Origin of the sequence: Halomonas sp. 328 (genome assembly GCF_015645095.1) — a bacterium.
Taxonomy (GTDB): Bacteria; Pseudomonadota; Gammaproteobacteria; order Pseudomonadales; family Halomonadaceae; genus Bisbaumannia.
The window spans coordinates 55,874-169,926 of record NZ_JADOTW010000001.1 but is presented as its reverse complement, the minus strand read 5'-3'; the positions used below and the strand labels follow the sequence as shown (position 1 = coordinate 169,926).

The window sequence follows — 114,053 nt, the reverse complement described above, 5'->3', positions numbered from 1 at the left end:
ACCGCCTGCAGACGGGCGGCCAGGAAGGCGTCCCCCGGGGGCACCTGGCGATAGTAGAGCAGGGCGTTCTCCACCTCGCCATCGGCGGCGGCGATACCGCCCAGCAGCAGGTAGGTCACCGGGGGGGCGTCGCCGGCATCGATCAGGGGCAGCAGCAGGCGTCGGGCGGGGGCCGGGGCATCATGCTCCAGGTAGAGGCGCGCCAGGGCCAGGCGCAGCTCCTGATGCTCGTCATGGTAGGCCAGCAGACTGTCGGTCTGGGCCTCGGCGGCGGCCAGGTTGCCCAGCTGGAGTTCCGCCTGGGCCAGGGCCAGGGTGAAACGGCTGTCGTCCGGGGCCAGGCTCAGGCCGCGTCGTGCCGCCCGTCGCGCCGCGGCGCCATCCCCGGCCTCCAGGGCCAACTGGGCGCGGATCAGCCATAGGGCGGGGTCATTGGGGCGCGACTCGGCGAGGCGAGCGAGGCGCGCCTCGGCGGCCAGGGGCGCGCCGCTGGCCGCTTCCAGCAGGGCGGTGGCCAGGACCGCGTCATGATGTCGCGGATGACCGGCGGGAAGTTCGCCGAGGAAGTCGCGCAGCCGCTCCCGCAGGGGGGGCAGGTAAGCGCCCTGTTCGATGGCCAGCTCGGCGAAACCGGCCAGGTCTCCCTGGCCACCCTGGGCACTCAGGACCAGGCGCGCCGCCAGGGCGCCTTCCCAGTCGCCCCGCTGTAGGGCCAGGCTGGCCAGCAGGCGCTGGGGGCCCGCCGCCTCGGGCGCCTGCTCCTGCCAGCGGCGTGCCGCCTCCTCCAGCAGGGCCGCGTCCTCGCTGAAGCGCGCCGCCAGGGCGGCCCGTTCCACCAGGGCCGGGTCGCCATAGCGCTCGGCGGCGCTCAGATAACCCTCGGTGGCGCGGCGGTAGTCGCCGCGCTGGCCGGCCAGCTCCGCCGTCAGCAGGGTGGCCAGGCCCTCGGCATCCAGGCCCCGGGTCACCGGCGGGGCGGAGGCCAGCGGATCCTCGGCGGGGGCCCCGGACGGGGCGATAGGGCTCCCCTGACAGGCGGCGAGCAGGGCGCTGAGCAGCAGGGGGGGCAACAGGCGTGGGGGCATGGTGAGCTCATTCCGTGGAACCTGAGCCCAGCATAACGGCTGAGGGGGGGGAGGCAATAGGGCAATCTCGCGCCGGGGCGGCAGGGGAGGCACTGCGGTGGGGGCGCCGCTCCTTGGTGGCTGTGGTAGAATGCGCCAGCTTTGGTCGCCGGTATGCTGCGGCGATAATGATCTCTTGGCGGCGCGGCCCGGATGGGGCGCGGCGAGATGGACCCCCGGACTCCTGAGCGAAGACGCAGATCGCATGACCCTCCTGGCACTCGGAATCAATCACAAGACCGCCGCGGTCGAGGTGCGCGAGCAGGTCGCCTTCACGCCCGCCCAGCTGGAACAGGCCCTGGCGGAGCTGCGCACCCTGCCCGAGGTGCGTGAGGCGGCAGTGCTCTCCACCTGCAATCGTACCGAGCTCTACTGTGTGACCGAGGCCAGCGGCGAGCGGGCGATCCTCGACTGGCTGGGGCGCTTCCATGACCTGGCGGTCACCGACCTGAGTCGCTGCGCCTACCACTACCTGGACGGCGAGGCGGCGCGACACCTGATGCGGGTGGCCGCCGGGCTCGACTCCATGGTGCTGGGCGAGCCGCAGATCCTCGGTCAGCTCAAGGAGGCCTACCAGCTGGCCCGGGAGTACCGTGGCCTGGGGGGCGAGCTGGAGCGCCTCTTCCAGCACACCTTCGCCGTCGCCAAGCAGGTACGCACCGAGACCGGCATCGGCGAGAACCCGGTGTCGGTGGCCTATGCGGCGGTCAGCCTGGCCAGTCGCATCTTCGATAACTTCGCCAAGGCCGAGGCGCTACTGATCGGCGCCGGCGAGACCATCGAGCTGGTGGCTCGCCACCTGCGCCAGGCCGGCGTCAAGCGACTGGTGGTGGCCAACCGCACCCGGGAGCGGGCGGCCCGGGTCGCCGATGCCTTCGACGGCGAGGCGATCGGCCTCGACGAGATTCCCGATGCGCTGATCCGTGCCGACATGGTGATCTCCTCCACGGCGGCGCCGCTGCCGATCCTCGGCAAGGGCATGGTGGAGCGGGCCCTCAAGCAGCGCCGCCACCGCCCGGTCTTCATGGTGGACATCGCCGTGCCCCGGGATATCGAGCCCCAGGTGGGCGAGCTCGCCGATGTCTTCCTCTATACCGTGGACGACCTCCATGAGGTGATCGAGGAGAATCGCCGCCATCGTCAGGTGGCCGCCGACGAGGCGGAGAGCCTGATCGAGCATGGCGTGGGGGCCTGGCTGCACGAGCGCCGGGTGCGCAGCGCCGGCGAGCTGATTCGCCGCTACCGAGGCCAGGGCGAGGCCCTGCGCGAGAGCGCCGAGGCCCAGGCCCTGGCCCAACTGGCCCGGGGCGAGGACCCCGAGGCGGTGGTCAGGCGCCTGGCCCGCCAGCTCACCAACAAGTTGATGCACGGCCCCACGCTGCAACTGCGTGAGGCCTCCGGGGCGGGCCGCCAGGATCTGCTGGCCGCCGCCGAGACCCTGTTACTCTCTCAGGATCCCTGAAGCAACCACAGGACCCTTCATGAAAGCCACACTGCGCCAGCGCCTGGACTCCTTTACCGAGCGTTTCGAAGAGCTCGCGGCCCTGCTCGCCGAGCCGGAAGTGATCGCCGATCAGGCGCGCTTTCGCGACTACTCCCGGGAGTATGCCGAGCTGGAGCCGCTGGTGGCCTGCTGGCAAGACTATGTCGGCGTCGAGGCGGATATCGCCGCCGCCGAGACGCTGCTCGGCGACAGCGACGCCGAGATGCGCGAACTGGCGGAGCTGGAGCAGGCCGAGGGGCGCGAGCGCCTGGCGGCCCTGGAGGTCGAGCTCAAGCGGCTGCTGATTCCCAGGGACCCGGACGATGGGCGCAGCGTCTTCCTGGAGGTGCGCGCCGGCACCGGTGGCGACGAGGCGGCGCTGTTCGCCGGTGACCTGTTCCGCATGTACTCCCGCTATGCCGAGAAGCACGGCTGGAAGGTGGAAGTGGTCAGCGCCAGCCATGGCGAGCAGGGCGGCTACAAGGAACTGATCTCCCGGGTCAAGGGCGACGGCGTCTACGCCCGCCTCAAGTTCGAGTCCGGTGCCCACCGGGTGCAGCGGGTGCCCGCCACCGAGTCCCAGGGGCGCATCCATACCTCCGCCTGCACCGTGGCGGTGATGCCCGAGGCGGACGCCGTGGGCGACGTGGAGATCAATGCCGGCGATCTGCGCATCGATACCTACCGCTCCAGCGGCGCGGGAGGGCAGCACGTCAATACCACCGACTCGGCGGTGCGCATCACCCACCTGCCCACTGGCGTGGTGGTGGAGTGCCAGGAGGAGCGCAGCCAGCACAAGAACAAGGCCAAGGCCATGTCGCTGCTGGCCGCGCGCCTCAAGCAGAGCGCCCAGGACAGCCAGCGCCAGCAGCAGGCCGATACCCGTCGCTCCCTGGTGGGCAGTGGTGATCGCAGCGAGCGCATCCGCACCTACAACTTCCCACAGGGGCGGATCACCGATCACCGCATCAACCTGACCCTCTACAAGCTGGGCGAGGTGATGGCCGGCGAACTGGACGAAGTGGTCGAGCCGCTGCTCCAGGAGCATCAGGCGGAGCAGCTGGCGGCCCTGCAGCAGGAGGCGTGATGACCCTCGATGCCCTGCTGGCGCGGGCCGCCCGGCGCCTGAGCGAGAGCGGTTCGGCAAGCCCGCGCCTCGACGCCGAGGTGTTGCTCTGTCATGTGCTGGGGGTGGAGCGAACCTGGCTCTACACCTGGGGCGACCGGCAGGCACCGAGCTTCGAGCGGGCCCGTTTCGAGGCCCTGGTGGCGGCCCGCGCCCAGGGGCATCCCGTCGCCTACCTGACCGGCGAGCGGGAGTTCTGGGGGCTGCGCCTGGCCACCTCGCCGGCGACCCTGATCCCGCGCCCCGATACCGAGACCCTGGTGGAAGCGGCCCTGGCCCGGGCCGTGGCGCCCACGGGGCGGCTGCTCGACCTGGGCACCGGTACCGGCGCCATCGCCCTGGCCTTCGCCAGCGAGCGTCCCGGCTGGACGGTGCTGGGCCTCGACCTCGCCCCCGAGGCGGTACGCCTGGCCCGGCATAACGCCGAGCGGCTCGGCATCGCCAATGCCCATTTTCGCGAGAGCGACTGGTTCTCGGCCTTGGCCGAGGAGAACGCCGACGAGCGTTTCGCGCTGATCGTCGCCAATCCCCCCTATATTGCCGCCGACGACCTCCACCTGAGCCAGGGCGATGTGCGCTTCGAGCCCGCCAGCGCCCTGGTGGCCGATCAGAATGGCCTGGCCGATCTCCGCCACCTGGTGGCCGAGGCGCGTCATTACCTGGCCCCCAACGGCTGGCTGCTGCTGGAGCACGGCTATGAGCAGGGGGCGGCGGTGCGCCGGGCCCTGACTGATGCCGGTTATGCCGAGGTGGCGAGCCTCACCGACCTGGGCGGCCGGGAGCGCCTTAGCCTGGGGCGATGCGATCCACGCTAAAGGGCATGGGGAGCAGAGTTAGCAGCGCCCCGCGACGGCCTGTCCCCAGGGTAGCCCCGGGCCTCCGTGCAGAAGCTTGCTAGCTGCGATAGCCCTAGCCGACTGGAGCCCCGGCGTAAACCTATGGTAATACTAGGTAACACCTCAGCTTTTTTTGCCAACAGGAGCTGACTTGCTGGTGAAAAGCGCTATCAATAACTCAATCAGCTAAGATGAATAGGTGCCTCACGCCGGTTGGCTGGCATGACATCTTTTTGTGCTCGGACACCCATTATAATGAAAGCCAAGACGCGATCCCTGGACCGTATCGATCTCAAGATCCTGCGCTGCCTGCAGGACAACGCCCGTATCTCCTACGTGGACCTGGCCGCCCAGGTGGGGCTCTCCACCACCCCCTGCCTGGAACGGGTCAAGCGCCTGGAGCGCTCCGGCATCATCCGCGGCTACAAGGCGGTGCTCGACCCCAAGGCCCTCAAGGCCAACCTGCTGGTGTTCGTCGAGATCAGCCTGGAGACCCAGTCGCCGGCGGTCTTCGACGAGTTTCGCCGGGCGGTCAGCAAGCTGCCGCAGATCCAGGAGTGCCACCTGGTCTCCGGCCAGTTCGACTATATCCTCAAGTGCCGCATCCCCGAGATGTCCGCCTATCGCCAGCTGCTCGGCGACGTCGTCCTGACCCTGCCCGGGGTCAAGGAATCGAAGAGCTATGTGGTGATGGAGGAGGTCAAGGAGGAGTTCTCCCTGCATGTGCCCGATATCGAGCAGCTGGAGAGCAAGTGAGGATGCCGGCGACGAGGAGCCTGACGTGGCGATGAACGACCAGGCGCTGCTGCGCTATAGCCGTCAGATCATGCTGGAGCCCATCGAGATCGAAGGCCAGGAGCGGCTGCTGGCCAGCCATGCCCTGGTGATCGGCGCCGGTGGCCTGGGCTCGCCGGTGGCCCTCTATCTCGCCGCCGCCGGGGTGGGGCGCCTGACCCTGGCCGATGCCGACGTGGTGGAGCTCTCCAACCTGCAGCGCCAGATCGCCCACGGCATGGCGGACCTGGGGCATAACAAGGCGGCGTCCGCCCGGGCGGCGGCGCTGGCCCTCAATCCCGACTGCCGGATCGAGACGCTCACCGAGCACCTGAGCGGCAAGGCGCTGACCTCGGCGGTGGCGGCGGCGGACCTGGTGCTCGACTGCACCGACCGCTTCTCCAGCCGCTACGCCATCAATCGTGCCTGCCTGGCGGCGGGCACGCCGCTGATCTCCGGGGCGGCGATCCGCTTCTCCGGGCAGCTGGCGGTGTTCGACCCGCGGGACGCCGAGAGTCCCTGCTATGCCTGCCTCTATCCCCCCGGGGAGCATGGCGAGAGCGACGAGGCGCTGCGCTGCGCCGAGAACGGCGTGGTGGCGCCCCTGGTGGGCGTGATCGGCAGCTTCCAGGCCCTGGAGGCGGTGAAGTGGCTGAGTGGCGCCGGCACCCCCCACCGCGGGCTCTCCACCTTCGACGGCCTGAGTGGCGAATGGCGCCGCTTCCGGGTGCCCCGGGACCCCGGCTGCCCCCACTGCGCCAACCGCTAGGCGCTACGGCGACTCCCTTCCCTGGCCGTGCCTAGTAATCGTCGTTGGAATGGCTAAGGGGCGCTGGGGGCAGGATGGAGCAGGGGTTTTTTGCCATGGGTGAGGAGCTCTGCTCCGAACGGGCTGGCCATGGATGGCCAGCACCGGTCCTGCGAGTGGAGCAGGATGCGAGAGCGAAGCAGGGCAAAAGTAGCGCCCAGGGAGGGGTTTACAGCGCCCCGCGACGGCCTGCCCCCAGGGTAGCCCCGGGCCTCCCGTGCTAACGGCAATGGCCCGGCTCATGCGCCCCTGGCTATCCCTTAGCCAGGGGCGCGGGCTATGCTGATTCCAACGCCTTCTCGCCTTGCCGGACCGCGACACGCCCTCCTTTCGGGTGGTTAGTGGGCTAATAAGGTATAGGATACTCACCATGCAGGGCGCCCCGTCTCGGCCCCGTATCGCCTCTCCGGATGATCGGAATCACTTGACGCCCTGGCCATGACGTTGCCGCTAATCGATCCCGGTGATTCTGTCGATATTTTCTCTAGTTGACTGTTAAAAATGGGCTTTTTGTCATTTCTAGGCGATTTCCCAATGCCGCTGACCAGAAAGTCGTTGTTAAATACTTGACATCTTCCCCGGGTCTGGTGCCAGACTAGGAGGCACGAAAGCGGCAGGGTAAGCCGCGACCCATCCCGGCGATGTGGTCAACTATTTCAACAACAACCCTGATGGCTTCGAGGCCATCCACTACCAGGAAGGTCTGCATGACCACCGATGCATCACTCCATGCCGGTCCCCGCTCCTATTACCGCGATAGCGTGGCGGTGGAACTCGCTCCCTGCCCCCCCCTGGACGGCGACACTCACGCCGATGTCTGCGTGATCGGCGGCGGCATCACCGGCTGTTCGGCGGCCCTGCACCTGGCCGAACGCGGCCATTCGGTGGTGCTGCTGGAGGCCAACGAGATCGGTTTCGGCGCCTCCGGGCGCAGCGGCGGCCAGATCCTGCCGGGGCTGGGCACCGATATCGCCACCGTGGAAAAGGCCCTGGGGCTGTCGGCGGCCCGGGAGATCTGGGAGATGAGCCGCGAGGCGGTACGCCTCACCGCCGAGCTGGTGGAACGCCACGCCATCCCCTGCGACCTCAGCTGGGGCTACCTGCACGCCGCGGTGAAGCCGCGCCATGTCAAGGAGCTCTGCGACTTCCGTGATCGCCTGGCCCGGGACTACGATTACCGGGCCCTGAGCTGGCTGGAGGGCGAGGCCCTGCGCGAGCACGTGGTCAGCGACGCCTACCCCGGCGCCCTCTACGAGAGCGAAGCCGGTCACCTGCACCCCCTCAACTACACCCTGGGCCTGGCCCGGGCCGCCCAGCGGGCCGGGGTACGCCTCCACGAACACAGCCCCGTGCTGGCGGTGGAGGAGGGCGCCCCGGCCCGGGTGCGCACCGCCCAGGGCCGCGTCACCGCCGACTTCGTGGTGGTGGCCGGCAATGCCTATCTCGGCGGGCTGTTGCCGCGGCTGAGCGGCCGCATCATGCGCGCCGCCAACTACATGATCGCCACCGCCCCCCTCAGCGAGGAGCAGGCCGCCCGGGTGCTGCCCCGCAACGATGCCCTGGCGGATGCCAACTTCGTCCTCGACTACTACCGGCTCAGCGGCGACCGTCGCCTGATCTATGGTGGCCAGGTCAGCTATGACGGCCGCGAGCCCAGGGGCCTGTCGGCACGCATGGACGCCAAGATCGCTCGCCTCTTCCCGGTGCTGGCGGGGGTGCCCATCGACTACCGCTGGGGCGGCGACGTGGCCATCACCCTGAATCGTGCCCCGGACTTCGGGCGGGTGGGCACCAACCTCTACTATGCCCAGGGCTACTCCGGCCATGGCATGGCGCTGGCCGGGCTGGCCGGCAAGCTGATGGCCGAGGCCATCGATGGCCAGAGCGCGCGCTTCGACGCCTTCGCCGCCATGCCCCATCGTCCCTTCCCCGGCGGCGAGCGGCTGCGCACCCCGCTGCTGGTGCTGGCCACCGCCTTCTACAAGCTGCGCGACCGTCTATAACGAAAACGAGGGCGGCGGACTCCTCCGCCGTGCCGAGACACGAGGCTGTTATGAAAGATCTCGAGAGTTGGCTCAAGGAACGCCAGATCACCGAGGTGGAGTGCCTGGTCAGTGATATCACCGGCATCGCCCGGGGCAAGATCGCCCCGGTCTCCAAGTTCGTCGCCGAGAAGGGCATGCGCCTGCCCGAGAGCGTGCTGCTGCAGACCGTCACCGGCGACTATGTGGAAGACGACATCTACTACTCGCTGCTCGATCCGGCGGATATCGACATGATCTGCAAGCCGGATCTCTCCGCCGCCTACCCGGTGCCCTGGGCGCTGGAGCCCACCGCCCAGGTGATTCACGACTGCTTCGACAAGCAGGGCAACCCCATCGAGCTCTCCAGCCGCAACCAGCTCAAGAAGGTGCTGGCGCTCTACGCGGCCCAGGGCTGGAAGCCGGTGGTGGCGCCGGAGATGGAGTTCTACCTGACCAAGCGTTGCGAGGACCCGGACCTGCCGCTGCAGCCGCCCATCGGCCGCAGCGGCCGTCAGGAGACCGGCCGCCAGTCCTTCTCCATCGATGCCGCCAACGAGTTCGATCCGCTATTCGAGGACATGTACGACTGGTGCGAGGCCCAGGGGCTGGATATCGACACCCTGATCCATGAGGAGGGCACCGCCCAGATGGAGATCAACTTCCGTCATGGCGACCCCCTGGTGCTGGCGGATCAGGTCTTCCTGTTCAAGCGCACCATGCGCGAGGCGGCCCTCAAGCACGACGTAGCGGCTACCTTCATGGCCAAGCCGGTGACCAACGAGCCGGGCAGCGCCATGCATATCCACCAGAGCGTGCTGGATGCCGTCACCGGCCAGAGCGTCTTCTCCAACGACGACGGCACCATGAGCGAGCTCTTCCTGCACCATATCGGTGGCCTGCAGCGGTTCATCCCCGAGGCGCTGCCGCTGATGGCGCCCAACGTCAACTCCTTCCGCCGCTTCCTGCCCGATACCTCGGCGCCGGTGAACGTGGAGTGGGGCGAGGAGAACCGCACCTGCGGCCTGCGGGTGCCGGATTCCACCCCCCATAACCGGCGGGTGGAGAATCGCCTGCCCGGCGCCGATGCCAACGCCTACCTGGCCATCGCGGCGAGCCTGCTGTGCGGCTATATCGGCATGGTCCGCGGCATCAATCCCACCGCCCCGGTGCAGGGCCGCGCCTTCGAGCGACGCAATATGCGCCTGCCCTTCACCCTGGAACATGCCCTGGAGCGCATGGAGGGCTGCGCGGAGCTCGAGGAGTTCCTGGGGGGCAAGTTCCTGCGCGGCTATGTGGCGGTGAAACGGGTCGAGAACGAGAACTTCAAGCGGGTGATCAGCTCCTGGGAGCGGGAGTTCCTGCTGCTGAGCGTGTAAGGCCTGGCCGCCTTCGGCGCCGTCCCGTTGAGAGCGTCGCGGGACGGGCCGGATAGGCTGGGAGGGTGGCTTCCCGCCGAACCAACAACAACGACACTGAGGTGCCAAGATGTCCTACCAACGCAAGCTGTCCCTGGCCGTTGCCGCGGCCTCCCTGACCCTGGCCGCCGCGGCCGCCCAGGCCAATGAGGTGCGGGTCTACAACTGGTCCGACTATATTGCCGAGGATACCCTGGAGCGCTTTACCGCCGAGACCGGTATTCGCGTGATCTACGACGTCTTCGACAGCAACGAGGTGCTGGAGGCGGCGCTGCTCTCCGGACGCTCCGGCTATGACGTGGTGGTGCCCTCCAACCACTACCTGGTCCGCCAGATGGCCGCCGGGGTCTATCGGGAACTCGACCATGACCTCCTGCCCAATATGGTCAACCTGGATCCGGCCCTGCTCGGCGAGCTGGAGACCGTGGATCCCGGTAGCTACTACTCCATCCCCTATATGTGGGGCACCAACGGCATCGGCTACAACGCGGGTCGCCTCCAGGAGATCCTCGGCGACGACGCCCCCCTGGACTCCTGGGCGCTGCTCTTCGACCCGGAGGTGACCGGGGCCCTGCATGCGGCGGGTTGCGGCATCTCCATGCTCGACTCCGGCGACGAGATGCTGCCGGCGGCCCTGGCCTACCTGGGCCTCGACCCCCACAGCACCGATGCCGACGAGATCGCCCGGGCCGGCGATACCATCGCCGCGGTGCGCGAGCATATCACCTACTTCCACTCCTCCCGCTATATCTCCGACCTGGCCAACGGCGACCTCTGCGTGGCGGCCGGTTACTCCGGCGACGTCTTCCAGGCCGCCGACCGCGCCGAGGAGGCCGGCAATGGCCACGAGATCGCCTATACCATTCCCAAGGAGGGGGCGGCGCTGTGGTTCGACCTGATGGCGATTCCCGCCGATGCGCCCAATCCCGAGAACGCCCACGCCTTTATCAACTTTATCCTCGAGCCGGAGATCGCCGCCGGCATCACCGAGTACGTGCTCTTCGCCAACCCCAACCGGGCGGCCAATGAGCATCTGCCCGAGGAGATCCTCAATGATGCCTCCATCTATCCCACCGAGGAGGTGATGGAGAAGCTGTTCGTGGCCAAGGCCAAGCCGCTCGCCGCCCAGCGGGTCATCACCCGCACCTGGAACCGGGTCAAGTCCGGTAACTGATCGGCGCGCCGCCCCTGTGTGATCGGGGGCGGCCGCCTTCCCGTCGCGGATGTCCTGGAGATAAGTACCATGACCCAACCCATGACCCTGGCCGATACCGACGCCCAGGTGCGTCCGGCGAGCGAGACCCCGGTCTCGTCGGGCAAGAGTTCGCGTGTCCAGAAGGAGACGCTGATGGAGATCCGCCGCGTCAGCAAGCGCTTCGATGAAGTGCTGGCGGTGGATGACGTCAACCTGACCATCCGTCGCGGCGAGATCTTCGCCCTGCTGGGGGGCTCCGGCTCCGGCAAGTCGACGCTGCTGCGCATGTTGGCCGGCTTCGAGAAGCCCAGCGAGGGACAGATCCTGCTGGAGGGGCAGGACATCTCCCGCACGCCCCCCTACGAGCGGGCCATCAACATGATGTTCCAGTCCTATGCGCTCTTCCCGCATATGACGGTGGCCGAGAACATCGCCTTCGGCCTCAAGCAGGACAAGTTGCCCAAGGCGGAGATCCGCGAGCGGGTCGCCGAGATGCTCAAGCTGGTGCATATGGAGGGCTACGCCAAGCGCAAGCCCCACCAGCTCTCCGGCGGCCAGCGCCAGCGGGTGGCCCTGGCCCGCTCCCTGGCCAAGCGTCCCAAGCTGCTGCTCCTCGACGAGCCCATGGGCGCCCTGGACAAGAAGCTGCGCACCGAGATGCAGCTGGAGGTGGTGGAGATCCTCGAGCGGGTCGGCGTGACCTGCATCATGGTCACCCACGACCAGGAAGAGGCCATGACCATGGCCGACCGGGTGGCGATCATGTCCGATGGCTGGATCGTCCAGGTGGGCTCGCCCATGGACGTCTACGAGAGCCCGGCCAATCGCATGGTGGCGGAGTTCGTCGGCACCGTGAACCTCTTCGCCGGCGAGATCGTGGTGGACGAGGCGGACCACTGCGTCATCGACAGCCCGGAGCTCGGGCGGCGTATCCGCATCGATCACGGCATCAGCACCCCCGCCGACGAGCGCGGCGTCTGGGTGGCGGTGCGCCCGGAGAAGACCCTGCTGAGCCGCGAGCGGCCCGAGGGGGAGTTCAACTGGGCCGCCGGCACGGTGGAGGACATCGCCTACCTGGGGGGGCTCTCGGTCTATTTCGTGCGTACCGAGCAGGGCCACCTGGTCAAGGTGAGCCTGGCCAATACCACCCGGCGCAGCGAGCGCCCCAGTTGGGGCGATGCGGTCTATATCCACTGGGACGAGCGCAGCGCCGTGGTGCTGCGCGACTAGCCGGCGCGACTCGCCCGAGTCGATTCGCCGACCCCGGAATTCCCGCTCCCGATCGGAGGCCCCTATGCCTGCCCTGACGTCGCAACGCCTGCGGCGGTGGCTCAAGCCCCGCCGCGGCTGGGTCATCGCCGTGCCCCTGCTGTGGCTGACCCTGTTCTTCCTGCTGCCCTTCGGCATCGTGCTCAAGATCAGCCTTTCCGAAGCGGCCATCGCCATCCCGCCCTACAGCGCCATGCTGGATTTCGGCGCCGAGACCCTGAGCCTGGTGGTGACCTTCGGCAACTACCTCTTCCTGATGTCCGACAGCCTCTATGTGTCGGCCTACTGGGGGTCGCTGAAGATCGCCTTCGTCTCGACCCTGGCCTGCCTGCTGATCGGCTACCCCATGGCCTACGCCATGGCCCGGGCCCCGGCCCATTGGCAGCTGGTGCTGCTGCTGCTGGTGATGCTGCCCTCCTGGACCTCCTTCCTGATCCGGGTCTACGCCTGGATGGGTATCCTCAGCAACAACGGCCTGATCAACAACACCCTGCTGTGGCTGGGGCTGATCGATTCGCCGATCCGCATGATGAACACCAACTTCGCGGTGATCCTCGGCATCGTCTACGCCTACCTGCCATTCATGGTGCTGCCCCTCTATGCCAACCTGACCCGCCTCGACGGCTCCCTGCTGGAGGCCGCCTCGGATCTCGGTTCGCGCAGCATCAATACCTTCCTCAAGGTGACCCTGCCGCTCTCCAAGGGGGGAATCATCGCCGGTTCCATGCTGGTCTTCATCCCGGCGGTGGGGGAGTACGTGATCCCCGAGCTGCTGGGGGGGCCCGATACGCTGATGATCGGCAAGGTGCTGTGGGAGGAGTTCTTCAACAATCGCGACTGGCCGGTGGCCTCGGCGCTGGCCATGGTGATGCTGGGCCTGCTGCTGATCCCCATCGCGCTCTTCCATCGCTATCAGTCCCGTGAACTCAAGGAGTGACCATGAGAAAGCCATCCTTTACCACGGTGATGCTGATCCTGGGGCTGGTGTTCCTCTACCTGCCGATGCTGATCCTGGTCTTCTACTCCTTCAATGCCTCGCGGTTGGTGACGGTCTGGGCGGGTTTCTCCGGGCGCTGGTATATCGAGCTGTTCCGTGACCAGCAGATCCTCTCGGCGGTCTGGACCAGCCTGCGCATCGCCTTCTTCTCTGCCAGCATGGCGGTCTGCCTGGGGACGCTGGCCGCCTTCGTGATGGTGCGTTTCGGTCGCTTCCGCGGCAAGACGGCGCTCTCCAGCATGGTCACCGCCCCGCTGGTAATGCCGGAGGTGATCACAGGGCTCTCGTTGCTGCTGCTCTTCGTGCACATGGCGCAACTGATCGGCTGGCCCGCGGATCGTGGCATGGTGACCATCTGGATCGCCCATACCACCTTCTGCAGCGCCTATGTGGCGGTGGTGGTCTCTTCCAGGCTGCGCGAGGTGGACCTCTCCCTGGAGGAGGCGGCCATGGACCTGGGGGCGCCGCCGGTGAAGACCTTCTTCCAGATCACCCTGCCGGTGATCGCCCCGGCACTGGCCGCCGGCTGGCTGCTGGCCTTCACCCTGTCGCTGGATGACCTGGTGATCGCCAGCTTCGTCTCCGGGCCCGGGGCCACCACCCTGCCCATGGTGGTCTTCTCCTCGGTGCGCCTGGGCGTCTCCCCGAAGATCAATGCCCTGGCCACCCTGATCATCCTGGCGGTCTCCCTGGCCACCTTCCTGGCCTGGTATTTCATGCGCCGCAGCGAGGCCAAGCGACGCCAGGCGATGCGCATGCAGGCCCAGGAAGCGTGATATCGGTGTTGTCTGATAGTTGACGAGTAATGAAGCCTGATAGCCCCTGACACCCTGTCAGGGGCTATTTTTTCGCTGTTTTCTGCTTTTCGTCTGGCTGGCTTGTGGTAGCATGGTAAGAATAATCAACACAAAGGGAGCGAGCCGATGTCCGCCCAGCAGCCTACCAACCATGTGGCCTCCTACTATGCCGCCTCCGCCAACCCCGGCCCCGAGCGCCCTGCGGTCAGCGGCCGCGTGGAGTGCGATATCTGCGTGGTGGGGGCCGGTTTCACCGGTATCTCCGCCGCCCTGCACCTGGCCGAGCAGGGCCAGTCGGTGGTGGTGCTGGAGGCGGCCCGGGTCGGTTTCGGCGCCTCCGGGCGCAACGGCGGCCAGCTGGTCAACAGCTACAGCCGCGACATGGACGTGATCGAGGCCAAGTACGGCGACGAGACCGCCCGGGCCCTGGGCAGCATGGCCTTCGAGGGCAACCGCATCATCCGCGACCGCATCGCCCAGTACGCGATCGATTGCGACCTCAAGGAGGGCAACCTCTTCGCCGCCTGCAATGCCAAGCAGCTCGAGGGGCTGCGCGAGCACCAGGCGCTCTGGGAGCGTTACGGTCACGACCGGCTGGAGCTGCTCGAGGGCGAGGCGGTCCAGCGGGAGGTGGGCAGCTCCCGCTACACCGGGGCCTTGGTCGATCACTCCGGGGGGCATATCCACCCCCTCAACCTGGTGCTGGGCCAGGCCGCCGCCTTCGAGTCCCTGGGCGGGGTGATTTATGAGCAGAGCCCGGTGACCCGGCTGACCCATGGCGAGCCGGTGGTCTTGACCACCCCCGGCGGCGAGGTGCGCGCCCAACGGGTGGTGCTGGCCGGCAACGCCTATATGCAGGGGTTGCTGCCGTCGCTCGAGAACAAGTCGATGCCCTGCGGCACCCAGATCATTACCACCGAGCCCCTGGACGAGGCCACCGCCCGGGCGCTGCTGCCCAACGACATGGCGGTGGAGGACTGCAATTACCTGCTCGACTACTATCGCCTCACCGCCGACAATCGCCTGCTCTACGGCGGCGGCGTCAGCTATGGCGGCCAGGACCTGGCCAGCATCGAGGCGGTGATCCGCCCCAAGCTGCTGAAGACCTTCCCGCAGCTGGCCGACATCAAGGTGGACTACGCCTGGAGCGGCAACTTCCTGTTGACGCTGAATCGCCTGCCCCAGTTCGGCCGGCTCAACGACAACGTCTACTTCGCCCAGGGCTACTCCGGTCATGGCGTGACCTGCTCGCACCTGGCCGGCAAGCTGATCGCCGAAACGATGCGCGGCGAGAGCGAGCGCTTCGACGCCTTCGCCGGCCTGCCGCACCTGCCCTTCCCGGGCGGGCGCCTGCTGCGGGTGCCCTTCTCGGCGCTGGGGGCCTGGTACTACACCACCCGCGATAAGCTGGGGATCTAACACCAGCCTTATTCATGAGGTGCGGCGGGTAGTTGCTCAGGGGCGCTGGGGGTGGGTCGAAGCAAAGCGTCTTTTTCAGGGGTGAGGAGCACTGCTCCGAACGGGTAGGTCATGGATGGCCGACCCCGGCCCTGCAAACGGAGCAGGATTGCGTAGCGCCGCAGGAAAAAGGCGAGCGCCCATGGATGGATTCACAGCGTCTTTGCGCGGGGCCGGCCTGCCGGAGTGCCCACCCCCAGGTTAGCCCCGGGCCGTCAGTTTCCCACAACCTTAGCTTCTTGGGCGCTGGCTATCCGGGTCATAGAGGGCCCGGTAGCCCACCGCCGCCACCCGCATCGGGTAGTGCTCGCCGAAGTACTCCAGCAACAGCTCGCGTCCCTCCTCGGCGTAGCCGTGGGGCAGGTAAGCCAGGGCGATATTGCGTGCCAGCGAGGGCCCGTAGGCGATGCTGGTGGTGTAGCTGCGCCGGCCCAGGGCATCGACGGGCACCTCGCCGCTAGCCGGGTCGAGCAGCGGCGACTGACCCACCGGGAAGCGCGGTCGCCCGGCGCTATCCGTATTGGCCTCCATCACCAGGGTGCAGAGCCGCGCCGGCTGGTGGGCGCGCGCCCGCTGTTCCAGGTAGGCGGCCTTGCCGAGGAAGTCGGCGCTCTTGACCCTGGGGCGCGCCAGTCCCGCCTCGTACAGGTTGTAGTCGGTCAGCAGGTCCACGTTCTGCAGCCGCAGGCTCTTCTCCAGGCGCCGGCTATTGGCGTAGGTCTCGATACCCACCGGCACCACCCCCGCCTCGAAGAGCGGGTCCCAGAGGGCGAGGCCATAACTGAAGGGCACATGGAGCTCCCAGCCCTGCTCGCCCACATAGGAAATCCGGAAGGCCCACACCGGCAAGCCGGCGAGCCGTATCTCCCGGGCGCCGGCGAAGGGGAAGCGCTCTTCCTCCAGCGCCTCCGGCGCATCGCATAGCGCCTGCAGGGTCTGGCGCGCCCGGGGGCCCCAGACCCCCAGGGTGGCCAGGCCATCGCTGCGGTCCTCCAGGTGCCAGCGGCTCAGCCCGAAGGCCTCCGCCTGGCGACGCATCCACACCAGGTCCCGATGGCCGGTATCGCCGCCGCAGATCACCCGCCAGGCCCGCTCGCCCAGGCGCACGATGGTCAGGTCCGAATGGATGCCGCCGGCGGCGTCCAGGAAGTGGGTATAGACCCCCTTGCCGATGGGGGTGTCGCCGCCCACCTTGGCCACCGAGAGCCGCTCCAACAGCGCCTCGGCGTCGCGGCCCGAGAGGTCGTAGATGGCGAAGTGGGAGAGGTTGATCATTCCCACCCCCTCGCTCATCGCCAGTTGCTCGGCATTGGAGACCCGCCAGAAGTGCCGGGCGTCCCACTCCACGGGGCGCTCCGGGACCCGCTCGAGCCACTCGGCGAGGCGTGCCTCGTTGGCGGCATAGCCGTGGGCGCGCTCCCAGCCCGCCGCCTCCATGAAGTAGCCGCCCAGTTCCCGCTCCCGGGGCCAGAAGGGGCCACGGCGCAGGTCGCGACCGCTCTCGAAGGGCTCCCGGGGATGCACCGGCGGATCATAGATCTTGCGGGCGATCTCCCGGCAGCGCCCCAGCACATGGCCGGGGGTCTTCTGCACCGGGTAGAAGCGCGCGATATCGATGCCGCAGGGGTCGAGCTCGGGTCGGCCATGGGTCAGCCAGTCGGCCAGCACCTTGCCCATGCCGGGGCCATCCTTGACCCATACCGCCTCGCAGCACCACAGGCCGCGTACCTCCGGGGCCTCGCCCACCAGGGAGCCGCCGTCGGAGGTGACCGAGAGCAGGCCATTGAAGGAGTGCTTCTCGTCCCAGCCCAGTTCGGCGAGCCGTGGGGTCAGTTCCAGGGCTCGCTCGAAGGGAGCGGCGATCTGCTCGGCGCTCAGGTCGCGCATGGAGGGGGAGAGACGCGCCTGGTCCCGGGAGAGGATCTCCCGGGGGGGCACCAGCCGTGGCTCGGTGGTCTCGTAGTAGCCCCACTCCAGCTGGCCGCCCTCGGTGGAACGGGGGTCGCCGGTATCGCGCAGGTAGGCGGAGTTGCCCTGGTCGCGCAGCAGCGGATAGCCGATCTCCTTGCCGCTGCCGGCGAAGTCGTCGAAGGGCCCGAAGAACAGCAGCGGATGCTCCACCGGCATCAGCGGCAGGGCCACCCCGGCCAGGGCGGCGGGCAGGGGGCCCCAGATGCCGCAGGCGAGGATCACCAGGGGGGTGGCGATATAGCCCTTCGGGGTCTCGACCCCGCAGACCCGGCCGTCCCGGACATCGATGTCCAGGGCCGGGGTGTCGGCGAAGGTGCGTAACTGGCCGCCGGCCACCGCCTCCTCGATCAGCCGCCCCGCCACCCGCTGGGAGCGGGGCACCACCAGGCCGGCGTCCGGGTCCCAGAGGGCGCCCAGGACCCGCTCGCGGTCGAGCAGCGGGAAGCGTGCCACCGCCTGGTCGGCGTCGATCAGCTCGGCGCGGGTGCCGAAGGCCTTGCCCGAGGCCACCTTGCGCCTGAGCTCATCCCAACGTGCCTCGTCGCCGACCCGGGCGATCTCCAGGCCGCCGATCTTGTGGTAGTGGCCCAGCGCCTCGTAGAAGCGCTGGCTGTAGGTGGTGGTGTAGCAGCTCAGGCGGTCGTGGGAGGTCATGTAGCAGAAGTCGGAGGCGTGGGCGGTGGAGCCCGCGTCGGTGGGAATGGCCGCGGCGTCGAGGCCCACCAGGTTCGTCCAGCCGAGTGCGATCAGGTGGTGGGCCACCGAGGCGCCGACGATCCCGCCCTGGCCGATGATCACCGCGTCCGCCTGTGTCGGAAGGGTCGCCATTGGGTATCTCCTTCCTCGAGGAAGCCATGGTGGTTTTAGCCTAGTGCAGCCTCACGACCGAGCCGGTGGCTCGGAGAGGGTGGGTGTCGCCCTGTCGATGATAGGAGTCGCTCTCGAGCATGGTGCCTGGGCGTCGCTAACGGGCGACAACCGATGCAAGCTCATGACAACTTGCCGCCGGGGTACGGAGGCGGGGTGGGGGAGGCTTATACTGGGAGCGTCTTGTAGTGATTGCCGATGAGACGGCCGGATGTCGTCTCGTCGCGCCGAGTGATCCATGGAGCAGGCGCCTCGTCACCCGTTGAGAATCGAGGAGGCGTCATGAGTAAAGCCATTATCGTCGGAACCAGTCTGGCGGTCCTGGGCCTGGGGGGCCTGGCCCTGGGGGCCTACCAGGGGCAGCAGTTCGCCGGCGAGTCGGCGGTGGATGTGCCCGCCCCGGTCTATGCCGAGGTGCTGGGGGTGGAGCCCGCGGTGCGCCGCAGCGAGGTGCCCCGGGAGGTGTGCGAGGAGGTGGTCACCTACCGCCAGGCCCCGACCCAGGACCCCAACCGCCTCGTGGGTACCGCCGCCGGAGCCATCGTCGGTGGCCTGCTGGGCAACCAGGTGGGCGGCGGCAGCGGCCGCAAGCTGGCCACCGTAGCCGGTGCCGTGGGCGGCGGCCTGGCCGGACGCGAGGTGCAGAACCGCGTCGAGGCCAATCAGGTGCAGCCGGTCACCGAGCGGCAGTGCCATACCGTGACCGAAACCCATGAGGAACATCTGGGCTATAACGTCAGCTACCGCCTCGACGACGAGGTGCGCACCCAGCGCCTGGATAACCCGCCCCAGGCGGAGCGCCTGCCGGTGGTGGAGGGCCAGGTGCAGTGGCAGGCCACGGCGGTCGCCGAGCGTGACGCCTAAGCGACTCGACTGGCCAGGCCAAGGGGCCTGTCTCCCGTCCTAAAGTGCCAAGGGGGCCGCGATTGCGGCCCCCTTGGCGTTTCCGTGCATGACGCCGTTACTTGGCGAGGGCGGGATTCCCTTCGGCGACGCCATCCTCGGCGCGCTTGCCGAGCAGGCGCAGGGCCAGGGCCAGCACGCCCAGGCCGACGATCAGGCCCAGCCACCAGCTGACGCCATGACCCACCGCCACGGTGCCGAACAGCAGGGCCACCACGCCGACCAGCAGCGCATAGGGCAACTGGGTGCGCACATGCTCGATCAGGTCGCAGCCGCTGGCCATGGCCGCCAGCAGGGTCGACTCGGCCAGCGGCGAGCAGTGGTCGCCCCAGACCGCGCCGGCCAGCACCCCGGCCACCGAGGCGTAGAGCAGCGGCATGCCCTCGGCGGTGCCCGCCAGGCCATGCAGGTCGAGGATCGCCCAGGCCAGGGGAATGGTCAGCGGCATCATGATTCCCATCACGCCCCAGGAGGAGCCGGTGGCGAAGGCGGTGAAGGCGGCCAGGGTGAAGATGGCGGCCGGCAGCCACTGGGGCGAGAGCGCCTCGCCGAGGGCGGCGATCAGGAAATCGCTGGTGCCGAGCGAGGCGTTCACGTTGGCCAGGGCCCAGGCCATCATCAGGATGGTCAGGGGCAGCAGCATCGACTTGACCCCCTCGAACCAGTAGTGGGTGGTCTCGCTCATGGTCATCAGGCGCTGCGCCAGGGTCATCACCACGGCGGTGACACAGGCGGCCAGGGAGCCCCACATCATGGCGGCGAAGGCGTCCCCTTCGCCGAAGATATCCCAGATGCCGTGATCGCCCGGGCCCAGCTCGGCGGCGCCGGTGGTGTAGATCCCGCCGATGGTGAAGGCGACCAGCACCAGCATGGGAATCACCGCATTGGTGGCGCGCAGGGCGATGCCCGGCTTGGTCTCGATCTCGGCCTCTTCGACGACCGCCTCCCGGGGCGTCACCGGCGAGCGGCTGGCATGGCCGGCGAGGGCGCGGCGCTCGGCGGCGAGCATGGGGCCAAAGTCGCGGCGGCTCCACACCAGCAGGAAGACGAAGGCCACCGCCAGGAAGGGGTAGAAGTTATAGGGCAGGGCCTGGATGAAGACGCTGTAGGCGGACTCGTTCCAGTCGTCGATATCGCTCATGGCCTGCTGAATCAGGCCGACCTGGAAGCCGATCCAGGTGGTCACCAGCAGTACCGCCGAGACCGGCGCTGCGGTGCAGTCGACGATATAGGCGAGCTTGGCCCGGGAGATGCGCAGCTTGTCGAAGATATTGCGCATGGTGTTGCCGACGATCAGCGCATTGGCGTAGTCGTCGAAGAAGATGGCCAGCCCCAGCAGGCCGGTGGTGGTCTGGGCCTGGCGGCGGTTACGGATATAGCGGGTGATCCGTGCCGCGATCCCCTGGGTGCCGCCGTTACGGGAGATGATCCCTACCATGCCGCCGATCAGCAAACAGAAGAGCACCACCGCCATGTGTTCGCTGTCGCTGGCGGCCTCCAGCAGGTGCACGCTCACCGTCTCGTTGAAGGCGGTGAACAGGGCCGCGGCGCTCATGCCGTGGTAGATCCAGCCGCCCAGCAGGATGCCCAGGAAGAGCGCCACGATCACCTGGCGGAAGACCAGGGCGATGCCGATGGCGGTCAGTGCCGGGACCAGGGAGAGCCAGGCGGGAATCGCCGAGAGCGCCTGGCGTTCCAGCAACTGGCCCTGGGCGTCGAAGAGTTCCAGAACGCCGGCACCCTCGCCGAGGGTCGCCTCGGCGAGCCACTGGCCCGCCTCGCCCTCGACCAGCGTCAACGGCCGGCCATCCAGGGTCAGGCGGTGGTCGGCGTCGGCGCCGACGGCGATCTCGAAGCCCACCCCCTGAAGGATCAGGCCGGGCGTCGACAGGCGCTCGTCGGCCAGCAGGGGGCCGGCGGCCATCAGCAGCAGGAGCAGCAGGCCGGTCAGCCAGAGTCGTCGTTTGGGAGTTTCCATGGAGGTTGCCTCGTTGTTGTGGGGGTCGTTGGATGGGCAAATCCCGGCCCGCCGGCTCGCATCGCGAGCCGGAGATTCCGTGTTTTCTTGGTGTTGTACGCTGAGTGGATCAGGACAGATCGCTACGCCGAGAAGTGGGTGCGGCCACTCTTCGGTAAGGCTGTCGCAGTTGGCACGCTGTCTACGCGGAGGCCCGGGGCTACCCTTGGCTATTCCACTGCGATAACCCGGCAGGGCGATCAGACGTGGCGTAGATACCAGTCATATTCCAACTGACTCACCGCCTGCATGGCCTGGGCCCGCTCGGCGCGGCGGTTGGCCACGAAGACGCGGATAAAGTCGCGGCCCAGGGCCTCGCCCAGCACCTCGTCGGCTTCCAGCAGGTCCAGGGCCTGCTGCCAGCTGTTGGTCAGGCTGTCTTCCACCTGCTCGTAGGCGTTGCCGGTGATCGCCGGCGGCGGGGTCAGCTCGCGGGTCAGGCCATCGTGCAGGGAGGCCAGCAGGGTCGCCAGCAGCAGGTAGGGGTTGACGTCGGCGCCGGCCACCCGGTGCTCGATACGCCGTGCCGCCCGCGGCCCGGAGGGCACGCGCAGGGCCACCGAGCGGTTGTCGAAGCCCCAGGTAGGGGCCATGGGCACATAGAGGCCCGGCTGCAGGCGGCGGAAGGAGTTGAGGTTGGGGGCGAACAGCGCCATGGAACTGGGCATGCGCTCCAGCAGGCCGGCCACCGCCTGGTTGAGGCGGGCGCTACCGAGGACATCGTCGCCGGGCTCGCTGAAGACGTTATTGCCCTCGGCGTCGAGCAGGCTGATATGCACATGGGTGCCGTTGCCGGCCTCCTGGCCGTAGGGCTTGGCCATGAAGGTGGCCTCGAAGCCATGCTTGAGGGCCACGCCCTTGATCAGGCGCTTGAGCAGCACGGCGCTGTCACAGGCCTGGACAGCATCGGCGCAGTGGATCAGGTTGACCTCGAACTGCCCCGGGGCGCACTCCTTGAGGGCGGTATCCAGGGGCAGGCCCTGGACCTCGGCGGCGCTCTGGATCTCCTCCAGGAAGTCGGCGTATTCGTCCAGCTCCAGCATCGAGTAGAGCTGGCTCTGGGTGGCCCGCTCGCCGCTGCCCGGGGAGCGGGGCGGCTGAATCAGCCCCGCCTCGTTACGCTGGCGGTCCACCAGGTAGAACTCCAGCTCCAGGGCCACCACCGGGGTCAGGCCCAGGGCGGTCAGGCGTCCCAGCACCCGGGAGAGCACCTGGCGGGGGTCGGCGAAGAAGGGCGACTCGTCGGGCTCTACCATGGTCATCAGCAGTTGCCCCTGGCGGCCGCCGCGCAGCCAGGGCACCGGCATCAGGCTGCCGGGAATCGGTCGACAGAGGCGGTCGCCGTCGCCGGTGGCCAGGCCCAGGCCGGTCTCCTCGATGGTGTTGCCGTTGATATCCAGGGCGAAGACCGAGGCGGGCAGGGCGATGCCGCTCTGGTAGGCCTTGGTCAGGTTGTCCCGGGGGATGCGCTTGCCGCGGATGACGCCGTTGAGGTCGCTGATCAGCAGGTCGAAGCTGTCGATCTCCGGGTGGCGGTCGAGAAAGGCCTGGACGTCATCGGTGGGGGTGGAAGACATGGCGCTCACCTATGGGGCTTATGGTCGTTGTTGATGACCTTTATCCTTTCTTGGTGGGTGGGTGTTGTCAAATCCTTTACGTTTTTGCGGGTCTTAGACTTTTGGATAAATCGAGATATTTATTTTTAAAAACAGTTATTTATATATCTATCAATGGATTTGGTTACGACGGCGCTTGGAAAGATAAATCAACGGCGGTATGTTGAGTAAACCATAACAACGCCCGAGCGACCCTGCGAGGAGCCAGCCATGACCGCAAGACCCCTGGTGGGGGTGATTGCCTGCCGCCGTGAGGTGGAAGGACACGCCGCCCAGATGGTGACCGACAAGTACCTGAGCGCCCTGCGTGAGTATGGGCTCAACCCGGTGATCCTGCCGGTATGGAGCGATCAGGAGGATGACCGCGACGCGGCCCGGGAGCTGCTCTCCCGGGTCGACGGGCTGCTGCTGACCGGCAGCTACACCAACGTCGAGCCCCATCGCTACGGCGCCGAGCGGGCGCCCCAGAATACCCGTGATGACCGCCATCGCGATGCCGCCGCCCTGACCTGGATCCATGCGGCTTTGGCCCTGGAGCTGCCGCTGCTGGGCATCTGTCGCGGCTTCCAGGAGCTCAATGTGGCCTTCGGCGGCAGCCTGCACCAGGCCGTGCAGGACGTGCCCGGGATGCTCGATCACCGGGAACCCGGTGGTGCCGACAAGGCCGCCCAGTATGCGCCGGTGCACGACCTGGAGCTGCGCGCCGATGGCGCCCTGGCACGGCTGTTCGGCGAGACCCGCTCACGGGTCAACTCCCTGCACCAGCAAGGCATCGACCGCCTGGGCGAGGGGCTGGTCGCCGAGGCCTGGGCCCCGGACGGCCTGATCGAGGCGGTCTCGGTGGCCGATGCCGCCGCCTTCGCCCTGGCGGTGCAGTGGCACCCGGAGTGGCAGCCCCGGGAGCATGCCCTCCACGATGCCCTGTTCCGTGGCTTCGCCGCGGCCTGCGTGGCCCATCAGGCCAGCGCTCTCGCCCCTTCTACCCCCACTCAGCCGGCCTGAGGGCCCCCAGCGGAGACATTGCCAATGAGCACTCGTGACTATCAGGCCCTGGATCGCGCCTACCACCTGCACCCCTTCACCGACTTCAAGGCGCTGGGGGAGGAGGGCAGCCGTATCATCGAGCGCGCCGAGGGCGTCTATATCCATGACAGCGAGGGCAACCGCATCCTCGACGGCATGGCCGGCCTGTGGTGCGTCAACCTGGGCTATGGCCGCCAGGAGCTGGTGGAGGCGGCCACCACCCAGCTGACCCAGCTGCCCTACTACAACAACTTCTTCAAGACCACCCATCCGCCGGCGGTGAAGCTGGCCGAGAAGCTGGTGCAGCTGGCGCCGGAGCATATCAGCCATGTCTTCTTCACCGGCTCCGGCTCCGAGGCCAACGACACCGTGCTGCGCATGGTCCGCCGCTACTGGGCCCTCAAGGGGAAGCCGGAGAAGCAGTGGATCATCGGTCGCGAGAACGGCTACCACGGCTCCACCCTGGCCGGCATGAGCCTCGGTGGCATGGACGCCATGCATGGCCAGGGCGGTCCCTGCGTGCCGAACATCGCCCATATCCGCCAGCCCTACTGGTTCGGCGAGGGGCGCGATCAGAGCCCCGAGGCCTTCGGCCGCGAGTGCGCCGCGGCCCTGGAGGCGAAGATCCTCGAGCTCGGCGAGGAGAACGTCGGTGCCTTTATCGCCGAGCCGGTGCAGGGCGCCGGCGGTGCCATCATGCCCCCGGAGAGCTACTGGCCGGCGGTCAAGGCGGTGCTGGCCAAGTACGACATCCTGCTGGTGGCCGACGAGGTGATCTGCGGCTTCGGGCGGCTCGGCGAGTGGTTCGGCAGCGTTCACTACGACCTCAAGCCCGACCTGATGCCCATCGCCAAGGGCCTCTCCTCCGGCTACCTGCCGATCGGCGGGGTCCTGGTGGCGGAGCGGGTCGCCGAGACCCTGATCGAGGAGGGCGGCGAGTTCTTCCACGGCTTTACCTACTCCGGCCATCCCACCTGCGCCGCCGTGGCGTTGAAGAACCTGGAGCTGATGGAGGCCGAAGGGGTGGTGGAGCGGGTGCGTGACGACCTCGGCCCCTACCTGGCCAAGCGCTGGAGCGAACTGGCCGAGCATCCGCTGGTCGGCCAGGCCCGCTCCCTGGGCCTGATGGGTGCCCTGGAACTGATCGACCCGGCCACCGGCGAGCGCTTCGACAAGGCCCTGGGTGCCGGCAACCTGTGCCGTGATCTCTGCTTCGAGGGTGGCCTGGTGATGCGCTCGGTGGGTGATACCATGATCATTTCACCGCCCCTGGTGATCAGCCACGCCGAAATCGATGAGCTGGTGAGCAAGGCGCGCCTGGCCCTGGACGCCACCGCGGCGCGCCTGGCCCGGACCCCCCAGCCGGAGGAGACCGCATGACCGCAAGCCAACGCCCCCAGAGCCGTGCCGACTGGCAGGCCCTGGCCGATACCCTGATCCCGCGCCTGGAGACCCGCGCCTTTATCGACGACGCCTTCGTCGAGGCGGTGAGCGGCGAGACCCTGGCCACCCTCAACCCGGCCACCGGCGAGACCCTGGCGCATATCGCCAGCTGCGACGCCGCCGATGCCGAGCGCGCCGTGGCCGCGGCCCGGGCCGCCCATGCCCGGGGCGACTGGGCGCGGCTGGCCCCGGCCAAGCGCAAGCGGGTGCTGCTGCGCCTCGCCGAGCTGATGGAGGCCCACAAGGACGAACTGGCGCTGCTCGATACCCTGGACATGGGCAAGCCGGTCTCCAGCTCGCTGGGCGACATGGTCGGCGCCATCGGCAGCATCCGCCACCAGGCGGAATCCATCGACAAGGTCTACGGCGAGGTGGCCCCCACCGGCGACGACAGCCTGGGCCTGGTGCTGCGCGAGCCCCTGGGCGTGGTGGCCTCCATCGTGCCCTGGAACTTCCCGCTGATGATGACCGCCTGGAAGATCGCCCCGGCGCTGGCCGCCGGCAACTGCGTGATCCTGAAGCCCTCGGAGAAGTCGCCGCTGTCGGCGCTGCGCCTGGCCCAGTTGGCCAAGGAAGCGGGCCTGCCGCGGGGCGTCTTCCAGGTGCTGCCGGGCTATGGTCACACCGTGGGCAAGGCCCTGGCGCTCTCCATGCAGGTCGACTGCCTGGCCTTCACCGGCTCCACCCAGGTGGGCAAGCAGCTGATGCAGTACGCCGGTCAGTCCAACCTCAAGCGGGTCTACCTGGAATGCGGCGGCAAGTCCCCCAACCTGGTCTTCGCCGACTGCAAGGACCTGGACCGGGTGGCCCAGCACGCCGCCGCGGCGATCTTCCATAACCAGGGCGAGGTGTGCATCGCCGGCTCCCGGCTGCTGGTGGAGAACGCGATCCGCGAGGCCTTCGTCGACAAGGTGGTGGAGGCCGCCCAGGCTATGCAGCCCGGCGACCCGCTGGATCCCGCGAGTTTTATGGGCGCCATGGTCGACGAGACCCAGTATCGCCGGGTGCTCGACTATATCGCCAAGGGCACCGAGGAGGGCGCGACGCTGCGCACCGGCGGCCAGGCCCTCGACGGGGCCGGCTACTTTATCCCGCCCACCGTCTTCGACGGCGTCACCCCGGCCATGACCATCGGTCGCGAGGAGATCTTCGGCCCGGTGCTCTCGGTGTTCGGCTTCGACAGCGAGGAGGAGGCCGTGGCCATGGCCAACGACAGCGACTACGGCCTGGCCGCGGGGCTGTGGAGTCAGGACATCGACCGCATCATGCGGGTCTCGCGCAAGCTCCACTCCGGTCAGGTCTTCGTCAACAACTGGGCGGGGGGCGATCAGACGGTGCCCTTCGGTGGCGTCAAGCAGTCCGGCAACGGCCGCGACAAGTCACACCATAGCCTGGCGGAGTACACCGAACTCAAGACCGTGTGGATGTCGCTGGAGGGCTAGGCGTCCCGCCCGCTCTCGAGGGCGATGAAAAAGCGAGCGATGCACTGATCGGCGGGTGTCTGCCGCTATCGGTTTGCCGGCCTCTACGGGGCCGGCTTTTTTGTGGCGTGGTGATCCACTGAAACGCCTCGGGCCCGGTCAATGCCGGGCCCGAAGTGGGGGGATCCTCGTGACAGGGCGTCGGATGAGCTCGCCATAGGCTCGCTTATCCGACCTACGAGGCGCCGCTGGTCTCCTTGGCGGCGCGGCGCTTGGCCACCGACTCCCCGGCCACGCCGAAGTGCTGGGTGGCGACATCGGAGAGCAGGATGCGCACGCTCTCCGGGGTGCAGTCGATGGACGCCACGCAGGCCTCGGTGACCTTCTCGATCAGCGCCTCCTTCTGGGCGGCGCTGCGGCCTTCGATCAGCTGGATATTGACGATGGGCATGTTCGGAATCCTTTTGTGGAAATAGTTTTCACAAATATGATTCCAGCTTCTTCGGTGGCTGTCAAAGCGACCGGGGGATAAGCGAATAAAATGCCCGCTACCCTGGGGTGGCGGGCACTCGTGCTGTGCTGGGCGGCTTAGTTGCGGCCGCCGGCACCACCGCCACCGCCGGCACCACCACCGCCGGCACCACCACCGCCGGCACCACCGCCGCCGGCACCACCGCCGCCGGCACCACCGCCGCCGCCGCCGGCACCACCGCCGCCGCCGCCGGCACCACCACCGCCGGCACCACCGCCGGCATGGCCCCTGGCGCTACCCCCGGCATGGGCGGCGCCGCTGCCGCTACGGCCATCGCTGGCGCTGGTGGACACGGCCTGGCCGTCCACGCCGCCCTGGCTGACCGCCTCGTGGGCGGTCTCCAGGCCGAAGCCGGCCGCCTCGGGCATGGTGTCATTCGCCAGGTGGCCCTCCAGGGTCTCGACGGCCGGGTTGATGGCGGCGGGTTCGCTCTCTTCGACGATCACTTCATTGGGTGGCTGGGACGCCTCGTCCTGGGCGTGGGCCAGTAGAGGCGTCAACAGCAGGGGGAGTGAGATCAATAGCCATCGGGTGTGCATAAGAGTACCTCTTGGGGGAGTCATCGATGTCTCGGCGTCAGCCGAGAGAGAACCCCTCGAGTTCGTGTCTGCGTCTTTTGCCCGATTTATGCGCCCGGGCTTCCTGAAAGCATGGAGCGACCCGATGTCGCGGTCAATATTCGGCACGAGGCGGGCGCCCCGGCGGCGCCGGGGCGGGGAGAGAGGCTAGAACGCCTTGGCGGGGGTGCAGCAGCTGACCAGGCGGCAGGCGCTCTTGCCGGCGTTGCGGAAGCGGTGGGGCACATTGGTATCGAAGTAGTAGGCCTCGCCGGGACCCAGTACCCGGGTCTCGGCGCCCACCGTGATCTCGATCTCGCCCTCCAGCACTACCCCGGCTTCCTCGCCCTGGTGGGCGATCATCTCGCGGCCGGTATCGGTGCCCGGTGGGTAGGTCTCGATCATGAAGGAGAGCGCCCGGGCCTCGCGGTTGGCGCCCACCAGCTTGAAGACCACCTCACCGCTGCCCATGTCGGCCAGCTCGTCGGCGGAGTAGAAGACCTGGTCGCGGCTCTCCAGGTCCATGGTGAAGAAGTCGCCGACGCCGATGGGAATGGCGTCGAGGATCTTCTTCAGGGAGCTGACCGAGGGGCTCACCTTGCCTTGCTCGATCAGCGACAGGCTGGAGTGGGTGACCCCGCAGCGCTTGGCCAGCTCGCGCTGGGAGATGCCCCTGAGGTTGCGCAGGGCGCGCAGTCGCGCGCCGACATCGTCTGCCATGGGTCGTCCTCTGAAATCGAAGGGGCGGGCCGTGGCGGCCCGCCTCCGCTGCTCAGCACAGGGCGTCGAGCTTTTCCTTGAGCAGGGCGTTGACCTGCTGGGGGTTGGCGGTGCCCCGGGAAGCCTTCATCACCTGGCCGACGAAGTAGCCGATCATCTTGCCGCGCTTGTCCGGCTCGGCGTCGCGATACTGGGCCACCTGGGCGGGACTGTCGGCGATGACCTGGTCGATCATCGCCTCGATGGCGCCGCTGTCGGTGACCTGCTTGAGGCCCTTGGCCTCGATAATGGCATCGGCGGCATTTGCATCGCCCCCGCCTTCGCCGTTCCACAGGGCCTGGAAGACCTGCTTGGCGGCCTTGCCGTTGATGGTGTCGTCGAGCACCCGGGCGATCAGCCGGCCCAGCTGGGCGGCGGAGACCGGGCTGTCCTCGATGACCAGGCCTTCCCGGTTCAAGGCGCCGGAAAGCTCACCCATCACCCAGTTGGCGGCCTGCTTGGCGTCACCGCAGGCGTCCTTGACCGCCTCGAAGTAGTCGGCCATGGCGCGACTCGCCGAGAGCACCCCGGCATCGTAGGCGGAGAGGCCGAGCGCTTCCTGGAAGCGTGCCCGTTTCTCGTCGGGCAGCTCCGGCAGGTTGTCGCGCAGGTGATCGACGTAGGCCTGGTCGAGCACCACCGGCAGCAGGTCCGGGCAGGGGAAGTAACGGTAGTCGTTGGCCTCTTCCTTGGTGCGCATGCCACGGGTCTCGTCCCGCTCCGGGTCGTAGAGGCGGGTCTCCTGGACCACCCGGCCGCCATCCTCGATCAGCTCGATCTGGCGCTCCACTTCAAAGGCGATGGCTCGCTCCACGAAGCGGAAGGAGTTGACGTTCTTGATCTCGGCGCGGGTGCCGAACTCCGCCTGGCCCTTGGGACGCACCGAGACGTTGACGTCGCAACGCATCGAGCCCTCGGCCATATTGCCGTCACTGATGCCGAGATAGGTGACGATGGAGTGAATGGCTTTCAGATAAGCCGCCGCCTCTTTCGCCGAGCGCATATCCGGCTCGGAGACGATCTCCAGCAGCGGCGTGCCGGCCCGATTGAGGTCGATGCCGGTCATGCCGTGGAAGTCCTCGTGGAGCGACTTGCCGGCGTCCTCCTCCAGGTGGGCGTGATGCACCCGGATGCGCTTGGCGCTGCCATCGTCGAGAGTGATCTCCACCTCGCCGGCGCCGACGATGGGGTGGTACATCTGGCTGGTCTGGTAGCCCTTGGGCAGGTCCGGATAGAAGTAGTTCTTGCGATCGAACACCGAGACCTCGGGGATCTCGGCATGGATCGCCAGGCCGAACTGCACCGCCATGGCCACCGCCTGCTCGTTCAATACCGGCAGCACCCCGGGCAGGCCCAGATCCACGGCGCAGGCCTGGGTGTTGGGCTCGGCGCCGAAGGCGGTGGAGGCACCGGAGAAGATCTTCGACTTGGTGGCCAGCTGAACGTGGACCTCCAGGCCGATCACGGTCTCCCATTCCATCATGCGGTCTCCTTGGCGAAATCGGGGCGGCGCAGGTGCCAGTCGCTGGCCTGCTGGAACTGGTGGGCCACGTTGAGCAGCTGGGCCTCGGCGAAGTGGCTGCCGAGGATCTGCAGGCCGACGGGGCGTTTGCCGACGAAGCCCGCCGGTACGCTGATGCCGGGGATGCCCGCCAGGTTGATGGCGATGGTGTAGATGTCCTGCAGGTACATGGAGACCGGGTCCTTGTTGGCGCCCAGGTCGAAGGCCGGGGTGGGGGAGGCCGGGCCCATCAGCACGTCGACTTCCTCGAAGGCGTCGAGGAAGTCCTGACGGATCAGCCGGCGCACCTGCTGGGCCTTGGTGTAGTAGGCGTCGAAGAAGCCCTCGGAGAGGGTGTGGGTGCCGATCAGGATGCGCCGCTTGACCTCCTCGCCGAAGCCCTCGGCCCGGGAGCGCTTGTAGAGGTCGATCAGGTCCTTGGGGTCGTCGCAGCGGTGGCCGAAGCGCACGCCGTCGAAGCGCGACAGGTTGGAGGAGGCCTCCGCCGGGGCGATGACGTAGTAGGCGGGGATCGCCAGGTGAGTGTGGGGCAGGCTCACCTCGCGCACCGTGGCGCCCAGGGACTCGTAGACCCGGATGGCCGCCTGGACCGCTTCGGCCACCGCCGGGTCGAGGCCCTCGCCGAAGTACTCCCTGGGCAGGCCGATCTTCAGCCCCGACAGGGAGTCGTTGAGGGTAGCGGTGTAGTCCGGCACGCCGCGGGCCACGCTGGTGGAGTCGCGCACGTCGTGACCGGCGATGGCGCCCAGCAGCAGGGCGCAGTCCTCCGCGGTGCGGGCCATGGGGCCGGCCTGGTCGAGGCTCGAGGCGTAGGCGATCATGCCGTAGCGAGAGACCCGGCCATAGGTAGGCTTCAGGCCGGTGATGCCGCAGAAGGCCGCCGGCTGGCGGATCGAGCCGCCGGTATCGGTGCCCAGCGCCGCCGGCACCAGGCCCGCGGCCACCGCGGCGGCGCTGCCGCCGGAGGAGCCGCCGGGCACGGCGGCGAGGTCCCAGGGGTTCTTCACCGGGCCGTAGAAGCTGTTCTCATTCGACGAGCCCATGGCGAACTCGTCCATGTTGGTCTTGCCGAGGCTCACGGTGCCGGCGGCCTGGAGCTTCTCCACCAGGGTGGCGTCGTAGGGGGCCTCGAAGTTATCGAGCATCTTCGAGCCGCAGGAGGTCTTGACGCCCCGGGTACAGAAGATGTCCTTCAGCGCCAGGGGCAGGCCGGTGAGCGGTCCCGCCTTCCCCTTGGCGCGGGCGGCATCGGCGGCATCGGCGGCGGCCAGCGCCTGCTCGGCGGTGATGCTGATAAAGCTGTTGAGCTCGCCATCGAGGCGATCGATGCGCCCGAGCAGCGTCTGGGTCAGCTCGCGGCTTGAGAACTCGCCGGCCTCCAGGGAGGCGGCCAGTTCGCGGAGGGTCTTGTCATGCATCGGATGGGTGTCTCCGGGTCGGGACAGGGTAACGTCGGGCGCGATCACTCGACCACGCGGGGCACCAGGTAGAGGCCGTTCTCCACCGCCGGGGCGCAGCGCTGGAAGGTCTCGCGCTGATCGGCCTCGGTGACCTCATCGGCGCGCAGCCGCTGGGTGGCGTCCAGGGGGTGGGCCAGGGGGGCGACTCCGGTGGTGTCGATGCCCTGGAGCTGGTCGACCATCGCCAGGATATTGCTCAGGTCGTCCAGGTAGCGGTCGGCGTCCGCGTCATCCAGTGCCAGGCGAGCCAGATGCGCCGCGCGCCGCACATGGGTCTGTTCAAGCGCCATGATCGGAATTCCTTAACAGGATGAACAACGACCGACAGGCTGCCTCGAGGCGCCGCCCGCCGGTATGGGGAAAATAACGCCAAAAGGTACCATATCTTCGCCGTGCTGGCAGGCGTTGTCGCTTGCCGCTTCCGGGTGGCGATGATACCGTTTGCGTCCGCACAGGGTTCCGGTTCCGGTCTGCACTAGGTGAAAGACTTTCATGTTTAAACGTTTAAGGGGGTTGTTCTCCAGCGATCTGTCCATCGACCTGGGAACGGCCAATACGCTGATCTATGTCCGTGGGCGGGGCATCGTGCTGGACGAACCGTCGGTGGTGGCCATTCGCCAGTCCGGCAACATGCGCAGCGTCGCTGCGGTGGGCTCGGACGCCAAGCGCATGCTGGGCCGCACTCCGGGGAATATCACCGCTATCCGGCCGATGAAGGATGGCGTGATCGCCGACTTCACCGTGACCGAACAGATGCTCCAGCACTTTATTCGCAAGGTGCATCAGAGCACCTTCCTGACTCCCAGCCCGCGGGTGCTGGTCTGCGTGCCCTGCATGTCGACCCAGGTGGAGCGTCGCGCCATCAAGGAGTCCGCCGAGGGCGCCGGGGCCCGGGAAGTCTTCCTGATCGAGGAGCCCATGGCGGCGGCCATCGGTGCCGGCCTGCCGGTGGAGGAGGCCCAGGGCTCCATGGTGGTGGATATCGGTGGCGGCACCAGCGAGATCGCCATCATCTCGCTGAACGGCGTGGTCTACTCCGAGTCGATCCGTGTCGGCGGCGACCGCTTCGACGAGGCGATCATCGCCTATGTGCGGCGTCACTACGGCAGCCTGATCGGCGAGGCCACCGCCGAGCGCATCAAGCAGGAGATCGGTTGCGCCTACCCCGGCGGTGAGCTGCGCGAGATCGACGTGCGCGGCCGTAACCTGGCCGAGGGCATTCCGCGCAGCTTTACCCTCAACTCCCACGAGATCCTCGAGGCCCTCCAGGAGACCCTCTCCTCCATCGTCACCGCGGTGAAGAGCGCCCTGGAGCAGTCCCCCCCGGAACTGGCCTCGGATATCGCCGAGCGCGGCCTGGTGCTGACCGGCGGTGGCGCCCTGTTGCGTGACCTGGACAAGCTGATTTCGGAAGAGACCGGCCTGCCGGTGATCGTCGCCGAGGACCCGCTGACCTGCGTGGCCCGGGGTGGCGGCAAGGCGCTGGAGATGATCGACCAGCACACCTTCGAGCTGCTTTCCAGCGACTGATTTGCGGGCCGGGCTGACTTCGGGGAGAACGCCTATCAAACCGTTGTTCTCGCACGGTGCGGTGCCCGGCTATCGCATGTTGCTGTGTGCGATAGCCGCCTTCGGCCTGATGTTCGCGGAACACCGTTTCACGCGCATGGACGAGGTGCGCGCCCAGTTGACCACCGTGGTGGCGCCCATCCAGTGGATGGTCAGCCTGCCCAGCGACGTGCTCACCTGGGGTGCCCTGGCGCTCTCCGACCAGCGTGCCCTGGTGGAAGAGAATCGGCGCCTGCGCGAGCAGTTGCTGACCCTGTCCCAGCGTGCCCAGCAGATGGCCCACCTGACCGCCGAGAACGTGCGCCTGCGCGAGCTGCTGCAGGCGGCGCGGCGCGATGAGATGGCCTATATCACCGCCGAGCTGCTCTCCCTGGATTCCGATCCCTTCACCCATCAGATGGTGATCGACCGCGGTCGTCGCGACGGCGCCTATGTGGGCCAGCCGGTGATGGATGCCTCGGGGCTGGTGGGCCAGGTCACGGCGGTCTCCGCCTACTCCAGTCGGGTGCTGATGATCAATGACGCCAGCCATGCCCTGCCGGTCCAGGTGACCCGCAACGGCCTGCGTTTCGTGGTCCAGGGGACCGGCCACTACGATCGCCTGAGCGTGATGCATGTGCCGGACACCGCCGATATCCGCGTCGGCGACCGGCTGCTCACCTCGGGGCTGGCGGGGCGTTTCCCCCAGGGCTATCCGGTGGGGCGGGTGGTCTCGGTGGAGCACGATCCCGGCGAGCCCTTCGCCCGGGTCATCGCCGAACCCGCGGCCCAGCTGCAGCGCTCGCGTCACTTCCTGCTGCTGTTTCCCCCAGCGCCGCCGGAGCCGCGGCCCGGCGAGGCGCTGTGGGACGAATCCTTTACCGTCGTCGAACCGCCACAGGAGCTGCAACGCTGATGGGTGCCCTGGGAGTCCGAGGTCTGTTACTGGTCTGGATCAGCCTGCTGCTGGCCCTGTGCCTGCAGGTGATGCCGCTGCCCGATGGCTGGCTGATCTGGCGCCCCGACTGGCTGGGCCTGATGCTGGTCTACTGGTGCATCGCGGCGCCCCACCGGGTGGGGGTGCTGCACGGCTTCGTGCTGGGCCTGCTGCTGGACCTGATCGAGGGGGCACCGCTGGGGCAGAATGCCCTGGTCTTCTCGCTGCTGGCCTTCCTCTGCGCCCTGGTCTACCAGCGCATGCGCGCCTACTCCCTGGTGCAGCAGGCGATCCTGATCTTCGTGCTACTGGGGCTGGTGCAACTGGTGCGTCAGTGGCTCACCACCCTGTTCGGCCCCTTCTCCATTCATCTCGCTTTCCTGCTATCGTCGCTGATCGGCGCCCTGCTGTGGCCCTGGCTCTTCACCATGCTCCAGGCGCTGCGGCGACGCTTCGCCCTCGGCTGAGTCGGAGTCCCCCATGAGCCTGTCCCTGATCCTGGCCTCGGCCTCGCCGCGGCGCCGCGAGCTGCTGGCCACCATCGGTGTCGAGCCGCTGGTGCGCCCGGTGCATATCGACGAAACGCCCCATCCGGACGAGGCCCCGCTCGCCTACGTGACTCGCCTGGCCCGGGAGAAGGCCCTGGCCGCCGAGGTCGCCCCCGGGCAGGTGGCGCTGGGGGCCGATACCGTGGTGGTGCTGGGCGAGCGGATTCTCGGCAAGCCCCGGGACAAGGCGGATGGCCTGGCCATGCTGGCGGCGCTGTCCGGTGGCGAGCACCGGGTGATCACCGCCGTGGCGGTGACTGGCCCGGCGGGCCTGCTGGAGGCCGCGGTGACCACCCGCGTATGGATGCGCGAGATCTCGAACGCCGAAGCCGAGGTCTACTGGGCCAGCGGCGAGCCCGGCGACAAGGCCGGGGGGTATGCCGTCCAGGGGCTGGCGTCGATCTTCGTGACTCGCCTGGAGGGCAGCTATTCCGCCGTGGTGGGGCTGCCGCTGCATGAGAGTGCCGAGCTGCTGCGTCGCCAGGGCCTCCCTCTGTGGTCGGGGGGCTTGCCCCCTATGGCATAATGCCGACATGCCAATGACAAGGAATCCCGCATGAGTGGTGAAGTACTGATCAACCTGACGCCCATGGAGACCCGCGTAGCGGTGGTCGAGAACGGCGTGCTTCAGGAAGCCTTTATCGAACGCTCCCGGCGGCGGGGCATCGTCGGCAATATCTACAAGGGCAAGGTGGTCAGGGTGCTGCCGGGCATGCAGGCGGCCTTCGTCGATATCGGCCTGGAGCGGGCCGCCTTTATCCATGCTCACGAGGTGATGGCGGCTCATACCCCCGCCGCGGAGCAGGCCACCATCAGCCAGCTACTCCACGAGGGCCAGTCGCTGGTGGTGCAGGTCACCAAGGACCCCATCGGCACCAAGGGGGCGCGGCTCACTACCCATCTCTCGGTACCCTCCCGCTACCTGGTCTATATGCCGGATGCCCCCCACAACGGCGTTTCCCAGCGCATCGAGGACGAGGGCGAGCGGGAGCGCCTGCGCCAGCTGGTGGAGGCCTGTCAGGCGGAACAGGAGCTGGAGGTGGAGGGCGGTTTCATTATCCGTACCGCCGCCGAGGGGGTGACCCGGGAGGAGCTCTTCTCCGACATGCACTTCCTGCTGCGGCTATGGCGCCGGGTCAGCGAGCGCAAGGTGACCGCCGGCGTGCCCAGCGTCCTCTACGACGACCTGCCGCTGTTCATCCGCACCCTGCGTGACCAGATGCGTGACGAGATCGAGAAGGTGCGCATCGACTCCCGGGAGAACTACGTCAAGCTCCGGGAGTTCGCCGAGGAGTTCATGCCCGACGCGGTGGAGCGACTCGAGTACTACCCCGGCGAGCGGCCCATCTTCGACCTCTACAGCGTCGAGGACGAGATCCACAAGGCCCTGGGGCGCAAGGTGCAGCTCAAGTCCGGCGGTTACCTGGTGATCGACCCCACCGAGGCGATGACCACCATCGACGTCAACACCGGCGGCTATGTGGGCCATCGCAACCTCGAGGAGACCATCTTCAAGACCAACCTGGAGGCGGCCACCGCCATCGCCCGTCAGCTGCGGCTGCGCAACCTGGGCGGTATCATCATCATCGATTTCATCGATATGGAGGATGCCGAGCACCAACGCCAGGTGCTGCGGGTGCTGGAGAAGGCCCTCGAGCGAGATCACGCCAAGACCAAGTGCACCGGGGTCACCGAGCTGGGCCTGGTGCAGCTGACCCGCAAGCGCACCCGGGAGAGCCTGGAGCAGACCCTCTGCGAGGCCTGTCCGACGTGTGGGGGGCGCGGCACCCTGAAGACCCCGGAGACCGTCTGTTACGAGATCTTCCGCGAGATCCTCCGCGAGGAGCGTGCCTATGCGCCGGAGACCTATACGGTGCTGGCTTCCCAGGCGGTGGTGGATCGCCTGCTCGACGAAGAGTCGGCGGCGGTGGCGGACCTGGAGGCCTTTATCGGCAAGACCATCCGCTTCCAGGTGGAGAGCCACTACTCCCAGGAGCAGTACGATATCGTGCTGATGTGAGAGCATAGCCCGTCCGGCCAGGAAGGCCCGGAGGTGGCGGCGACGGAGGCGAGGCCGATGAGCGAGGGGCAGGCATGAGTGGGTGGCGGATCGCCGGGCGCTGGGGGCTGACCCTGCTGGCCCTGGTCCTGGTGTGCCTGGCGCTGTTGCTGCTGGGCTGGCGCCTGGCGGCCAGCCAGGCGACGGCGCTGCGTGAGCCCCTGGAGCGGCTGGTCGCCGAGCGCACCCGGGCCGACACCCGGATCGGCGAGATCGAGGCGAGCCTGCATGGGCTCGATCCCGCCCTGGCCCTGCGCGACCTGCGCCTGACCCTCGAGGAGCGCCCCCTGCTGGAACTCCACCAGGCGCGCCTGCGCCTGGACACCCTGGCCTCCCTGCGTGCCGGCATCCCGGTGGTGGAGGGGGCCAGGGTGCAGGGCCTGACCCTGCACCTCTACCAGGACGAGGGGCGCAACTGGCACTGGCCGCGTCCCGCCGAACTGCCTTTCGACGAGACCCCCGACTTCGACCTGGCGCGTCTGGATGCCTGGGTCGGCCTGCTGCTGCGCCAGCGCCTGGACGCCCGCCAGGTACGCCTGGTGCTGCACGGTCGGGAGCATCGGGTGACCCTGGAGGCGCCCAGCCTGCTGATGACCGGCGACGATCGACGCCTGCACCTGGAGGGCTGGGCCCATGTGGAAGGCCAGGAGCAGACCGCCCTGGAAGTGGTGGCGGAGGTGCTGCCGGGGCGCCGCGGCCTGGCCGACTTCAATGCGGCCATGCAGGCCGAGATGGAGCTCTCCAGCCTGGTGGAGCTGGCGCGGCTGCTGGGCGGCGACGAGCCCCTGCGTCTGGAGCGGGCGGCGGGGCAGGCGACCCTCTGGGGGCGCTGGCACCAGGGGGCCCTGGAGGACGTGCGCCTGGCCCTGGACGTGCCGGAGTTGGCGGTCGGTCATGACCAGGCCAGCCTGGCGCTGGCGGATATCCGCGCCGAGGGGCAGTGGCGACGCGACGGTGAGGCCTGGAACGCCTGGCTCAACCTGGCCGCCAGCGCCGATGCCGAGGGGGTGGCCCAGGGGCCGGCGCTGCCCAGCCACTGGCGCCTGCGCGGCGATGGCGGCGGCTGGTGGGTGACCACCAATGGTTTCGAACTGCCGGCCCTGGCCGACTGGAGCGAGCGGCTACCGCTGCCCGAGGGGCTGGTCCGCCTACTCGACACCCTGGATCCCCAGGGCTGGGTGGAGGGCTTCGCCTTCGGTTTCCGCGATGGACACTGGCTGGCCCGGGGCGCCCTGCGTGAGGTGGCGGTGTCACCCTGGGAGGGGGCCCCCGGGGGCGGCCCCCTGGATGCCTGGGTCGAGGCCCGCGACCTGGCCGGCGAGGTGCGCTTCGTCGGCGTCGGTGATACTACCCTGCACTTTCCTCAGCTGTTTACCGGCCCCATGGCCCTGGATGCCACCTCCGGGGTGGTGGCCTGGACCTACGCCGATGGCCTGACGCGGGTCAGTGGGCGTGATCTCGAGGCGCGCTGGCGCGACGCCCGGGTGAGTGGCGGCTTCGGCCTGGTACTCGGCGACGGTCGACCCGGGATCATGGGGTTGGCGCTGGATTTCCAGGAGGTGGATGCGCGCAGCACGCCCCTGGTGGACTGGCTGCCCATGGGGATCTTCGGCGACGAGCTCGGCGACTGGCTCGCCGGCGGCGTCGCCGGCCAGGTGACCCGCGGGCGGCTGGCGCTGCACCAGCCGCTCTTCGACGGGGTGCAGCCGGAGGACATGCGCCTGGACCTGGACCTGGAGATTCGCGATGGGCGCTTGCCCTACCTGCCCGGCTGGCCGGCCCTGGAGGAGGTGGAGGGCCGCCTGACCCTCACCGATCTGGCCCTGGAGGCCGAGGTCGAGCGCGCCCGCGTCGGCGGCTTGCGCGTCGGTGAGGGGCGGGTGACCCTGAGTCCCGAGGGCGCGCTTGCCGTTAGCGGAACCCTCGAGGGCGGTACCGGCGACCTGGTGAACTACCTGAAGGCCACTCCCCTGGAGGGGCTCGAGGCCCTGGACGACTGGGCCTGGCCCGAGCCCGGGCGCCTCGAGGGGCGGCTGGCGCTGGGCCTGCCGCTCAGCGACCCCGAGGCCCTCGACCTGGCCGTCGAGACGACCCTCGAGGTACCGCTGGCTCACTATCGCCCCCTGGGGCTGGATCTGGCCACGGTCACCGGGCCCCTGGCCTTTCGCTATGGTGATGGCGCGGGAGTGCTCGAGGGGCGTCTCGACGGGCGGGCACTCGGCGGCCCGGTCGCCGCGACCCTGGCGGGCGAGCGGATCGATATCGAGGGACAGGCCGAGGCGTCGCGGCTGCTGGCCTGGGCGGAACTACCCACCGACGGCGGCTGGATCGTCGGGCGCCTTCCCTATCGCGGACGCCTGACCCTGGCCGAGGCCGGGGCTCGGCTACGCCTGGACAGCTCCCTCGAGGGGCTGGCCCTCGACCTGCCGGCGCCCTTCGCCAAGCCGGCCGGGGAGCCTCGTCCGCTGTGGCTGACGCTGGATACCGAGAGCGGGCGACTCGATGCCGAGCTGGAGGGGCTGGCACGCTTGCGCTGGCGGGAGCAGAGCGCCCAGGGGGCCCAGGGCCAGCTGTGGCTGGAGCGCTGGCCCGAGTCGCCCACCTGGCCGGTGCGCCCCGGGCTTGAGGTCAGCTGGCGGCCGGCGCGGCTCGACCCGGCCCCCTGGGCGGCGGCCCTGGCGCCCTTGCTCGGCGAGGGCGGGGCGGGTGAGGTCCCCGAGCTAACCCTGGACCTGGCCACCGACTGCCTGCTGCTGGAGGAGCGTTGCCTGGGCTCGCTGCGGGCCCGGGTGATGCCCGAGGCGACCGGGTGGCGTCTCGACCTGGACGGCAGCCTGCTGGAGGGCCAGGCCGGCTATCGCCCCGAGCGCCCCCAGGCCCTGGAGCTCGACCTGGCGCGCCTGGACCTAGATGCCCTGATGCCGACGCCTGCCGAGACCGTGGCCCTGTTCGACGAGGTGGCGGTGCCGCCGGAACCGGAGCCCCTGGCCGACTGGGCGCGGCAGCTGCCGGCGGGGCGCCTCGAGGTGGCGCGCCTGGTGCGCCAGGGGCAGCACTTCGGCCCCCTGAGTGCCGAGTGGCGGAGCACCTCGGAGGGGGTGCGGATCGCGCCCCTGGCGCTGGTGCTGGGGGAGGTCGAGGCCAGTGGCGAGCTGATCTGGGAGTCGGCGGGGCCGGCGGCCAGCCTGACCCGTAGCCGCCTGGCCTTGACCGGGGGCGATCTGGGCACGGCCCTGGAGCGCCTGGCCCAACCGGTGGCGATCCGCAACGCCCGGACCCGGGTCGACGCCCAGCTGGCCTGGCCCGGGGCCCCCTGGCAGTTCGCCCTGGAGCGCTCCCGGGGCAGCCTGGAGGTGAGCCTGGCGGATGGCCGCTTCCGCTATATCGACTCCCCCTCTGCCAAGCTGATCGGCCTGCTCAACTTCGATAACCTGCTGCGCCGCCTGCAGCTGGACTTCACCGACGTGACCCGTCGCGGCACCGCCTTCGATAGCGTGGAGGGGGTGGCCACCCTCTATGGCGGCATCCTCGAGACCCAGGGGCCGGTGGCGGTGCGCGGCCCGGCCACCTCCTTCAGCCTCGATGGCCAGGTGGATCTGGCGCGACGGGAGCTCGATCAGCGCCTGGCAGTTACGGTACCCTTGAGTCAGAACCTGCCGCTGGCCGCGGTGGTTGCCGGTGCCCCGGTGGTGGGTGGCGCCCTCTATATCGCCCATCGCCTCTTTGGTCGTGCCATCGATCGGGTGACCCGAATTCACTATCGCGTGCGGGGTCCCTGGACCTCGCCGCAGATCACACTGGAAGACGCCGAATGAATCAACCGACTAGCGTGCCCGTCGCGGATCGGGCCCTGGACACCGCCGTCGCTACCTTGCTGGCGCCGACGGGCCTTGGCCTCGATGCCCTGGAGTCCGGCCTCGGTCAGGCTCTGGGGGCGGGGATCGATTTCGCCGACCTCTACCTGCAGCGCAGCTGGCACGAGAGCTGGGTGCTGGAGGACGGCGAGGTCAAGGAGGCCGGCTACAACATCGACGGCGGCGTGGGGGTGCGGGCCATGGCCGGCGAGAAGACCGGCTTCGCCTACTCCAACCAGATCACCGCCGAGGCCCTGGCCGAGACCGGCAGCACCGCCTCGGGGATTGCCCGTAGCGGGGCGCGACTCTCGCCCCAGGCGGTGGCGGCGCGGCCCCAGTCGACCCGATATGGCGCCGAGGACCCGCTCTCCGGCCTCTCCGCCGAGGAGAAGATCGCCCTGCTCAAGGAAGCCGATCGCATCGCTCGGGCCGCGGATCCGGCGGTGAGCCAGGTCAGTGCCTCCCTCACCGGCCTCTACGAGGTGGTGCTGGTGCGTGCCAGCGACGGCACCCTGGCGGCGGACCTGCGTCCCCTGGTGCGCTTCAATGTCAGCGTGATCGCCATCCGCAACGGCCGCCGCGAGCGGGGCAGTGCCGGCGGCGGCGGTCGTTACTCCATGGCACGGCTGCGCGACGAGGGCGTGGCCGAGCGCTACGCCAAGGAGGCGGTGCGTCAGGCGCTGGTCAACCTGGAGGCGGTGGATGCGCCGGCCGGCCAGTTGCCGGTGGTGCTGGGCCCGGGCTGGCCGGGGATCCTGCTCCACGAGGCGGTGGGCCATGGCCTCGAGGGCGATTTCAACCGCAAGGGCAGTTCCGCCTTCGCCGGGCGCCTCGGCCAACGAGTCGCCGCCCCGGGGGTCACGGTGGTGGACGATGCCACCCTGGCCGATCGTCGCGGCTCCCTGAGCATCGATGACGAGGGGACCCCGGGGCAGTACACCCCGCTGATCGAGGACGGCATCCTCACCGGTTATATGCAGGACAAGCTCAACGCGCGCCTGATGGGCATGGCGCCCACCGGCAATGCGCGCCGCGAGTCCTATGCCCATATGCCCATGCCGCGCATGACCAACACCTACATGCTGGCGGGCCAGGATGACCCCGCCGACATCCTCAGGAGCGTCAAACGCGGCATCTATGCGGTGAGCTTCGGCGGCGGCCAGGTGGACATCACCTCCGGCAAGTTCGTCTTCTCCGCCAGCGAGGCCTACCTGATCGAGGACGGGCGCATCACCGCCCCGGTCAAGGGCGCGACCCTGATCGGCAACGGCCCCGAGGCCATGGGCCGGGTGTCGATGATCGGCCACGACCTGGAACTCGATACCGGGGTCGGCGTCTGTGGCAAGGAGGGGCAGGGGGTACCGGTGGGGGTCGGCCAGCCGACCCTGAAGTTGGACGAGCTGACCGTGGGCGGCACTCAGTCATAACGCCTGAGGCGGGAAGAGCGCCGCTTTGCGGCTGGAAGCTGGAAGAAAGCGCCATGATCTGGCGGGTTTCGGTAACTTCCAGCTTCCGGCTTCACGCTTTCGGCTTTAGAGCCCGGCGGTATCGCGGATCAGCTTGAAGAGTTTGCGGGAACTGGCCGGGGGCTTGTCGGCGTCCCGCTCGCGCTGGGCATTGCGGATCAGCTGGCGCAGCGCCTGGCGGTCGGCATCGGGGAAATCGACGAGGAAGGCCGCCACCGCCTCGTCGCCCTCCTCGATCAGGCGATCCCGCCAGCGTTCCAGGCGATGGAAGGCGTGGTCGCGGCGCAGCTTCTCCTGCTCGAATTCATCGAAGGCGGCCTGGATCGCCGCGGTGTCTTCCTTGCGCATCAGCTTGCCGACGTACTGCATATGGCGGCGGCGCGCCTCCCGGGCGCGGATGCGCCCGGTCTCTTCCACGGCGGCGAGCATGTCGTCGGAGAGCGGCAGCTTGGCGCGCTGGGCATCGGAGAGGGCGATGATCTTTTCGCCCAGGGCCTGCAGGGCGTGCATCTCCTGCTTGCGTTGGGTCTTGCTCTGCCAACCGTCTTGGTCGGCGGGGGAATCGAAGGACATGCCATTACCATCAGCATCGGAGTGTAGGGCAGAGTATACCAGCCCGGCCGGTGCGCGTAGCATCCATACAGAATGATCAGAGGGAGAATCAGATGACACAGGCTTTCGATGCCGCCGCCCAGCAGGCCTTGCTGGAGTCGCGGGTAGCGGCCGCCCTGGCCCAGGCCAAGACGCTCGGCGCCGACGCCTGCGAGGTGGGCGCCAGCGTCGATCAGGGGATCGGCGTCAGCGTGCGCCTGGGCGAGGTGGAGAGCGTCGAACTCTCCCGGGACCAGGGTTTCGCGGTTACCGTCTATGTGGGAAGCCGCAAGGGCAGCGCCTCCTCCTCGGACACCGGCGAGGCGTCGGTGAGCGCGGCGGTGGAGAAGGCCCTGGCCATCGCTCGCCACACCGGCGAGGACCCGGCCGCCGGCCTGGCCCCGGCGGAACTGATGGCTCGCGAACTGCCGGACCTGGACGTGCACCATCCCTGGGCGTTGAGCACCGATGCTGCCATCGACCTGGCCCTGGCCTGCGAGGCCGCCGGTCGTGGCGTCGAGGGCATCGGTAACTCCGATGGCGCCAGCCTCTCCAGTGGTGAGGGGGTGCGGGTCTATGGCAACAGCCACGGCTTCCTGGGCAGCCAGCGGGGCAGCCGTCATTCGCTCTCCTGCATGCTGATCGCCGAGGATGCCCAGGGCATGCAGCGGGACTACGACTACAGCAGCGTGCGCGACCCTCGGCTGCTGCGCTCCCCCGAGGACGTGGGGGCCAGCGCCGCCGAGCGTACCCTGCGTCGGCTGGGGGCCCGGCGGCCCGCCACCGGGCGCTTCCCGGTGCTCTTCGACCCCACCCAGGCCGCCGGCCTGGTGGGCCACTTCCTCGGCGCCATCGCCGGCGGAGCCCTCTATCGCCAGGCCTCCTTCCTCTGCGACCGCCTCGGCGAGCCGCTCTTCCCGGAGTGGTTCACGCTGGTGGAGCGGCCCCTGGAGCGGGGCGCCATGGCCAGTGCGCCCTTCGATAACGACGGCGTCTATACCCGCGACAACACCTTTATCGAGGGGGGGCGCCTGGCCAGCTATATGCTCTCCGCCTACAGCGCCCGGCGGCTGGGCATGGAGACCACCGGCAACGCCGGCGGCGCCCGCAACGTGCGCCTCCAGGCGCCCCTGGCCAGCCGCGAGGCGTTGCTCCAGCGGATGGGCCGCGGCGTCCTGGTCACCGAGCTGATGGGGCAGGGGGTCAATGGCGTGACCGGGGACTACTCCCGGGGCGCGGCGGGCTTCTGGGTGGAGAACGGCGAGATCCAGTACCCGGTGGAGGAGTTCACCATCGCCGGCAACCTGGGGCAGATGTTCGCCAACCTGGCCGGCGTCGGTGCGGATATCGATACCCGTGGCAGCATCCATACCGGCAGCTGGCTGATCGACGATATGACCATCGCCGGCAGCTAGCACCAGGCGTTGCCCGGCGTCGGACCGGCCTCCGGGCAAGGGAGCTCGCTCGGCGCCGGTACGAAACCCCGACGCTTCGCGAGCCGGGTGACGCGCACGGGCCGGAACAACCTCCCTGTTGCCGGCCCTAACTCGACATCCCTGTCGATTTTGCGCTACCCGGCTCGCTACCCGTCGGCGCCCCGGCGAAATCGCTCGCTCCTCTTGCCCGTTGGCCCTAGTCTGCTGGCTTCCAGCCTGTATCCTCTCCCTTTACTCTTGTGCCTTGAATTCCCCTGTTCCTGGAGACCCTTATGCACCCCCCCCGCATTCTGCTCGGCGTCAATATCGATCATATCGCCACCCTGCGTCAGGCCCGTGGCACCCGCTATCCGGACCCGGTGCAGGCGGCGCTGCTGGCCGAGGAGGCCGGCGCCGACGGCATCACCGTGCACCTGCGCGAGGATCGCCGGCATATCCAGGAGCGCGACGTGCGCCTGCTGGCCGAGGTGCTCAATACCCGCATGAACCTGGAGATGGCGGTCACCGAGGAGATGCTGGCCCTGGCCGAGGAGGTCCGTCCGGCGCATGTCTGCCTGGTGCCGGAGAAGCGCGAGGAGCTGACCACCGAGGGGGGCCTGGACGTGGTGGGTGGCTTCGCGGCGATCGCCGCGGCCTGTACCCGCCTGGCCGCCGTGGGCTGCGAGGTGTCGCTGTTCGTCGACCCGGAGCCGAGCCAGATCGAGGCCGCCGTCAAGGCCGGCGCCCCGGTGATCGAGCTGCATACCGGCGCCTATGCCGAGGCCAGCGGTGAGGCGGCACGCCAGGAGCATGCGCGGATCGCCGCCGCCGCCGAGCTGGCCGGCGAGCTGGGGTTGATCGTCAATGCCGGTCATGGCCTGCACTACCACAACGTGGAGGCGATCGCCGCCATTCCCGGCCTGCATGAGCTCAATATCGGCCATGCGATCATCGCCCGGGCCCTCTTCGTGGGCCTCAAGGAGGCGGTGGCGGAGATGAAGCGACTGATCATCGCCGGCCAGGAGGCAGGCTTCGTGGCGGCGCTGGAAGCCCATGATCACGACCACGAGGACTGAGCCGCACCCGGGGCGCTAATGCCCCGGGCCGGCTATTTCGGTGCGCCGGAGGTGGCTTCCACGGGGCGAGGTGCCTCCTCGGCACCCCAGGCCCGGAGGCGTGTCATGGCGGCATAGAGGGCCTCGACCAGCGATTCGGTATCGGCCAGGCCGGCGACCCGCAAGCGGGTCTCCAGGGTCTCCGCCAGCAGCGCCAGCTGGGGCACGCCGCAGTAGCGGCAGGCGCCGTTCAGGGCGTGCACGGCATCCAGGAAGGCGGTCTCGTCCTCGGCCTCCCAGGCTCGGCGCAGCTGTTGCTCGGTGTCGTCGAGGCTGGCCAGCAGCATCCCCAGGGTCTGGCGTGCCAGGTCCTCGCGTCCTCCGGCCAGCTTGGTGCCCAGGGCCAGGTCCACCGCCGGCAGCTCCTCGTCCCGGCCGGGGGTGGCGCGGCGTTTGGTGGGGCGTGGCGCGGGGGCGGCGGGAAGGTCCAGGGTCAGATTGAGGTGCTGCCCCAGCAGGCCGATCAGGGCTTCCGCCTGGATCGGCTTGATCAGCACATCATGCATGCCGGCCTTGAGCAGCCGCCGGCGCTCCTCCTCCAGGGCGTGGGCGGTCACGGCGATGATCGGGCAGTGGCGCCAGCCGCCGCCCAGCTCGCGCAAGGCCTTGGTCGCCGCCACGCCATCCATGCCGGGCATGCGGATATCCATCAAGACCAGGTCGAAGGGCTCGGCGCGTCCCCGGGCCAGGGCCTCCTCGCCGCTGGCCGCCTCCACCACCTCCAGGCCCAGGCCATCGAGCATCTCGCGGACCAGCAGGCGATTGGAGTCGGTGTCGTCCACCACCAGGACTCGCCGGGGGATAGTCGAGGCGGGAAGCGCGGGTGCCGGGGTCGGCGTGGGGACATTCAGCTGGCGCTGGACCACCGTCGCCAGGCTGCGCCGTGACAAGGGCTTGCTGATCACTTCCCCGCCGTGGGGCAGGGGAAGGTCGGGAATATCGAAGGGCGGCACGTTGGCCATGACGATGCTGGGGCAGCGCACGCCGGCCAGGCACTCCCGCCAGCTGGCCATCTCCGCCTTGGCCATGGGCAGCGGCGGCAGCCCCACCAGCAGCAGATCCGGTGCCGCCAGGGGGGCGTCGCAGGGGCTGGTCTCTTCCAGTACCTGCAGCTCGGCCCCCCAGCTTTGCAGCAGGTGCGCCAGGGCGTGGCGAGTCGCGGCATGGGGTTCGAAGAGGGCCACCCGCAGGCCGCCCAGGTCCAGTTCCTGGGGACGTTCCGCCAGCGACTTGGCCCGCAGCGGCAGGCTCAGGGTGAAGGTCGAGCCGCGTCCCGGGGCGCTCTCCACGCCGATCTCGCCGCCCATCTGCTCCACCAGCTGGCGACAGATCATCAGCCCCAGGCCGGTGCCACCATAGTGGCGGGTATCGCTCTCCCGCGCCTGCTGGAAGGCCTGGAAGAGGCGTCGCTGGCTCGCCTCGTCCATGCCGATGCCGGTGTCGCTGATCTGCACCCGCAGGATCACCTCGGCGCCCTCGGCCTCCTCGAGCATCACCCGCACCTGGATCTCGCCCTTCTCGGTGAACTTGATGGCGTTATGAACGAGGTTGGTCAGCACCTGCTTGATGCGCAGCGGGTCACCCTGCAGCTGGGCCGGCACGTCGTCATAGACCAGCCCCAGCAGGTGCAGCTGCTTCTGCTGGGCCATGGGCGCCTGCAGCCCCAGCACCTCGTCGACGATCACCAGGACATCCAGGTCGACGCTCTCCAGCTCCAGCTTGCCCGCCTCGATCTTGGAGAAGTCGAGAATATCGTTGATCAGCGACAGCAGGCTGTTGGAGGCCTTGTGCACATGGCTGAGCCACTCCTGCTGGCGATCGTCCAGGTCGGAGCGGGTCAGCAGCTGGCAGAAGCCGATGATGCCGTTGAGGGGGGTGCGGATCTCGTGGCTCATGTTGGCCAGGAACTCCGACTTGATGCGGCTCGCCTCCAGGGCACGGCGGTGCGCCATGTCGAGCTCGATATTCTTGATCTCGATGGTCTCCATGGACTCCTGCAGGTCCAGGGTGGTCTGCTCGATATGCTGCTGCATGTCCTCCTGGGCATGACTCAGGTAGTCGGCCAGGGCGTTGAGGCCCTGAGCCAGCTCGGCGGTCTCCACCGGCCCCCGGGTGTCCAGGCGCGGGCGGTAGTCGCCGCCGTTGAGCCGCTCCAGGGCGCGACGCAGCGACTCCAGGGGTTGCACCCATTGGCGGCCCAGGCCGTAGGCCAGCAGGAAGAGCGCCAGCCCCAGGATCAGGCAGCCCAGGCCGGCCAGGGTCAGGTGGCGATAGAAGGTGAGGCGCTGCCCGGTGGGCGACAGCTCCAGATCGACCCACAGGGGCCGCTCCAGGCCCGGCAGGGGGGTCAGCAGGCGCCACCCCTGCCAGCCGGCCGCTCCGGCCTCAGCGGGCCGCAGTGCGCTCTGCCCCTTGCCCAGATGCAGAGCGGCGTCGCCCTGGGCATCACGCAGGCTCAGCGCCTGCACCGGCGGCTCATCCAGCAAGCGCTGGGCGAGTTCCGCCAGCCGTGCCTGATCCCCCGCCTCGATGGCCTCGGCCAGGGAGGGCATCAGCAGGGTCACGGCGCGCTCCAGTCGCGTCTGGAGGGCGGCTTGCTGCTGCTGGTCGATATAGTAGAGGCTGGCCGTGGCGATGCCGCCGATCAGGATCAGCGGCACCAGGAAAACGAGCAGCATCAGGCGGGTACGCAAGGACATCGGGGCTTCCCATGGCGCCAAGTGTTGGCGGACAGTATGACACAGCCGGGGATCATCACTGTCACCCGGCCGGTCCCACGGATATAATGGAAAAAACGTTTCCATAAGGAAAGTTAGATGCAGTTTCCCACCCTCGAGGACGTGGTCGGCAACACGCCCCTGGTGCGCCTGCAGCGCATCTCCGCCGGCCGCAACAACACCCTGCTGGCCAAGCTGGAGGGCAACAACCCGGCGGGCTCCGTCAAGGATCGCCCGGCCCTGTCGATGATCCAGCAGGCCGAGGCCCGCGGCGAGATCCGCCCCGGCGACACCCTGGTGGAGGCCACCTCCGGCAATACCGGCATCGCCCTGGCCATGGCCGCCGCCATCAAGGGCTACCGCATGGTGCTGATCATGCCCGAGAGCGCCTCCGAGGAGCGCAAGCAGGCCATGGCCGCCTATGGTGCCGAACTGATCAGCGTGACCAAGGAGGGGGGCATGGAGGCGGCCCGCGACCTGGCCGAGGCGATGATCAGTCGGGGCGAGGGCAAGGGGCTCGACCAGTTCGCCAACCCCGACAACCCCCTGGCCCACTACCAGGGCACCGGCCCCGAGCTGTGGCGCCAGACCGAGGGGCGGATCACCCACTTCGTCAGCTCCATGGGCACCACCGGCACCATCATGGGGGTCTCCCGCTACCTCAAGGAACGGAATCCCGAGGTGCAGATCGTCGGCCTGCAACCGGAGGATGGTGCCAGCATCGCCGGCATCCGCCGTTGGCCCGCCGAGTACTTGCCGAAGATCTTCGATGCCAGCCGCGTCGACCAGGTGCTGGATATCGGCCAGGAGGAGGCCGAGATCCATATGCGTCGCCTGGCCCGGGAGGAGGGCATCATGGCCGGGGTCTCCTCCGGCGGTGCCCTGGCCGGGGCCCTGCGTATCGCCGAGCAGGTGGAGAACGCGGTGATCGTCTTTATCGTCTGCGACCGCGGCGATCGCTACCTCTCCACCGGCCTGTTCGGAGCCTGAGATGGCGATGCTAGGAAAACGCCGCCCACCGCGGCGCCGCTCCGGGGTGTCGGGCCTGAGTGGTCGCGCCGCCACCTCGGCGCCCGCGTCCGAACCCTCCGACAGCGAGGCCGGGGTCTTGATCGAACGCCTGGCCCACGATGGCCGCGGGCTGGCCCATGGCGACGACGGCAAGGCCTGCTTCGTCGAGGGCGCCCTGCCCGGCGAGCGGGTGCGCCTGGCGGTGCATCGCCAGCGCAAGCGCTTCGACGAAGCCCACCTACGCGAGGTGATTACCGCCGCCCCGGAGCGGGTCGAGCCACCCTGCGACCATTACGGCAGCTGCGGTGGTTGCGACCTCCAGCACCTGGCCCTGGACGCCCAGCGGCGCCACAAGCAGGCGGTGCTCACCGAACAGTTGGCACGCCAGGGCGTGGCCCTGGCGGCACCGCCGGAATTGCTGGCGGGCGAGGGGCTTGGCTATCGGCGCCGGGCGCGCCTCGGCGTGCGCCTCGATGCCGAGGGGACTCTCCATCTGGGCTTTCGCGGTCGGCGCAGCCACCACCTGGTGGATCTCGCCGCCTGCCCGGTGCTGGTGCCGGCCCTGGCGCGACTGCTTCCGGCGCTGCGGGCGCACCTCCAGACCCTGGAGGCGCCCCGCCAGGTGGGCCACCTGGAGCTGATCGATAGCGACGCCGGGGTCGCCCTGGTGGTGCGCCAGTTGCGTGACAACCCCCGCGACGCCGAGCGCTGGCGAGCCTTCGCCGAGCGCCAGGGCGTGCACCTGGCCTGGCTGGTGGGTCGCGAGGCCCCCGAGCTGCGCTGGCTCGGCGCGGCGCCGAGCCTGCACTATGCCCTGGGTGAGGTTCGGGTGAACTTCGCCCCGGGCGACTTCGTCCAGGTCAATGGTGAGGTCAATCGTGCCCTGGTGGAGACGGCCCTGGCGTGGCTGGCGCCGGCCGCCGGCGAGGCCGTGCTGGACCTGTTCGCCGGGGTCGGCAACTTCAGCCTGCCCCTGGCTTTCGCCGGGGCCCAGGTCACCGGCGTGGAGGGCAGCCCGGCGATGGTCGAGCGCCTGGCCGACAACGCCCGGGCCAATGACCTTCCCCTCGCGGCGCGCCAGGCGAACCTCAACGACCCCGAGGCGGTGGCGCAACTGCTCGACGCGGTGCCGGCGACGGGCGTGCTGCTCGACCCGCCCCGGGAGGGCGCCGAGGCGGTATGTCGCGTCCTGGCCAAGCAGGGGGCGGTGGCGCGGGTACTCTATGTCTCCTGTGACCCGGCGACCCTGGCCCGGGATGCCGCCATCCTGGCGGCGGGGGGCTTTCGCCCGGAGCGCGGCGCCGTGGCGGACATGTTCGCCCAGACGGCGCACCTGGAGTCGGTGCTGCTATTGCGCCGCGGGGAAGGTTAGTCGGGGATACGCCATTGGGAACAAAGGGGCGCTGGGGGTAGGTCGGAGCAAAGCGTCTTTATCATGGACGATAAAGTCGATCTTCCATGGAAGGATTCACAGCGTCTTTGCGCGGGGCCGGCCTTCCGGAGTGCCTACCCCCAGGTTAGCCCCGGGACCTGGCCAGGCTGGTGGGCCAAGATGCCATCGTTTGCCTTGGCGAGGTTGTTAGAACAATCAGCGGGCCGTCGGCCGGCGGCCCGGGGGTGGAATCAAGGAGCGCCAGGAGATGGTGAAGGTTCGTGAAGACCAGCCGCTGAACGGCGAGGGCCGGGTCGATATCGACCAGTGGCTGGTGCGCTTGCAGGACGACGTGACCCTGAGTGACCCGGCGGAGTTGCGCCGGGCCTGTGAGTTGGCCCAGCGTCTGGCCGCCGATAGTCAGCGTGCCCACAAGACCTGGCTGCCCCAGGACACCAGCTTCCGCATGGGCCTGGAGATGGCCGATATCCTCGGCGAGCTCAAGCTCGACCAGGCCGCGCTCGAGGCGGCGGTGCTCTACCGCACGGTGCGCGAGGGGCTGCTGAGCCAGGAGCAGGTCGCCAAGCAGTTCGGCGATGAGGTGGCCCGGCTGATCGATGGGGTACTGCAGATGGCCGCCATCAGCCAACTGACCCCCAGCCACGGCATGCAGCAGCACGACCAGCAGGACAACTTGCGCAAGATGCTGGTGACCATGATCGACGACGTGCGCGTCGCCCTGATCAAGATCGCCGAGCGCACCTGCGCCCTGCGCCAGGTCAAGGATGCCCCCCGCGACAAGCGCCTGCTGGTGGCCCGGGAAGTCTTCGATATCTACGCGCCCCTGGCCCATCGCCTGGGCATCGGCCACCTCAAGTGGGAGCTGGAGGACCTCTCCTTCCGCTACCTCCACGAGGAGGACTACAAGGCCATCGCCAAGCTGCTGGCGGAGAAGCGCCTCGACCGGGACCGCTATATCAGTGATGTGGTGGGTACCCTCGAGGAGCTGCTGGAGGCCCAGGGCATCACCCGCTACGCGGTGGATGGTCGCGCCAAGCATATCTACTCCATCTGGCGCAAGATGAAGCGCAAGCGCATCGAGTTCTCCCAGGTCTACGACGTCCGCGCGGTGCGCATCCTGGTGCCGGAAGTGGCCGACTGCTACACGGCCCTGGGGCTCGTCCACTCCCGCTGGCACCATGTGCCCCACGAGTTCGACGACTATATCGCCAACCCCAAGAGGAACGGCTACCAGTCCCTGCACACCGCCGTGCTGGGGCCGGAGAACAAGGTGCTGGAGATCCAGATCCGCACCTTCGCCATGCACGAGGAGGCGGAGCTCGGCGTCTGCGCCCACTGGCGCTACAAGGGCCACGACACCAAGGCCAAGAGCTCCAGCTACGAGGAGAAGATCGCCTGGCTGCGCCAGGTGCTGGAGTGGCAGGAGGAAGTCGGCGAGTTCGGCGACCTGCGCGAGGGCCTCAACAGCGACGTGGCCCCGGACCGCATCTACGTCTTCACCCCCGACGGCCATGTCATCGACCTGCCGCGCATCGCCACCCCCATCGACTTCGCCTACCGGGTGCATACCGAGGTGGGTCACCGCTGCCGGGGCGCCAAGGTCAACGGCCGTATCGTGCCGCTCACCTACAAGCTCAAGACCGGGCAGCAGGTGGAGATCCTCACCGCCAGCAAGGGCGGCCCCAGCCGCGACTGGCTCAACCCCGGTCTCGGCTATGTGCGCACCTCCCGGGCCCGGGCCAAGATCCAGGCCTGGTTCAAGCAGCAGGCCCGGGGCCAGAACCTGGAAGAGGGCAAGGCGCTCTTCGAGCGCGAGATGAAGCGCCTGGACCTCGAGGGCATGGACCTGGAGACCCTGGCCCACAAGGTCAACTATGTCAGCGTCGACGACATGTATGCGGCGCTCGGCGCCGGCGACCTGCGCATCGGCCAGGTGCTGCACCAGGCCCAGCAGCTGTTCGGCGAGTCCGACGATCAGGAGCAGCTCGACCGCCTGCTGGCCAAGCCCCGCAAGGGGGCGCCCAAGGGCGGCAAGAGCGATATCACCGTGCTCGGGGTGGGCAACCTCAAGACCAGCATGGCCAACTGCTGCCATCCGGTGCCGGGGGAGGCCATCGTCGGCTTTATCACCCAGGGGCGGGGGGTCACCATCCACCGCCAGGAGTGCCCCAATATCCTCCAGCTGCGCCTCGACGAGCCCCAGCGCATCATCGAGGTGGAGTGGGGCGAGCGCCCCGGCACCCAGTACCCGGTGGATATCGTCATCGAGGCCTGGGATCGCTCCGGCTTGCTGCGCGACGTCACCGGCCTGCTGGGCAACGAGAAGGTCAATGTGCTCTCGGTGAATACCCGCACCGACAGCGAGGACGGCATCGCCCGGCTGGCCATCACCCTGGAGGTGGACAGCCTGGAGACCCTGGGCCGACTCTTCTCGCGGATCCAGCAGCTGCCCAATGTGATCGACGTCAAGCGGTTGCGCACCGGCAAGGGGGGCAAGGCATGAGCGAGCCCCGCTACGGCCTCGACGACCTGCTGACCCTGATGGCGGTGCTGCGCGACGCCGACCAGGGCTGCCCCTGGGACCTCAAGCAGGACTGGGACAGCATCGTGCCTCATACCCTGGAAGAGGCCTACGAGGTGGCCGACGCCATCGAGCGGCGCGCCTATGAGGAGCTGCCCGGCGAACTCGGCGACCTGCTCTTCCAGGTGGTCTACTACGCCCAGTTCGGCATCGAAGAGAAGCGCTTCGACTTCCATGACGTGGTTCACGCCCTGACCGCCAAGATGCTGCGCCGCCACCCCCATGTCTTTCCCGAGGGCACCCTGGCCTCGCGGCGGCCCCCGGGGGTGAGCGCCGAGGCGATCGAGACCCGCCAGGTTCACTCCCGCTGGGAGAGCCTCAAGGCCGAGGAGCGCGCCGAGCGGGACGCCCGGTCGGTGCTCGACGACGTGCCGAGGACGCTGCCGGCCCTGTCGCGGGCCGCCAAGCTGGCCAAGCGCGCCGCTCGGGTCGGCTTCGACTGGCCCGACGAGACCGGGGTGATCGCCAAGATTCGCGAGGAGCTCGCCGAGGTGGAAGCCACCCTGGCCGCCGGGGACCGGGATCACGCCGCCGAGGAGGTGGGCGACCTGCTGTTCGCGGTGACCAACCTGGCGCGCAAGCTCAAGGCCGACCCCGAACAGTGCCTGCGCGGCACCAACGCCAAGTTCGAGCGCCGCTTCCGCCGGGTGGAAGCGGCCCTGGCCGAGGCGGGGCGCACGCCGGGCGAGGCCAGCCTGGACGAGATGGAAGATCACTGGCAGGCCGCCAAGCGTGAGGAGCCGGCCGCAGCGCATTCCGAGGAGGGAGCCAAATGAGTCACGACCTGCACGAATCCCTGCGCGATAACGTGCGCATCCTGGGCGACAGCCTGGGGCGCACCATCGCCGATGACCTGGGAGAGGCCTTCGTCGATCGCATCGAGGCGATCCGTGCCTTCGCCAAGCGCGGCCGCTCCGGCGACGCCCAGGGCCGCCGCGAGCTGATCGAGTACCTGCGCAAGCTGCCGGACCGCGACCTGCTGCCGGTGACCCGGGCCTTCAACCAGTTCCTCAACCTGGCCAATATCGCCGAGCAGCACTACCGGGCGCGCTTCCGCCGGGTGGAGGACTACAAGCCCGGCAGCCAGCCGGTGCTCGGCGAGCTGCTGGCCCGGGCGCGGGCCTCCGGTTACTCCGCCCAGTCCCTGGTGGAGAGCCTCGCCGGCATGCGCGTGGAACTGGTGCTGACCGCCCATCCCACCGAGGTCATCCGCCGCACCCTGATCCAGAAGTACGACGCCATCGACGACTGCCTGACCACCATCGAGGCCTCCGGCGAGTACCCGGAGCGGGCCAGCCGCGCCCAGGGGCGCCTGGAGGAGCTGATCAGCCAGGCCTGGCACACCGACGAGATCCGCCACGAGCGCCCCTCGCCGGTGGACGAGGCCAAGTGGGGCTTCGCGGTGATCGAGAACTCCTTGTGGCAGGCGGTGCCCGACTTCCACCGCGACCTGGACAACCTGCTGCTGGAGGAGGCCGGCGAGCGCCTGCCCCTGGACGCCGCGCCCCTGCGCTTCGCCTCCTGGATGGGCGGCGACCGGGACGGCAACCCCAATGTCACCGCCAAGGTGACCCGGGAGGTGCTGTTGCTGGGCCGCTGGATGGCCGCGGACCTCTACCTGCGCGACCTGGAGCAGCTCAAGGCGGAGCTCTCCATGTGGAAGGCCAACAGCGCGCTGAAGGCCGAGGTGGGTGACGTGGCCGAGCCCTACCGGGCGCTGCTCAAGCGCCTGGCCGCCCGGGTCGAGGCGACCCGCGACTGGGCCAAGGCGTGCCTGGACGGGCGCCCCTACGAGGGCGGCCCGATCATCGAGAGTCGCGACCAGCTCTACGCGCCCCTGCTCACCTGCTACCGCTCCCTGTGCGACGTGGGGCTCGACACCATCGCCAACGGCGTGCTGCTCGATACCCTGCGCCGGGTGGCGGTGTTCGGCGTCACCCTGACCAAGCTGGACATTCGTCAGGACGCGGCCCGTCATGCCCAGGTCTTCGAGGAGCTCAGCGACTACCTGGGGCTCGGCAACTACCGGGAGTGGGACGAGGCCCGGCGCCAGGCCTTCCTGCTCGAGGAGCTCGCCTCCAACCGGCCGCTGATCCCGCGCCGCTGGGAGTGCTCCACCGAGACCCATGAGGTCCTCGATACCTTCCGGGTGATCGCCCGGGAGCAGCGCGAGGCGCTCGGCACCTACATCATCTCCATGGCCGGCCAGCCCTCCGACGTGTTGGCGGTGGCGCTGCTGATGAAGGAGGTGGGCGGCGACGTGCGCCTGCCCATCGCCCCGCTGTTCGAGACCCTGGCCGACCTGGACCGGGCCGGCGAGGTGATCGATCAGTTGCTGGCGCTGCCCGGCTATCGGGCCCTGGCCGGGGATAGCCAGGAGGTGATGATCGGCTACTCCGACTCCGCCAAGGACGCCGGTCAGCTGGCCGCCGCCTGGGCCCAGTACCGGGCCCAGGAGACCCTGGTGACGGTCTGCGAGCGTCACGGCGTCGACCTGACCCTCTTCCATGGCCGCGGCGGTACCGTGGGCCGTGGCGGTGGCCCGGCCCATGCCGCCATCCTCTCCCAGCCGCCGGGCTCGGTGAACGGCAGCCTGAGGGTCACCGAACAGGGCGAGATGATCCGCTTCAAGTTCGGCCAGCCGGATATCGCCCTGCGCTCCATGGAGATCTACGCCTGCGCCGTACTGGAGGCCTCGCTGCTGCCGCCCCCGGCGCCCAAGCCCGAATGGCGGGAGGAGATGGATCGCCTGGCGGGGATCGCCCACCGCGGCTACGTGGGGGTGGTGCGGGAGAACCCCGACTTCGTGCCCTACTTCCGGGCGGTGACCCCGGAGGGTTCCCTGGGTCGGCTGCCGCTGGGCTCGCGGCCCACCAAGCGGCGTCAGGACGGGGGCGTGGAGACCCTGAGGGCGATCCCCTGGATCTTCGCCTGGACCCAGACCCGCTTGATGCTGCCCGCCTGGCTGGGCAGCGGCGAGGCCTTCGCCACCCGGCTGGCGGAGGCGGGCGGCCTGGAACGGCTGCGCGAGATGCGCGCCCACTGGCCCTTCTTCGGTACCTACCTGGACATGCTGGAGATGCTGCTGGCCAAGGCCGACGTGGAGATCGCCGCCTACTACGAGCACCGTTTGGTGGACGAGCCGGCACTGCTGGAGCTGGGGGCCGCCCTGCGGGAGCGCTTCGGCCGGTTGAACCAGGGACTGCTGGAGATCCTCGATCAACAGGAGCTGCTCGAGGGCACGCCGCTGATTCGTCAGGCCATCGAGGTGCGCAACCCCTATATCGACCCCCTGCACGGCCTCCAGGCGGAGCTCTTGCAGCGTAACCGGGACGCCGACGGCGCCATCAGCCCCGAGCTCTCCCGGGCGTTGATGGTGACCATGGCCGGTATCTCCGCCGGGCTGCGTAATACCGGCTAGGCCGTGGTCTTCGCGAGCCTGGCGAAGAACCGCCTGATGGTGGCTCTTTATCCATCGGCAGGCATTTCCGCCGGGCTGCGTAATACCGGCTAGGCCGTGGTCTTCGCGAGCCTGGCGAAGAACCGCCTGATGGTGGCTCTCTATCCATCGGCCGGACTCTCCGCGGGATTGCGACACACCAGCCACCCCATCGTCACTTGTGATACCGGGGCCTTCGCCCCGGTATTTTTGTTAAAGTCTGTATCGGAAAAGACGAAATAACTATTCTAGCCGGTGCGTCGCAGGGAAACGTGACCCCGGGCCCCTTTCCGGTACCCAAGGTGACCCATGCATTACCAGGATTACTGTCAGCTGGTGGCGGGCTGGCAACAGCTGCTCGGCCGTTTCACGGATAGCCTGCGTCGGCAGGTGGAGGCCATCGTGGCGGCCAACACGGAAGAACTGGCCAACCACTTCTATGCCACCATGCTGAATGATCCCCATGCCTCGCTGTTTCTCTCCAACGAGCAGGTCAAGCAGCGCCTGCACCCCTCCATGCAGCGCTGGTTGATCAGCCTCTTCGCGGTGGGCAATACCGAGGGCGAGGCCCTGGAGGGCCTGATTCGCCAGCAGGAGCAGATCGGCCAGGTGCATGCCCGGGTCGATATCCCGGTCAACCTGGTGTTGAGCGGCGCCCGCCACCTCAAGCAGCGCCTCTATGGCTTCTTCGCCGAGCAACTGGCCGACCCGGCCCTGCAGGGCCAGGCCGCCATCTACGCCTCGGACAATATCGATATGGCCATGGAGATCATGAGCCACGCCTACTCCCTGGCCAATGATCGCAACGCCCGCACCGAGGAGGCCTACCGGCTCTTCTCCCTGACCCAGAACCTGGGCAGCGAACGGGAGCGACAGCGCGCCGCCCTGCTGGACTGGGAGAACAACCTGATGTTCGCCGTGGCCGCGGCTCAGGATATCGAGGCATTGCCACGCCTCGGTGCCTCGGAGTTCGGGCTCTGGTATCACCACAAGGCGATGCACGCCTTCGAGGGCGTCCAGGAGGTCCGCGCCATCAGCGAGACCATCGCCCGCATCGACCAGACGCTGTTGCCCGCCATCGCCGGCGAGGATCGCCAGCAGGCGATGGCTCGTCTTACCGAGATTCGTGAGGGCACCCGCTCCATCCATCTGCTGCTCAACGGCCTGCTGGAGCGCGCCGCGGGGCTCGAGGCCGGGCGCGATACCCTGACCAAGCTGCTCAATCGCAAGTTCCTGCCGGTGGTGCTCAACCGGGAGCTGGAGATGGGCCGCGCCGCCGGCAAGACCTTCGCCTTGCTGATGGTGGATATCGACCACTTCAAGCGCATCAACGACACCCATGGCCACGAGGCCGGCGACCAGGTGTTGCAGCAGATGGCGGCGCTGCTGGATCGCAATACCCGCGGCGGCGACTACCTCTTCCGCCTGGGGGGCGAGGAGTTCCTGATCGTGGTGGTGGACACCGATGCCGAGCGGGCGCGGCTGTTCGCCGAGCGGTTGCGGCGTCAGGTGGAGGCGGAGGACTTCCTGGTGGCGGCGGACACCCTGATCGAGGTCACCGCCAGCCTGGGCCTGGCCCTGCACGACGGCCACCCCGACTACCAGCGGCTGATGCGCAGCGCCGATGAAGCCCTGTATCAGGCCAAACACAGTGGCCGTAACCGCCTGATAATCGCGACGCCTTAGGGGATAGCTGCGGCTGGGCTCGGTCGTCTCAGGCGCGCCGCCGGGCCAGGCCCACCAGGGCCACCGCCAGCAGGAGTATCAGCCCCAATGCCCAGAAGGGGGCGTAGAAGGTGGTATAGACCTCCCAGCCCAGCAGGCGAATCAGCGCCGAGAAGGCGGTCGGCGCCCCGGTCAGGTGTCCCCCCAGGGTACCGGTAATGGCGAACAGCAGGCCGCCCAGCAGGGCCAGAAAGAGCAGCGCCCAGCGCCGCGCTCCTGCGAAGGCCTCTGACCCACCTAGCCACACCAGCAGGGTGATCATGCCCCAGAGCCCCAGGGACCAGAACGCCATCAGGATATGGTTACGCGCCAAAGGGCTGTAGAGGTTGGCCTGCCAGGGCCAGATCAGGGAGCCGCTGACGATCGCCGCCACCGCTCCCAGCAGGCCCAGGATCAGCACCGGCAGCAGGCCGGCGCGGGCCACGTCCGCCAGGCGGCCCGGGAGCAGGGCGGCGGTGGCGATCATCAGTACCGCCAGGGCCCACAAGCCCAGCGGGAAGTGAACCAGCATCGCGTGGGTTCCGCTCATGGGGTGTCTCCTTCGGTCGAGTGGCCTGGGGTCGAGTGGCGTGGGCTCGGGGCAAAGCTGGGCCATAGAGCGATCAGGGCGGCCAGCATCAGCAGCAAGCCGGCCAGCAGGGTCAGGCGCCAGTGCAGCAGGATGGCGTCGTTGAACTCCATTTCTACCCCATAGAGCGCCAGCTGTTTCTCGCTGTGGCGTGGACGCACCGGCACGCCGTCGGCGATATCCGGGGCCCCGGCATGGGCCTCGCCGATCAGTAGCGGCCAGTTGACCTGGCCGGGATAGAAGAGGGTGACCTCATACCAGGACTGAGACCAGTCGGGCTCCCCCTCGAAGCGTACGGCCTGGATATCCGCCGCGCGGCCCAGGCCCAGGCTGAAGGGGTGTGACACATAGTGCCAGCGGCTTCCGGTAGCGTCCCGATGTACCGCGAAGCCCAGGTCGTAGCGTCCCTGGTGCCGAAAGGCCTTGTCGTCCAAGGGGTGGCCGGTGTCCAGGGCGCGCGCCAGGGTGAGCTGCCAGTGGCCATCCTCCCAGCGGGCGTCGCCGGTGACCCGGATATCGCCCCGGGAGCCTTGTCCCTCCCGCAGCAGGCGCCGGGGAATCACGTCGTCCTCCTGCCATCCATGGGTCGGGTCGAAAGGCACGGCGAAGGCCTCGGCCAGGTAGTAGAGCGCATCGAAGTCGACGTTCGGGGCCTGCACCTGCTCCCAGCGCAGGGCGTGGCGGCCGGTGGCTTCCGGGTCGAACATCCAGCGGGGCTGGCCGGCCTCGGCGTCCCAGTTGGTGGTGTAGGGGCCCTGGCCCGCATCGCCATGGCGGTGCTCACCGACCCATTGATCGTCGGCGTAGCCCACCGCATTGGAGCGCCCGGCCCGCCAGTGCCAGAGGTCGAGGAAGTAGCCCGCCTCGCGCTGAGCCATGAGAGTTTCCTCATCCACCACGCTTCGCCAATCGGCCATGTCGAGTCGGGTACCGGGCAGGTGCTTGCGGACATCGCCCTGACCCAGGTGCTGCCCCAGGTGGGGGTGGTTGGCCACTTCCTCGGGGTCGGCGGCATCGCTGAAGAAGCGCGCCTGGTCACCCACGGTGATATAGCCCCCATAACGCCCGAACTCGGGGACGCGCCCATCGTCCACCAGCATGGTCAGGCGGTCCTCGTAGGTGCCCTGGGGATCGCTGCCGACCGGGGAGGCGCCATAGCGCACCCACTGGCCACCCTCGTAACGCAGCATGTCGTGGTAGACATGGGGGCGCTCGGCGGGCCAGCGGTAGCGGAACAGGATGCGCTCGTCGTCATAGGCCACCTTGACCTGCAGAGGCATGGTCAGGGTCTCGGGGATGGCGATGTGGCGTTCGGGATCATCACGAATCACGCCCTGACCCTGGGTCAACCAGGCCAGGGCGAGGCCAGCGCCCAGCCCCCCGAGGGCGAGGGGAATGCGTCGAACGGTCATGGGGTGACTCCTTGATGGGCATTTCCTTCAGTGTGGTCGAGTGATACCTGGCCGGCCTTGATACGGATCAAGGCCATGTCTGGCCGAGGGCTTTGCCCTTCGTTGATCCATCTCAACACGGGGAGCGTCAGGAGCGTCGATACTGGAAGCCGGAACCGTCGAGCCAGGAGGCCCCATGCCCCCCCATGCGTTAGCCGTGCTGCAGGCCAGCCGACCCAACTTCCTGATCCTGGCGCCACTCTGCGCCGGTCTGGGCCTGGCCCTGCTGTTGGCCCAGGGCGGTGAGCCATCGGGCCCACTGCTGGCCCTGGTGCTGGTGGCGGCCCTGTTGGGCCAGGCGGCGGTCAACTGGCTCAACGAATACGAGGATTTTCGCAGTGGCCTGGATCACCTGACCCGGCGGACGCCCTTCTCCGGGGGCAGCGGGGCCCTGCCGGCCAGGCCCGAGGCGGCCCGGAGCGTGCTGATGGCGGGCCTGGTGGCCCTGGTCGCGGTGGTGGCCATCGGCGCCTATTTGCTGTGGTTGCGGGGCGGGCCGCTGCTGGTGCTGGGGTTGCTGGGGGTGGCGCTGGTGGTGGGCTATACCCGCTGGATTACCCGTCACCCCTGGCTCTGCCTGGTGGCGCCGGGGCTCGGCTTCGGGCCGGTGATGGTGCTGGGCGGGCTCCTGGCCCTGGGCGGCCGGGTGGATGGCGCCGCACTGTTGGTGGCCGCCTATGCCGGTTGTTGGGTCAGTGCCCTGCTGCTGCTCAATCAGTTTCCCGATATCGACGCCGACCGGCAGGTAGGGCGGCATCATCTACCCATCGCCCGGGGGCGGGAGGTGGCGGCGCGTTGGGCCCAAGGATTGCTGCTGGCCACGCCGCTGTTGCTGCTGATTGGCCTGTTGGGCGGCGCACTGCCACCCTCGGCGTCCCTGGGACTGCTGCCGCTGCCGGCACTGCTCTGGGTCGTCTGGCAGCTGCCGCGGCGCCTGGCGGATGGTCGCCCCCTGGAGCCGCTGCTGGCCACCAATGTGGTGGTCCTGCTGGGTAGCCTGGCGCTGCTGGGGATCGGATTAAGCCTGGGGTAGGCCATCCAGGCCATGATAGGCCGCCAGCAGGCCGTCGTGGGCCAGCCCATGGCGGCGGGCGGCGGCCAGCAGCGGGCCGAGGATGGCGTCCCGCTCGGTGGGGCGCCCGGCGCTGATGTCCTGGAGCATGGAGGCGCGGTTATTGGCGGTGCCCTCGATCACGCCCCACACCAGTGCCGCCCAGCCAGACTCGGGGGCGGGTATTTCTTCGGCGGCGAGAATCGGCGCCAGCTCCTCGATCATCGCTGTCACCATGGGCCGGAAGGGGCGGTCGCGCAGCTGGCCGTTGCGAATCCCGAAGCGGGCCACCAAGGGGTTGATGGCGGCGTTCACCGCCAGCTTCTGCCATAGCCGCTGGCGAATATCACTCACCGCCGTGGCGGGCAGGCCGGCGCGGTCGAGCACCGCGGCCAGCTCTCTCGCCAGCTCGATATGCCGACCGTCGAGGCTGCCCAGCCAGGTCTGGCCATGGCCGGCGTGGACCACGCCATCCTCCACCACATAGGCGCCTTCGCTGGTGCTGGCGCAGAGCACCGGCCCGGTCCAGCTGGCGTGCAGGCGCGGCTGGACGTCATAGCCGTTCTGCCACAGCACCAGCGGTGTCCGGGGCGGCAGCCGGGGAGCGACCGAGGCCAGGGCCGCCTCCGCGGCCATGGCCTTGGTGGTCAGGTGCAGGACGCGGATCGCTGTGGGCAGGGGGGCATCGTTCGGGGCGCTGGTGATCTCGCGATGCCAGGTCTCGCCCTCCGGGGTGGTCAGGCCAAGCCGGGCCGGCAAAGGGCGTCGCCCCAGCAGCCTGACCGGCTCCTGGGGGCTCAGGCGCAGGGCCAGCAATCGCCCCAGGGCGCCGGGGCCGAGAATCAACTGGGTCATCGGGGCTCTCCCTTGGCGCGGCGTGAGCGGCTGCCCGTGGTGCGGGGTTTCGAGGTGCGTCGATTCGAGGTCCTGCTGCCCTTGCCGCCGCGCTTGCTTCCGCTGCCGCGCCGCCCCTGGGTGGCGCCCCGCGGCGCGGGCATCGGCGCCTCGATGGCCTGGCTCGCCGCCAGGGTCTGGCGCAGGGTCTGGGCGTCGGCGGCGCCGAGCAGCTGGCGCAGGTCGTCCACCAGGGCGCTCAGGAAGGGGGCCGGTGCCTCGCCCTGTTCGGCGATGGCGGCCAGGCGCTGCTCCCAGAGGGCGGTGCGCTCCGGGCGACTCGCCGCCTCGGGCAGGGCGTTGATCAGGGCGTGGCCGGTGCGGCTGGCGCGCAGGGTGCTCTTGTCACGCACCAGGTAGCCCCGCTCCACCAGGGTCTCGATGATCCCCGCCCGGGTCGCCTCGGTGCCCAGGCCGTCGGAGTCGCGCAGGGTGCGTTTGACCGCCGCGTCGCTCACATAGCGGGCGATATTCATCATCGCCTTGATCAGGCTGGCGTCGTTGAAGGGCTCCGGGGGGCGGGTCTCGCGATCCTCCACCCGGGCGTCGAGGACCCGGGCGCCTTCGCCTTCCTCCAGGGGGGGCAGCGGCGGCGTCTCCTCCCGGGTGGTGAACAGCGGCTTCCAGCCCGCGGCCTTGAGTTCGCTGCCCTGGGCGCGGAAGCACTCGTCGAGAATCCGGAATTCCGCCTTCACCTCTCGGGTCTCCAGGGGCGGGTAGAACTGCGCCAGCACATTGCGCACCACCAGCCGGTAGACCTTGGCCTCGGCGTCGTCGAGGCGCGAGAAGTCCGGGGTGCGCCCGGTGGGTGCCAGGGCGTGGTGGGCGCCCACCTTGGCGTCGTTCCAGGCCCGGGAGCGTCGCGAGAGGTCGGCGCCGGCGAGCCACTGGGCCAGGGTGGCGTCGCCCTGGCAGGCCCCGGCCAGGGTGCGCGGGGCCAGGGCATGATGCTCCCGGGGCAGGTAGCGGCAGTCGGAGCGGGGGTAGGTGATCAACTGGTGGCGCTCGTAGAGGCGCTGGCAGATATCCAGCACCGCCTTGGCCGGAAGCTTGTAGCGGCGTGCCGCGTCCACCTGCAGTGCCGAGAGGGAGTAGGGCAGGGGCGCCGACTGGCGCTTGTCCTGGGCCTGGAGTGCCACCAGTTGGCCCTCGGCGCCGGGCAGGCGTGCCGCCAGGGCCTCGGCGGGGGGGCGGGCCAGCAGCCGGCCCTGGTCATCCAGGGGGTGAGTCTCGCCGGGCTGCCACCAGGCTCGCAACTGGCCAGCGGCCACCTGCAGGTCGGCCCACAGCACATGAAAGGGGTGGGGTTGGAAGGCGGCGATCTCCGCGTCTCGGCGCACCACCAGCCCCAGCACCGGGGTCTGCACCCGACCCACCGAGAGCACGCCGTCATGGCCCGCCTGGCGGCCCACCAGGGTCCAGGCCCGGGTCAGGTTGATGCCGTACAGCCAGTCGGCCCGGGAGCGGGCCTCGGCGGCCCGGTACAGCGCCTGGTAGGCGGCGTTGTCCTCCAGGCGCGCCAGGGCGCGCTGCACCGCCGGGCGGTTGAGGTCGCTGATCAGCAGCCGTGATACCGGGCCCTTCCAGCCCAGATGCTCGATCACCTCCTGCACCAGCAACTGGCCTTCCCGGTCCGGGTCGCCGGCATGCACCACCTCGCTGGCCTCCTTGAGCAGGCGGCGCAACACCGCCAGTTGGCCGCGGGCCTTGGGACGTGGCGTCAGGCGCCAGGGATCGGGCAGGATGGGCAGATGATCGAGTCGCCACTGCTTGTAGGCGGGGTCGTAGGCGTCCGGGGGGGCCTGCTCGAGCAGGTGTCCCAGGCACCAGCTGACCCGGGTATCACCGACCTGCAGGTAGCCCTCCTGGCGCTGGCTGCGGCCCGGCAGGGCCTCGGCGATGGCCCGGGCCAGGCTGGGCTTCTCGGCGATGATCAGGCGCATGGGCTCCCCTGAAAAAGTGGTATCTATGGATATTTTTCCAGTATTCCCGGCGCCTCGCCAGGGGTAAGCTGTCATTAAATGCGTACAAGGCTTGTATCATTATGCGTGAGCGCGGCAGAACACGGCGACTCCTGGGGCTGGGGGCGCGGGCCGGTGGTGCCGTCCTGCGCACCCGGTTCGGCGGCGAGGCCGATTGGCAGGCCCTGGGCGAGGCGCTCTTCGAGGGGCTCTCCGACCTCAAGGGGCCGGCCATGAAGCTGGCCCAGATCATGTCCCAGTGGGACGACCTGCTGCCGCCGGCCCTGGCGGAGGAGCTGGCGCGATTGCAGCGCCAGGCCGAGCCGATGCCCTGGGAGCGGATCCGCGCCACCCTGGCGGCGGAGTATGACGACCTCGAGGCGCGCTTCGCCGAGATCGAGACACGGCCCTTCGCCAGCGCCTCCATGGGCCAGGTGCATCGGGCCTGGACGCCCTCGGGGGAGGCCCTGGTGCTCAAGGTGCAGTACCCGGGGCTCGCCGAGGTGCTGGAGGGGGACCTCGCCCAGGTCAGGCGGATGATGCGCCTGGGGCGCTGGCTCAAGGTGCCCCAGGCGCGCCTGGACGCCCTCTTCGAGGAACTGGCGGAGAGCCTGCGCGGTGAGCTCGATTATCGTGCCGAGGCTGCGGCCCTGGGGCGCTATCGGGCCCGCTATGCCGACTGGCCCGGCCTGGCCTTTCCCGAACCGCTGGAGGCGCACTGCACGCCCCGGGTGCTGGCCATGCGCTACCTGCCCGGCACGCCGCTGCGGGAGCTGGAAGCGGGTGACGGGGAGCGCCGCCAGGCGGTGGCGACGCGGCTGGCGGACTGGCTCACCGAGGAGCTCTTCGTGCATGGCGAGCTGCACGCCGACCCCCATGCCGGCAACTTCGCCGTGGATGACGCCGGTCGCCTGGTGATCTATGACCTGGGCGCGGTGATCCGTGTCGCCGAGCCGCGCCTCAGGCAATTGCTGGCGCTGCTCGAGGCGACCCTGGCGGGGGATGCCCTGGGCATGGAGACGGCGGTGCTGGCGATGGGGGGGCGCCAGGGGCAGGGGGCCCCCCTGGCGCTCTATCGGGAGTCCGCCGAGGCGGTGGCGCCGCTGTTCGCCCCCGGCGAGCAGGACTTCGGCGACGTGCGGGTACACCGCCGCCTACGGGCATTGAGTCCCAAGGTGTGGGCGGCCATGGATCGCCTCCAGCCCCCGGCGGATACGCTGCTGCTGGCGCGCACCCTCAATGGCCACTACTGGAACCTGGTGCGCCTGGGGGCGAGGCTGGATATGCACGAGCGCAGCCGGCCGCTGCTGGCCTGGGGGCGTGGCGAGGTCGGCGTCGCCGCGCTAAGCCGCGCCCCCACCGCACCGGTGTAATAAAGCGTCATGGGAACGATGAGGCCGCCGTCGAGCCGTTAGCGATCCAGGGCGCGGCGGGCGGTGACCAGCGCCCGATACCAGTCGCGCTTCGGGGCGCCTACCGCCGGTGGGCGCTGGCTCAGGTAGCTGACGTTGGCGGTGTCGCGACCGCTGCTGCCCGAGTGGCTGGCGTGGTAGTTGGAGAGCATGGTCAGGGTGGCGTGACGGGCCCCATAGTGCTCATGCAGGAAGTCGATGGCGGCGGGTTCGAGCTCCACCTGGTAGTGGCGCACCAGGGCCAGGGCCAGCTGCTCCGCCGGCCGTGACAGGTCGACCCGGATCTCCTTGACCATGGCCGAGCCCAGGGCGGCCTTGGCCGCCGCCGAGAGGTTGGGTTCCAGCTGGCCGAAGTCGGCGGCATTGGTGCTGTTGATGGCGCGTTGCACCTCGGGGCGGGAGAGCTGGATATGCGGCTCCAGGGCCAGGGCGATCTCGATGGCCAGGCGCTTGGAGGCGTCCAGGGTCAGAGGGGCGCACACCGGCTGCCCCGTGGCGAGGCGGCGCGGCGCGTCGATGCCCGCCTCGGCCAGGTGGCGGGCCAGGTGCTTGCAGACCCGTGCCTTGGCCTCGTCGTCGAGCTCGATCACATGCTCGCGGAGGCGCAGGCCGCGACGCCCTGGCCCCAGGCGCAGCCGGGTCTGGTCATCCTTCTCCTCGCTGATGCGCTCCCAGCGCTCCAGCATCTTGAGCAACTGGGCGTGCTGGCGCCCGACCTGCTCGTAGGCGGCGGAGACGCTCTTGTAGAGGCGCAGGGCATTGGCCAGCACGTCCGACTGGCGGCGTAGCCGCGGGCGCTGGTCGGGGGCCGCGGCCAGCCGCGGCAGCTCCTCGGCCAGGGCGTCCATGGCGGCCTGGGAGCGTTCCAGCAGCACCTCGGCGCGTAGCCCCGAGGCGGCGTCTTCCACCAGGGTGTCGGACTGCTCGGCCAGGTAGACGGTCAGCGCCTTGAGGCGCGACAGCCCGGTGGCCTGGGCGATGCGGTGGCGGGCCCGGGCCTGCTCCAGGGCGTCGAAGGCCTGGGCGAGCTTCCAGCGTCCCTTGTACTCGAAGGTGAGCATGGGGATCTGGCGGCCGCTGATCAGCTCGAAGGCCAGCACCAGCATCTCCTCCACGTCCTGCAGGGTCATCAGCAGCTCGTCGTCCTGCTCGATGGCCGCCAGCACCCGCTCGATGAAGTGCTCGTCCCGCACCACCCCCTGACGCAGGTCCGGGGCCTCGCCGGCGAAGCGCGCCCGCAGCAGGTCGGCGGCGCCGGGGGCCACTTCGGTCAGGGCCTGGAACTGAGGCGCCAGCCGTTCGTCATAGCGCTGTTGCAGGTCATGGATGCGGGCGTGCAGGCCGACCCGGCGATAGATATCGATCTGGCCGATGATCCGCGCGCTCTCCCGGTCGTCGAGGAGCTCCAGGGCGGCCAGCTCCACCCCCTCCGGGGAGAGATCCTCCTTGCGCAGCAGCATGGCGGCGGCCTCGCGGCGCCGGGCATCCCCTTCCAGGGCATCGACGATCAGGTTGCGGGTGGCCAGCAGCAGCTCCGGCAGGGCCTTGATCACCCGCTCGATCTGAGCGCTGGTGCGCTCCGCCTTGCGCGCCCCGGTGAACTGGTGCACCAGGTTGGCCACCACCCCGGCCACCCCGGTGATCACCGTATAGGTGATGAAGAAGATGTAGTTCTGGGCGCTGGGCGCCTGGCCGTAGCCGAGCAGGTAGCCGCCCCAGGCCCCCAGCAGGGTCACCGGTCCGGCGGTCCACAGGATCTGCAACAGGCTCACCGACCAGGGCACCCGCTCCACCGCCCGGGTGATGCGGTCGATCTCGTCGCGCCCCTGGCGTTCCAGGCGCACCCGGGGGGCCTCGTCGTCGCGGGAGAGGGGGCGTCGAAAGGGCAGGCGCAAGGCGGGGCTTCCTGTGCTGGTGGCGGGGCAGCCACACCCTAGCAGCTCACCGTGAGGCTGACCACGCCGCGGATGAGTCGGTGGGGCCCGACGTGCTAGAATACGCCCCTTTTCCTGGCGGAGATTGTCATGCTGTCGGTATGGGTTGAGCAGCTGCTGGGCTACGCCTCGGGCGCCCTGGCAGCGATTCGCGACGATGAACACTATCCGTCGCTGGTGGGATGGGCCCGCACCGAGGGCGCCGACCGCCTGGGGGGCAACCTGGCGCTGGCCCAGGCCCTGGCCCCGGAACTGTGGTCCCAGACGCCCCTGGCGCGTCTCGATTTCGACTGCGAGCGGCTGGCGCGCCCCGGGCGCAACGAGCCCTGCTGGTGCGACTCCGGGCGCAAGACCAAGCACTGCTGCGGCGCCGTCCAGGTGCCGGGGCCGGTGCCCGGCCACCTGATGTGGATGCTCTCGCTGCGGGAGTGGAAGGGCGACGCCCTCAAGGCGGCCCTGGCCAGCGGCAAGGCACCGCCCCAGGCCCTGCTGGAGTCGGGGTTGATCGCCGCCGAGAGCGGTCAACGGGGGCGCGCCCAGCAGATTCTCGAATCGCTGTTCGACGAGCAGGGCGACTGGTCGCGGTTGCCGGAACAGGCGGAACCCGCCTTCGAGCTGCTGATCGACCTCTACCAGGAGCGCGGCTTCCTGCGCAAGCGCGAGGCGCTGCTGGACGCCGTCCTCGATCGCGGACCACTGTTCCTGCGCGGCGTCGCCCTGGAGCGGCTTTGCCTGATGCACCTGGACAACGACGATCTGGCCAGCGCCCGGGAGGCTTTCGTGCGTGCCCAGCAGGCGCTCCCCGATTCGCCCACCCTGGCCTATATCGAGGCGATGCTGCTGCTCCACGAGGGGCAGGAGGAGGAGGCGGCCCAGCGCGCCCGCTTCTGGTTGCGGCGCCTGGCTCGCCAGGGCGACATGGACCCGGAGCAACTGGAGTTCCTGGCCGAGCTGGCCGAGAACCCCGGGGCCACCCTGGCCGAGCAGATGGTCAACTCCGAGGAGAACCTGGCCGGGCCCCTGGTGGCCCTGCAGAGCCTGCTGGCGGAGCTGCCCACGGCGCCGGTGCTGGCCGTCACCCAGGGCGAGGCGGGCGCCATCGTCTACGCCAGCTCGGCTCGGGAGGATACCCTCTATGCCGCCTGGCGGGCCCATTTCCCGACCCGGGTCGATGAAGAGACGGTACTGGGCTTCGAGGCCGACCCCTGGGAGGAAGCGGAGACCTGGCTCAGCGAGCTATGCAGCCACCCCGAGTGGCTCGACAGCCCTCGGGTGCACCAGGACCTGGCCCTGGCGCTGACCAGTCGCTTCGGCAGCCTGCCGTGGATGGCGCCGAGCCTCTTCGAGCCCCTGGCCGAGCGTCTCGAGCGCTGGCTGACCCAGCTCGATGGCCAGGGCGAACGCCTGCCCTGGGACGATGGCGACAATGCCGTGCTGTTGCGCAGCGGTCTGGCCCTGGTGGTGGGCATGGAGCGCGGCGCCCGGGAGCGCTCTCGACGCCTGGCCGAGCGCCTGCTGGCCCTGGACCCGGAGGATAGCCTGGGGCTGCGCGAGCTGGTGCTCGACCAGCTGCTTCGCGAGGGACGCAATGCCCAGGCCCTGGAGGTCAGCGACGTGCCCATGGAGACGCCGCTGCTGGGTGTCTTGATGGGCCGGGTGCTGGCGCTGCTACGCCTGGAGCGCTTCGATGAGGCCACCGAGGCATTGAAGGCGGCCGTCGCCGTCAACGGCCATGTGGTGGCCATGCTCTGCGACGACAAGGTGCGCCCCATGACACTGCCCAGCGACCAGGCGCCGCCCTCGGGCAGCCGCGCCGAGGCCTGGCAGTATCGCACCCTGATGCGCGACCAATGGGCGGCGACTCAAGGCGCCCTGGCCTGGCTGCTGGAGCAGCGCAAGGGCTGAGCCGATGCTTGGTCGATATCCCCCATGACCGGAGGGCCGGCAGCCTAGCTGCCGGCCCTCCGGTTTTTATCGGTGGCTCAACTGGTCCGCGGCGCGGGTGGCGGTACCAGGTTGCGGTCACGGCTGATCCAGATGGCCAGGGCGGTCTTGACGGTCTTGAGAGCGCGGTAGTCCCGGGGGCTAGCTGGCGCGTGGCGCGGGTGGCGGTACCAGGCTGCGGTCACGGCTGATCCAGATGGCCAGGGCTATCGCCGGGAGGCCCAGGGCCGTGGCGATGACGAAGAAGGTGGCATAGCCCTCGGCAGCCACCACCAGGCCGCCGAAGCCGCTGAGGAACTTGCCGGGCAGGGTCATCAGCGACGAGAAGAGGGCGTACTGGGTGGCGGTATAGGCCTTGGAGGTCAGGCTGGAGAGGAAGGCGATAAAGACCGCGCTGGCCAGGCCGTTGGCCAGGTTGTCGCCGACGATGGCCATCACCAGCATGGGTAGGCTCTGGCCGGCCAGGGCCAGGGCGGCGAACAGCAGGTTGGTGAGGGTGGCCGCCGCCGCCCCCAGTACCAGGATGGGGCCGATGCCGTAGCGGGCCACCAGCAGGCCGCCGAGCAGGCCGCCCGAGATGCTCATGGCGATGCCGAACACATTGGTGACATTGGCGATGGTGGCGAGCGAGAAGCCCAGGTCGATATAGAGGGGGTTGGCCATGGAGGCCATGGCCAGGTCACTGATCCGGAAGACGGCGATAAACAGCAGCAGCCAGAGTGCCTTGCGGCGGTGGCGGGTAAAGAAGTCGGTAAAGGGGCAGACCACGGCGCCGATCAGCCAGGCCCCCAGTCGCCGCAGCCACCTGGGGCGTCCCCGACTGGTGCGCAGGAAGGCACGCACCCGGGGCTCATGGATCAGCTGGGTGGTCAGCGACAACCGCGCCGGCTCCGGGCGCAGCAGCACGGTGATCACCCCGACCCCCACCAGGGCCGCCATGGTCAGGTAGGCGACCTCCCAGGAGACCGCCGCGGCCACGTAGAGGGCCCCGGCCCCGGCGGCCAGCAGGCCGCCCCGGTAGCCGATGATATAGGTGGAGGCCATGGCCGCCTGCATGTCGTCCGGTGCCGACTCGATGCGGAAGGCATCGATGGCGATATCCTGGGTGGCGCTGCCGAAGGCCACCAGCAGGGCGCAGGCCGCGACCAGCCCCAGGTTGTGCAGCGGGTCGAGGCTGGCCAGGGCGATCAGGCCCGAGGCGATCATCAGCTGGGCCAGCAGCATCCAGCCGCGGCGCTGGCCCAGGCGCCGGGTCAACAGCGGCAGGGCCAGGCGATCCACCACCGGCGCCCAGAAGAACTTGATCGAGTAGAGCATGCCGATCCAGGCGAAGAAGCCGATGGCGGCCACTTCGACGCCGTCGCTGCGCAGCCAGGCGGAGAGGGTCGAGAAGACCAGCAGGAAGGGCAGGCCGGCGGAGAAGCCCAGGAACAGCATGGTAATGACCGGCGCGCGCAGGTAGATGGCGAGGGCATCGCGCCAGCTGCGGTGGGCGGTGGGTTGGGGCATCGAGGAGGCTCTCCCTGGCGAAACGGTGACGGCCGGACAGTGGCGGCCGACGATGATAAACTGGGCCACTTGCCGACGGGCCGTCCGGTGTCCCGACCGGCGCCGCGGCCAGGGTCGATTGTTACAGAGCCGCCGTCTCCAGGGAACCGCCGTTGCGGGGTTTCTGGTGAGGGGCGGCGAGCAGGCAAGTCAGGAGTGTCATGCACCACGCCATCGATGAGCGCGCCAGGGCCGGAACCGCCCGCTGGTACGTGATCCAGTGCAAGGGAGGGGAGTCCTTCCGCGCCGCCGAGCACCTGGTCAATCAGGCCTACGAGGTCTTCCACCCGGTGCTGGAGGTGCAGCGCAAGCGCCGTGGCCGCCTCACCTGGGTCGAGGAGCCGCTGTTTCCCCACTACCTCTTCATTCGCCTCGATCGGCTGGCCAGCAACTGGCGGCCGATTCGCTCCACCCGTGGGGTGCTGCGCCTGGTTCGCTTCGGCGACGAGCCCCTGGCGGTGAACGATGACCTGATCGAGGCCCTGCGCCAGGGGGCCTCTCGGCAGGCGGCCCAGGCCAACCACTACTTCCGCGCCGGCGAACCGGTGACCATCACCGAGGGGCCCTTCCAGGCCCTGACCGCGGTCTTCGAGCGCCACAAGGGCGAGGAGCGTGCCATCGTGCTGCTCGACCTGCTGCACCGGCAGCAGCGCCTGGAGATGCCGGTGGCCCAACTTCAGCCCCAGCCTTGAGCGTCGGCGGCGACGCCACAGGAGAGAACCCATGAGCCAGATCGCCCCCCAGCGGGTCGTTACCCTGCACTATGTCCTCGAGGACGCCGACGGTCAGGTGCTGGATGACTCCCGGGCCCGTCAGCAGCCCCTGGAGTACCTGCACGGCCACGACAATATCGTCGCCGGCCTGGAACGCGCCCTGGATGGCCAGGGCGAGGGTGCCACCCTCAGTGTGACCCTGATGCCAGCGGAGGCCTATGGCCTGCGCGACGAGGCCCTGGTGCAGGAGGTGGCCCGCTCGTCCTTCCCGGTACCCGACCTGGCGCCCGGCATGCGTTTCCAGACCCAGGGCGATGCGGGACCGCAGATCGTCACCGTGCTCGAGGTGGGCGAGAGCCGGGTGCGCATCGACACCAACCATCCCCTGGCCGGGGAGACCCTGCGCTATCGCCTGGAGGTGCTGGCGATCCGTGAGGCGACCCGCGCCGAGCTGGCCAAGGGCCATCCGCTGCCGCCGGGCACCGAGGCGAGCAGCGTGGAAGATCGCAAGGTGCTCTGACAGCGCCAAAACCTGACCTGGATCAAGCCTCGTCCCGCCTGGTGGTGGGCCCCGCCCCGAGACTTGATCCAGGTCAGTTCTCCCCTCCCCGTCTGCCGCTAGAGTGAAGCCATACATTCACGGCGGGAGAGACGATCATGTACTGGGACGATGCCGTTATTTTCGGGTTGGTTACCGTCGGGCTGATGATCGCCTTCATGGCCGGCTGGGTCGGCTTCATCATCCACGACCACAAGCGCAAGGGCGACAAGAAGTCCTGAGCCACCGCCACGTTTTCGGAGCCGCGGCTCCACCAGTCGTCAGGGGAAGGGGGGAAACCCCCATTTACGCCGGCCTTCGGGCCGGTTTTTTCTTGTTGGGTCGTCGGCCCGGTACCTCAGGCATCCGCCTCCGGGGCGGCGGTGCGCTCATCGAGACGTTTCAGGAAGGTCTCGGGTGACTCCGGGCGGGCCAGGTGGTAGCCCTGCAGCAGGTCGACCCCCTGGCGATGCAGGAAGTCGGCCTGGTGGGCGCTCTCCACCCCTTCCACTACCAGGCGAAGGCCCAGGGTGCGCACCAGGGCGATGATCGAACGGGCCAGGGGGGCGTCCTCGGCCTGGTGCAGGGGATCGATAAAGGCCTTGTCGAGCTTGATCTCGTCGACGCTGAGCTCCTGCAGGTAGCGTAGCGAGGAGTAGCCGGTACCGAAATCATCCAGGGCGATCTCCACGCCCAGGGCGCGCAGTCGTGCCAGGCGAGCCCCCATGCCCGGTGCCACCAGCAGCGACTCCACCACCTCCAGCACCAGGCGGCCCGGTGGGATGCGGTGATGGGCGAGCCGCGCCTCGAGCAGTTCCACCAGGGCGTCGTCGTGAAGCTGCTGCACCGAGACGTTGACCGATAGCCGCAGCCCGCTAGCTCGCAAGGGACCGGCCAGCATGGCCAGGCTCTGCTCCATCAGCCAGGCGCCGATGGGGCGGATCAGGCCGCTGCGTTCGGCGACCGGAACGAAATCGGCCGGAGACAGCAGGCCCAGCTCGGGGTGCTGCCAGCGCAGCAGCACCTCGGCGCCACGCAGTCGCCCCTCGATATCGAATTGCGGTTGCAGGTGCAGGCGCAGCTCCTGCCTGGGCAGGGCCTGACGCAGCTGCTGGGTGAGTTGATCCTGACGTTGCATCCAGCGCCCGAAGCGGCGATCGAAGAGCGCCAGGGGTTGCAAGGGATGTTCGCGGGCCTGCTTGACCGCCAGCTCCGCCTTGAGCAGCAGGCGGTCGAGCTGGCGGTCATCCTCGGGATAACGGGCCAGTCCCAGGAAGAAACGCAGGTGGTAGGGGGTCTTCGGGGCCAGCCAGCGTTGGGCGTTGAGGGCCGAGAGCAGCTCCGCGCCCAACTGCTCCACCCGCGCACGATCCAGCCCCTTGGCCACCAGGGCCAGGCGGTTGGAAGGCAGTCGTGCCAGGTGGGCGTCCAGGGCATGGTGCTCCCCCCAGTGACGCAGGAAGAGCACCAGCTCGCGTAGGGCCCGATCGCCGGCGGCGAAGCCCAGCGTCTCGTTGAGGCGGTGCAGGCCGCTGATGCGCAACACGCCGAGGGTGAAGTCCCCTTCCTCCCTGGCCAGTCCCGCCATCAGCTTGCGCAGGGTGGGCAGGCCGGTGGTGTCGTCGAATTCCAGGCGCCGCTTGAGGTGCTGTTCGGCGACCCGGCGATGCAGCGACTCGCTGAACTGGGAGAGCAGGCCGGAGAGGGCGGTGAGGCCGCTGATCTCCTCGCTGCGCCACTCGCGGGGCTGGGTCGATTCGCAGCACAGGGTGCCGCGCAGCTCGCCGCCGTCGAAGATGCCGATATCCAGCAGCGAGACGATGCCATGGTGCTGGAAATAGTCGCGCATCTTCGCCAGCCGCGGCTCGGTCTCGACCCGGGAAACCGCCAGATAGGGGCCTCGCTGCAGGGCCTGGCGATAGGTGCCCAGGGCGTCCATGTCCAGGACCTCGCCCCGCTGACTGGGGTCCAGGCTGGCGCGGCAGATCAGCCGCTGGGTCTCCGGCTCCAGGTGCCAGATGCTGATGCGGGCCGCGCCCAGCAGGCGCTCGGCATGGGCCAGCACCGCGGCCAGAAACTCCTCTTCGTTGCTGCCGCGGCGGTAGAGGGTGCGCAGCGCCTGCCAGGCCTGCTGCTGGGCCGCCAGCCCCGTGCGGGTGGCCTGCAGCTCCTCGCCGATGGCGCGGCTCTGGTCGAGCTGCCGGGTCAGGCGTCGGAACAGCGCAAAGGTGATCAGGGCGAAGAGCGACATCACCCCGCCCAGCCAGGGCAGGGCGGCGAGCAGGATCGATTGGCCGGGACGCTGGGGAGTCCAGTGGAGCCAACCCAGCTCTCGTCCCTGGCCGTCCGTCAGGGCAAGCCGCGCGGCAAGGCGGGGTTCCGCGCTCAGCGCCAGGCTGGGCAGGGCGGTGGCCTGTCGCAGGTCCTCCAGCAGCCGGCCGTCCAGGTGGCGGGCGAAGAGCAAGCGGTGGGGCGCGCTGGCGGGAGTCAGCCCGGGGCTCTCGGGGCGGATCTCGGCGATGGCCAGCAGGACCAGCTGATCCTGCCAGCGAGCGTAGCCCACCTGGGCCTCTCGAGGCGTCGGCGACGGCAGCGGATGGGGGGGGCGGGTGGCGACTTGCCAGGGGGCGCCGAGATGCATGGCGTAGTCGATGCTGCCATCCGGGGCGATCAGCATGGCCAGGTCGATGGCCAGGTTGTCGTGCAGGCCTCCGCCCAGCTCCTGGCTTAGCCAGGCGGGATCCAGGGAACCATGCTGATGCACTTCGATATGGCTGACATCCCAGAGGGCGTAGTCCAGCACCTGGCCGCTCAGCCGACGGCCCAGCTGTTCCAGCTGGTTCTCCAGGCGGGCCAGGTCGCGCTCGGCCTGCTGGTCGTTCTGGGCCTGGGCGGACCACAGCAGGACCAGCAGGCTGAGGGTCAGGGCGCCGAGGATCACCAGGAGCAGTTGGCCGCGAATGCCCCGATAGGCGCGATCGAGGGCTTGCAGTGGGGGGTCGAGACTCTCCGCCATGGGGCCGGACGCCTTATTGTGTCGTTATCGATCCGCGCCCTAGCGCTGGGCGGTGTCGCGGGGGACGCCATCCAGGCCGGGGGCACGCCAGTGGCCGAGCCAGGCGCGCATCACTCGCTCCGGATACCAGGTCTCGCCGTGGCTGCCGTTGTAGCGCACCAGGGCCCGGGTCACGTCGCCGTGCTCGGCGGCCAGGTAGTGGGCCAGGATGGTACAGCCGTAGCGCAGGTTGAGCCAGGGATCGAGGAGGTCGTCCTGGGCGCGGCCCAGTTCGTCGACCCAGAAGGGCATCACCTGCATCAGGCCGCGGGCCCCGGCATGGGAGATCGCCTCGGGATTGAAGGCGCTCTCCACCTGGATCACCGCCATGACCAGCTCCGGCGAGAGTCCCGCCAGGGCCGCCTCGTGATAGACCCGCTCCAGCAGCCGCTGGCGTAGATCGGCATCACCGACAAAGCGGGCCAGGCGGGGCTCCATGGCATTGATCCACTGCCGGGAGGCCCACACCGCCTCGGCGGAGCGGGGGGCCTCGAGCACCGCCTCCAGGGTGTGGGTGAGGCTAGCCGGCACCCGCTCGGCCTGGGCCAGGGGGGCCAGCAGCAAGCCCCCGCCCAGCAGCAGGGGCAACCAGTTACGCCTAGCGGCGAATCGCCTCGGCCAGGAAATCGAGCAGGCTATCGGCGGGTACCATGGTGGCCTCTTCATCGCGACGCCCCTTGTATTCGAGTTCTCCCTTGTCGAGGCCCCGATCGCCGATCACCAGACGGTGCGGAATGCCGATCAGCTCCTGGTCGGCGAACTTGACCCCCGGCCGGGTATCGCGGTCATCGAGTAACACATCGTAACCCCGGGCCGTGAGCTCAGTGTAGAGGCGTTCCGCTTCGTCGCGCACGCGCTGTGACTTATGCGCATTCATCGGTACGAGGACGATATGGAAGGGGGCGATGGCATCCGGCCAGATGATGCCATTGGCGTCGTGGTTCTGCTCGATGGCGGCGGCCACGACCCGGGTCACGCCGATGCCGTAGCAGCCCATCCAGGGGTGGGTGCCCTTGCCGTTCTCGCCGAGCACGGTGGCGTTCATCGCCTCGGAGTACTTCTTGCCCAACTGGAAGACGTGGCCCACTTCGATGCCGCGCTTGATGGAGAGGGTGCCCTGGCCGTCCGGGGAGGGGTCGCCCTCCACCACGTTGCGCAGGTCGGCGACCTTGGGCAGGGGCAGGTCGCGCTCCCAGTTGATGCCGAAGTAGTGCTTGCCGTCCACATTGGCGCCGGCGCCGAAGTCGCTCATCAGGGCCACCGAGCGGTCGATGATGATCGGCATCTCGAGGCCCACCGGGCCCAGGGAGCCGGGGCCGGCCCCCGCCGCGGCGCGGATCTCCTCTTCGGTGGCCATGGTCAGGGGCTCGGCCACCTCGGGCAGGTGCTCCGCCTTGATCTCGTTGAGCTCGTGGTCGCCGCGCACCAGCAGGGCCACCAGGCCGCCCTCGCTACCCTTGACCATCAGGGTCTTGAGGGTCTTCTCGATGGGCAGGCCATGCTGCTCCACCAAGGCGGCGATGGTCTTGGCATTCGGAGTATCGACCAGGCGCAGTTCCTCGCCGGGGGCGGGGCGCTGGGTGTCGCTGCCCAGCGGCGCCGGCAGCGCCTCGGCCTTCTCGATATTGGCGGCGTAGTCGGAGTCGCTGGAGAAGACGATGGCGTCTTCGCCGGAGTCGGCCAGCACGTGGAACTCGTGGGAGCGGTCGCCACCGATGGCGCCACTGTCGGCCAGTACCGGACGGAAGCCCAGGCCCAGGCGGGTGAAGATCCGCACATAGGCGTCGTACATGGCCTGGTAGGTCTGCTTCAGGGAGGCCTCATCGATATGGAAGGAGTAGGCATCCTTCATGATGAACTCCCGGGAGCGCATCACCCCGAAGCGCGGGCGGATCTCGTCGCGGAACTTGGTCTGGATCTGGTAGAAGTTGGCCGGCAGCTGCTTGTAGCTGTTGAGCTCGCGGCGCACCAGGTCGGTGATCACCTCTTCGTGGGTCGGGCCCACGCAGTAGTCCCGGTCGTGGCGATCCTTGAGGCGCAGCAGCTCGGGGCCATACTGCTCCCAGCGGCCCGACTCCTGCCACAGCTCGGCGGGCTGCACCGCCGGCATCAGCAGTTCCTGGGCGCCGGCCCGGTCCATCTCCTCGCGGACGATGCGCTCCACCTTGCGCAGGGTGCGCAGGCCCAGGGGCAGCCAGGTGTAGAGGCCGGAGGTGAGGCGGCGGATCATCCCCGCCCGCAGCATCAGCTGGTGGCTGACCACCTCGGCGTCGTTGGGCGTTTCCTTGAGGGTGGACATCAGGAGTTCACTGGCGCGCATGGCTTGGGCGTATCCTTCGAAGCGTTGACAGGCGGGGCTGCGACTCGCAGCGTCTTTGTCGCGCATTGTACGGCAAGCCGGGGTGGCGGCAAAACGTCGGTGCGGTTGGTAGAGAATGCCGTTTCAGTGGTGGAGATTGTTTTACCGGACCGACGTGATAGCGATGAGCTGGTCCGGCAACAAGCCTTCGCGAGGCGCTGTAAACCCTTCCCTGGGCGCTACTTTTGCCTTCCATGGCAAAAAACCCTCGCTACGCCTTGTCCCCGGCGCCCATCGCCCGTTGGACGCCCAGGGCGAGGCGCTGCGGTTGCAGCGCCCAGTCATGGTAGTTATTGACCTGGCCCTGCTCGCGCAGGGCGCGAATCAGCGGCAGATCGAGGCGGGCCAGCTGCCAGCCCGGGGTGGCGTCCTCACCCCGGGTGAGGATGCCGTCCGGCGGGAAGCCGTGATCGCAGGGGGTGTAGACGGCAGCGTGACCGGTATTGATATCCACCGCCGGTGACCAGAGCGCCTCGCCCACGGTGGGGGAGTGGACGATGGCCACCTGCTGCTCGATGGCGCGGGCCTGGGCGGAGAGGCGCACCCGATGGTAGCCGGCGGGGGTGTCGGTGCAGCTGGGCACCAGCAGCAGGTCGGCGCCGGCCTCGACCAGGGCCCGGGCCAGGTCGGGGAACTCGCTGTCGTAGCAGATCAGCACGCCGAGCCGCCCCGCCGGGGTATCGAAGAGGCGCAGGCCATCGCCGGCGGACACGCCCCACTCATCGTTCTCGAAGCGGGTCATGATCTGCTTATCCTGGTGGCCCAGGCGGCCGTCCGGGGTGATCAGCCAGGCGCGATTGACGTAGCGGCCATCGGCCAGGCGCCAGGGCAGCGAGGGGGCCAGCAGGGTAACGCCATGCTGCATGGCCAGGCGGCGCCATACGGCCAGGGCGTCGTCGCGCAGCGGCTGCAGCGCCTCGAGCTGGGCCCTGAGGTCGCCGATCACCGCTTCGGGGAGCAGGGAGGTGAGCTCCATGCCGCCATACTCGGGGAAGACCAGCAGGTCGGCGCCGCGGTCGGCGGCGTCCTTGACCCAGCGGCTCGCCTTGGCCACGAAGTCGTCGAAGTGGCGGAAGCGATCGATGGGGTACTGGGCGGCGGCCACCGTGACCGTCATGACGTCAGCTCCTTGAGCCAGAAGACCATGGGCTTGTCGCTCTCCTCGGCCTCGCCGAGATCCTTCCAGGCGAAGGTGGTGGCGAGCTCCCCGTGGCGGCGGTAGCCGCGGCTCGCCCAGAAACCATGCAGGGGGCGGTAGTCGGCGGGCCGGCGGGGGTGATCCTCGGGCCGCTCCACGGCACAGAAGGCGGCGAGGGCGAAGCCCGCGTCCCGGGCATGGGCCTCCCGCTCGGCCATAAAGGCCTTGCCGATGCCGCGGCCGCGGTACTCGGGCAGCAGCAGCGATTCGCCATAGTAGAAGACCGTTTCCGGGGTGATGCCGGCGGCGGCGAAGGGGGCGCGGAATTCCGCCACCTCGTCGCTCAATGGCTGGCCGGTGGCGGCGCCCACCAGGGTCTCGCCGTCGAAGGCCAGCACGAAGAGGCTGGCCGGGTTCTCGGCGTAGCGCCCCAGGTAGGCGGCCTCGTAGGCGGGATCGCCATCGTAGAGGTAGGGAAAGTCGCGGAACACCCGGATGCGCAGCCCGGCGAGGGCCTCCAGGTGGGGGGCGATGGCCGGCCCCCGGCGGGTGGTCAAGGTCAGCCCGGTCATGACGCCTCTCTGCGGCCGGTGAAATGCCCGAACCCTAGCAGGCCGCGCTAGCGTCGCCAATTCTCCCGGCGACGTGGTGTTAGGCCCTAGCGTCGCCAGGCGTGCAGCCCCAGCATGGCCATTCCCGCCAGCAGGCCCCAGAAGGCGGCGCCGATGCCCAGCAGGGTGACCCCGGAGGCGGTGAACAGGCAGGTGACCAGGGCGGCGTCGCGCTGCTCGGGTTCCGCCATGGCGCCGGCCAGGCCGTTACCGATGGTGCCCAGCAGGGCCAGGCCGGCCAGGGCCATCACCAGCTCGGCGGGGAAGGCGGCGAACAGGGCGGTGACGGTGGCGCCGAAGACCCCCAGCACCAGGTAGCCGGCGCCGGCGGCGACCCCGGCGGTATAGCGCCGGGCCGGGTCCTCGTGGGCCTCGCGGCCTAGGCAGACCGCGGCGCTGATCGCCGCCAGGTTGAGGGCGAAGCCGCCGAAGGGGGCCAGCACCAGGGTGGTGGCGCCGGTCCAGCCGATCAGCGGCGAGCTGGGGGCCGGGTAGCCGGCGGCCCGCAGCACCGTGATGCCGGGCAGGTTCTGGGTGGCCATGGTCACCACGAAGAGGGGGATGCCCACGCCGATCAGGGTCGAGAGCGAAAAGCTTGGCGCCGTGAAGACCGGCAGGGTCGGGGCCAGGGCGATGCCGTCCAGTTGCAGCTGCCCTTGGGCGGCGGTGACCACCACCCCGGTGAGCAGCACCAGCACGATGGCGTAGCGGGGCACGAAACGCCGGCCCAGGGCATAGGCGAGCAGCATGGCCAGGGGCAGCGGCCACTGGGTCTCGAAGGTGGCGAAGAGGTCGATGCCGAAGCGCAGCAGCACCCCGGCCAGCATCGCCGCGGCCAGGGCCGGGGGAATGCGCTTGACCAGGGCGCCGAACAGGCCGGTAACGCCGCACAGGGTGATCAGCGCCGCCGAGAAGAGAAAGGCGCCAATGGCCTCCTCCATGGGCACGCCGGGCAGGCTGGTGGCCAGCAGGGCGGCCCCGGGGGTCGACCAGGCGGTGAGTACCGGCATGCGGTAGCGCAACGACAGGCCCAGGGAGGTGAGGCCCATGCCGATGCCCAGCGCCCAGAGCCAGGAGCCGATCTCTGCCTGGCTGGCGCCCGCCGCCTCGGCGGCCTGGAAGATGATCACCGCCGAGCTGCCGTAGCCCACCAGGACCGCCACCAGGCCGGCGGTGACGGTGGAGGGGCTAAGATCGCGCCATGGCGAGCGGCGTGATGCCTCGAATACCTGAGTCTGCGGTTGCATGGCCGATGTCTCCTGACGCGGGGCCTCTCCCCGGGTTGTGCGTTATAGCGTACAATGCCGGCACTCTAGCATTGTGCGTCATAGCGCACAATGGGAATAAATCTCACTGGAGGCCCTGATGCAGGAGATCGCCAATCATATCGCCACCCGGCTGCGCGGCCTGCGCAAGGCGCGGGGCTGGAGCCTCGATCGCGCGGCCCAGGCCACCGGGGTCAGCAAGGCGATGCTGGGACAGATCGAGCGGGGCGAATCGAGCCCCACGGTATCGACGCTATGGAAGATCGCCAGCGGCTTCTCGGTCTCCTTCTCGTCGCTGTTCGCCCCGCCGGGAGCGGGGGTCGAGGAGGGGCCGGCGGGGGAGACCCGCTGGGGGCGCGATGCCGCGGGCATGCAGGCCCGGGTGCTGTTTCCCTTCGACCCCTTGCTGGGTTTCGAGATGTTCGAGATCGAGCTGGCCCCGGGGGCGGTGAGCGAGTCGTCGCCCCATGCCCAGGGGGTGGTGGAGCATATCGTGGTGGTGGAGGGCACCCTGGGGCTGACCCTGGCGGGCGAAGCGGAGCGGCGCCTGGCCCCCGGGGCGGGGCTACGCTTCCATGCCGACCGCCACCATGTGATGCGCAACCTGGGGGAGGGGGCGCTGCGTTTTCATGACGTCATCCACTACCTGCCGGGGGCCGCCGCCGGAGATGCCCCGGCGTAGAGGCTAGCCCCAGAGCCCGAGCCTTAGTCGTGATGGGGCAGGGTGTCGAGGGCCGCCGGACGGTAGCGCTCCAGCAGTGCCCAGAGGATCGCCACGGTTTCGGCATCGGGCCGGCCGCGATAGTCGGTGGGACGAAAGCGCATCTGGAAGGCGCGCAGCACGGCGCGGGTCGGGGCATCGAGCTCGCCGCTGACCTCCAGGGGATGGCCCCAGGCCGCCAGGGCTCGCTGCAGGGTGGCGGTGTCGGGGGCGGCCACGGCGAAGTCGGCCCGGTAGCGGGCCAGGCTGTCCGCCTCGGGCCAGACGCCGATGCCGGCCTCGTACAGGGCCCGCCAGGGAAAGGCCGGGCCCGGATCGATCTTGCGGGTCGGGGCGATATCCGAGTGGGCCACCACATCGGTGGGGCGGATACCATGGCGTTCGATGATATCCCGGGCCAGATGGATCAGGGCGTCGATCTGTGCCTCGGGGTAGGGGGCCCAGTGGATGGCAGTCGCCGCCTCGGGATCCGCGTCCAGGGCCGCCTCCACCGCGGCGAAGCTGCGGTCGGGCCCCCGGTTGACGATCTCGATGCCGATGGAGGTGTCGTTGATGTGCGTGCGTCCCCTCCAGGCACTGGCGCCGGCATGCCAGGCGCGCCGCGATTCGTCCACCAACTGGTAGACCAACGGCTCGCTGCCGTGCCGGCGGGCCGGGAGCGGCAGCACATAGTGGGCGCTGACATGGGGGCCGGTCAGCACCGCCAGGGAGCGGGCCTCGTCGCTGCTGGTGTAATGGATCACCAGGTGGCGCACCCGGCTGTTATGGGAGGGGGCGACATGGGTGTGATCGACGAGGTAGCCGTCGCGCGACTCAAGCGGCGCGGGCGCGGCACAGCCGGCCAACAGCAGGGGCGTGGCAAGGAGTGCCACCAGCGGTCGCCACATCGGCTCAGTTCTCCAACAGCAGTCGCAGGGTCAGGCCCAGGGCCAGGGTCGAGGCGACGCTGAGCAGGGTGCCCAGCAGCACATACTCGGTGAGCTTGCGGTCCTGGGCCTCGCGCAGGTCCCCGAAGCGTAGCACCGACTTGGCCGCCAGCAGGAAACCCACCGCGGTGAGCTGGTCGAGCAGTACCAGGGTCAGCACCAGGAAGCGCTCCAGCATGCCGATGCGTGCTCCCGCCGCCGCCAGGGTGCCGGTGGCCTCGAGCTGGTCGCTCCAGCGTCGCATCACCAGAGCGATGGCGATGGAGAGCGGGCGCGAGACCAGCAGATAGGCGCAGGCCAGGCCCAGCACCCGGGGCGTGGCGAGCCAGGCGACGGCGGCCCCGAGGGGCTGCCAGCTGCCGATCCAGGCCAGCCAGAGGCCGAGCAGCACCAGCCCATGCAGGGCCTGGTCGAGGAGGAACCAGCCCAGATGCTGCGGGGGGAGTCGTGACTTGGCCAGGTCGATCAGCCAGTGGCTGGCCGCCACCGTCAGGACGCCGAACAGCACCGCCAGCGCTCCCCGCTGGGGGTCATGGGCGGCGGCGATGGCCAGCACGGCGAAGGTGAGGGCCGCATGCACCAGGGCGTGCTGCCAGAGGTGGGGCGAGCGGTGCCCCAGGCGATAGCGCTCCTCGACCCAGGCGCGGGGCTGGAGCAGGAAGTCGCCGATCAGATGGGCCAGCCAGAGTGCCAGCAGCAGGGATTCGGGGCGGGTCATGGGGCCTCGCTCTCTTCCTTGAGGCGCCGCTCCAGGTAGCTCAGGGTCTCCTGGAGCAGCGGCCAGTGTGCCGTGCGCAGGCGCTTGTGGACCGCGGGTTGGCTGATGCCGAGCCGCGTGGCCAGGGCCTGCTGGGACTCAGCATGACACAGGAGCTCGGCGATGGCCTCCGCGGCGGCGGGGGTCCAGCCATCGATCATGGCGTCCAGGTGGCGCATCAGCAGGGCCAGGCAGGGCGAGTCGTCCGATGTCAGCCGCAGGGCCAGGTGGTGATCGCCGTCCAGGGCGTCGAGCGCCTGGCCGGAGGCCACGAAGGGTGCCGAGCCCGCCTCGGCGAGTCGCGAGTCGTCCCGCCACTGGTCGTCGTGTCCGAGGGCGATGGCCAGGCGGGCGTCCCAGCGCTGTCGGGGCCGGGAGTGGCGAATCAGCTCGGCGCGCAGCAGCACGGCGGCGGTCACGCCCTGCCAGGCCTGGGGCAGGACCAGTTGGAAGCCGTCGCCCCGGTAGCGCTCGCTGACCGCACCGAAGCGTGAGGCCAGGCGGGACAGGCCGTGATCGAGGACCGCCGAGAGCCGCTCGGCGGGCCCCAGTCGTCGCGAGGCGATGATATCGCCGGTGATGACCGCAATGGTGGGGGGCATGGCTATCTCCCGAGCGGGGCCTGCGGCGGGCTCACGGCAGGCGTTCGCCCTGAATATAGCTCCTACGGGTTATTTTTAACAATAATAACCTGCATAGATTATATCGTGCCGGCTCCGGCGAGCCTCAGCGGGCCAGTTCGCCCATCGCCTCCTCCAGCCCCGCCAGGGTCAGGGGGTACATGCGATCCTCGATCAGCTCGCGGATCAGCTGGGTCGAGTGGGTGAACTCCCAGGCCCGGGGCGGCATGGGGTTGAGCCACACCAGGCGGGGGAAGGCCTCTACCAGGCGCTTGAGCCAGACGGCCCCGGCTTCGTCGTTGAAGTGCTCGACGCTGCCGCCGGGGTGGGTGATCTCAAACGGCGACATGGCCGCATCGCCGACGATCACCACCTGATAGTCGCGCCCGTAGGTGTGCAGCACGTCCCGGGTCGGGATGCGCTCGTTATGGCGGCGTGAATTATCGCGCCAGAGCCCCTCGTAGAGGCAGTTATGGAAGTAGTAGGGCTCCAGGTGCTTGAACTCGGCCCGGGCCGCCGAGAAGAGCTCCTCGCAGGTGCGGATATGGTCGTCCATGGAGCCGCCCACATCGAGCAGCAGCAGCACCTTCACCGCGTTATGCCGCTCGGGGCGCAGCTGCACATTGAGCAGGCCGGCGTCCCGGGCCGTCTCGCGGATGGTGGCGTCCACGTCGAACTCCTCCGCGGCCCCCTGGCGGGCGAAGCGGCGTAGCCTTCGCAGGGCCATCTTGAGATTGCGGGTGCCGAGCTCGAGGGAGTTGTCGTAGTCGCGAAAGCGCCGTTCATCCCACACCTTGATGGCCCGGCGGTGGCGGGAGCCCTCCTGGCCGATGCGGATGCCCTCCGGGTTGTAGCCGTAGGCGCCGAAGGGGCTGGTGCCGCCGGTGCCGATCCACTTGTTGCCCCCGGCGTGGCGCTCCTTCTGTTCCTCGAGACGTTGCTTGAAGGTCTCGATCAGCTTCTCGAGCCCGCCCAGGGACTCGATCTGCGCCTTCTCCTCCTCGGTGAGCTGCTTCTCGAACTCGCGGCGCAGCCAGTCGTCGGGGATCAGCGCCTCGATGGCGGCATCCAGGTTCTCGAGGCCCTCGAACCAGGCGGCGAAGGCGCGATCGAAGCGGTCGAAGTGACGCTCGTCCTTGACCATGACGGTGCGCGCCACCTGGTAGAAGGCCTCCATGTCGGCGAACACCACGCCGTGCTCCACCACCGCATGGAGGTCGAGCAGCTCGCGCAGCGATACCGGTACCCCGGCGCGCTTGAGGGTCTCGAACAGGCCGATAAACATGGCTCAGCGACTCTTGCGACGCAGCATGAAGGCCAGCCGCTCCAGCAGCTGGGTATCCTGCTCGTTCTTGACCAGGGCCCCGGCCAGCGGCGGGATCGCCTTCGCCGGGTCGCGCTGGTAGAGCGCCTCCCGGGCCAGGTCGTCGGCCATCAACAGCTTCAGCCAGTCGACCAGCTCCGAGGTGGAAGGCTTCTTCTTGAGCCCCGGGGCCTGGCGCAGTTCGAAGAACACCTCCAGGGCCTCGCTCACCAGGCGCGGGGCGATCTCCGGGAAATGCACATCGACGATGGCCTGCATGGTCTCCCGGTCGGGGAACTCGATGTAGTGGAAGAAGCAGCGGCGCAGGAAGGCGTCGGGCAGCTCCTTCTCGTTGTTGGAGGTGATGACGATGATCGGCCGGTGGCGGGCCTGGATGGTCTCCCCGGTCTCGTAGACATGGAAGGCCATGCGGTCGAGCTCCTGGAGCAGGTCGTTGGGAAACTCGATGTCCGCCTTGTCGATCTCGTCGATCAGCAGGACCACCCGCTCGTCGGCGGTGAAGGCCTCCCACAGCTTGCCGGGCTTGATGTAGTTGGCGACGTTCTCGACGCCTTCCACCCCCAGTTGGGAGTCGCGCAGGCGGCTCACCGCGTCGTACTCGTAGAGGCCCTGGGCCGCCTTGGTGGTGGACTTGATATGCCAGGTGATCAGGCGGGTATCGAGGGCGGCCGCCAGCTCCTCGGCCAGCAGCGTCTTGCCGGTGCCCGGCTCGCCTTTGATCAGCAGGGGGCGCTGGAGGGTCACGGCGGCATTGACCGCCTGCTTGAGGGCCTCGGTGGCCACGTAGGTGGAGGTTCCCGCGAATGCCATGGCTGTCTCGCTCGTCGAAAGGGGTCACTGAAGATCAAACAAGTGTACGGAAGGTCGCGGAGGGGGACAATCGACAAAAAGGGCCCCGCCTGGGCCGTGCAGCGGGGCATGACATCACGGAGGCAATTGGCGTCGGCTCAGTCCCGATAGGCCTTCACCAGGATGGCCGGGTCGTGCTCGGCGTGGCCGCGCCTGGCCTGGGCGCGCATCAGCTGGGCGGCCAGGCCGCTCATCGGGGTGGCACTGCCGGCACGCTGGCTCTGGGCCACCGCCATGTCCAGGTCCTTGAGCAGGGTACGCAGGTGCCAGGGCGGGTTGGCGAAGTCGCTCGCGGCCATGCGTGGGGTGAGGATCTGGAACGGCTTGGAGTCGGCGAAGCCGCCGCTTAGCGCCTCGGTCAGGCGGGTGGCATCCACGCCGCTGGCCTCGGCCAGCGCCACCATCTCGGCCAGCACCGCCGCCTGGCAGCCCACCACCATCTGGTTGCACACCTTGGTGACCTGGCCCGCGCCCACCGGACCCATATGGGTGACCCGGGCGGCCAGCGGCGCCATCAGCGGGCGGCAGGCCTCCACCGCGTCGCTGTTGCCGCCGCACATGATGGCCAGGCTGCCCGCCTCGGCGCCGGCCACGCCGCCGGAGACCGGGGCATCCACCCAGGCCATGCCGCAGGCGGCCTGGAGGCGAGCCGCGAAGTCGCGGGTCGCCGCCGGGTCGCTGCTGGAGAAGTCGATCAGGCGTTGGTCGGGGCGGCCATGGGCGGCCACGCCCTCCTCGCCGAAGACCACCGATTCCACCACGCCGGTATTGGCCAGGCAGAGCATGATCACGTCGACCTCGGCGACCAGCTCGGCGATGGAGGAGGCGATGTGGGCGCCGGCCTCGCTCAGTGGCTCGGCCTTGGCAGGGGAGCGGTTCCAGACGCTGACAGGGAAGCCGGCCGCCAGCAGGCGGCGAGTCATGGGGTCGCCCATCAGGCCGATACCGATAAAACCGAGGCGGGGAAGGGGCATGGTGAGGTCTCCGGCACGATAAAGGTGCCGGCCATAATGCGTTATGGAAAGTCTTTCCATCAACTCCCCGGGCGGATGGATGTCCCGACAGGGGGATTAAGCGAGTGCCGATCTACATAGACTCCTGCTTAAAGTCAGGAAATATCACCAAGGATGAGGTCAGCGATAGAGTGATGCACAAGGATGAGGCAGTTCAAGGCGAAAAAGCCCCTTAGTGGTGCGGCAGAGCGAGATCGGTCGCCTGGCCAGATGCCGCCCGGGATATGAAGGGTTGTGTAAGTGGCTGATTATAAAGGTTTTGTAAGGTAGGTGGCACGGATTTCGTATAGGGTATGGCAAGCAGAGACCCCGGCCACGGGAAGAGGGCCGAAGGGCAAGACGCTGATAACGGAATCGACGCGGGGCGTCCAGGAGCAAGAACAACGAGAAGAGAGTGACGAATCGCGACATCGCCAGAGATGGCGATACACAGAGTGAGCTGGCGTGCTCCACCTGGCCTCCTTCGGGGGGCCTTTTTTATTGCGTATCTTATTCTTGTTATTGCCGCGACGCTTGTTATGGTGACGTTTGTTGTTATTGGTTGTCCTCGCGCTATGGCTGCATCATGACAGCCTGAGCGGTGCGAACAATCCGACTTTGGTGGAGGGGACATGGCCGCTAACCTATTTGCCTCACCAGCCGAGGTGCTCCCCGAGGAAGTCGTCGAGGAGCTGGCCCGGGGTCAGGGCGTGCGGGTGGAGCGTATCGTCTCCCGCGGGCATGTCTCCGGCTGGTATGACCAGGCCGATCACGAATGGGTCGCCTTGCTGGCCGGCGAGGCGCACCTGGAGTTCGAGGACGGCGAGATACGCCACCTGTTGCCGGGCGACCATCTGCTGATCCCCGCCCATCGGCGTCACCGGGTTGCCTGGACGACGCCGGAGCGTGACAGCGTCTGGCTGGCGGTGCACTATCGGCCGGCGTAGGCTTTCCTCAGGGCGGTGTGTCCCTTTGCCGCCCGCGAGTCATAAGGAGTCGGGCGCCGTATCAACATGGGAGGTCATTGATGCGTCTACGGGTCTTGTCCGACCTGCACCTGGAACACTTCGACGAAGGCCGGGAGCTCCCGCCGGTGGCGGCGGATGTCGTGGTGCTGGCCGGCGATATCCATGCCCAGGGGCAGGGGCTGGCCTGGGCCGCGGACCGATTTCGCGACCAGCCGATCCTCTATGTGCCCGGCAACCACGAGTATTATGGCAGCTGCATGCCGACGCTGCGTCGGGAGCTGCGCGACGAGGCGCGGCGACTCGGTATTCACCTGCTCGATAACGATGAGGTGATCCTGGAGGGGGTCCGCTTCCTGGGCACCACCCTATGGACCGATTTCGCGCTCTATGCCGACGATCCGTGCCAGGATCCCGAGCATACCGAACGCGAGGCGTGCCGGTTGATGCCGGACTTCCAGGTGATCGAGCAGCCCGCCGGCGCGGCCTTTACCCCGGCGGCGAGCCGTGCCCTGCATCGCCAGGCGCTGGCCTGGCTCGAAGCGCGCCTCGCCGAGTCCTGGGCCGGCCCTTGCGTGGTGATCAGTCATCACGCCCCCCTGGCCCAATGCATCCCGCCCCGCTATCGGGGTGACCCGCTCTCGCCGGCCTTCGCCTCGCACCTGGAGCGGTTGATGGGGCGCATGGCGCTGTGGCTGCATGGCCATGTGCATGAGCCGGTGGACCTCGTCTGTCGCGGTACCCGGGTGGTGGCCAATCCTGGTGGCTACCCCGGCGAGTTCGCGCCGCCGCTATTCTGCCCCGAGGGCATCGTCTGCCTGCCTGGGGGGCATGCTGACTTGAGGCCGGGGGGCCTCGCCCCCATCTTGGGGGGACCTTAGGCCGATTTCGCTCCGGAGACTCCCATGTCCGATGCCCTGACCCTGGGCTGCCCTCACTGCCATGCCGTCAATCGCGTCAGCCGGACCCGCCTGAGCGATGCGCCACGCTGCGGCAAGTGCAAGCAGCCGCTGTTCACCGGCGAACCGGTGGCGCTGACCGCCGACAACTTCTCTGCCCTGGTGGCACGCAGCGAGCTGCCGGTGGTGGTGGACTTCTGGGCCGGCTGGTGCGGCCCCTGCCAGACGATGGCGCCGATCTTCGCCCAGGTGGCCCGGGAGCTGGAGCCGCGGATGCGCTTCGCCAAGCTGGACACCGAGGCGCAGCAGGTCCTGGCCGGGCGCTTCGGCATCCGCAGCATTCCCACCCTGGTGGTGTTCCGCGAGGGCCGCGAAGTGGCGCGCCAGGCCGGAGTGATGCCGCCGGCCCAACTGGCCCAGTGGCTCAGGCCGCATCTGGCCTGACCCGCCATCCCGCCCCAGGTGACTTGGCGCTAGAATGGCCCGAAAGCGATGCGAAGGGGGCAGGGGTGATCACACGGCAGGGCTTCTTGCTGACACGGCACTGGGACGATGACGCGGAGGGCACTCGGGTCGGCTTCTGGTTGGCCACCGATGAGGGCCCCCTGAGGGTCACCCTGGCGCCCCGGCCCTCGGTGGCCTTCCTGCCCGCCGGTCAGCGCCACCTGGCCGAGTCCTTGTTGTCGAGCGTGCCGGCCGGCGAGGCCGAACTCCGCCCCCTCGCGCTGCGTGACTTCCAGCGGCGCCCGGTGGTGGGCCTCTACTGCCCCCAGTATCGCCAGTTGCAGCGCCTGGTGCGCCGCCTGCGCGAGGCCGGGGTCGACTGCTACGAGGCCGATATCCGTCCCCCGGAGCGCTACCTGATGGAGCGCTTTATCACCGCCCCGGTGGAGGTCTCCGGCACCCCGGATGGTGAGGGCGGCCTGATGGATGCCCGGCTGCGTCCCGCCCCGGACTACCGCCCGCCGCTGCGCATGGTGTCGCTGGATATCGAGACCAGCGGCCGCGGCGAGCTCTACTCCATCGCCCTGGAGAGCGGCGCCGAGCGCCGGGTACTGATGCTGGGGCCGGCCAATGGCGAGGCCGCAGCGGAGCTCGACTTCGCCCTTGACTACTGCGCCAGCCGCAGTGAGTTGCTGGAGCGGCTCAATGCCTGGTTCGCCGAGTTCGACCCGGACGTGATCATCGGCTGGAACCTGGTGCAGTTCGACCTGCGCCTCCTCCAGAAGCATGCCGAGGCCCTGGGCGTGCCGCTGCGCCTGGGACGCGAGGGGACGGCACTGGAGTGGCGCGCCCATGGCAGCCAGGAGAACTACCACTTCGTCTCTGCCCCCGGGCGGCTGATCGTCGACGGCATCGAGGCCCTGCGCGGCGCCACCTGGCAGTTCGCCTCCTTCAGCCTGGAGCATGTGGCGCGGACCCTGCTCGGCGAGGGCAAGGCCGTCGATAATCCCTATCAGCGCCTCGCGGAGATCGAACGGCGCTTCGCCGAGGACAAGCCGGCGCTGGCCCGCTACAACCTCAAGGACTGCGAGCTGGTCACGCGTATCTTCGAGACGACCGAGCTGCTGGCCTTCTTGCTCGAGCGGGCCAGCGTCACCGGGCTCCCCGCCGATCGCAGCGGCGGCTCGGTGGCCGCCTTTACTCACCTCTACCTGCCGGCCATGCACCGCCTGGGGTATGTGGCCCCTAACCTGGGGGAGGGGCAGGCGGCGGAGAGTCCTGGCGGCTTCGTGATGGACTCTCGCCCCGGCCTCTACGACTCGGTGCTGGTGCTCGACTTCAAGAGCCTCTACCCGTCGATCATCCGCACCTTTTTGATCGACCCGGTGGGGCTGATCGCCGCCAAGGAGGAAGCCGACGCCGTGCCCGGCTACCTGGGGGGGCGCTTCTCGCGCCGTCAGCATGCCTTGCCGGCCATCGTCGAACGGGTCTGGGCCGGTCGCGAGGCCGCCAAGGCCGATGGCAATGCGCCGCTCTCCCAGGCCCTGAAGATCATCATGAACAGCTTCTACGGGGTGCTGGGCTCCAAGGGCTGTCGTTTCTTCGATGCCCGACTGGCCTCGTCGATCACCCGCCGCGGCCACGCCATCATGCACCGCACCCGGGAGCTGATCGAGGCCGAGGGCTATACGGTGATCTACGGCGATACCGATTCCACCTTCGTGTGGCTGGGGCGAGCCTTCGAGGAGGCCGAGGCGGCGGCCCTCGGGCGGCGCCTGGTGGCCCATGTCAACGACTGGTGGCGCCACCACCTGGCCGAGGAGCTGGGCCTGGAGAGCGCCCTGGAGTTGCAGTTCGAGACCCACTACCGGCGCTTCTTGATGCCCACCATTCGTGGCGCCGAGGCGGGCAGCAAGAAGCGCTACGCTGGCCTTGTGCGCGACGCCACGGGGGAGGAGCGGGTGGTCTTCAAGGGCATGGAGACGGTACGCAGCGACTGGACGCCGCTGGCCCAGGCGTTCCAGCGCGAGCTCTACCGCCGCGTCTTCACCGGCGAGCCCTACCGGGACTATGTGCGCCAGGTGGTCACTCACACCATCCGAGACTGCGTGGCGCGGCTAGCGGCGGGGGAAGATGACGATCGGCTGGTCTATCGCAAGCGACTGCGTCGGCGCCTCGATGACTACCGGCGCAACGTGCCGCCCCAGGTACGCGCGGCTAGGCTGGCCGACGAGCATAACGCCCGCCTGGGCCGACCACCCCAATACCGCAACGGCGGCTGGATCCGCTACGTGATCACCACCGCCGGCCCCGAGCCCCTGGAGGCGCGGCACTCGCCCATCGACACCGACCACTACCTGAGCCGCCAGCTCAAGCCGGTGGCGGACGCCATCCTGCCCTTCGTCGGCGACGACTTCGATGCCCTGATCGACCGTCAGCTGGGGCTTTTCTAACCGCGCTAGGGGCTCTTCTAAGGGCAGCGACCTGCGACCGACGCGGATCGACCGCCAGCGGGGTCGTGCCGACTCAGCGTCCCTTGAGCTGTTCCTTGAGCTGCTTGGGCACCTGCTTGATGATCAGCCGGTCGCTGGCCTCGTCGTACTCCACGCTGGAGCCGAGCAGGTGGGAGTCGAAGCTGATCGAGACGCCGCCGGCGCGGCCGGTGAAGCGGCGGAACTGGTTGAGGGCCTTCTTGTCCGGGGGGATCTCCGGGGAGAGGCCGTAATCCAGATGGCGGATATGCTCGTAGAAGGCCTTGGAGTCGTGGTCGTCGACCACTTCGGCGAGCTCCTCCAGGCGAATCGACTCGCCGCGACGGGCCTGGTCGCTGGCGTAGTCGAGCAGCGCCTCGGTCTTCTCCCGGGCCTGGTCGTCGGCGAGGTCCTCCTGCTCCACGTAGTCGCTGAAGGCCTTGAGCAGGGTGCGGGTCTCGCCGCCGGCGTCGATGCCCTCTTCGGCGCCGAGCAGCTCGGCGAAGGCCTCGGCGAACTTCTTGCCGCCCCGGTCACGCAGCCAGGAGAGGTACTGCTGGGAGGGCGTCTCGGCGCGCCACTGGCGGATATCGAGACGCGCCGCCAGCGACAGCTGGGCCAGGTTGAGCTGGTTGGCGGCGACGATGGCGCCGTCCGGGTCGATCCCCAGCCCCTCGCGATGGTGTAGCAGCGCCAGGCTCAGGTACTCGGCATCGCCGTGACGGTAGTGGGCCAGCAGCAGGTGGCCGCCCACCGAGAGGTGCTCGCCGAGCATCTCGGTGAGGCGCTGGGCCAGCTCGCGGCTGACGCTGATGAAGTCCGTCGCGCCGTCCAGGTAGGCGCCCAGGGCGGTCGCCGTGCGGCTGCCGGCGCCGAAATGCCCCCAGGCCTTGGTCTTGCCGTGGTAGGCGCTGTTGACCCCGGCCAGCAGCTCGTCCAGGGCCGGGGAGGGCGTGGCCTCGGCCTCCGCCGCCACCAGCCGGGCCGGCTGTTCGCCGGCCAGATCGATGCGATGGATGATGCTGTGGAGTATCGGCATGGGGCTCCCCTGAGGCTAGGCGGCAAAGGGGGGTGATGATACCGGCCAGGGCCGGGTTCGAAAACTCGTGGTTCAGGGTTTCCCTGGTGGCGTCTCTTCCACCGCCAGCGTCATGGCGCCGGCCAGCACCAGGGCGATCAGCTCCGCCTGACGATGGGTATCGGTCTTCTGGAAGAGGTTGCGCAGATGGAAAGCCACGGTGGTGGGGGAGATCCCCATCTGGGTGGCGATCTCCTCGGTGCGCCAGCCTTCGGCCAGGGCCAGGGCGATGCGCGCCTCGGTGGGCGTCAGGCCGAACAGGCTGGCCAGTACCTGCCTGGGGACCCGGGCGCGTTTCTCGGGGTCCGACAGCAGCACCACGACGGCGGGTTTCTGCTCGCACTGGCTCGGTTCGTCTTGACCCAGGGCACAGGCCATCACCAGCAGGTTGTGGCGTTCGCCGAGACGGGGGAGCCTCAGGCAGAAGACCTCTTCGCGGCGGTCGTGGCTCGCGGCGATGGCCTGACGCAGGGCCTGGCGCAATTGCTGTGCCTGGCCGGGCTGGACGGCACCCAGGCGCTCCCCCAGGCGAAGGCCGTTGTCGCCTGCGGCCAGCTCCCGGGCGGTGCGGTTGGCGAACAGGACCCGCCCCTGGTGGTCGAGCAGCAACATCCCGGGGGCCACCAGGTCCAGGGCCCGGGTCGCGCCCTCGAAGGCTTGGGTCGAGGCCTCCTGGCGCAGCTTGGCCATGGCCTGGCGTAGCTCATGGATCTCCCGGGTGGCCTTGGCGCGCATGCGTCGCACCTGGCGCAGCCGGGCATCGATGGTCGCCAGCAACAGGTCGAAGTCGATGGGCTTGACCAGGTAGTCGTCGGCACCGAGTCGCTTGCCGTCCACCACCTCGCGAGGATCCGAGAGGGCGGTGAGGAAGATGAAGGGGGTATCGGCGAGATCGGGGCGGCGCGCCCGGATCTCCTCGAGCACCTCATAGCCGTTGCGTCCCGGCATATTGATGTCACAGAGGATCAGATCGGGGGCCACGGCATCGATCTGGCGCAGCGTCTCGTCGCCGTCGGCGGCCTCGATCACGCCGTAGCCGGCCTCCTTGAGTTCGTCACGGATATCGGTACGCAGCGACTCCTGGTCCTCGGCGCAGAGAATCAGCGCCGCGCTGTCAGCGGTCGGGGTCTGCATGGTCGTGCCTCCCTTGCGTGGCGGGTAGCCAGAGCGTGAAGGTGGCGCCCAGCCCCTTTTCCGACTCCGCCGTGACCTCGCCGCCCTGGATGCGGGCCAGGTGGCGAGAGATATTGAGCCCCAGGCCGACGCCCGGTGTACCGGCGGCGTGGCGCGAGCGGAAGAAGCGCTCGAAGACCCTGGGCAAGTCGTCCGGGGCGATGCCGATGCCGTGATCCTGCACCCGGCAGTAGAGCCGTTCCTCCTCCCGGCCGAGGGTGACCCGGATAGTGCCGCCCCTGGGCGAGTACTTGATGGCATTGGAGAGCAGGTTGGCCAGCACCTGCTCCACCAGGGCTCGGTCGCACCAGGCGAGCAGGGGGCGGGCGGTGGTGGAGACCTGGATGTGGGGGTGATCATTGGCCTCCTGCTGCAGTCGACAGGCCTGCTCGGCCAGGGGCACCAGATCACAGGACTCGGGGTTGGCCTCGACCTGGCCGCCGTCGAGGCGCGCGGCGGTCAGGGACGATTCCACCAGGCGGGTCATCTGATCGACCGCCTCGCGCAGGCCCAGGTAGCGGCGCGCCCGTTCATCGGCGCTCATCCGTTCGCCGCGCCGCAGCAGCCGTTGCAGGCCGGAATCGATCACCGCCAGCGGGGTACGGAACTGGTGGGAGACCATGCCGGCGAAGCTGCGGTAGAAGTCGCTGACGCCGCGCTCCCGCTGCAGGGAGCGTTCCAGGGCCTGGGCCGCCGCCTTGTAACGGGTGATATCGGCGACCCGCAGCACCTGGCCGCCCCCTTGGGTGGAGCGCAGCATCAGCTGTCGCCAGCCGCGGCCCTCGAATTCGAGATCGCACTGCAGAGCGCCCCGTTCTCCCTGGTCGAGGCTATCGCACTCGGTTTCTTCCCTGCGGGCGGCTTCGCGTATCGCCCCCATCAGGCCCGGGAGTGGCTGATCCTTGGCGAGCCGGGAGGCCGGCAACGGCAAGAGTTCGCCCAACTGGGGGTTGGCGAGCACCAGGCGTCCCTGCTCATCGAAGGCGGCGAAGCCGTCCGGGGCGGTATCGATGGCGGCCACCACCCGTTGGCGTTCCGTCTCCAGGTCGCGGGTGCGTCGCTGCACCTCGAGTTCCAGCTCGTCGCGGTGGCGCGCCAGGGCCCGCTGAGCGGCCCGGCGCTGGCGCAGGGCCTGGACGAGCAGGGCCACCAGCACCAGGCCGCTCGCCAGGATGCCCAGGATCGAGGCGATGGCCTGGAGCATGTTGCGACGGTGGGTGTCGAGCCTGGCACCGGTGGCTTCCCACTCCTGCACCATGACCGCGTTGGCGATGCGGTTGAGTTGTGCCATCAGTGGTTCCAGATGCCCATGGATGGCCTCGCCGCTGGCCGGGACCCGTGGCTCGAGGGTGTCCAGCAGGGGCTCGATGGCCTCCAGGTGCTGGAGGCTGCGATCCAGCCTGTCGGCGAAGCCGATCTCCTCCAGGTAGCGGCGCTGGGGGCCGGCGTCCAGCAGCACCAGTCGGCTGGTCAGTACATCGAAGCGCAGCGCGGGGTCGGCTTCGGGATCCCCCAGCAGGCGGCGGTTCACCTCGCCGTCCAGGTGATGGCCGGCCACCTGGGCCTGGGTCATCACCCAGAGCATGTTCTCGTCCACGTTGTCCCGCATGTCCTGTTCGACCAGGAAGAGCCTCACCAGTGCGAGGCTCAGGAAGGTGGCGAAGGCGAGGATCGCCAGGCCCGGTAGCACATAGGCGGGGCGACGCAGGCGCATCACTGGATCTCGAGGTGGTGCAGCTGCCACACCCAGCGATAGTCGTAGCGGATGTCCTGCAGCTCACTGTGGTCGTCCCGCGGATAGACGATCCAGAGTGGGCCCTTGTCCCGCGGGGTCAGGGTCTCCCCATCCATGGTATCGGCCACCAGAACGTCGTAGTCGTGGAAGTCCGCCAGGGGAATCTCGATCAGGTAGTCGTTGAGGGCCAGGGCGGCGGCGGTCTCCCCCTCGGCGCCGACCCAGTCCAGCAGGTCGCGCATCAGGAACCCCTCGAAGTGGTTGACGCCATCGGTGACCGACGTGGACGTCTGCAGCTCATGGCGGGGTAGCCTCTCGAGCAGCTCGCGGTCGAAGTGGGCCGCGTCATCCTGGTTGGTCCGGGTAATGTTGCCGGTGACCTGTAACAAGGGAGGTTCCTCGGGGGCCGGCAGAGGATCGGCCACCACCGGGGAAGCGGGTATCAGCAGCAGGGGAGTGAGCCAGAACAGGCAGCGTCTCGGCATAGGGGCTCTCCTGAGGTCGAAATGGCCAATCTCACCATAGCCGATACTCGGCCCCCTTTATCTTCGTCTGCCCGGCTTGACCTGTCCCCCTGCAAACGGACGGGGTCGGTCGGGTGGGAGTGGGTCAGACTCGCCGAGGTCCCCAGGCGTGGCGCAACCCTGTCTCGGGGATTTCCCCCTCTGTTTAGAGGGGGCAGATACCGCGGATACCCGACATGCTTGCCGGTGAGCTGCTGAACAGGGAGGCCAGCCATGCGAAAAGAACTTCTGACCTTGGCATCCACGACGCTATTGATGGCATCGTTCAGCCTGGCCGCCCAGGCGGACATCGACGGCGCCTATGACCACGCGGAGATTCCCCGCGTTGCCGGCTCCAGCATCGTCTATTTCGATCGCAGCGAGTATGACCGGGTCAGCATACCGACCGGACCCTATGATGGTAACGCGATCGAGAGCGTCGAGACCCTGGAAGGCGAGGTATTGTCACTGAGCTATACGTTCGATAATCCTGACATTACCCCGCTCCAGGTCGAGCGCAACTACCGGCAGGCACTGGAGGAGCGCGGCTTCGAGACGCTCTACGCCGCCTCCAACGAGGCGCTTTCCGGGGGAACCGGCCGACTCTTCTTCAACCACGCGGGGCTCTTTTCGCGTGGCGCACGCAGTTGTTGCCACTTCGCGTCCGGTGATCGCGAAATTCGCTACCTCGCCGCTCGTTCGGCCGATGGCTCGGTGCTTGTGGGTATCGCTGCCTTCAATGCCCGCAGAGTGGATGGGGCGGCCGTCTCCATGACGGTGGTCACTGCCGATGAAATGGATACGGCCATGGACCACCGGCCGCTAACCGCGGACGAGATGGCCTCCGGCCTGATTGAAGATGGCCGAGTGGCCGTGCAGGACATCCTGTTCGAGCATGACAGTGCCGCGATCCTGCCTGACTCCGCCAATGCGCTTGCCACCATTTCGGGGCTGATGGAGGCGCGTGCCGGCCTGCACCTGCTGGTGGTGGGGCACACTGACAATACCGGCAGCTACGATTACAACCTGCAATTGTCGATGGCGCGTGCCTCCGCTGTCATGGATTACCTGATAGACCGGCACGCTGTTTCAGGCGACAGGCTGCAGGCGGCGGGGGCAGGCATGATGGCCCCCATCACCACCAACCGCACCGAGGAGGGGCGCCGCCTCAACCGCCGCGTCGAGCTTGTGGAGATGACTCACTGAGCCGAGGTCGACGTCGTGTCTATGCCCTTTGCCATCACCCCGGAAGGGATCGCCTAGGACGGCAGATCAGCCTGCTTCGGACTGGGGTGACGGTCGCTGTGCCACTCTCGAGACTGGAAATGCCCAATGCGTCGATCAAGCTGCATCATCGCGTGCCTAGGCTTCACCGCTGGCTTCGTGCAGGCCTCGGATCTGCTGTGGGAATCTCCCAGGCTCGAACTCGATACGCGCCATCAGAATGTCAGCGGCGTGGTGAGTGATACCACCGAGGGACGGATCGTCGTTCGGTGCAGTGGCCAGGCATCAACATTCTGCGGTCCGAATGCTGCGACCCGGTCCCACGCCGAGGCTCAGGCCGAGATCATTGGCGAGACGGTCCTCGAAATACGAGACTGGTTCGAGGACGTGGGACTCCTGCCCTCTGCGCTCCACCTGGAAAGCAATGAACGACGGATCTGGCTTCGTGAAGGTCATGTGAGTGGCACCGACCGGGCCAGGGTCACCGGGAGCCGCAGGGTCTCGGGCATGGTGCTTCAGGTCGGCTCGGTCATCCTCGGTGATGGATATGCGCGTTCCGATCTTGCACACGAATGGTTTCACACCGCGTCTGCCGCGGGGCCGGATCGCGTTTGGCGTGCCGTCCGCGAGGTCGATCCGCTCGAGGAGGCGCTGGCGGAAGCGGTCGGGCTGGCATTCGCCTTCCCGGAACGCAGCTTGATCGATGCGCAGGTGCCGCTGAACCTGCACGAACCGTTCTTCGAGAATGCCGGTTCCGACGATGAGAAAACCCGTGGTTACGAGAAGGCTCCCTATATTCTTTTCGTGGGCCGGGAGCTCGGTGCGCAGGACAATATCGATCATGTCCGCGAGGTCATGGATCGACTCGCGGATGACGGCCATAACGGCGTGGGTTATCTGTATGACGATGCCTTTGCGCCGATGACATTCGACCGGGCCTATCCAGAGTTCGTTGCCTTGATGAACCAGCCGCGTGGTGATCGTTATTATGGCGAGATCGCCCCGGTAACGTGGCATGTGGGATCCATGGAGGAGCCGCAGGATTTCACGACGGACCTCCTTATACCGCCCCATGCCGCCACACCGCTTTTCATCGAGGCGATCGAAGCGCCTGACCTGCCCCAGTTGCAGCGCGATCGCCTCGCCGTCGCCAGGGTAGAGGCCGGCACACCGGATGGTGACATCGACACTCACATCCACATGGCATTCGAGCACGAGCTGTTGCCGGGGGCATCCCGGAGTTGGCTGATGCCCCTCGAGACAAGCAATGAGGGGCCGTTTCTGCGCTTGATCAATGCCGGCCCGAATCCCGAGTCGACCCGAGAGCGCCGCGTGGCGCTGGATGCCACCTTGCGTCGCGTCCGTTTCCATCTTCCCGAATGCATCAATCCTGGTACCACACGCACCGTGACGGCCTCGGGGGCCGCCCTGGACGATGTGGATAACTTCCGGCTCCATGCGACGGCCGGCACCTTCGATGGATATCGCTATACGGCCCCGGATCGCACCGGTGAGGTCGAGATTTTCCTCTCGGTTTCTTCTCCGCTCACCCATGGCGCGACCATATCGCCATGGCCACGTCCGCCGAAGACCATCGATCTCGGTACCCTCCAGGTCGTCGAGGATTCCTGCATGGTTCGGATGACGGCGCATCCGATCGACTCGACGATGACTTATAGCTTCAGTGGGGACTATACCGAATATGCGGCCCCGGGCGATCGGGGGACCTATGTGGCAGTCGGTCGCATGGCATATCACGACCCCCATGACCAGGGATGGGTGGACTTTCCCCCGTCGATATCGCAGCCCATGGTTCCGACGAGTCCGGGCCCACTCGATATGCTGGGTCCCGATGAATTCGACCCGGAAGCCGAGATGGCGCGCCTGCCCTACTACATGGCCAAGGCAATGGGTTGGGAACGAATGCAGTCCCTCAGGGATCGAGACGCCGACTTTCCTGTTCCCGCTCAGGATTGCCCATCGGGCGGCGACGGTTGTATCGGGATCGTTGTCATGATCGACGAGCCCATGCCAGCCGGGTCGGTGAGAATTCCCATTACCTATGATGAGAATCGGCGTCCCATCCGCGTGCGCTTTCCCGATGGCAGCCTGATCAGCTTCGATTACGGAAGCTTCGATATTCGGCGCCCCCCGGGTTGGTGAGTCAGGTCTGATCCCGATGGGATGGGCCACCCTTGTTGCGGATTCCGAGTCGAGACGGGAGCGTCTCTGGCCGTATCGATACCGAGGGCGTCATGGCGTTCGGCCTGTCTCCATTGCCCCCTGCGTTTGAACGGGGGCAAGCGGCGTACCCTGATCTAGGCTGCGGGCGAGTCTTGACGTGATCCAAGGAGGGAAAGTCCCATGAAGTGTCTCAACCATTCCGCTGTCGTCGTGCTGAGTGCCGCCCTGGTGCTGGGTGGAGAGACCCAGGCCAGTGATGAGCGTCCCCCCGCCGACTTCCTGCTGGAGATGATCGATCCGTCGCTGTGCATGGTGCCGCCGGACGAGATCAGCGATGCGGAGCTTATTGCCATGATGGAGGACGGTATCCCCGATCTCGGACCCGTGCCGGTCTCGGGCATCTGGCAGCAGAACGACGCATGGCAGGTGGGAGGGAGCGGTAGCTTCAATACCGGCAGCAATGGATTGGTGGCCAGTGCAGAACTGGTGCTGCGCAGTGCGGATGATCGGCTGCGCTTTCTCTGCCTGGGGCTGGCCCGTCATGTGGACACCCATATGACCGAGGGGCAGGCCGACCTGGTCGGGCCCGAGGTGGCGACCGTGTCGGGCGACACCTTCATGGTGGTGGCGCTGGTCGGCGATCGCCATGATGGCGCCTTCGTGGCCGAGCAGGAGCTGATTACCGAGCAAGGTGCGCTGCGCCTGACACGGGTCGACGAGGAGGCGATGACGGGCACGCTGACGCTGGAAGGGCGCCTGGCGGGCCAGGCCTCGGAAGAGGCGGTGCGGCTCGACCTCGACCTGACCGAGCTCTGGCACTTCGAGGGCATGCGCGTGGTGGATTGGGATCATGATCTGGCGGTCGAGTAGACGGCGGCCGGTGGCGAGGCGGCAGCCGTCCTGCGCCACCTGCCCCGATGACTCGTGGCCAACCCGCGACTGAGGGAGCTTGCGATGTGGGATTTCAGGATCGGGACGGCCCTTGGCCTGATGGTCAAGACGCTGCCCTTCATACTCTTCCGCCTGGCGGTCTATTTCGGGGTGGCCCTGGCCTATGTGCTGATGACCGGGGTGGGGGCCGGGGTCGGCTGGGGCATCGGTGGCTTCGGCGACGAGGGCTTTCGCGCCGCCTCGACCTTCTGGGGCGGGGTCGTGGGCTTCGGCATCGTCGGGGTCATCATGTATGTGCTGCGGGAATACCTGCTCTATCTGGTCAAGGCGGGGCATATCGCCGTGCTGGTGGAACTGCTCGATGGCCAGTCGCTTCCTCAGGGGCGCAGCCAGATCGAGCACGCCAGCGTCTCGGTCAAGGCGCGCTTCGGGCAGGCCAGTGCGCTGTTCGCCGTGGACCAGTTGATCAAGGGGGTGCTGCGCGCCCTCACCGGGCTGGTGCGAGGCATCTTCGGGCTACTGCCGATCCCCGGCGCCCGGCAATTCCTGCGTCTGTTGCAGCTGTTCCTGCGCATCGCCGTGGGCTTTATCGACGAGGTGATCCTCGCCTACAGCTTTCGTACCCGGGCCGAGAACCCCTGGAGCGCCTCACGCGACGGCCTGGTGCTCTACGGCCAGAACCTCAAGCCGATGTTCAAGAACGCCGCCTGGCTGGCGCTGATCGTCTATGGGCTCTCCTTCGTCATCTTCCTGGTGATGCTGGCCCCGGCGGCGGCGGTGGCCTACCTGATCCCCGGCGGCTGGTCGGCCACCGGGGTGGTCGTGGCCCTGCTGTTCGCCTGGAGCGTCAAGGTGGCGGTGCTCGAGCCCTTCGCCATCACCTGCATGATGCAGGCCTATTTCAAGACCATCGAAGGGCAGACTCCGGATCCGGAGTGGGAGGCCAAGCTGGATGGTCTCTCGCGCAAGTTCCGCAAGCTCAAGGGCAGGGCTGCCGAGGCCCCGGCGGACAGCGGTAACCATGCCACCGGCGATGCGGGTCAGTGACTCGAGGAGGTGTCTTATGCCAACCATCAGTGACTTCTGCCGTTCCGCCCCGATCCTGGGCCTGCTGCTGGGGGCCGGGCTGCTGGCCGGCTGTGGCGACGGTGACTCGGGTGGCGCCAGCGCCGGCAATGGTGCGGGAGCAGCGGCCGGCAGCCCCCAGAGCGACGGTGAGCTGTCGGCCTGGGTCGAGGCGCTGGAGTCGGGGCAGTCGACCCTGACCCTGAGCGGTGTCGTCACCTCGAACAATGATGCGCCCCGTGACAGCGCGGCCAGCGGGGATATCTACCGCCCGGGCCTGGGAAGCGGTGCCGCCCGGCGCGGCAGCAATGCCGAGGGCCCCTATGCGCTGACCCTCTACACCCAGGGTGCCCACGAGGCGTCGCCGGATGAGGTGGTGCGAGTCGGGGTCTCGCTGGTCCTGCCGGCGGGGGCCGAGGCCGGGCGCCGCTACGTCATCGCTTCCTTTCGCGATGCCGATGACGACCAGGTGCAGGCCCATGTGCGCGGCGATGGCGAAGTCGGCACCCTGGGGCGTCAGGTATCGGGGGAACTCTACCTGGCCGAGCTGGGCGAGCGGGCCTCCGCCGCCTGGCGTTTCGAGGCCACCGACGGGCGTGGCGAGGAGGCGCGTCGTGTCGAGGCGGAGGGTGCCGTGCGAGGGCTCGATTTCACCCCCCAGCGGGAAGCGCGCTACGAGATCACCGTCAATGGCGACAGCGAGCAATACCTGGGCCGGGTATCGATTCACGAGACCCCCAATGATTACGCCGTGTCGATAGGCAACCGTATCGTCCTCGACGTGCCGGTGGGGATCGGTGCCGGCGAGTATGCGCTGGCCGGTCAGGCCGGTGACGGCGTCATCCGCACATCGCTGATGCGCCACGACGTCGAGGAGATCGATGGCGTCATTCGCTTGAGTGAGCGCAACGGCGTCTTCGATGCCGAGATCGACCTCGAGGCCAGCGGCGAGGACCGGGTCCAGCTGTCGGGACAGCTCGAAGCACTCGACTTCGATCGCTGAACCCGGGAAACGAAAAGATCACACGATCAAGGAGACACACCATGGGAAGCCTGAATCGCCGCCTGGGTATCGCCGCCCTGGGCACCGCCTTGCTCTTGCCATTGACTGTCCTGGCCCAGGACGAAGTCGTGGAGCAGATCGAGCAGGGGCTCGAACTCTACCAGGCAGAGGACTACGGCGGGGCCATCACCGAACTGGAGTTCGCCATCAATGATATTCGCCAGCTGATGTCGGGGCGTATCGCCACGACCTTCCCCGAGGCGCCGGCCGGGTGGAGCGCCGACGAGGTGGAGTCGGCCGGCGGCGGGGGCGCCGCGGCCATGCTGGGGAGCGGCGGCACCATGCTCGAACGAAAATACCGCCAGGATGACGGCAATGGGCAACTGGAGGCGACCATGATGATCGACAACCCCATGGTCCAGGGCATGGCCGCCATGTTCAACAATCCGGCCCTGGTCGCGGCCCAGCCCAATACCGAGCGGGTTCGCATGGGCCGAGAGTCGGCCATCGTCAAGTGGGAGTCCAACCGCTCGCGGGCCGAGGTCACCCTGCTGCTGGATGGTCGCATCCTGATGCAGGTGAAAGGACAGAACCTGGAGTCCCAGGAGGCCGCCGTCGAGCTGATGCGCGGCTGGGATCTCGATGCCGTGCGGCAGCAAGCCGCCCGTTGAGAACGATCAGGCAGTCGACACCACAGGGAGGTGAGCCATGCGGAATGGACGGTTGATCCTGGCGGCGGGGTTATGGCTGGTGGCGATGGGCGTCCTGGCCGATGGGTTTCCCGAAGCCGAGACATTCGCCGGGGCGAACTCCCTGGCGGCGGTGGGCGAGGCCTTTATGCCCGAGAGCGAGTGGCAGGTCCGGGACGTCGAGGCCCTCGACGTCCGGTTGCGCGAGGCCCATGACGCTCGTGGTAGTGGGGACAGCTCAGGCGACAGCGTCTTTCATCCCGACGCCGGGACCGGCCCCCTGGTCAAGGCATTGCTGGCCGTCGTGGCGGAAGAACCGGCCCTGCCCCATGTCCGTTACCGGCTGCGCTATGCCAAGACCCGGGTGATGCCCGAGGGGGCGGGCGGGCCCATGTCGGTGAGCCTGGTGGAGGTGGCGCGCTTCAACCTGGGCCCCGCCCGGCGCGCCGATCTGGTCGAGCGCCTGGGCGAGGAGGCGGTGGCGCCCCCGCCGGCATTCGGCGAGGGGCCGGATCTGGCCTGGCGCCTGGTGACCCGGCCGGTGCAGGGCCAGGCCGCGGGCATCGTCCGGGCCGCGCGCCGGGAGCTGCCCGGGGAGGCACCGGCCGACTGCTTCGCGTTCTCTTGCCGCCACGGCGCCTCGCTCACTGCCGAGGTGCGCGACTGGCCGGAGGCGCGTGAGATCACGCCGCGGCTCGACTTCGCGGCCCTGGAGGTCGCCCTGCTCGATACCGCCCTGGAGCGGCTGGGTGTCGCCGTGGTGGACGACCAGGGCCGGCAGCATTGGCGGGGCTTCGAATGGCGGGAGTCGGTGGCGCCGGGCACGCCCTTCGTGGAGGCGGTGATCGAGCGGGGCCTGGGGCAGGACGAGGGAGTCGACTTGGTGATCCATGACGACCATCTGATGGATACCGAACAACGGGCCCGCTGGTACCGCCTGATGGCCGTGGCGGCGGGGTCGGATCGGCCACCGCTGACGGCCGAGACGCGGGAGGTGGAGCAGCGCCCGCCGCCCCCCTGGGCGACGGACTAGGCCGAACCAACAGGAGGGCTCGAGATGGCCAAGGCAGATGGCTTTCGTTACCGGTGGCTGGCCATGGCAGGCGTGGCCCTGGTCGCCGCGCCGCTGATGACGACCGCGGGACAGCATCCGGCGCCGGAACCGTTGGCTGTCGGCTCGGATGGGGAGCACTACCGATATCGCATGCACACTGTGTTCAACGGGGAGGACCTGTACTGGGACATCACCCAGGGGCCGGATATCACCCGCATTGCCCCCGACGAAGCGACGCAAAGTCGGGTAAGCGGTTTCGTGACGCTCTACACCGGGCCAGCGGTAGGCAGCCGGGCCCATGAGGCCGACCGACAAGGCGAGGCCCTGCTGCCCCAGGTGTCCGCGCCAGGGGCCCGGCCGCCGCTGGAGTACGAGGACGTGTTCGACAACCTTCACCGTACCGATGAGGTGCGGGTGGTGGTGCAGCCTACCGGTGAGCGGCGTGAGCTGGCCGGGCGCGATGCCAAGGCCTATGCGCTGGCCGTGGTCAGTGACAAGAGTCGACACCATGAAGATGAGTGGCGCTCGTATCACACCGTGAATCTCGGCACCCTGTGGGCCTACGACGACTTGCCGTTCTCCCCGGCGCCGTTGCAGCTGAGCCCCTACATCTTCGATTGGGTCTTCGCACCCAACTCGGGAATGGCCGGTCTGGACGACTATTACCAGGCGCGGCTGATCGAGGCCCTGGAACCCCTGGGCATGCTCGCCGGTGCCCGCATGCGGGATTTCCAGGTCTCCACGGAGAGCTTGGCCATGCTGGAAGCGCAGGGGTGGCAGCCTGGAGAGGACGAGCCCCCGGGGCAGGCCCTCGGTCCCCGCTTCGAACTCCTGATCACGGAATTGGCCACGGACGCTGACGAGCTGGATTACGCGGCCCTGGAGGGCATGGTCAGGCTGGATGGCGCGACCCTGGAATAGTGGGATCGGCCACCGCTGGCGGCCGAGTCTAGGGCTTGAGTCGGTAGCCGGTGCGGAAGATCCAGTTGACCAGGGCGATACCGATGACCAGGAAGGCGAAGATCATCGCCAGGCTGGCGGCGAGACTGACATCGCCGATGCCGTAGAAGCTCCAGCGGAAGCCGCTGACCAGGTAGACCACCGGGTTGAAGAGGGTCACCGCCTGCCAGAAGGGCGGCAGCATCTCCAGGGCGTAGAAGGTACCGCCGAGGAAGGTCAGGGGGGTGATGATCAGCAGGGGCACCAGCTGCAGCTGCTCGAAGCCGTCGGCCCAGATGCCGATGATAAAGCCCAGCAGGCTGAAGGTGACGGCGGTCAGCACCAGGAAGAAGAGCATCCACAGCGGGTGGGCGATCTCCAGGGGCACGAAGAGGCTGGCGGTGGCCAGGGCGATCAGCCCCAGGGCCACCGCCTTGGTGGCCGCCGCCCCCACATAGCCGATGACGATCTCGGCGTAGGAGACCGGTGCCGAGAGCAGTTCGTAGATGGAGCCGGAGAAGCGCGGGAAGAAGATGCCGAAGGAAGCGGTGGCCACGCTCTGGGTCAGCAGCATCAGCATGATCAGCCCCGGCACGATAAAGGCGCCATAGCTGACGCCTTCCACCTCGCTGATGCGGGTGCCGATGGCGGCGCCGAAGACCACGAAATAAAGCGAAGTGGAGATCACCGGCGAGACGATGCTCTGCAGCATGGTGCGCTTGGTGCGGGCGAGTTCGGCCAGGTAGAGGGTACGGACGGCCTTGAGGTTCATAAGCGGATATCCTGGGTCCGGAAAGACGGCGTCGAGGGGTGGGCGGGGGGCTTATCGGCTTGGCTCGGTCTCCTGGACCAGGCTGACGAAAATATCCTCCAGGGAGCTCTGTCGGGTATGCAGGTCGCTGTAGCGGATGCCCGCTTCCTTGAGAGCGCCGAGCAGTTCGGCGATCCCCGAGCCTTCGCCGTTGTTCGCGGCGCTGTCGTAGCGATAGATCAGTGCATACCCCTCTTCGGACAGTGTCAGGTGGTAGGGGGCCAGGGCCTCGGGTACCGCGGCGAGCGGTGCCTTGAGCTGCAGCGTCAGTTCCTTGCGACCCAGTTGGCGCATCAGCGCCTGCTTCTCCTTGACCAGCACCAGCTCACCGCGGCGGATGACCCCGATGCGATCGGCCATCTCCTCGGCCTCCTCGATATAGTGGGTGGTGAGGATGATGGTGACGCCTTCGTCGCGCAGGTCACGGACGATCTGCCACATCTCGCGGCGTAGCTCCACGTCGACCCCGGCGGTGGGCTCGTCGAGGAACAGCACCTGGGGCTGGTGGGAGAGCGCCTTGGCGATCAGCACCCGGCGTTTCATGCCCCCGGAAAGGGTCATCAGGCGGTTGTCGCGCTTCTCCCACAGGGTCAGGGCGCGCAGGATGCGCTCCAGGTAGGCATCGTCCCTGGGCTTGCCGAACAGGCCGCGGCTGAAACTCACCGTGTCCCACACCGTGGAGAAGGCCTCGCTGGTGAGTTCCTGGGGCACCAGGCCGATCAGCGCTCGGGCCGCCCGGTAGTCGGTGACGTTGTCATGACCGTCCACGCTGACCGTGCCGCCGCTGGCGTTGACCAGGCCGCAGATAATGCTGATCAGCGTCGTCTTGCCGGCGCCATTGGGGCCCAGCAGGGCGAAGATCTCGCCGCGATTGATGGTCAGGCTCACTTCCTGAAGGGCCTGGAAGCCACCCCGATAGGTCTTCGAGACGCCCTCGACGCGGATCATGGGCGTGCCCAGGGCGGCAGGGGTGGGGCTTGGCGCGAAGGCGGTGGTCATGGGCTGTCCTTGTCAGCGGGCCGGATCGTGTCAGGCGGCGTCGGGCGAGGCGCGGTCGAAATGACGAAGGCCGCGACGACTCGCCGCGGCCTTCTCGTTGGCGCCGAGGCGCCGGTTACCGGAGGAAATCAGCTGCGGCTGGTGACTTCCAGCAGATGGTAACCGAACTGGGTCTTCACCGGGCCGAGCACGGTGTTGAGCTCACCGGAGAACACCACCTTGTCGAATTCCGGGACCATCTGGCCGGGGCCGAAGGCGCCCAGGTCACCGCCCTGACGGCCGGAGGGGCAGCTGGAGTGCTCGCGAGCCACCTCGGCGAAGTCACGACCGCCTTCGATCTCGGCCTTCAGGGCCAGACACTTCTCTTCACTCTCTACCAGAATATGACGCGCGGTTGCCCTGGCCATAATTCACTCCTCGATGGGTGGCTATCGGGCCGGCCAGATGGCCAGCCGGGTTCTCGGCCGAGGATAGCATGCCCGGCGTGGGTGAGGCAGCCAGGGAGAAGACGACAAGGCCGGATCGGGTTTCCCCGGTCCGGCCTTGTCGATGCGCCGGCGTTCCTTCGAGCACCCGGTCGGTCAGGCCTCGGCACCGGGCAGCGGGTACTTGGCCATCGCCGCCTCGATCTGTTCCATGCTGTGGCGATGCGCGGGCCGTTGCGCCAGGGCCTGCCAGTAGTGCTCGAACTCGGGGCGCCGATCGATGGTGCCGAACTGCATGCCCCAGCCGATATGGGAGCCCACGTAGACGTCCGCTGCCGAGAAGCGCTCACCGGCGAGGTAGCGCCGCCCCCGAAGCGCGTCGGCCAGCACGTCCAGCACCGTGGCGAGGCGCCCACAGCCCAGTTGCATCTCCTGGTCGGCGCTCATCTCCACCCCGCAGGCCTGCAGTCCGATGGCGGCCTCCAGGGGGCCGGCGGCGAAGAACAGCCAGCGGTAGTAGGTGCCCCGCTCGGCGGGCTGAGGGGCCAGGCCGGCCTCGGGAAAGGCGTCGGCCAGATAGGCGCAGATCGCCGCCGCCTCGGTGACCACCACCTCGCCATGGCGGATGGCCGGCACCTTGCCCATCGGATTGATGGCCAGGTAGTCGGGGGCCTTCATCGACTTGCCGTATTCCAGGTATTCCACCCGATAGGGGGCCCCGATCTCTTCCAACATCCAGTGCACGATGCCGCCACGCGAGTAAGGGTTGGTGTAGAGGATGAGTTCCCGTTCCATGTTGCGCTCCTGAGTTCCATTGGGGGGACTCTCAGCATAAGCGAGATGGCCGATAAGTCTTGTCGGCGGTGTGCGCTTGCGTCGGGGGGAGGGAGGGTCGCCGGCCATTCCCGGGCAGCACATGGCGATCGAGACTCCATTAGCCGGTAGAGGTATCGCTGCACCTTAGCCCCTTCGCCCACCTGGCGAAACCGCCGGTGGGCCCTGCCCGCCCGGTTTCACGCTATCTTGAGGGCAGGTCGTTCCCGGCCATGACTCAGGGAGGCAGCATGAACAGACGGACGATTCGAGTGGGCCTGGGCCGATGGGGCCTGGCGGTAGCCCTGGGCGTGGGAGTGAGCCTGGCCCCGCCGGCCCTGGCCGAGGCCGAGATGGCCGGGGAGCTGGATGGCGAGGCGCGCCAGTGGCATATCCTGCGCCATGGCGACGATTCCAATGCCAGTTTTACCGACCTGGGCGGTCTCTATGTCGTCGACCTGGTGGGCTTCGTTGATCCCGACGCCTGGCGCACCCAGGAGGCGCTGAGCATCAGTTTCACCCTGATGGGCGGGGAGGTCACCGAGTTCGATGTGGTGCACCTGATCGGTCACTCGCCACTGCCGCCGGTTTACACCTCCGAGGCGGCGGAGCTTACCCTGACCCTGGAGGCCTTCGAGGTCCAGGGGCCGGTGGCCCGGGTGGCCGGCCGGGTGGCCGGTACCCTGGCCCTGCAGCGGCACCTGGGCGAGCCCCCCAGCCTGGAAGAGGGCATCGCCATCGATGTGCGTTTCGAGGCCGAGGCGGAGCGGGTCGAGTTCTAGCTTCTGGGCCCGTTTGCGGTTACTGGCGCTCGTCCCGGGTCGAGCGCAGCAGCACCCGGTCCATGCCGCGGCTGCTCAGCAGGCGCTTGAGGGCGGCGAACAGGTGCGTCGGCAGGGTCACCGCATAGCGGGGCCGGGGGCGGCGACTCTCCAGGGCATGCACCAGCTTGGCGATCACCGCCTCGGGGCCCAGGGTGAAGGGGGCCTTGCCATCCTGGCTGGCCAGGCGCGCTTCCACGTGGCGGTAGGTCTCGGCATGGGCGCTGTGGACCCGGTCGATATGGGCATGGAAGGCGCGGCGGGCGTTCTCCCGGAAGCGGCTGGTGATGGGGCCGGGCTGGATCAGGCTGACCTGGATGCCGCTGCCGACGAGTTCCTGGCGCAGGGTGTCTGTGAGCCCCTCCAGGGCGAACTTGGAGCAGACATAGGCGCCGCGATAGGGCAGGGCGGCGAAGCCCAGTACCGAGCTGTTCTGGACGATGCGCCCGTGGCCCTGGGCGCGCATGGCGGGAATTACCCGGCAGGTCAGCTCGTGGGTGCCCAGCAGGTTGGTCTCCAACTGGGCGCGCAGGGTGTCTCGGTCGAGATCCTCCACCGCCCCGGGCTGGCCATAGGCGCCGTTATTGAAGAGGCCGTCCAGGCGTCCGCCGGTGCGTTCCAGCACCTCGCCCACCGCCGCCTCGATGGAGGCGCTATCGTCCAGGTCCAGGGGCAGGGCCTCCAGGCCCTCCGCCGCGAGCCGGGCCACATCCGCCTCGCGGCGGGCCGTGGCGAAGACCCGCCAGCCCCGGGCCTGGAGGGCATGGGCGGCGGCGTGGCCGATGCCACTGGAACAACCGGTGATAAGCAGGCTCCGTGGAGCCCCTTCCTGGCGCGCTGACAAAGTGATGTTCTCCTCGATGCGCTGTGCGGGTCATGGGCCGCACTCTGACGCCCCGGACGCTTCCGGGCAAGTATCGGTGTCCCGGCCTCCCCGGTTTGGCCAGAGCGTATAGAATAATTAGTGGTCGCACGGCGATTGTTCCCTGCCATCGGCGCCCCGAGCCGTCGCCGGACCCCGTGTCCGCTGGTGCGACCCGGCCCGGGGGCGCGAGTGCCAAATTCCTATGCCACATAGGGGGGAGGCCGTCATGAAGAAATTTATCCTGGGATGCCTGGTCCTGGCGTTAGGCCTGGCGACGGCGCTGGCGGTTCATGCCCAGCGCCAGTTCCTGACCATCGGTACCGCCAGCGTGGTGGGCATCTACTATCCCGTGGGCGGTGCCACGGGGCAGATCATCAACCAGGCGGACGTGGGGCTGCGGGCCACGGTGGAGGCCACCGGCGGTTCCGCCTTCAACGCCCGGGCCCTGGCCGCCGGCGAGCTCGACCTGGCCATTGCCCAGTCCGACGTGATCTACCAGGCCTACCACGGCGAGGCGGGTTTCGAGGGCGAAGCGGTGGAGCAACTGCGCACCGTGATGGGCCTGCATGCCGAGCCGCTGCACCTGGTCTGTTCCCGGGAGTCCGGGGTCGCCAATGTGCGCGATATCGCCGGCAAGCGGGTCAATATCGGCAATCCCGGTTCCGGCATCCGCTTCACCGTGGAGCAAGCCCTGCGGGCGCTGGAGATCGACCTGGACGACTTCGAACCCTTCAGCCTGACCGCCCCCGAAGGCGTCGATTTCCTGCGTGATCGCCGCGTCGACTGCTTCTTCTACACCATCGGCATCGGTGGCGCCGCCCTGCAGGACATCAGCACCACCCAGGACGTGGTCTTCGTGCCCATGGACGATGCGGTGTTCGAGACCCTGGTGGAGGAGTTCCCCTACTTCGCCTTCACCGAGGTGCCCGCCGGTACCTATCGCGGCCAGGAGGAGGACATCACCCTGTTCGGGGTCAAGGCGCTGTTCGTCACCACCACCGACCTGGACGAGGAAGTGGTCTACCAGGTGACCAAGGCGGTGCTCGACAACCTCGAGACCTTCACCCGGATCCATCCGGCCCTCAACTTCCTCACCGCGGAGGACTTCCTGAGCGGCCTGGGTGCCCCGCTGCATCCCGGGGCCGAGCGTGCCTATCAGGAGGCCGGCTTACTCTAGGTGACCCTCGGGGCCGGGGTCACCCGGTCCCGAGCTTTCGACGCTGAGGTCGCGCCATGGTCGAGCCGACGCCCCCCTCGGTGGCCGATGCCGAGGCCGCCCGCGAGGCGCGCCGCCTGGTCGAGACGTTCGAGACCGGTGCCCGGCAGCCCAGCGGGGTCCTGCTGTGGGTGATCGTCGGCCTGACCCTGGGCTGGTCGCTGTTCCAGCTCGGGGTGGCCAGCGTGCTGGCGGTGGACGTGGTCATCCAGCGGGCGGTGCACGTCTTCTGCGGCATCACCCTGGCCTTCCTGGTCTTTCCGGCGATTCGCGGTCACCGGCGTCCGGGGATCTTCCAGCTGGCGGTGCTGGGAGGGCTCAGTCTCGGCGTCGGCTATGCGGCGGTGCGCCTGGTGGGGGAGGTCACGCCGCTATCGCCGCCCCATTGGCTGGCACTCGGCGTGGGGCTCGCCCTGTGCGTGGCGGTACTGGCCTCCCTGCGGCTCGAGCAGATCCAGCGGATTCCCTGGTTCGACCTGCTGTTCGCCCTGCTGGCCGGGGCCGGCGCCCTCTATCTGGTGGTCGACTACCAGGGCCTGCAGGCCCGCCAGGGGCTGGCGATCAGTCGCGAGATCTGGATCGGCCTGCTGTTCATGCTGCTGCTGCTGGAGGCGACCCGGCGCAGCCTGGGGCCGGCGCTGGCGGTGATCGCCGGGCTCTTCTTCGTCTACCAGCTCACCGGTCCCCGGGGCGCCATGCCCTGGTTGGCGGAGTGGATGCCAGATCTGTTGGCGCATCGCGGCGCCAGCCTGCAGCGCGCCATCAGCCAGCAGTATGTCACCACCGAGGGGATCTTCGGGGTGCCGGTAGGGGTCTCCACCGCCTTCGTCTTCCTCTTCGTGCTGTTCGGCTCCATGCTCGACAAGGCCGGGGCGGGCAAGTACTTCATCGACGTGGCCAACTCCTTCCTCGGCCACCTGCGGGGTGGGCCGGCCAAGGCGGCAGTGGTGGCCTCGGGGATGACCGGCATGGTCTCCGGCTCGTCCCTGGCCAATGTGGTCACCACCGGTACCTTCACCATCCCCTTGATGAAGCGCACCGGTTACCCGGCCCACAAGGCGGGGGCCTGCGAGGTGGCGGTTTCCACCAACGGCCAGCTGATGCCGCCGGTGATGGGGGCGGCGGCCTTTATCATCGCCGAGTTCGTCGGTGTGCCCTATATCGAGGTGATCCGCGCCGCGGCCATTCCCGCCTTCGTGGCCTACTTCGCGCTCTTCTACATCATGCATCTGGAGGCCCTGAAGCTGGGGCTGCATGGCATTCCGCGCCACGAGCTGCCGCCGCGCCTCAAGACCTTCGTCGGCGGCATCCATTTCCTGATCCCGGTGGCGGTGCTGGTCTACTACCTGGTGATCGAGCGGCGCACCCCGGGCTATGCGGTGATGGTGGCGATCCTGGCGCTCGCCGTGCTGATGCTGGTGCAGGAGCCGATCAAGGCCCATTTCCAGGGGCGGCCCCTGCTGCCGGCCCTGGGCCACGGGATGGTGACCCTCTTCCATGGCCTGCTGGCCGGGGCCCGCAATATGGTGGGCATCGCCGTGGCGGTGGCCGCCGCCGGGATCATCGTCGGCTCGGTGAGCCAAACCGGCGTGGGCCTGCGGCTCACCGAGATCATCCAGATCCTCAGTGCCGCCATGGCCTCGGGGATCGGTCTGATCACCCTGCCGGTGGTGGCCTTCTTCGGTGGTGACGTGACCGCCTTCGATACCACCACCCAGTTCGCCATCGTGCTGCTGATCACCGCCGTGGCCAGCCTGATCCTCGGCCTGGGGCTGCCCACCACCGCCAACTACGTGGTGATGGCGACCCTCACCGCCCCGGTGATCTACCACCTGGGCAACGAGTTCGGCTTCGGCATCCCGCTGTTGGCCGCGCACCTCTTCGTGTTCTTCTTCGGCATCCTCGCCGACGACACCCCGCCGGTGGGGCTGGCCGCCTATGCCGCCGCCGGCATCGCCAGAAGCGACCCGATCCGCACCGGGGTCCAGGGTTTTATCTACGACATGCGCACCGCCATCCTGCCCTTTATGTTCATCTTCAATGTGTCGCTGCTGCAGATCGGCGTGAGCGGCTGGCTCGAGATCCTGCATATCTTCGCCAGCGCCCTGGTGGGGATGATGGCCTTCGCTGCTGGGGTGCAGGGCTTCGTGCGCCTCAAGACCCTGCTACTCGAGCGCCTGGTGCTGCTGGCGGTGGCCTTTATGCTGATCCAGCCCAACTGGTTCACCGACATCCTCGGGGTGAGCCTCTACGGGCTGGTTTACCTCTCCCAATGGCTGCGCCAGCGCCGCCGCGCCGATGCCGACTGAGGGGCGGCCGATTCGCTGGCTGCCCTGGCTACCGAAAAAGATTGACGCCGGCACGGCGGCGGGATATCTAGCCTTACCGGCATCGTGCCGGTTGAAAATGAGATCCCGAGGGTTCGAGAAACATGCCGCTGCGCCGCTGTTTGCCCGTCCTGCTGGTGACCGCCCTGGTCGCCGGCTGTGCCAGTACCACCATCGCCCCCCGCTATACCACCGACAACCCCGATATCCTGCGGATCGGTGGCGAACGCCCCGCCAATCCTGATCTCCGCGTCGAGAACGCCGGCTCCTTCTGCGTCGAGATCAGCGAGCGCTGGAGCGAACACGGCAGGACGCCGGACGGCCAGTCGCTGTGGGCCAAGGACACCCTGCGCAAGGTAGTGCCCTGCCCCTGAGCGTCAGGGACGCCTGCGAATCAGCGCGCCCGACGGCCCTGCCGTCGGGAACACTGTGTTGGGCCCGGCGTCGACCCCGTGTCGATGACTCTTCCAACGGGTGATGGAGACGATTCGGCAGGGGTGAGCCGGGTCAGCGCAGCCACCAGCGGTAGAGCCATTTGAGCAGACGGCCGCCATAGGGCGGGTAGATCAGGCGGGCGGCATTGAATTGCCCCTTGTGGTAGATGCCCTTGGCATGGCTGAAGGTGAGGAAGCCCTCGCGGCCGTGGTAGTGGCCCATGCCGGAGGCGCCGATGCCGCCGAAGGGCAGGTCGTCCTGGGCGACCTGCATCACGCAGTCGTTGAGGCACATGCCGCCGGCATGGCTGCCTTCGATGACCCGCCGCTGCTCGGCGCCATCGGTGCCGAAGTAGTAGAGCGCCAGGGGCCGGGGGCGCTCGGCGAGATAGGCCAGCGCCTGCTCCAGGGTGTCGTAGGGCAGGATCGGCAGCAGGGGGCCGAAGATCTCCTCCTGCATCACCCGCATCTCATCGTTGACTTCAAGCAGCAGGGTGGGGGCCATCAGGCGGGCGCCCGCCGGGAGCGCGTCGGCATCGAGCAGGGGCACCGCCCTGGCGCCCTTGGCCTCGGCATCGTCGAGCAGCGCCCGCAGGCG

The 114,053-nt window shown here is 68.6% G+C and carries 94 protein-coding genes (2 of these 94 running past the window's edge); 54 read left to right on the top strand and 40 right to left on the bottom strand.

Going from position 1 to position 114,053, the window contains the following annotated elements:
• Positions 1–1,085 carry the 5' portion of a tetratricopeptide repeat protein gene (locus IHD13_RS18520; RefSeq protein WP_195859111.1) on the bottom strand. 652 nt of this gene lie to the left of the window's left edge, so the window shows 1,085 of its 1,737 coding nt (coding positions 1–1,085); the start codon lies at positions 1,083–1,085; its stop codon lies off the left edge, out of view.
• Between the two features lie 244 nt (positions 1,086–1,329).
• Here IHD13_RS18520 and hemA point away from each other — a divergent pair, with 244 nt between their 5' ends.
• The 12 genes from hemA (at position 1,330) to IHD13_RS00670 (ending at position 15,267) form a co-directional block, all read left to right on the top strand.
• Positions 1,330–2,586, top strand: a complete 1,257-nt coding sequence (gene hemA / locus IHD13_RS00725) for a glutamyl-tRNA reductase (RefSeq protein ID WP_195859110.1) — start codon at positions 1,330–1,332, stop codon at positions 2,584–2,586.
• Between the two features lie 19 nt (positions 2,587–2,605).
• Entirely contained in the window at positions 2,606–3,694 is a 1,089-nt protein-coding gene (gene prfA, locus IHD13_RS00720; RefSeq protein WP_195859109.1) for a peptide chain release factor 1, read from the top strand.
• A complete protein-coding gene (gene prmC / locus IHD13_RS00715) occupies positions 3,694–4,548 on the top strand; it encodes a peptide chain release factor N(5)-glutamine methyltransferase (protein ID WP_195859108.1) in 855 nt (284 codons plus the stop codon). Before prfA ends, prmC begins: the two co-directional genes overlap by 1 nt.
• Before the next feature lie 276 nt (positions 4,549–4,824).
• Positions 4,825–5,325 carry an Lrp/AsnC ligand binding domain-containing protein gene (locus IHD13_RS00710; protein WP_195859107.1) on the top strand — a complete coding sequence of 167 codons (501 nt, stop codon included), beginning with the start codon at positions 4,825–4,827 and terminating at the stop codon, positions 5,323–5,325.
• A 31-nt stretch (positions 5,326–5,356) separates the two neighbouring features.
• Complete coding sequence (locus IHD13_RS00705; RefSeq protein WP_195859148.1) at positions 5,357–6,112, top strand: HesA/MoeB/ThiF family protein; 756 nt, start codon at positions 5,357–5,359, stop codon at positions 6,110–6,112.
• Positions 6,113–6,858: 746 nt separating this feature from the next.
• Positions 6,859–8,154 (top strand): NAD(P)/FAD-dependent oxidoreductase, encoded by a 1,296-nt coding sequence (locus IHD13_RS00700; RefSeq protein WP_195859106.1) that lies wholly within the window; start codon positions 6,859–6,861, stop codon positions 8,152–8,154.
• A gap of 50 nt (positions 8,155–8,204) precedes the next feature.
• The gene (locus IHD13_RS00695) at positions 8,205–9,551 is read left to right on the top strand and encodes a glutamine synthetase family protein (RefSeq protein ID WP_195859105.1); all 1,347 of its coding nucleotides are present in this window, start codon (positions 8,205–8,207) and stop codon (positions 9,549–9,551) included.
• 109 nt (positions 9,552–9,660) lie between these two features.
• Positions 9,661–10,764, top strand: coding sequence for a polyamine ABC transporter substrate-binding protein (locus IHD13_RS00690; protein ID WP_195859104.1), 1,104 nt, complete (start codon positions 9,661–9,663; stop codon positions 10,762–10,764).
• A gap of 174 nt (positions 10,765–10,938) precedes the next feature.
• The gene (locus IHD13_RS00685) at positions 10,939–12,015 is read left to right on the top strand and encodes an ABC transporter ATP-binding protein (RefSeq protein WP_230086040.1); all 1,077 of its coding nucleotides are present in this window, start codon (positions 10,939–10,941) and stop codon (positions 12,013–12,015) included.
• 64 nt (positions 12,016–12,079) lie between these two features.
• On the top strand, positions 12,080–12,991 hold the full coding sequence (locus tag IHD13_RS00680) for an ABC transporter permease subunit (protein ID WP_195859103.1): 912 nt from the start codon (positions 12,080–12,082) through the stop codon (positions 12,989–12,991).
• A 2-nt stretch (positions 12,992–12,993) separates the two neighbouring features.
• A complete protein-coding gene (locus tag IHD13_RS00675) occupies positions 12,994–13,827 on the top strand; it encodes an ABC transporter permease subunit (protein WP_230086032.1) in 834 nt (277 codons plus the stop codon).
• A 147-nt stretch (positions 13,828–13,974) separates the two neighbouring features.
• A complete protein-coding gene (locus IHD13_RS00670; RefSeq protein ID WP_195859102.1) occupies positions 13,975–15,267 on the top strand; it encodes an NAD(P)/FAD-dependent oxidoreductase in 1,293 nt (430 codons plus the stop codon).
• 270 nt (positions 15,268–15,537) lie between these two features.
• On the opposite strand, the gene IHD13_RS00665 is transcribed toward IHD13_RS00670, so the two are convergent.
• The gene (locus IHD13_RS00665; protein WP_195859101.1) at positions 15,538–18,105 is read right to left on the bottom strand and encodes a GcvT family protein; all 2,568 of its coding nucleotides are present in this window, start codon (positions 18,103–18,105) and stop codon (positions 15,538–15,540) included.
• Between the two features lie 321 nt (positions 18,106–18,426).
• Between IHD13_RS00665 and IHD13_RS00660 the strand changes: the two genes are divergently transcribed.
• Positions 18,427–19,008: a glycine zipper 2TM domain-containing protein gene (locus tag IHD13_RS00660; RefSeq protein WP_195859100.1), complete on the top strand. Its 582-nt coding sequence runs from the start codon at positions 18,427–18,429 to the stop codon at positions 19,006–19,008.
• Between the two features lie 97 nt (positions 19,009–19,105).
• Here IHD13_RS00660 and IHD13_RS00655 read toward each other — a convergent pair whose 3' ends face one another.
• Entirely contained in the window at positions 19,106–21,025 is a 1,920-nt protein-coding gene (locus IHD13_RS00655) for a Na+/H+ antiporter NhaC family protein (RefSeq protein WP_195859099.1), read from the bottom strand.
• A 239-nt stretch (positions 21,026–21,264) separates the two neighbouring features.
• The gene (locus tag IHD13_RS00650; protein WP_195859098.1) at positions 21,265–22,641 is read right to left on the bottom strand and encodes a glutamine synthetase family protein; all 1,377 of its coding nucleotides are present in this window, start codon (positions 22,639–22,641) and stop codon (positions 21,265–21,267) included.
• Positions 22,642–22,890: 249 nt separating this feature from the next.
• Between IHD13_RS00650 and IHD13_RS00645 the strand changes: the two genes are divergently transcribed.
• The 3 genes from IHD13_RS00645 to IHD13_RS00635 are packed head-to-tail and all read left to right on the top strand — an operon-like array spanning position 22,891 to position 26,588.
• Positions 22,891–23,682: a gamma-glutamyl-gamma-aminobutyrate hydrolase family protein gene (locus IHD13_RS00645; protein ID WP_195859097.1), complete on the top strand. Its 792-nt coding sequence runs from the start codon at positions 22,891–22,893 to the stop codon at positions 23,680–23,682.
• A 24-nt stretch (positions 23,683–23,706) separates the two neighbouring features.
• Positions 23,707–25,083 (top strand): aspartate aminotransferase family protein, encoded by a 1,377-nt coding sequence (locus IHD13_RS00640; protein ID WP_195859096.1) that lies wholly within the window; start codon positions 23,707–23,709, stop codon positions 25,081–25,083.
• The gene (locus IHD13_RS00635; RefSeq protein WP_195859095.1) at positions 25,080–26,588 is read left to right on the top strand and encodes an aldehyde dehydrogenase; all 1,509 of its coding nucleotides are present in this window, start codon (positions 25,080–25,082) and stop codon (positions 26,586–26,588) included. The genes IHD13_RS00640 and IHD13_RS00635 overlap by 4 nt, the downstream gene beginning before the upstream one ends.
• 214 nt (positions 26,589–26,802) lie before the next feature.
• Here the strand turns inward: IHD13_RS00635 and IHD13_RS00630 are convergent, their stop codons facing one another.
• The 6 genes from IHD13_RS00630 to gatC all read right to left on the bottom strand — a co-directional run bounded on the left by IHD13_RS00630 (position 26,803) and on the right by gatC (position 31,687).
• The gene (locus IHD13_RS00630; protein ID WP_326838295.1) at positions 26,803–27,054 is read right to left on the bottom strand and encodes a tautomerase family protein; all 252 of its coding nucleotides are present in this window, start codon (positions 27,052–27,054) and stop codon (positions 26,803–26,805) included.
• A 101-nt stretch (positions 27,055–27,155) separates the two neighbouring features.
• Complete coding sequence (locus IHD13_RS00625) at positions 27,156–27,638, bottom strand: hypothetical protein (protein ID WP_195859093.1); 483 nt, start codon at positions 27,636–27,638, stop codon at positions 27,156–27,158.
• 186 nt (positions 27,639–27,824) lie between these two features.
• Entirely contained in the window at positions 27,825–28,376 is a 552-nt protein-coding gene (locus IHD13_RS00620) for a cupin domain-containing protein (protein WP_195859092.1), read from the bottom strand.
• A 52-nt stretch (positions 28,377–28,428) separates the two neighbouring features.
• Positions 28,429–29,895 (bottom strand): Asp-tRNA(Asn)/Glu-tRNA(Gln) amidotransferase subunit GatB, encoded by a 1,467-nt coding sequence (gene gatB / locus IHD13_RS00615; RefSeq protein ID WP_195859145.1) that lies wholly within the window; start codon positions 29,893–29,895, stop codon positions 28,429–28,431.
• Positions 29,895–31,355, bottom strand: coding sequence for an Asp-tRNA(Asn)/Glu-tRNA(Gln) amidotransferase subunit GatA (gene gatA / locus IHD13_RS00610; RefSeq protein ID WP_195859091.1), 1,461 nt, complete (start codon positions 31,353–31,355; stop codon positions 29,895–29,897). The genes gatB and gatA overlap by 1 nt, the downstream gene beginning before the upstream one ends.
• Positions 31,356–31,399: 44 nt before the next feature.
• Complete coding sequence (gatC, locus tag IHD13_RS00605) at positions 31,400–31,687, bottom strand: Asp-tRNA(Asn)/Glu-tRNA(Gln) amidotransferase subunit GatC (RefSeq protein ID WP_195859090.1); 288 nt, start codon at positions 31,685–31,687, stop codon at positions 31,400–31,402.
• Positions 31,688–31,889: 202 nt separating this feature from the next.
• On the opposite strand from gatC, the gene IHD13_RS00600 reads away from it, so the two are divergent.
• The 7 genes from IHD13_RS00600 to tldD all read left to right on the top strand — a co-directional run bounded on the left by IHD13_RS00600 (position 31,890) and on the right by tldD (position 41,770).
• Entirely contained in the window at positions 31,890–32,927 is a 1,038-nt protein-coding gene (locus IHD13_RS00600; RefSeq protein WP_195859089.1) for a rod shape-determining protein, read from the top strand.
• Between the two features lie 76 nt (positions 32,928–33,003).
• Positions 33,004–33,861: a rod shape-determining protein MreC gene (gene mreC, locus IHD13_RS00595; RefSeq protein WP_195859088.1), complete on the top strand. Its 858-nt coding sequence runs from the start codon at positions 33,004–33,006 to the stop codon at positions 33,859–33,861.
• Positions 33,861–34,349 (top strand): rod shape-determining protein MreD, encoded by a 489-nt coding sequence (mreD, locus tag IHD13_RS00590; RefSeq protein ID WP_195859087.1) that lies wholly within the window; start codon positions 33,861–33,863, stop codon positions 34,347–34,349. The genes mreC and mreD overlap by 1 nt, the downstream gene beginning before the upstream one ends.
• A 13-nt stretch (positions 34,350–34,362) precedes the next feature.
• Positions 34,363–34,956, top strand: coding sequence for a Maf family protein (locus IHD13_RS00585; protein ID WP_195859086.1), 594 nt, complete (start codon positions 34,363–34,365; stop codon positions 34,954–34,956).
• Between the two features lie 30 nt (positions 34,957–34,986).
• A complete protein-coding gene (gene rng / locus IHD13_RS00580) occupies positions 34,987–36,450 on the top strand; it encodes a ribonuclease G (RefSeq protein ID WP_195859085.1) in 1,464 nt (487 codons plus the stop codon).
• Positions 36,451–36,524: 74 nt separating this feature from the next.
• Positions 36,525–40,304, top strand: a complete 3,780-nt coding sequence (locus IHD13_RS18370) for a YhdP family phospholipid transporter (protein WP_195859084.1) — start codon at positions 36,525–36,527, stop codon at positions 40,302–40,304.
• On the top strand, positions 40,301–41,770 hold the full coding sequence (gene tldD, locus IHD13_RS00570) for a metalloprotease TldD (RefSeq protein WP_195859083.1): 1,470 nt from the start codon (positions 40,301–40,303) through the stop codon (positions 41,768–41,770). The genes IHD13_RS18370 and tldD overlap by 4 nt, the downstream gene beginning before the upstream one ends.
• A 105-nt stretch (positions 41,771–41,875) precedes the next feature.
• Here tldD and yjgA read toward each other — a convergent pair whose 3' ends face one another.
• Positions 41,876–42,382, bottom strand: coding sequence for a ribosome biogenesis factor YjgA (yjgA, locus tag IHD13_RS00565; RefSeq protein ID WP_195859082.1), 507 nt, complete (start codon positions 42,380–42,382; stop codon positions 41,876–41,878).
• A gap of 92 nt (positions 42,383–42,474) precedes the next feature.
• Between yjgA and pmbA the strand changes: the two genes are divergently transcribed.
• Both pmbA and pdxJ read left to right on the top strand, forming a co-directional pair.
• Entirely contained in the window at positions 42,475–43,815 is a 1,341-nt protein-coding gene (gene pmbA, locus IHD13_RS00560; protein WP_195859081.1) for a metalloprotease PmbA, read from the top strand.
• A gap of 293 nt (positions 43,816–44,108) precedes the next feature.
• A complete protein-coding gene (pdxJ, locus tag IHD13_RS00555) occupies positions 44,109–44,891 on the top strand; it encodes a pyridoxine 5'-phosphate synthase (RefSeq protein WP_195859080.1) in 783 nt (260 codons plus the stop codon).
• Positions 44,892–44,923: 32 nt separating this feature from the next.
• Here pdxJ and IHD13_RS00550 read toward each other — a convergent pair whose 3' ends face one another.
• Positions 44,924–47,629 carry an ATP-binding protein gene (locus IHD13_RS00550; RefSeq protein WP_195859079.1) on the bottom strand — a complete coding sequence of 902 codons (2,706 nt, stop codon included), beginning with the start codon at positions 47,627–47,629 and terminating at the stop codon, positions 44,924–44,926.
• 117 nt (positions 47,630–47,746) lie between these two features.
• On the opposite strand from IHD13_RS00550, the gene cysM reads away from it, so the two are divergent.
• From cysM to IHD13_RS00520, 6 genes are all read left to right on the top strand, one after another.
• On the top strand, positions 47,747–48,637 hold the full coding sequence (gene cysM / locus IHD13_RS00545; protein WP_195859078.1) for a cysteine synthase CysM: 891 nt from the start codon (positions 47,747–47,749) through the stop codon (positions 48,635–48,637).
• Between the two features lies 1 nt (position 48,638).
• The gene (locus IHD13_RS00540; RefSeq protein WP_195859077.1) at positions 48,639–50,030 is read left to right on the top strand and encodes a methyltransferase domain-containing protein; all 1,392 of its coding nucleotides are present in this window, start codon (positions 48,639–48,641) and stop codon (positions 50,028–50,030) included.
• 268 nt (positions 50,031–50,298) lie between these two features.
• Positions 50,299–52,554, top strand: a complete 2,256-nt coding sequence (gene relA, locus IHD13_RS00535; protein ID WP_195859076.1) for a GTP diphosphokinase — start codon at positions 50,299–50,301, stop codon at positions 52,552–52,554.
• Positions 52,551–53,408, top strand: a complete 858-nt coding sequence (mazG, locus tag IHD13_RS00530; RefSeq protein ID WP_195859075.1) for a nucleoside triphosphate pyrophosphohydrolase — start codon at positions 52,551–52,553, stop codon at positions 53,406–53,408. Before relA ends, mazG begins: the two co-directional genes overlap by 4 nt.
• Complete coding sequence (gene ppc / locus IHD13_RS00525; protein WP_195859074.1) at positions 53,405–56,053, top strand: phosphoenolpyruvate carboxylase; 2,649 nt, start codon at positions 53,405–53,407, stop codon at positions 56,051–56,053. The genes mazG and ppc overlap by 4 nt, the downstream gene beginning before the upstream one ends.
• Positions 56,054–56,380: 327 nt before the next feature.
• Positions 56,381–57,757, top strand: coding sequence for a diguanylate cyclase (locus tag IHD13_RS00520; protein WP_195859073.1), 1,377 nt, complete (start codon positions 56,381–56,383; stop codon positions 57,755–57,757).
• 28 nt (positions 57,758–57,785) lie between these two features.
• Here IHD13_RS00520 and IHD13_RS00515 read toward each other — a convergent pair whose 3' ends face one another.
• Positions 57,786–58,325: a heme ABC transporter permease gene (locus tag IHD13_RS00515; RefSeq protein WP_195859072.1), complete on the bottom strand. Its 540-nt coding sequence runs from the start codon at positions 58,323–58,325 to the stop codon at positions 57,786–57,788.
• The gene (locus IHD13_RS18365; RefSeq protein ID WP_195859071.1) at positions 58,322–59,776 is read right to left on the bottom strand and encodes an ethylbenzene dehydrogenase-related protein; all 1,455 of its coding nucleotides are present in this window, start codon (positions 59,774–59,776) and stop codon (positions 58,322–58,324) included. Before IHD13_RS18365 ends, IHD13_RS00515 begins: the two co-directional genes overlap by 4 nt.
• A 175-nt stretch (positions 59,777–59,951) precedes the next feature.
• On the opposite strand from IHD13_RS18365, the gene IHD13_RS00505 reads away from it, so the two are divergent.
• Complete coding sequence (locus IHD13_RS00505; RefSeq protein WP_195859070.1) at positions 59,952–60,848, top strand: prenyltransferase; 897 nt, start codon at positions 59,952–59,954, stop codon at positions 60,846–60,848.
• Here IHD13_RS00505 and IHD13_RS00500 read toward each other — a convergent pair.
• Positions 60,834–61,721: a ketopantoate reductase family protein gene (locus IHD13_RS00500; RefSeq protein ID WP_195859069.1), complete on the bottom strand. Its 888-nt coding sequence runs from the start codon at positions 61,719–61,721 to the stop codon at positions 60,834–60,836. The genes IHD13_RS00505 and IHD13_RS00500 overlap by 15 nt on opposite strands.
• Entirely contained in the window at positions 61,718–63,703 is a 1,986-nt protein-coding gene (locus tag IHD13_RS00495; protein ID WP_195859068.1) for a DNA topoisomerase III, read from the bottom strand. The genes IHD13_RS00500 and IHD13_RS00495 overlap by 4 nt, the downstream gene beginning before the upstream one ends.
• 101 nt (positions 63,704–63,804) lie before the next feature.
• Here IHD13_RS00495 and IHD13_RS00490 point away from each other — a divergent pair, with 101 nt between their 5' ends.
• On the top strand, positions 63,805–65,094 hold the full coding sequence (locus IHD13_RS00490) for an ABC1 kinase family protein (protein ID WP_195859067.1): 1,290 nt from the start codon (positions 63,805–63,807) through the stop codon (positions 65,092–65,094).
• Between the two features lie 38 nt (positions 65,095–65,132).
• Here IHD13_RS00490 and IHD13_RS00485 read toward each other — a convergent pair whose 3' ends face one another.
• Entirely contained in the window at positions 65,133–67,028 is a 1,896-nt protein-coding gene (locus IHD13_RS00485; RefSeq protein ID WP_230086031.1) for a hypothetical protein, read from the bottom strand.
• Between the two features lie 129 nt (positions 67,029–67,157).
• On the opposite strand from IHD13_RS00485, the gene IHD13_RS00480 reads away from it, so the two are divergent.
• Positions 67,158–68,972 carry an SEC-C domain-containing protein gene (locus IHD13_RS00480; protein WP_195859066.1) on the top strand — a complete coding sequence of 605 codons (1,815 nt, stop codon included), beginning with the start codon at positions 67,158–67,160 and terminating at the stop codon, positions 68,970–68,972.
• 180 nt (positions 68,973–69,152) lie between these two features.
• Here IHD13_RS00480 and IHD13_RS00475 read toward each other — a convergent pair whose 3' ends face one another.
• Complete coding sequence (locus tag IHD13_RS00475) at positions 69,153–70,520, bottom strand: AmpG family muropeptide MFS transporter (protein ID WP_195859065.1); 1,368 nt, start codon at positions 70,518–70,520, stop codon at positions 69,153–69,155.
• Between the two features lie 200 nt (positions 70,521–70,720).
• On the opposite strand from IHD13_RS00475, the gene rfaH reads away from it, so the two are divergent.
• The 3 genes from rfaH to ccoM all read left to right on the top strand — a co-directional run bounded on the left by rfaH (position 70,721) and on the right by ccoM (position 72,052).
• Positions 70,721–71,251, top strand: a complete 531-nt coding sequence (rfaH, locus tag IHD13_RS00470) for a transcription/translation regulatory transformer protein RfaH (RefSeq protein WP_195859064.1) — start codon at positions 70,721–70,723, stop codon at positions 71,249–71,251.
• Positions 71,252–71,282: 31 nt separating this feature from the next.
• Positions 71,283–71,792, top strand: coding sequence for an FKBP-type peptidyl-prolyl cis-trans isomerase (locus tag IHD13_RS00465; RefSeq protein WP_195859063.1), 510 nt, complete (start codon positions 71,283–71,285; stop codon positions 71,790–71,792).
• A 137-nt stretch (positions 71,793–71,929) separates the two neighbouring features.
• A complete protein-coding gene (gene ccoM / locus IHD13_RS18360; RefSeq protein WP_268246195.1) occupies positions 71,930–72,052 on the top strand; it encodes a cytochrome c oxidase subunit CcoM in 123 nt (40 codons plus the stop codon).
• 116 nt (positions 72,053–72,168) lie between these two features.
• Here ccoM and IHD13_RS00460 read toward each other — a convergent pair whose 3' ends face one another.
• The 6 genes from IHD13_RS00460 to IHD13_RS00435 all read right to left on the bottom strand — a co-directional run bounded on the left by IHD13_RS00460 (position 72,169) and on the right by IHD13_RS00435 (position 80,220).
• On the bottom strand, positions 72,169–74,826 hold the full coding sequence (locus IHD13_RS00460; RefSeq protein WP_195859062.1) for a bifunctional diguanylate cyclase/phosphodiesterase: 2,658 nt from the start codon (positions 74,824–74,826) through the stop codon (positions 72,169–72,171).
• Between the two features lie 39 nt (positions 74,827–74,865).
• Positions 74,866–75,453 (bottom strand): lytic transglycosylase domain-containing protein, encoded by a 588-nt coding sequence (locus IHD13_RS00455; RefSeq protein WP_442786554.1) that lies wholly within the window; start codon positions 75,451–75,453, stop codon positions 74,866–74,868.
• A gap of 10 nt (positions 75,454–75,463) precedes the next feature.
• On the bottom strand, positions 75,464–77,185 hold the full coding sequence (locus IHD13_RS00450) for a proline--tRNA ligase (protein ID WP_195859060.1): 1,722 nt from the start codon (positions 77,183–77,185) through the stop codon (positions 75,464–75,466).
• 250 nt (positions 77,186–77,435) lie between these two features.
• Positions 77,436–78,341, bottom strand: coding sequence for a carbon-nitrogen hydrolase family protein (locus tag IHD13_RS00445; protein WP_195859059.1), 906 nt, complete (start codon positions 78,339–78,341; stop codon positions 77,436–77,438).
• A complete protein-coding gene (locus tag IHD13_RS00440) occupies positions 78,338–78,934 on the bottom strand; it encodes a GNAT family N-acetyltransferase (protein WP_195859058.1) in 597 nt (198 codons plus the stop codon). The genes IHD13_RS00445 and IHD13_RS00440 overlap by 4 nt, the downstream gene beginning before the upstream one ends.
• An 86-nt stretch (positions 78,935–79,020) precedes the next feature.
• The gene (locus tag IHD13_RS00435) at positions 79,021–80,220 is read right to left on the bottom strand and encodes a benzoate/H(+) symporter BenE family transporter (RefSeq protein ID WP_195859057.1); all 1,200 of its coding nucleotides are present in this window, start codon (positions 80,218–80,220) and stop codon (positions 79,021–79,023) included.
• Between the two features lie 118 nt (positions 80,221–80,338).
• On the opposite strand from IHD13_RS00435, the gene IHD13_RS00430 reads away from it, so the two are divergent.
• Positions 80,339–80,920, top strand: a complete 582-nt coding sequence (locus tag IHD13_RS00430; RefSeq protein WP_195859056.1) for a helix-turn-helix domain-containing protein — start codon at positions 80,339–80,341, stop codon at positions 80,918–80,920.
• Between the two features lie 23 nt (positions 80,921–80,943).
• Here IHD13_RS00430 and IHD13_RS00425 read toward each other — a convergent pair whose 3' ends face one another.
• The 6 genes from IHD13_RS00425 to IHD13_RS00400 all read right to left on the bottom strand — a co-directional run bounded on the left by IHD13_RS00425 (position 80,944) and on the right by IHD13_RS00400 (position 86,409).
• Entirely contained in the window at positions 80,944–81,846 is a 903-nt protein-coding gene (locus IHD13_RS00425) for a peptidoglycan recognition protein family protein (protein ID WP_195859055.1), read from the bottom strand.
• 4 nt (positions 81,847–81,850) lie between these two features.
• Positions 81,851–82,603, bottom strand: coding sequence for a DUF3307 domain-containing protein (locus IHD13_RS00420; protein WP_195859054.1), 753 nt, complete (start codon positions 82,601–82,603; stop codon positions 81,851–81,853).
• Positions 82,600–83,244, bottom strand: a complete 645-nt coding sequence (locus IHD13_RS00415) for a hypothetical protein (protein ID WP_195859053.1) — start codon at positions 83,242–83,244, stop codon at positions 82,600–82,602. The genes IHD13_RS00420 and IHD13_RS00415 overlap by 4 nt, the downstream gene beginning before the upstream one ends.
• A 124-nt stretch (positions 83,245–83,368) precedes the next feature.
• On the bottom strand, positions 83,369–84,547 hold the full coding sequence (locus IHD13_RS00410) for a vWA domain-containing protein (protein ID WP_195859052.1): 1,179 nt from the start codon (positions 84,545–84,547) through the stop codon (positions 83,369–83,371).
• A 3-nt stretch (positions 84,548–84,550) separates the two neighbouring features.
• Positions 84,551–85,396 (bottom strand): AAA family ATPase, encoded by an 846-nt coding sequence (locus tag IHD13_RS00405; protein WP_195859051.1) that lies wholly within the window; start codon positions 85,394–85,396, stop codon positions 84,551–84,553.
• 137 nt (positions 85,397–85,533) lie between these two features.
• Positions 85,534–86,409 (bottom strand): NAD(P)-dependent oxidoreductase, encoded by an 876-nt coding sequence (locus IHD13_RS00400; protein WP_195859050.1) that lies wholly within the window; start codon positions 86,407–86,409, stop codon positions 85,534–85,536.
• 650 nt (positions 86,410–87,059) lie between these two features.
• Here IHD13_RS00400 and IHD13_RS00395 point away from each other — a divergent pair.
• The 4 genes from IHD13_RS00395 to IHD13_RS00380 all read left to right on the top strand — a co-directional run bounded on the left by IHD13_RS00395 (position 87,060) and on the right by IHD13_RS00380 (position 91,188).
• Positions 87,060–87,374 (top strand): cupin domain-containing protein, encoded by a 315-nt coding sequence (locus IHD13_RS00395; protein WP_195859049.1) that lies wholly within the window; start codon positions 87,060–87,062, stop codon positions 87,372–87,374.
• An 80-nt stretch (positions 87,375–87,454) separates the two neighbouring features.
• Positions 87,455–88,273 (top strand): metallophosphoesterase, encoded by an 819-nt coding sequence (locus tag IHD13_RS00390; RefSeq protein WP_195859048.1) that lies wholly within the window; start codon positions 87,455–87,457, stop codon positions 88,271–88,273.
• Positions 88,274–88,297: 24 nt separating this feature from the next.
• A complete protein-coding gene (gene trxC, locus IHD13_RS00385) occupies positions 88,298–88,735 on the top strand; it encodes a thioredoxin TrxC (protein ID WP_195859047.1) in 438 nt (145 codons plus the stop codon).
• Between the two features lie 65 nt (positions 88,736–88,800).
• Positions 88,801–91,188: a DNA polymerase II gene (locus IHD13_RS00380; RefSeq protein WP_195859046.1), complete on the top strand. Its 2,388-nt coding sequence runs from the start codon at positions 88,801–88,803 to the stop codon at positions 91,186–91,188.
• A gap of 73 nt (positions 91,189–91,261) precedes the next feature.
• Here IHD13_RS00380 and yejK read toward each other — a convergent pair whose 3' ends face one another.
• The 4 genes from yejK to IHD13_RS00360 form a co-directional block, all read right to left on the bottom strand.
• Positions 91,262–92,245 carry a nucleoid-associated protein YejK gene (gene yejK / locus IHD13_RS00375; protein ID WP_195859045.1) on the bottom strand — a complete coding sequence of 328 codons (984 nt, stop codon included), beginning with the start codon at positions 92,243–92,245 and terminating at the stop codon, positions 91,262–91,264.
• Between the two features lie 72 nt (positions 92,246–92,317).
• Positions 92,318–93,418: a response regulator gene (locus IHD13_RS00370; RefSeq protein ID WP_195859044.1), complete on the bottom strand. Its 1,101-nt coding sequence runs from the start codon at positions 93,416–93,418 to the stop codon at positions 92,318–92,320.
• Positions 93,399–95,171, bottom strand: coding sequence for a sensor histidine kinase (locus IHD13_RS00365; protein ID WP_195859043.1), 1,773 nt, complete (start codon positions 95,169–95,171; stop codon positions 93,399–93,401). Before IHD13_RS00365 ends, IHD13_RS00370 begins: the two co-directional genes overlap by 20 nt.
• A complete protein-coding gene (locus IHD13_RS00360) occupies positions 95,171–95,677 on the bottom strand; it encodes a molybdopterin-dependent oxidoreductase (protein WP_230086030.1) in 507 nt (168 codons plus the stop codon). The genes IHD13_RS00365 and IHD13_RS00360 overlap by 1 nt, the downstream gene beginning before the upstream one ends.
• Positions 95,678–95,929: 252 nt before the next feature.
• Between IHD13_RS00360 and IHD13_RS00355 the strand changes: the two genes are divergently transcribed.
• The 8 genes from IHD13_RS00355 to IHD13_RS00320 all read left to right on the top strand — a co-directional run bounded on the left by IHD13_RS00355 (position 95,930) and on the right by IHD13_RS00320 (position 104,726).
• Positions 95,930–96,901 (top strand): OmpA family protein, encoded by a 972-nt coding sequence (locus IHD13_RS00355; protein ID WP_195859042.1) that lies wholly within the window; start codon positions 95,930–95,932, stop codon positions 96,899–96,901.
• A gap of 126 nt (positions 96,902–97,027) precedes the next feature.
• Positions 97,028–99,082, top strand: a complete 2,055-nt coding sequence (locus IHD13_RS00350; RefSeq protein ID WP_195859041.1) for a hypothetical protein — start codon at positions 97,028–97,030, stop codon at positions 99,080–99,082.
• A 201-nt stretch (positions 99,083–99,283) separates the two neighbouring features.
• On the top strand, positions 99,284–99,973 hold the full coding sequence (locus IHD13_RS00345) for a hypothetical protein (RefSeq protein ID WP_195859040.1): 690 nt from the start codon (positions 99,284–99,286) through the stop codon (positions 99,971–99,973).
• Between the two features lie 84 nt (positions 99,974–100,057).
• Positions 100,058–101,041: a hypothetical protein gene (locus IHD13_RS00340; RefSeq protein WP_195859039.1), complete on the top strand. Its 984-nt coding sequence runs from the start codon at positions 100,058–100,060 to the stop codon at positions 101,039–101,041.
• Between the two features lie 16 nt (positions 101,042–101,057).
• A complete protein-coding gene (locus IHD13_RS00335) occupies positions 101,058–102,062 on the top strand; it encodes a hypothetical protein (RefSeq protein WP_195859038.1) in 1,005 nt (334 codons plus the stop codon).
• 41 nt (positions 102,063–102,103) lie between these two features.
• The gene (locus IHD13_RS00330; RefSeq protein ID WP_195859037.1) at positions 102,104–102,733 is read left to right on the top strand and encodes a hypothetical protein; all 630 of its coding nucleotides are present in this window, start codon (positions 102,104–102,106) and stop codon (positions 102,731–102,733) included.
• Between the two features lie 37 nt (positions 102,734–102,770).
• Positions 102,771–103,784 (top strand): hypothetical protein, encoded by a 1,014-nt coding sequence (locus IHD13_RS00325; RefSeq protein WP_195859036.1) that lies wholly within the window; start codon positions 102,771–102,773, stop codon positions 103,782–103,784.
• Between the two features lie 24 nt (positions 103,785–103,808).
• Complete coding sequence (locus IHD13_RS00320; RefSeq protein WP_195859035.1) at positions 103,809–104,726, top strand: hypothetical protein; 918 nt, start codon at positions 103,809–103,811, stop codon at positions 104,724–104,726.
• Positions 104,727–104,754: 28 nt separating this feature from the next.
• Here the strand turns inward: IHD13_RS00320 and IHD13_RS00315 are convergent, their stop codons facing one another.
• The 4 genes from IHD13_RS00315 to IHD13_RS00300 form a co-directional block, all read right to left on the bottom strand.
• Positions 104,755–105,516 (bottom strand): ABC transporter permease, encoded by a 762-nt coding sequence (locus IHD13_RS00315; RefSeq protein WP_195859034.1) that lies wholly within the window; start codon positions 105,514–105,516, stop codon positions 104,755–104,757.
• 51 nt (positions 105,517–105,567) lie between these two features.
• Positions 105,568–106,554 carry an ABC transporter ATP-binding protein gene (locus IHD13_RS00310; RefSeq protein WP_195859033.1) on the bottom strand — a complete coding sequence of 329 codons (987 nt, stop codon included), beginning with the start codon at positions 106,552–106,554 and terminating at the stop codon, positions 105,568–105,570.
• A 128-nt stretch (positions 106,555–106,682) separates the two neighbouring features.
• Positions 106,683–106,961 carry a peptidylprolyl isomerase gene (locus IHD13_RS00305; RefSeq protein WP_146802091.1) on the bottom strand — a complete coding sequence of 93 codons (279 nt, stop codon included), beginning with the start codon at positions 106,959–106,961 and terminating at the stop codon, positions 106,683–106,685.
• A 174-nt stretch (positions 106,962–107,135) separates the two neighbouring features.
• On the bottom strand, positions 107,136–107,774 hold the full coding sequence (locus IHD13_RS00300; RefSeq protein ID WP_195859032.1) for a glutathione S-transferase family protein: 639 nt from the start codon (positions 107,772–107,774) through the stop codon (positions 107,136–107,138).
• Between the two features lie 269 nt (positions 107,775–108,043).
• Here IHD13_RS00300 and IHD13_RS00295 point away from each other — a divergent pair, with 269 nt between their 5' ends.
• Entirely contained in the window at positions 108,044–108,574 is a 531-nt protein-coding gene (locus IHD13_RS00295; RefSeq protein WP_195859031.1) for a hypothetical protein, read from the top strand.
• 19 nt (positions 108,575–108,593) lie between these two features.
• Here the strand turns inward: IHD13_RS00295 and IHD13_RS00290 are convergent, their stop codons facing one another.
• The gene (locus IHD13_RS00290) at positions 108,594–109,457 is read right to left on the bottom strand and encodes an SDR family oxidoreductase (RefSeq protein ID WP_195859030.1); all 864 of its coding nucleotides are present in this window, start codon (positions 109,455–109,457) and stop codon (positions 108,594–108,596) included.
• 247 nt (positions 109,458–109,704) lie between these two features.
• On the opposite strand from IHD13_RS00290, the gene IHD13_RS00285 reads away from it, so the two are divergent.
• The 3 genes from IHD13_RS00285 (at position 109,705) to IHD13_RS00275 (ending at position 113,395) form a co-directional block, all read left to right on the top strand.
• Complete coding sequence (locus tag IHD13_RS00285) at positions 109,705–110,655, top strand: TAXI family TRAP transporter solute-binding subunit (RefSeq protein WP_195859029.1); 951 nt, start codon at positions 109,705–109,707, stop codon at positions 110,653–110,655.
• Between the two features lie 56 nt (positions 110,656–110,711).
• On the top strand, positions 110,712–113,003 hold the full coding sequence (locus tag IHD13_RS00280) for a TRAP transporter permease (RefSeq protein WP_195859028.1): 2,292 nt from the start codon (positions 110,712–110,714) through the stop codon (positions 113,001–113,003).
• A gap of 122 nt (positions 113,004–113,125) precedes the next feature.
• Positions 113,126–113,395 carry a hypothetical protein gene (locus IHD13_RS00275; protein WP_195859027.1) on the top strand — a complete coding sequence of 90 codons (270 nt, stop codon included), beginning with the start codon at positions 113,126–113,128 and terminating at the stop codon, positions 113,393–113,395.
• A 133-nt stretch (positions 113,396–113,528) separates the two neighbouring features.
• On the opposite strand, the gene IHD13_RS00270 is transcribed toward IHD13_RS00275, so the two are convergent.
• Positions 113,529–114,053: the 3' portion of a coniferyl aldehyde dehydrogenase gene (locus tag IHD13_RS00270; RefSeq protein ID WP_195859026.1), read on the bottom strand. The gene runs 912 nt beyond the window's last position; 525 of the gene's 1,437 nt are visible here — the last part of the coding sequence; the start codon falls outside the window, past its right edge; it ends in the stop codon at positions 113,529–113,531.

Coding starts and splice junctions, on each gene's coding strand:
- IHD13_RS00540 (WP_195859077.1), top strand. CDS start 48,639: ATGGCGATGCTAGGAAAACGCCGCCCACCGCGGCGCCGCTCCGGGGTG.
- IHD13_RS00490 (WP_195859067.1), top strand. CDS start 63,805: ATGCGTGAGCGCGGCAGAACACGGCGACTCCTGGGGCTGGGGGCGCGG.
- IHD13_RS00640 (WP_195859096.1), top strand. CDS start 23,707: ATGAGCACTCGTGACTATCAGGCCCTGGATCGCGCCTACCACCTGCAC.
- IHD13_RS00585 (WP_195859086.1), top strand. CDS start 34,363: ATGAGCCTGTCCCTGATCCTGGCCTCGGCCTCGCCGCGGCGCCGCGAG.
- IHD13_RS00520 (WP_195859073.1), top strand. CDS start 56,381: ATGCATTACCAGGATTACTGTCAGCTGGTGGCGGGCTGGCAACAGCTG.
- IHD13_RS00475 (WP_195859065.1), bottom strand. CDS start 70,520: ATGCCCCAACCCACCGCCCACCGCAGCTGGCGCGATGCCCTCGCCATC.
- rfaH (WP_195859064.1), top strand. CDS start 70,721: ATGCACCACGCCATCGATGAGCGCGCCAGGGCCGGAACCGCCCGCTGG.
- IHD13_RS00275 (WP_195859027.1), top strand. CDS start 113,126: ATGCCGCTGCGCCGCTGTTTGCCCGTCCTGCTGGTGACCGCCCTGGTC.
- gatA (WP_195859091.1), bottom strand. CDS start 31,355: ATGCATGACAAGACCCTCCGCGAACTGGCCGCCTCCCTGGAGGCCGGC.
- IHD13_RS00675 (WP_230086032.1), top strand. CDS start 12,994: ATGAGAAAGCCATCCTTTACCACGGTGATGCTGATCCTGGGGCTGGTG.
- IHD13_RS00405 (WP_195859051.1), bottom strand. CDS start 85,396: ATGGCATTCGCGGGAACCTCCACCTACGTGGCCACCGAGGCCCTCAAG.
- IHD13_RS00685 (WP_230086040.1), top strand. CDS start 10,939: ATGGAGATCCGCCGCGTCAGCAAGCGCTTCGATGAAGTGCTGGCGGTG.
- IHD13_RS00285 (WP_195859029.1), top strand. CDS start 109,705: ATGAAGAAATTTATCCTGGGATGCCTGGTCCTGGCGTTAGGCCTGGCG.
- IHD13_RS00325 (WP_195859036.1), top strand. CDS start 102,771: ATGCGGAATGGACGGTTGATCCTGGCGGCGGGGTTATGGCTGGTGGCG.
- IHD13_RS00410 (WP_195859052.1), bottom strand. CDS start 84,547: ATGTTTATCGGCCTGTTCGAGACCCTCAAGCGCGCCGGGGTACCGGTA.
- IHD13_RS00360 (WP_230086030.1), bottom strand. CDS start 95,677: ATGCCGAGACGCTGCCTGTTCTGGCTCACTCCCCTGCTGCTGATACCC.
- gatC (WP_195859090.1), bottom strand. CDS start 31,687: ATGGCGCTTGAACAGACCCATGTGCGGCGCGCGGCGCATCTGGCTCGC.
- tldD (WP_195859083.1), top strand. CDS start 40,301: ATGAATCAACCGACTAGCGTGCCCGTCGCGGATCGGGCCCTGGACACC.
- IHD13_RS00660 (WP_195859100.1), top strand. CDS start 18,427: ATGAGTAAAGCCATTATCGTCGGAACCAGTCTGGCGGTCCTGGGCCTG.
- IHD13_RS00345 (WP_195859040.1), top strand. CDS start 99,284: ATGAAGTGTCTCAACCATTCCGCTGTCGTCGTGCTGAGTGCCGCCCTG.
- IHD13_RS00295 (WP_195859031.1), top strand. CDS start 108,044: ATGAACAGACGGACGATTCGAGTGGGCCTGGGCCGATGGGGCCTGGCG.
- prfA (WP_195859109.1), top strand. CDS start 2,606: ATGAAAGCCACACTGCGCCAGCGCCTGGACTCCTTTACCGAGCGTTTC.
- IHD13_RS00330 (WP_195859037.1), top strand. CDS start 102,104: ATGGGAAGCCTGAATCGCCGCCTGGGTATCGCCGCCCTGGGCACCGCC.
- hemA (WP_195859110.1), top strand. CDS start 1,330: ATGACCCTCCTGGCACTCGGAATCAATCACAAGACCGCCGCGGTCGAG.
- IHD13_RS00665 (WP_195859101.1), bottom strand. CDS start 18,105: ATGGCGACCCTTCCGACACAGGCGGACGCGGTGATCATCGGCCAGGGC.
- prmC (WP_195859108.1), top strand. CDS start 3,694: ATGACCCTCGATGCCCTGCTGGCGCGGGCCGCCCGGCGCCTGAGCGAG.
- IHD13_RS00445 (WP_195859059.1), bottom strand. CDS start 78,341: ATGACGGTCACGGTGGCCGCCGCCCAGTACCCCATCGATCGCTTCCGC.
- IHD13_RS00650 (WP_195859098.1), bottom strand. CDS start 22,641: ATGTCTTCCACCCCCACCGATGACGTCCAGGCCTTTCTCGACCGCCAC.
- IHD13_RS00705 (WP_195859148.1), top strand. CDS start 5,357: ATGAACGACCAGGCGCTGCTGCGCTATAGCCGTCAGATCATGCTGGAG.
- mreD (WP_195859087.1), top strand. CDS start 33,861: ATGGGTGCCCTGGGAGTCCGAGGTCTGTTACTGGTCTGGATCAGCCTG.
- IHD13_RS00655 (WP_195859099.1), bottom strand. CDS start 21,025: ATGGAAACTCCCAAACGACGACTCTGGCTGACCGGCCTGCTGCTCCTG.
- IHD13_RS00700 (WP_195859106.1), top strand. CDS start 6,859: ATGACCACCGATGCATCACTCCATGCCGGTCCCCGCTCCTATTACCGC.
- ccoM (WP_268246195.1), top strand. CDS start 71,930: ATGTACTGGGACGATGCCGTTATTTTCGGGTTGGTTACCGTCGGGCTG.
- relA (WP_195859076.1), top strand. CDS start 50,299: ATGGTGAAGGTTCGTGAAGACCAGCCGCTGAACGGCGAGGGCCGGGTC.
- IHD13_RS00320 (WP_195859035.1), top strand. CDS start 103,809: ATGGCCAAGGCAGATGGCTTTCGTTACCGGTGGCTGGCCATGGCAGGC.
- IHD13_RS00645 (WP_195859097.1), top strand. CDS start 22,891: ATGACCGCAAGACCCCTGGTGGGGGTGATTGCCTGCCGCCGTGAGGTG.
- yejK (WP_195859045.1), bottom strand. CDS start 92,245: ATGCCGATACTCCACAGCATCATCCATCGCATCGATCTGGCCGGCGAA.
- IHD13_RS00390 (WP_195859048.1), top strand. CDS start 87,455: ATGCGTCTACGGGTCTTGTCCGACCTGCACCTGGAACACTTCGACGAA.
- trxC (WP_195859047.1), top strand. CDS start 88,298: ATGTCCGATGCCCTGACCCTGGGCTGCCCTCACTGCCATGCCGTCAAT.
- IHD13_RS00400 (WP_195859050.1), bottom strand. CDS start 86,409: ATGCCCCTTCCCCGCCTCGGTTTTATCGGTATCGGCCTGATGGGCGAC.
- IHD13_RS00710 (WP_195859107.1), top strand. CDS start 4,825: ATGAAAGCCAAGACGCGATCCCTGGACCGTATCGATCTCAAGATCCTG.
- pmbA (WP_195859081.1), top strand. CDS start 42,475: ATGACACAGGCTTTCGATGCCGCCGCCCAGCAGGCCTTGCTGGAGTCG.
- IHD13_RS00680 (WP_195859103.1), top strand. CDS start 12,080: ATGCCTGCCCTGACGTCGCAACGCCTGCGGCGGTGGCTCAAGCCCCGC.
- IHD13_RS00340 (WP_195859039.1), top strand. CDS start 100,058: ATGTGGGATTTCAGGATCGGGACGGCCCTTGGCCTGATGGTCAAGACG.
- IHD13_RS00420 (WP_195859054.1), bottom strand. CDS start 82,603: ATGACCCGCCCCGAATCCCTGCTGCTGGCACTCTGGCTGGCCCATCTG.
- rng (WP_195859085.1), top strand. CDS start 34,987: ATGAGTGGTGAAGTACTGATCAACCTGACGCCCATGGAGACCCGCGTA.
- IHD13_RS00310 (WP_195859033.1), bottom strand. CDS start 106,554: ATGACCACCGCCTTCGCGCCAAGCCCCACCCCTGCCGCCCTGGGCACG.
- IHD13_RS00620 (WP_195859092.1), bottom strand. CDS start 28,376: ATGGCAGACGATGTCGGCGCGCGACTGCGCGCCCTGCGCAACCTCAGG.
- ppc (WP_195859074.1), top strand. CDS start 53,405: ATGAGTCACGACCTGCACGAATCCCTGCGCGATAACGTGCGCATCCTG.
- mazG (WP_195859075.1), top strand. CDS start 52,551: ATGAGCGAGCCCCGCTACGGCCTCGACGACCTGCTGACCCTGATGGCG.
- pdxJ (WP_195859080.1), top strand. CDS start 44,109: ATGCACCCCCCCCGCATTCTGCTCGGCGTCAATATCGATCATATCGCC.
- IHD13_RS00365 (WP_195859043.1), bottom strand. CDS start 95,171: ATGCGCCTGCGTCGCCCCGCCTATGTGCTACCGGGCCTGGCGATCCTC.
- IHD13_RS00305 (WP_146802091.1), bottom strand. CDS start 106,961: ATGGCCAGGGCAACCGCGCGTCATATTCTGGTAGAGAGTGAAGAGAAG.
- IHD13_RS00460 (WP_195859062.1), bottom strand. CDS start 74,826: ATGGCGGAGAGTCTCGACCCCCCACTGCAAGCCCTCGATCGCGCCTAT.
- IHD13_RS00695 (WP_195859105.1), top strand. CDS start 8,205: ATGAAAGATCTCGAGAGTTGGCTCAAGGAACGCCAGATCACCGAGGTG.
- cysM (WP_195859078.1), top strand. CDS start 47,747: ATGCAGTTTCCCACCCTCGAGGACGTGGTCGGCAACACGCCCCTGGTG.
- IHD13_RS00505 (WP_195859070.1), top strand. CDS start 59,952: ATGCCCCCCCATGCGTTAGCCGTGCTGCAGGCCAGCCGACCCAACTTC.
- IHD13_RS00430 (WP_195859056.1), top strand. CDS start 80,339: ATGCAGGAGATCGCCAATCATATCGCCACCCGGCTGCGCGGCCTGCGC.
- IHD13_RS00280 (WP_195859028.1), top strand. CDS start 110,712: ATGGTCGAGCCGACGCCCCCCTCGGTGGCCGATGCCGAGGCCGCCCGC.
- IHD13_RS00635 (WP_195859095.1), top strand. CDS start 25,080: ATGACCGCAAGCCAACGCCCCCAGAGCCGTGCCGACTGGCAGGCCCTG.
- IHD13_RS00625 (WP_195859093.1), bottom strand. CDS start 27,638: ATGCACACCCGATGGCTATTGATCTCACTCCCCCTGCTGTTGACGCCT.
- IHD13_RS00355 (WP_195859042.1), top strand. CDS start 95,930: ATGCGAAAAGAACTTCTGACCTTGGCATCCACGACGCTATTGATGGCA.
- IHD13_RS00335 (WP_195859038.1), top strand. CDS start 101,058: ATGCCAACCATCAGTGACTTCTGCCGTTCCGCCCCGATCCTGGGCCTG.
- IHD13_RS00495 (WP_195859068.1), bottom strand. CDS start 63,703: ATGCGCCTGATCATCGCCGAGAAGCCCAGCCTGGCCCGGGCCATCGCC.
- IHD13_RS00690 (WP_195859104.1), top strand. CDS start 9,661: ATGTCCTACCAACGCAAGCTGTCCCTGGCCGTTGCCGCGGCCTCCCTG.
- IHD13_RS00500 (WP_195859069.1), bottom strand. CDS start 61,721: ATGACCCAGTTGATTCTCGGCCCCGGCGCCCTGGGGCGATTGCTGGCC.
- IHD13_RS00480 (WP_195859066.1), top strand. CDS start 67,158: ATGCTGTCGGTATGGGTTGAGCAGCTGCTGGGCTACGCCTCGGGCGCC.
- IHD13_RS00450 (WP_195859060.1), bottom strand. CDS start 77,185: ATGCGCGCCAGTGAACTCCTGATGTCCACCCTCAAGGAAACGCCCAAC.
- mreC (WP_195859088.1), top strand. CDS start 33,004: ATGTTGCTGTGTGCGATAGCCGCCTTCGGCCTGATGTTCGCGGAACAC.
- IHD13_RS00670 (WP_195859102.1), top strand. CDS start 13,975: ATGTCCGCCCAGCAGCCTACCAACCATGTGGCCTCCTACTATGCCGCC.
- IHD13_RS00415 (WP_195859053.1), bottom strand. CDS start 83,244: ATGCCCCCCACCATTGCGGTCATCACCGGCGATATCATCGCCTCGCGA.
- IHD13_RS18365 (WP_195859071.1), bottom strand. CDS start 59,776: ATGACCGTTCGACGCATTCCCCTCGCCCTCGGGGGGCTGGGCGCTGGC.
- IHD13_RS00425 (WP_195859055.1), bottom strand. CDS start 81,846: ATGTGGCGACCGCTGGTGGCACTCCTTGCCACGCCCCTGCTGTTGGCC.
- IHD13_RS18370 (WP_195859084.1), top strand. CDS start 36,525: ATGAGTGGGTGGCGGATCGCCGGGCGCTGGGGGCTGACCCTGCTGGCC.
- yjgA (WP_195859082.1), bottom strand. CDS start 42,382: ATGTCCTTCGATTCCCCCGCCGACCAAGACGGTTGGCAGAGCAAGACC.
- IHD13_RS00600 (WP_195859089.1), top strand. CDS start 31,890: ATGTTTAAACGTTTAAGGGGGTTGTTCTCCAGCGATCTGTCCATCGAC.
- IHD13_RS00550 (WP_195859079.1), bottom strand. CDS start 47,629: ATGTCCTTGCGTACCCGCCTGATGCTGCTCGTTTTCCTGGTGCCGCTG.
- IHD13_RS00515 (WP_195859072.1), bottom strand. CDS start 58,325: ATGAGCGGAACCCACGCGATGCTGGTTCACTTCCCGCTGGGCTTGTGG.
- IHD13_RS00300 (WP_195859032.1), bottom strand. CDS start 107,774: ATGGAACGGGAACTCATCCTCTACACCAACCCTTACTCGCGTGGCGGC.
- gatB (WP_195859145.1), bottom strand. CDS start 29,895: ATGGAATGGGAGACCGTGATCGGCCTGGAGGTCCACGTTCAGCTGGCC.
- IHD13_RS00435 (WP_195859057.1), bottom strand. CDS start 80,220: ATGCAACCGCAGACTCAGGTATTCGAGGCATCACGCCGCTCGCCATGG.
- IHD13_RS00370 (WP_195859044.1), bottom strand. CDS start 93,418: ATGCAGACCCCGACCGCTGACAGCGCGGCGCTGATTCTCTGCGCCGAG.
- IHD13_RS00440 (WP_195859058.1), bottom strand. CDS start 78,934: ATGACCGGGCTGACCTTGACCACCCGCCGGGGGCCGGCCATCGCCCCC.
- IHD13_RS00350 (WP_195859041.1), top strand. CDS start 97,028: ATGCGTCGATCAAGCTGCATCATCGCGTGCCTAGGCTTCACCGCTGGC.
- IHD13_RS00465 (WP_195859063.1), top strand. CDS start 71,283: ATGAGCCAGATCGCCCCCCAGCGGGTCGTTACCCTGCACTATGTCCTC.
- IHD13_RS00395 (WP_195859049.1), top strand. CDS start 87,060: ATGGCCGCTAACCTATTTGCCTCACCAGCCGAGGTGCTCCCCGAGGAA.
- IHD13_RS00315 (WP_195859034.1), bottom strand. CDS start 105,516: ATGAACCTCAAGGCCGTCCGTACCCTCTACCTGGCCGAACTCGCCCGC.